Below are 102,284 nucleotides of genomic sequence, written 5' to 3' on the forward strand. Positions count from 1 at the left end.
ACCTGCTGGTCCTGGGCGCACTCACCCAGCAGCGCGCCATGCTCTGGGCCGATACCCCGCGCCAGGCCGCAGTCTGGGGACTGACGCTGCCGGATTCTCCGCGGGCCCAGACCTGGGCGGCGCAGCACGAACTGCGGGCGGGCAACCTCGCCGCGGCCCACGCGCGCCTGGTCCGCACGCTGGAGCAATTCCCCCACAACCCGATGCTCGCCCTGAACCTGGTGAACGTCGAATGCGCCGCCGGCGGCACCCGGCCCGGGACGCTGGAGCAGGCGGCCCGGGCATTGGCGAGGACCGGCCTGCGCGTGGACATGAACCATGATTGGCTGCGGGACCGGCTGCTGGCGGAGGCCGCGAGCTGCCCCGGCCTGGACAAGCCGGCACTTTTTGCGCTGGTGGACGCGGCGCTGGAACATGGCTCCCGGACACCCCGCGCCTTGGCGCGACGCGAGCGCATCCAGGGCCTGGTCGCGGTCGGCCAGGGCGATTGCCCCCGGGCACGCCAACATTTCAGTGACGCGCTGCGGTCGCAACCACGCGACAGCTCCGCCTATGGCGACACCGCCTTGCTCGCGAGTCATTGCGGGGCGGGCTTCGCCCTCTCCTTCCTTCGGGACTATCGAACCGCCGGGCGGGACGGCTTCGTCGAGAAGCCGGGCATGCCAAGGCTCCACCGGGCGGTCCTGGACCACCAGGGCTACTGGACGCGGGAACTGGATCGACTCGAAACATTGATCGCCCGGGATATCCCGGGTGGACAGGACGCGCGTGAACAGGCCGACTGACCCGATGCATCCGGCCAGTAGGCGGCCCCGGGCGCCCTGGCCGCTTGGTTTGCTGACGCTGCTGGCCCTGGCGGCCCTGGGGGGCGCGGCCTTCTGGCCGGGACTGTCGGGCGGCTACCTTTTCGACGACCTGCCGAACCTGGCCCAGTCCCGCACCTGGAAAGTCGACTCACTGGCGCCCGCTGCGCTCTGGGCGGCGATGACCAGCGATATCTCGGGCGCCGTCGGCCGGCCGCTGGCCATGCTGAGCTTCGCGATCAACCACGCGCTCACCGGGGAGCACATCTACTCCCTGAAGCTGACCAACCTGCTGATGCATCTCGTGAATGCATCGCTGGTCTTCGTCCTTTGCCGCCAGCTGCTCGTGCTCGCGCCCGGCGAATGCCAGGCCAAGGACAGGGCGCCCCCCCGGGTCACCCTGGCGGCCGGCCTGGTCGCCGCGGCCTGGCTGGTCCATCCGCTGCAGGTGTCGACGGTGCTCTACACCGTCCAGCGCATGGAAATCGGTGCAGCGACCGGACTGCTGGTTTGCCTGGCGACCTACCTGGCCGCGCGCAGCCGGCAACTGGCGGGCCGGCCGGCCACCGGCTACTTCGCCCTGGCGGCGGCCGGCTTGCTGGGCGGCCTGGGATTCAAGGAATCCGCCCTGGTGGCGCCGGGGCTGCTGCTGCTGCTGGAGGCCTTCGTGCTGCGGTTCCGGGGACCGGGCGGGCGCCTGAGCCGGCCGATCTTCGGCCTGCATGCGGTCTGGCTGGCCGCGGCCCTGTTGGCCTACTTCATCGTCGTGCTGCCCGATGCCGTCGGTTCGTCGGCCTACGAGGCCCGCGGCTACAGCGCCGGCCAGCGACTGCTTTCCCAGGGCCCGATCCTGGTCATGTACCTGGGCCAGATCCTGATCCCGTCGCCGGACAGCATGCTGTTCTACTACGACCACCTGCAGGTGCCCGCGGGTTTGTTTTCCCCGCCCCGCACGGCAGGCGCCCTGGCCACCCTGGTGGCCTTGCTCGGGCTGGCCCTGGCGATCCACCGCCGCTGGCCCCTGACCGCCCTGGGCATTTTCTGGTTCTTCGCCTGCCACGCCCTGACCAGCAACGTCATCCCCCTGGAGCTGGCGTTCGAGCACCGCAACTACCTGGCCTTGCTCGGCCCCCTGCTCGCCTTGGTCGAGCTTTCGCGGAAGGCGACGGCGCGCCTGCACGGCGATGCCGCCTTCACCGCCATGAGCCTGCCGGTGCTGCTGCTGGCCGGCCTGTGTTTTCTACAGGCCAGCACCTGGTCGGACCCCTTCCGGCTCCACACGGCCCTGGCCGGCAGGAACGCCGATTCCCCGCGCGCCAATTACGCGCTGGGGGTCGAACTGCATGCCCTGGCCAGGGGCGACACGCGGAGCCCGCAGTGGGCCCTGGCCCGCAGGCAGTTCGAACATGCCGCGCGCCTGCCGCAGGCGTCGGCCCTGCCCGACCAGGCCCTGGTGGTCATGGATTCGACCCAGGGGACGCCGGTCCCCCGGGCAATCTGGGAACCCTTCGCCAGCAAGCTCCTGGCTGCCCGCCCCCGGCCGGATGACATCAGCGCCCTTCACAACGTGGTGGCCTGCCGCCTGACGGGCCGCTGCCACATACCGGATGCCTACCTGCTCGACCTGCTTGACCGGCTGGACGCCGGCAACCCGTATTTCACAGAGGTAGGGATCATCCGCGCCAACTTCCTCTGGAACGGGCCGGGCGCGCGGGACGAGGCGATAAACGCCCTGAGGGAGCGACGATCCCGCCGGAAGAACGAATACGAGGTCGATATCGCGCTGGCGCAGTTCCTGATGGCATCAAACTTGCATGCAAATAAGGGAGAGATTTTGATGTTGTTGGACGCGGCCGGGGCGCAGGAACTGCCCCCCGCCACGCGGGAAAAGGTTCGGCTACTGGCCGAACAGCTGGACGCGGCGACCCGGGAGGAGGGTCCGCGCCAGTAGGGGCCCGGCAACCGCCGGAGATTCAGGAACAGGGGCAATCTCATGAAGCGAAACGCTGGCTTTACCTTGATAGAACTGATGATCGTGGTGGCCATCATCGCCATCCTTGCCGCCATTGCCTTGCCGGCCTACCAGGATTACCTGACCCGTTCCCAGGTCTCGGAAGCCATGAGCCTGTCGCGCGGCGCACAAATCGCCGTCACCGAATACTATTCAGAGTACGGGGTTCCACCGGCCGACAACGCGACCGCCGGACTGTCGCAGCCGGCGTCGATCAATGGCACTTACGTCACCTCGGTCACGCTCGACAATACCGGTACGATTTCGATGCTGTTCGGCAACGATGCCAGCGCGAAGATCACCGGCCAGACCCTGGTCATGCAGCTGAGCACCAACGGCGGCAGCCTCGCCTGGAACTGCGGCGGCATCCCCACCAAGTACATGCCCGCGGTTTGCCGCTGAGCCAGTTCTCCCGGGAAGACCGGGGTCCTGCGATCGCGAGCGCTGGCGTCGGGCCAGCCTTTTCCGTGGGCGAGCCCCGGGCTGGCGAACCCTGGACGGCTCAAACATACTGTCGGAAGTGCCGCGAATCGTGGCACTGAACTGTGCTGCCCCGCACCGGTGGCGGCATCCCGACGTGGAAGCGGAAAAAAATGAAGACGGTTTACGTGGGCATGAGCGCCGACCTGGTCCACCCCGGCCACTTGAACATTCTCAACGAGGCCAGCAAGCACGGTGAAGTGATCGTCGGCCTGCTGACGGACGAAGCGATTGCCAGCTACAAGCGCGTACCGCTGATGGAGTTCGACCAGCGCCGACAGGTCATCGAGAATCTCAAGCCGGTGTCGCGCGTGGTGCCCCAGAGCACCCTGGACTACGTGCCCAACCTGGAAATGCTTCGGCCCGACTTCGTCGTGCACGGCGACGACTGGCGCACGGGCGTGCAGCAGCAGACCCGGCAACGGGTGATCGACAAACTCGCCGAATGGGGCGGCAAGCTGATCGAGGTTCCCTACACCAAGGACATCTCGTCCACGGCCCTGCATGCCGCGATCAAGGAAATCGGCACGACCCCGAGCATCCGCCTCAAATCGCTCAAGCGGATGCTGGCCGTGAAGCCAGTACTGCGCTTCATTGATATCCACAATGCGCTCAGCGCGCTGATCATCGAGAACACCAGCATCGAAACGCCGAACGGCCGGCGCGAATTCGACGGCATGTGGGGGTCGAGCCTCACCGACTCCACGTCGAAGGGAAAACCCGACATCGAGGCCGTCGACATTTCGGCGCGAATCACCACCATCAACGAAACCCTGGAAGTCACGACGAAGCCGATCATCTTCGACGCGGACACGGGCGGACAGACGGAGCACTTCGTCTACACCGTCAAGACGCTCGAGCGCCTGGGCGTTTCCGCGGCCATCATCGAAGACAAGACCGGCCTGAAGAAGAACTCCCTGTTCGGAACCGACGTCCCCCAGACCCAGGAATCGATCGAGAACTTCTGCAACAAGATCCGGGCCGGCAAGAAGGCCCAGGCCACCAACGACTTCATGATCATCGCCCGGATCGAGAGCCTGATCCTGGACAAGGGCATGGAAGATGCGGTTGAACGCGCGAGCGCCTACCTCGAGGCGGGCGCCGACGGCATCATGATCCACAGCCGCAGGAAGACGCCTGACGAGATCTTCGAGTTCTGCCGTCGCTATCGCGATATCCCCAATCGCAAGACCCTGGTCGCGGTTCCCTCCAGCTACAACACCGTCACCGAGGACGAGCTCGCGGCCGAAGGTGTCAACATCGTCATCTACGCCAACCAGCTGTTGCGCAGCGCCTATCCGGCGATGCTCGATACGGCAAAATCAATCCTGACCCACGGGCGTTCGGCCGAATGCGATGCGCGCATGCTGCCGATCAAGGACATTCTGGACCTTATTCCAGGGACCAAATGATGATTTCCCCAGGTGACTTCCATGCACGGCTGGTATCCCGGGGAATCAGTTTGTTCACCGGCGTCCCTGATTCACTGCTCAAGAACTTCTGCGCGTGCGTGGAGGATGCGTCCGCCCAGGGCCAGCACGTCATCGCCGCGAACGAGGGAAATGCCGTTGCGATCGCCTTGGGCCATCACCTGGCCACCGGCAAGCGTGCCCTGGTCTACATGCAGAATTCGGGTCTCGGCAATTCCGTCAATCCGCTGACATCGCTGGCGCACGCGCAGGTCTACCGCGTGCCGATGCTCCTGGTCGTTGGCTGGCGCGGTGAACCAGGCGTGCCGGATGAACCCCAGCACGTCATGCAGGGCCGGGTCACCCCGTCGCAGCTGGAGCTGCTGGAGATCCCGCATTGGATACTGGAAGCGGACAGCGACATCGACGCGGTGCTCGACCAGGCGTTCTCGGCCCTGGACGCCAGCAACGCGCCGGTGGCGCTCCTGGTCCGGAAGGACGCCTTCGCCGACTACAGGTCATCGCGCAAGCCCGACCGCAAGGCCCACCTGGGGCGCGAGCAGGCGCTGCGCCAGCTCCTCGCCCTGGCAGGCGACGCCCTCGTCGTGTCGACCACCGGCAAGACGTCGCGGGAGGTCTTTGAACTGCGTGTCGAAGCCGGGACTGCCCAGCGCGACTTCCTGACCGTGGGAGGGATGGGGCACACGTCCTCGATCGCACTCGGCGTAGCCTTGGGAAATCCCGAACGCCAGGTCGTCTGCCTGGACGGCGATGGCTCCGCCCTCATGCACCTTGGGGCCATGGCGATCATCGGTGACCTCAAGCCGGGCAACCTCCTGCACGTACTGCTCAACAACGCCGCGCACGAATCCGTCGGCGGACAGCCCACCGTCGCCGGCGGCATGGACTTCCGTGCGATTTCGCTCGCGTGCGGCTACGCGGCCTACGAGCGTGCCGGCGACGAAGCCGGGATCGAAGCGGCATGGCAACGGCTTGCCTCGGCGCCAGGGCCGGCATTGTTGGAAATCGACATCTCAGTGGGATCCCGTGCCGACCTGGGGCGACCGACGAGCTCGCCCGAGGAAAACAAGCTGGCCTTCATGCGGTTCGCGCGATGAAGCCGGCGCAAGGCCACTGGGAGCATTTCAACCCGGTCCGGGTGGTTGCCGGCGCGGGCACGCTGGCTCAATTGCCGCGATTGCTGCCCGAAAGTGGTTCGATCCTGCTGGTGACGACACCGGGATTCACCCGTCGCGGCGTGACGGGACGCGTTCTCGAGCTCCTCGGCCATGCCGCCGGCCGGCAAGTCGTCGTGAGTGATTCGATCACGCCGAATCCGGAGCTCGACGACCTCGACGCCATGGCGCACGGGCACGCCTCGCTGGCGCCCTGCGCGGTTGTGGCGCTGGGTGGCGGCAGTGCGATCGACGCGGGCAAGGTGCTTGCCGCCATTCTCGGTTCACCGGAGCCAAGGCCCTTGCACAGGACCTTTCGTGAGGGCGCGACGGCGCGTTGGAACCGGCACATCCCCATGGTGGCGGTGCCGACAACCGCGGGTACCGGCTCCGAGGCGACCCCCTTCGCGACGGTCTGGGACCCACGCACCCACCGAAAGTATTCGGTAAGCGGTGAGTCCGTTTACCCGCACGCCGCGATCCTTGACCCGGAACTGACCCTGGACCTGGGCGAGGACCACACCCTCTTTCCGGCACTGGACACGGTTTCGCATGCACTGGAGTCGCTGTGGAACGTGCATGCCACGCCGATGAGCGAGGCCCTGGCCCTGCAGGCGCTTCGGCTGTCGGTCGACAACCTTCCGCGCGTGCTCGCCGACGGCGGCGATCTGCCTGCCCGCGCCGGAATGCAGCAGGCAAGCTATCTCGCCGGCCAGGCGATAAGCACGACCCGCACCGCGCTTGCGCACTCCATTTCCTATCCCTTGACGCTGCACCACGGCATGCCGCATGGACTGGCCTGCAGTTTCACCCTGCCCGCGCTGCTGCGGAAGTTCGGGCCCCGATTGGGCACGGACGGTGAACGGCAGGCGCTCCTGCAGCGCGTCGGGGCGCTCCTCGGTCAGCTGCGGCTTCACGACAAGGTCAGCAGGTTCGCCACCGCCGAACAGGTCCTGGCACGACTCCCCCAGATGTTTACGCCGGAACGCGCCGGCAACTTCCTGTTCGAGGCGGACGTCGAAAGCTTGCTGCGCGAATCCCTGGAAGCCCGCGGATGATCTCTGACCTCAAGGCGGTGTGGTTCCTGTTCACGCCCAGGGAGCGGCGAAAGGCCAGCTTCATGCTGGTACTGGTGATCCTCATGGCGGGTGCGGAGACTTTGGGCGTGCTGTCGATCATGCCCTTCCTCACGGTCGTCAGCCGGCCGGAGGTGATGCACGAAAACGAACTGCTCCAGGCCGCCTACCAGTGGCTCGGTTTCGAGAATGAGCGGGACTTCGCCATTGCGCTGGGCCTGCTCTCGATTCTCACGGTCGTCCTGTCTTCTGCGTTCAAGACGGTCACCCTGCACCTGATAAATCGCTTCGTGCACTTGCAGCGTCACTCGATCAGCGCCCGCCTGCTTTCGCGCTACCTGCACCAACCCTACGAGTTTTTCCTGACCCGGAACCCGGCCATCCTCGGGAAGAACGTGCTTTCCGAGATCGATCAGCTACTGGTCAACCTGATCAAACCCCTGTCGCAGATGGTGGCGCAAGGCGCGGTCGTGGTCGCCATGACGCTGCTGATCTTCTACTACGACCCCCTGACGGCCGCGAGCATCGTGGCCGTCATCGGCCTTCTGTATGGCGCCATCTACGCTTCGGTGCGAAATCGCCTCGCCCGGATCAGCGTGGAACGCCAGCAGGCCAGCGGTGACCGCCACCAGGCCTGTGCCGAAGCCTTGGGTGGCATCAAGGACGTGCAAGCTTCCCACTCGGCGCCGGCCTATCAGCGCAAGTTCGATGCAGCCTCCCGCCTCTATGCACGCCACCTTGCCGCCAGCGACACCCTGAGCCAGTCCCCGCTCTACCTGGTCGAAGCCATCGGCTACAGCATGCTGATCACTGTCGCGCTGGTGCTCCTGATGCGCTCGGGCGACGTTGGCCTGGTACTCCCCGCCCTTGGGCTCTATGGATTCGCAGCCTTCAGGATGCTGCCGGCCGCGCAGATCATTTATCGAGGGGCCGCCAAACTCAAGTTCTCGACGGCCGCGCTGGACTCGCTTCGCCGCGACCTCGCGCTTCCGCAGAGCGCACCGCCCCCGGCCAGCGCGCCCCTGGTTCCGCAGCGCGAGATCCGCCTCTCGGACGTCAGCTACGCCTATCCATCGGCGCCGGAGCGACGAGTCCTCGATGGCTTCAACCTGGTTGTCCCTGCCAACGAAAGCATCGGCCTCGCCGGTCGCAGTGGGGCCGGCAAGAGCACGATCATGGATATCCTGCTTGGCTTGCTGCGCCCGCACTCGGGCACGCTGAGCGTCGATGGCGTGCCCATCGACGCCGAAAACCTCCCTGCCTGGCAGCGGGCCATCGGCTTCGTTCCCCAGCACATCTACCTTGCCGACGCGAGCATCGCCGAAAACATCGCGTTCGGCGTGGACACGGCGGCGATCGACATGCAGGCGGTGGAGCGGGCAGCGCGCGCCGCGCAGATCCATGATTTCGTCGTCGCCGAACTGCCGCGGGCCTACGACACGGAAGTAGGCGACCGCGGCATCCGCCTGTCCGGCGGCCAGCGCCAGCGCCTTGGCATCGCGCGTGCGCTCTACCGGGACCCCCCGGTACTCTTTTTCGACGAGGCCACCAGCGCGCTCGACGGCGAAACCGAAGAAGCCGTCAATGAGGCGATCCGGACCCTATCCGGGCAGAAGACCATCGTGGTCATCGCACACAAGGAATCGTCCCTGCGCTACTGCCAGCGGGTGGTGAACCTGTGAGCCGGGCAGGCATTCCGCTTCCGTGGGTGTTCGAACTCCTGCTGACCAACCTAAAACGCGCGTCGATCTTCGTGCTGCAGGCGGGCGTGACAACGGCCAGCCTCGTCCACCTGGGTGGATCTGCGCTATCCCGCCTGGGCCTTCGCCGCCTTGCCATGCCACTGCTCGACGGCTCGATCGCGATCGGCGATCGCTCGCGAAGTCGACGGATCTTCCAGGTCAGGCAGTCCTGGGAGTTTTCCGCGGAGAGGAATCGTCACCTGCTCGGTCGCGCACGCGTCGAGGATCCGTTGTTCGCGGTGTCTGTTTCACCCCAGGCCGACTCACGTCCTGCAGGGGCACGACGAATGGCGGAGGGTTATTACGAAGTGTCGGTCTCGCATCGGGGACTACGGGTAGACGGGTTCCTGAGGCGGCCCGGCGGTACGCGGCAGGTCGAGGTGCGACTCAATGGCGTCCGCATCCGTGAAACCGAGGCCGTGCGCATCGTTCCGGGACTGGACGTCTTCGTCGTGCAGATCCAACGGGACGCCCTGGCCAGGTTTCCTGCCAGGACCAGGCTGACCGTCTCGCTTGCGGGTGGCGGGCCCCTGCTGTTCAAGGGCTGCACTGATGCCGTGGTGGATGTTCCGCATGGCGCCGGGGACGATCCGGAAAACATCCGGATCGACAAGAAGGGGTTTCTCGTCCAGGGCCAGGCCGGCCTGGCGGAACTACAGGAGGGTTTCCTCGCCACTTATTCCGCGGCGAGCGCCTTTTTCCACAGGGAGTTTGGAACGCCGCTGTTCCTGCTTTACGGCACCCTGCTGGGACAGCAGCGCGGCGCCGACTTCATTCCCGGTGATGACGACTTCGACGTCGGCTATTGGTCCGATGCCGGCAACGCAAGCCGGGTCCGGGACGAGGCCATGGACCTTGTCGTGCGGCTCGTGCGGGGCGGCTTCGTCGTGACCCTCAACCGGGAAGGAAGACTGTTCCGCCTTCGACTGCCGGGCAACCCACCCGCATGCCATCTCGACGTGCATGCCGTCTGGCACGAGAAGGGCAGCGTCTGGATACATCCCCGGGCCAACCTGGACTGCAAGCGCGGGGACTTCCTGCCAGCGATGGACTCGACGATGCGTGGCATCGACGTCCTGGTGCCGGCACGACCCGAGTCGTTCCTGGCTTCCTACTACGGCAGCGACTGGCAGATACCCAACCCGGCCTATTCCACCGCAGCCCGCCCGTTCGCCAAGTGGAAACTTCGCCTGCTTCGCCGCGCGTTCGTAACCCCGTTGGAAGTAGCACGGATGCAATCGAAAATCGGCGAGCCAGGCGCCCGGGACGAGGGCATGCTGGTGCCGATCGGATCCCAGTCCATCTATCCCCTGGAACGTTACGAGCAGATTTGCGACTGGTAGAGGCTCGCCAGCCAGGCGCTACAATCCCCCAAGCATCCGCACCCCGGGCACCCCACGATGAAGTTCATCTTCGACCTTGATGGAACGATAACCCGCCAGGAAACGCTTCCGCTCATGGCCGCGCGGTTCGGCATCGAAGATCAGATCGACGCCCTGACCGAGGAGACGATACGGGGAAACATTCCGTTCATCGAAAGCTTCATCCGTCGTGTCGGCATCCTCGGCCAGTACCCGGTCTCGGAAATGAACCGGTTGCTGTCCGGGATGGAGCTTTTCCAGGGAGTGGTCGGTTTCATTCAAGAAAACCCCGATGACTGCATCATCGCCACCGGCAACCTGGGACCCTGGATTGAAGGCTTGTGTGCCAGGCTTGGCTGCGGCGTTCGTTGCTCCGACGCCAATATCGCCGACGACCGGGTCGCGAAGCTCACTTCCATCCTGAGGAAGGAAGACGTCGTCCGGGAATGGAAGGCGAAGGGCGAGACCGTCGTTTTCGTCGGCGACGGCAACAATGATGCCGAGGCAATGCGCGAAGCGGACATCTCGATCGCGACCGGAATGGTGCACTGGCCGGCGCGGTCGGTCCTGGACGTGGCCGACTATGCCGTGTTCGATGAATCCGCCCTGCTTCGCCTGCTGGCGCAGCTGCGTGCCTCCACGCCTTCGCGGGGAAGCAACACGCTGGTTCTCAGCTGCGCCGGAATGGGATCGAGACTTGGGTTGAACTCGACCAAGGCCTTGATGAACTTCGAGGACCGGCCGTTCGTGCAGTGGCAGATGCAGGGATTCTCCGGCATCGAGGACGTAAGGGTCGTCGTCGGATTCCAGGCCAAGGACGTGATACTCGCCGTCACCGCGGTTCGTCCTGATGCCGTGTTCGTGTTCAACCACGACTATTTTTCCACCGGCACGGGATGCAGCCTCTACCTGGGCGCACGACATGCCAACGAGTATGTCATCGCCTGGGACGGCGACCTGATGGTGCATCACGAGGACCTGGCCGCCTGCCTCGATCACGACGGAGAATACCTGGGCGTCTCGGAAGCTGTGACCGAGGACGCCGTATTCGCACACCTCGATCCCACCGGTCACAGCATCGTCGGATTCAGCCGTGAAGACCCCGGAGCCTATGAATGGTCAGGCCCGGCACGATTGCGCCGTGACGACGTCGCCGATGTGCGCGGCAGCGTTTTCGAAGGCCTGCTGCACCGACTGCCCCTCCCGGCCCTGAAAGTACGCGCATTCGACATCGATACCGTCGCTGACTACCACTACGCGAAAGAAAACTTCCGGAGCTATATCGGTGGGAAATAACAACATACGCAACTACTACGACCAACTCGCCGAGCGCATCGAGTCCGCCGAAGGCACCCGCAACAAGGCGCCCGATTCGAGTGAATTCGACGCGGCGTACATGCGCGAATTCGCCAAGCCCGAGGGCAGCCTGCTTGAGCTGGGCGCGGGAACCGGCCTGCTGCTCAACCGGATCATGGATGGCTACCGGCGCGTCGTCGCCGTCGAGCTCTATCCGCAGTTCTCGCGCTTCATAACCCGGGCAAACCACGTCGAAGTGGTCACCGCCGACCTCCTGACCTACGACACCGAGGAGACCTTCGACGTCGTGGCGCTGTTCGGCGTGATGAACTTCTTCAGTGAGGGCGAGGCAACGGACCTCTACAGGCGCGTGGCACGCTGGCTCAAACCTGGCGGAAAGCTGGTCGTGAAGAACCAGATGGGCGTCGCGGAAGATGTGATGGTCGATGGCATTTCCCAGGAGCTGGGAACCCACTACTACTCCGAGTACCGCACCCCGGGCCACGAGGCCAGGCTGATCGAAAAAGGCGGCCTGCAGGTCGTTCGCCAGGACGACATCTACCCTGATCGGCTGAATCGCTGGCCGAACACGCGTTTCATCGCATTGCTGGCCACTCGTCCGACTTGAAGGGAGCACCGCAGGCGATGCCGAGCAAGCAGATGGCCAGACCGCCGAAGTCCACGGAAGCCGGTTACGTCGCCTGCCCGGTCGACGATTTGTTCGAGTCGCTTTGTGCGGTCCACGAGATTCTCGAGGACCTGGGCGTCGAGTACGTCGTTTCCGGCGGCACTTTGCTCGGGGCGGTACGCCAGCGGGACCTGCTCGAGAACGACACGGACTGGGACATCGAGATCATCGATACGGGTGTCGAGGCGGTGCTTGGCGCCCGCGACGCATTCGCCAGCCGTGGCCTGGTGCTGGAGTTTCCGGTGACCCGCGAGGTGACGTCGTTCCGGGACGGCAGCCCCTCCCCCGGCGAAGTCGAACGACGCATCATCAAGGTCCGGGACGACCGCGGGAGATTCCATGGCGACCTGTTCATCCAGACCCTGTTCTCGGACGGGATCCTCCGGCGGTTCAACGTCGAAGCCGGCGCGTATTTCAACGCGAAGATGACGTTCCCCTACTGGTTCGTGGAGAACCGGTGCAAGGTATCGATACGCGATCGCGAGTTCCATGCCCCCATGGCCCCCGAGCTCATGCTCGAACGCATCTATGGCCCGCGCTGGCGAATCCCTTACAAGCGCCACGGCCCTCGAATCAAGGGCTACAACTTCGCTGGCGCCTACAAGGACGCACCCATCGTGCCGGGCCTTCGGCTCGCCTTGTCACAGGGCTGGGTTCCGCGCTATCCGGGGCGGCCACACTGGCCGCGGGAAATCCATTGGATCGACAACCACACCACGTCCGATTGGATCAAGCGCCATGAACACGTCGCCGGCCTTCCGGCCGTGGCATTGGAGCAAGGAACCGACATCGATGCCGCCAACGCCCGACTGATCGCCTGCTACCGCATCCTGCTCGACGAACTGCAGCAGGACAAGGAGCGGCTTTCGGAGTACGAATCCCGCACTCCCGTGCGTCTGCTGAACGCGCTAATCGGCGCGATCCGCGAGTCGCTCTTCGACGCCTGGATCGCGCTCCAGAACCTGCGGGCAATGCTTCGTCGCTAGGGCGCCGGACTCGACGACACGAGCCTCCGGCTCGATGCACCAGCGCGGGGTGGTTACCGGGAGAGGTGAAGCCTCAGCCGTTCAAGGCAGCGCTGGCTCGCCATCCCGTCGGGACGGTCCCCATAGACTTCCGCGAGCACCTGCCGCGGCCTGTCACCCACCTCGGCACGGTAGCTGGCCGGTTCGGCGAGATAGCGTCGAACGGCATCCAGCATGGCCTGCATGTCGCCCACCACCCTCCCGAACCGATACTCCGGCCCAAGCGAGAAGCCCTTCCGGAACGGTGGCTCGACGTCCAGGAAGATCGTGGGCCGGCCGAGCAGCAGATAGTCGAAGGCGATCGACGACCAGTCGCAGATGAGCAGGTCGCTCAGCGCCAACAAGGCTTCGGTATCGGGATACTCCGCGAACGGCACGTAGACCACGTCGTCCGGCGGCGCCGTGGCATGCCTGCCGCTGTTGAGGTGTTTCCTGACCAGGAGCGTCGCTCCGTGCGCACGGCACTCGCCGGCCAGCTTTTCGAGGAAATCCGACTCCTCCAGACCAAACGGAAACAGGCTCCTGTTGCTTGAATCCTGTTTCCACGTCGGCGCGAACAGCACCAGCCGCGTGGACGGCAGCGCCGCGAGTCCGAACCGCTCGAGCTCCTCCATGCGACCGGCCCGGGGCAGAACCAGCGGATCGGTGCGGGCATACCCGGTGATCCGGACCCGGTCCGGGTCGAAGCCGAACCTGGTTTCGTACAACTGCTTGTGAAGCGGGGAAGCCACCCAGACTTCGTCATACCCATGCTGCACGCGGAAGTCATCGGCATCGAAGCCCTTGAAGGGAATGCCATGCCAGACGTCGAAGAACTTGAGGCTGCTCCTTCCGACCATCCATGCGAGGACATGCAGGCCATGGTCGCTGATGACGGCCTTCGCCTCGGCCAGCAGGGTGGCGCTGGCGATCGAGCCCGCCAGGCAGCTCCTCACGCCCGCGCCAGCCAGCTGCGCGTGATAGTCCGGATCCATGGTCAGGAAGGTCGGCTCCAGGTCGCTGGATGCCACCATGGCCCGATGGATTTCGAGCAGGTTCCCCGACAGCTTGTGTCCGTAGAGCACGACTTTCGGCCGCTGCTGGCGACGACCGGATCTGCGCAGCAGCCAGGCAAGCAACACCATCGATCCGAAGCGCAATAGCCGGAACCAGTGGCTTGGCTTTGATTTGTCTACTTTCATTCGGGTTTCCCGGCAGGCCCGCCAGCCTTGTGCAGCACGTAGATGAGGGTCGGGAACAGCCTGCGCAGGGCGCGGTAGACCTGGTCGGGAATGGGCTTGAGTACCCATCGATACACGGTCGAAGCCGGCCGTTCAATTTCGTAGGTCAGTCTCAGGGCCTGGCCATGGCATTGCGTGAACCGGAAGCCGGCCCCCGCCAATGCGCGCTCGATACGAGGCACGGTGGCCGGGCGGCAGTCGTAGTGCGTTCCCTTTCCGGACCACCTGACGTAGCGATCCGCCAGCGGGCCCGGCAGCCAGCTCAGCAACGGCAGTTTGAAGTGCGGCTCGACCAACATCCATCGATTGGGCACGGCCAGGTAGCCGGTGCCGTCGGGTCGGAGCACCCGCGCGATTTCAGCCAGGTGCCGGGCCTGCGCGTCGTCATCGCCGACGTGTTCGATCACGTGGTTTGAAACCACGACATCGAAACTCGCGTCCGGATACGGCAGCTCAACGCCATCGACGAGGGTGAACCGGTAGCCGTCCTTGCAGATCCGGTTGTCGCTGACGTCCACCGCGTCCACGTCCCAGTTCATGGTCCCGGCCGCACCGAAATAGTGGGCGATGCCGCCGGCACCCGTACCCACCTCGAGCAGACGCCGCGGCGCGGCGCCGGGTTCGAGCCCCAGCAGGCGCGCGATCTTGATTGCTTTCCGCTTCCTCGACGCCATGCCCGTGGCCGCATGGCCGGACCGGGCCGGCTCCTGGCGGGCCGCGCCCAGGAGGTCGGCGTAGGCCTTGGCCCGCGGACCCCAGTCGAATCGTGCGACGGCGGCGGGGTCGGCCGCGCCCCCTTGCATGGCTTTGACGATGACCTCGGCCAGCCGCACGGGGTCGCGCGGATCGACCTGCCCACCGTTGCCACCGATCACGTCGCGTACCGCGGGCACATCACCCGCGACCACCGGGCATCCGCAGCCGATGGCCTCGACCATGACCAACCCAAGCCCCTCCTGGTCCCCGTCCCTTGCCGCGACGAAAGGAACGACCAGGGCCGCCGCCGATCGATACAGATCCGGCAGCCGCTCGTGGGACACCGGCCCCAGGAACTCAATGGAGCCCGACAGCCCAAGGCTTTCTCGAAGGGCGCGCAATTCGGGCTCGCAGGAGCCGAACCCGGCGATGTCGAGCCGGGCGGTCGGAATGCGCTCCAGCACATGCGGCCAGGCCCTGATCAGATGGTCGACGCCCTTTTTTTCCACCAGGCGGCCCACGAACAAGGCCCGGGATGGTGATCGCTGCACGTCGGGTTTCGGGCAGAACGTCCCGACCAGGTCTACTCCCATCGGCTCCACGACCACGTCGCAGGTCGAGCCCAGCGCCTTGATCGCCGGCAGCATTGCGTGGCTCACCACGGTGGCCAGGTCCGCACGCCCCAGCACGAATCGCTTCAGCACCCGGAATGGCCAGGCCCCCAGGGAAAACAAGTCGGCGCCGTGCGAGGTCACGACGAACCGGGGCCTCTTTCGTGCCACGGCAAGCGCCAAGGCCGCCGCCAGTCCCTGTGGAACCAGCCAATGGGCATGGACTACGTCCGGCCGGTAGCTGCGAACCAGCCTGGCCGTAGTGAATACCTGGCTGAGCAAGAAACCAGGCACGAGCAGCCATTTCCACTTCGATTTTTTCAGGTTTCCCAGGATCCCCCCATCGTTCACCAGGGTCTGGAGCCGGTCCGGGGCATAGCGATAGCGCACGACCCGGACACCCTCCATGGTTTCCTCCCGCGTGCTGCCCGGTGAGTGCGGGCACAAGACCAGCACATCGAACTGCGCGGCCAGGCGCGTGCAGAGCGCGTGGACGAAGCCGGGCTCCGGATCCCCGGTCCAGCGCGGGTAGGTCGACGCCAGCACCAACAAGCGGGGACGCATCCTCAACTCACTACTCACGCCGGTAGGTCAAGGAGGTGATCTGCTCCGATACCAGCCCGATGAGGAAGATGATCACGGCGGCACTGAAAAGCAGCGTGCTCATGTTGGTGAACCGGTTCATCGTGATGTAGGTGTATGCGTAGTAACTCAGCCCGGTCAGGAAAAACGCCACCGCCGTCGGCGCGAACAGCTTGAGCGGTGAATAAAGCGTGGCGATCTTGAAAATGATCAGCAGGAACCGCACGCCGTCGCGCAGCGGGCGGATGTGGCTGTTCTGGCCCACCCGCCTGGCCACCTGCACGGGCACGTAGGCCACCGGGTAGGCGCTCCGGAAGAAGGCCATGGTGCAGGTGGTCGGGTAGCTGAACCCATTGGGCAGCAGGTGCAGGAAATCCCGGAACTTGGTGGCGTTCACGGCCCGGAAGCCGGAGGTCAGGTCCTTGATGGCATGGCCCGTCATCCAGGTGGCCAGCCGGTTGTACAGCCCGTTGGCGAAGCTTCGGCCCACGCTTGCCTGGCCGCTGCCGTCCCGCGCCGCCACCACCATGTCGAAGCCCTCGTCCAGGCGCGCCAGCAGCCCCGGAATATCCCCGGGGTCATGCTGGCCGTCCGCGTCCATGAACACCAGGGTCTCCCCCTGGGCCGCCCGGGCCCCGCGCTTGATCGCCGCCCCGTTGCCCATCGAATACGGGGAGCCCAGCACCTTTGCCCCGGCGGCCCTGGCCACCTCGGCGGTTTCGTCCGTGGAACCGTCATCCACCACGATCACTTCGGCGTCGGGCAACACCCGGAACAGGGCCGGCAATGTCCTGCGCAGGCCCTCGGCCTCGTTCTTGGCAGGGAGGATGACGCTGATCTTCATGATTTCCCCGGATGCGACTGATTTTGGGGTACTTTACACGGACGCCCGGCGGCCGGGAGCCGGCCCCCAGGGGGCTGGCCAGCCTGCCGTTTTGGGTTAGAGTGGCCGCGATGGCGCGGCTCGGGGAGGAAGGGTGAACGCCAACGCAACTGCCAATCTGGTGGGTATCACCGGCATCGCCCGGCGCCTGGTGCTGGACGGGCACCTGGCCGAGGCCGATGCCCGCAAGGCGCTGGACGAGGCGACCAAGGCCAAGCAGCCGGTCTCGCGCTACCTGATGGACAAGAAGCTGGCCACGTCGGCGCAGATCGCCGGGGCCAACGCGGTCGAGTTCGGCATGCCGCTGTTCGATGCCACCGCCCTGGACCTGAACCAGGCCGCCACCAAGCTCGTCAGCGAAGAACTGATCAACAAGCATGTGGCCCTGCCGCTGTTCAAGCGCGGCAACCGGCTGTTCGTGGGCATTTCCGACCCCACCAACACCCGGGCCCTGGACGAGATCAAGTTCGCCGCCAACCTCACCGTCGAACCCATCCTGGTCGACGAGGACAGGCTCAAGAAAACCATCGACCAGGCCCTGACGGCCTCGGATTCGATGGGCGACGCCATGGAGGACGCCGAGGGCCTGGAAAACCTCGAGGCCACCGGCGGCGACGACGACACCGCCGACAACCTGGCCGACTCCAAGGGCAGCGACGACACCCCGGTGGTGCGCTTCGTCAACAAGGTGCTGCTCGACGCGATCAAGCGCGGCTCGTCGGACATCCACTTCGAACCCTACGAAAACGAGTTCCGGGTGCGCCTGCGCATGGACGGCATCCTGCGCAACGTCGCCAAGGCCCCGGTGAAGCTGCACCAGCGCATCACCGCCCGCCTGAAGGTCATGGCCTCGCTGGACATCGCCGAGCGCCGCCTGCCCCAGGACGGCCGCATCAAGCTCAACATCTCCAAGACCCGGCAGATGGACTTCCGCGTCTCCACCTGCCCCACCCTGTTCGGCGAAAAGGTGGTGCTGCGCCTGCTCGACGGCAGCGCCGCCAAGCTGGGCATCGACAAGCTGGGCTACGAAGACGACCAGAAGCAGATCTACCTCGACGCCCTGGCCAAGCCCTACGGCATGATCCTGGTCACCGGCCCCACCGGCTCGGGTAAAACCGTGTCGCTGTATACCGGCCTGAACATCCTCAACACCGAGGAACGCAACATCTCCACCGCCGAGGACCCGGTCGAAATCCGCGTCCCGGGCATCAACCAGGTGCAGATGAACGTCAAGAAGGGCATGACCTTCGCCGCGGCCCTGCGCAGCTTCCTGCGACAGGATCCGGACGTGATCATGGTCGGCGAAATCCGCGACCTGGAAACGGCCGAGATCGCCATCAAGGCGGCCCAGACGGGCCACCTGGTGCTCTCGACCCTGCACACCAACGACGCCCCCCAGACCGTCAGCCGCCTGATGAACATGGGCATCGCGCCCTACAACATCACGTCCTCGGTCACGGTCATCATCGCCCAGCGCCTGGCCCGTCGCCTGCACGACTGCAAGCAGCCCGTGCAGCTGCCGGAAAACGCCCTGCTGGCGGAAGGCTTCACCGCCGAAGACATCGCCCAGGGCATCACCCTGTACGAACCCGTCGGCTGCGACGACTGCAACGACGGCTACAAGGGCCGCGTGGGCATCTACCAGGTGATGCCCATGGCCGAGAACATCCAGAAGATCATCCTCGAGGGCGGCAACGCCCTCCAGATTGCCGAGGCGGCCGAACAGGCCGGCGTTCGAGACCTCCGCAAGTCTGCCCTTTGGAAGGCCAGGCAGGGCGTCACCAGCCTGGCCGAAGTCAATCGCGTGACCAAGGACTAAACCATGGCGACGACCGCACTCAAGGCGAAAGCCCCCGCTACGCGCACTTCCGAGATGCAGCAGTTCATCTGGGAGGGCACCGACAAACGCGGCGCCAAGATGAAGGGCGAGACCTCGTCCAAGAACGCCAACCTGCTCCGCGCGGAACTGCGCAAGCAGGGCATCAACCCGACGGTGGTCAAGACCAAGTCCAAGCCGCTGTTCGGCGCCGCCGGCAAGGCGGTTTCCCCGCGGGAAATCGCGGTGTTCAGCCGCCAGATCGCCACCATGCTGCAGTCCGGCGTGCCGATGGTGCAAAGCTTCGAGATCCTGGCCACCGGCCAGAAGAACCCGCGCATGTCCAACATGCTCACCGACATCCGCGACAACATCGCCGGCGGCAGCTCGCTCAGCGAGGCGATGGCGCGGCACCCGGTGCAGTTCGACCTGCTCTACCGCAACCTCACCCGCGCCGGCGAACAGGCCGGCGTGCTCGACACCGTGCTCGACACGGTCGCCACCTACAAGGAACGCACCGAAGCCCTGAAGGGCAAGATCAAGAAGGCGCTGTTCTATCCGGCCGCCGTCATCGCGGTGGCGATCCTGGTCAGCGCCATCCTGCTCATCTACGTGGTGCCGCAGTTCGAAGCCGTCTTCCAGGGTTTCGGCGCCGACCTCCCGGCCTTCACCCAGATGATCGTGAACGCCTCGCGTTTCATGACCAGTTACTGGTGGCTGGTGCTGCTGATCGCCGTCGGTTCGGTGGTCGGCTTCATGTTCATCTACAAGCGCTCGGAAGCCCTGCAGCGAACGCTCGACCGCCTGATGCTCAAGCTGCCGGTCATCGGCCAGATCCTGCACCAGTCCGCCATCGCGCGGTACGCCCGCACCCTGGCGCTTACCTTCAAGGCCGGCGTGCCCCTGGTCGAAGCGCTTGAAACCGTGGCCGGCGCCACCGGCTCGATCGTCTACAACGACGCCGTCAAGCGCATCCGCGAAGACGTGTCCGTGGGTTACCAGCTCAACGTCGCCATGCGCCAGGTCGGCATCTTCCCGCACATGGTGGTGCAGATGACCGCCATCGGCGAAGAGGCCGGCGCCCTGGACACCATGCTGCTGAAGGTGGCCGAGTTCTACGAACAGGAAGTCGACAACTCCGTCGACGCCCTGACCAGCCTGCTCGAGCCCTTCATCATGGTGGTCATCGGCATCCTGGTCGGTGGCATGGTGATCGGCATGTACCTGCCGATCTTCAAGCTCGCTGCCACGGTCTGATCGTCCATGCTTGAAGCGCTACAGGCCTCGGCGGCCCTTTCGGCCGCCGTTGCGTTGGCCTTCGGCCTGCTGGTCGGGAGCTTCCTGAATGTCGTGATCCTGCGCCTGCCGCCGCGGCTCGAATGGCAGTGGCGGCGCGACAGTCGCGAGATCCTCGAACTCCCGGAACAGTACGAACCGGCACCGCCCGGCATCGTCGTGCAGCGTTCGGCCTGCCCCAAATGCGGGCACCGGCTGGCACCCTGGGAAAACATCCCCGTGGTCAGCTTCCTCCTGCTGCGCGGCCAGTGCCGGGGCTGCGGCAGCCCGATCTCCTGGCAGTACCCGATCGTCGAGCTGGCCACCGGCCTGCTGTTCGCAGCCTGCCTGTGGCGTTTCGGCTTCGGTGCCGAAGGCCTGGCTGCGCTGGTCTTCACCGGCCTGCTGGTGGCGATGTCGGGCATCGACCTGCGCACGACCCTGCTGCCCGACCAGCTCACCTATCCCCTGCTCTGGATCGGCCTGGGCCTGGCCACGTTCACGCTGTTCGTGTCGCCGGTGCAGGCCATCTTCGGCGCCCTGGCCGGCTACCTGAGCCTGTGGAGCGTGTACTGGGCCTTCAAGCTGCTCACCGGCAAGGAAGGCATGGGCCACGGCGACTTCAAGCTGCTCGCCGCCCTGGGCGCCTGGTGTGGCGTCGGCGGCATCCTGCCGATCGTGCTGATGTCGTCCTTCATCGGCGCGATCGTCGGCAGCCTGTGGCTCGCCCTGCGCGGCCGCGACCGTGCCACGCCCATCCCCTTCGGCCCCTTCCTGGCCGCGGCCGGCTGGGTGCAGCTGATCTGGGGACCGCAGATCCTGCAGGCCTACCGCGACTTCAGCGGCCTGAACTGAGCCGATGGCTGGCGTCCTGGTCGCGGTGACGGGCGGGGTGGCCTCGGGCAAGTCCGCGGCCACGCGTGTCTTTGAATCGCTCGGCGTCGCCGTGATCGATGCCGACGTCGCCGCACGCGCGGTGGTCGAGCCGGGGCAGCCGGCGCTGGCGGCGGTGGCCGGACGCTTCGGACCCTCCGCCCTCGGCCCGGACGGCCGCCTGGACCGGGCAGCAATGCGCCAACGCGTGTTCGCCGACCCCCAGGCCCGGGCCGACCTGGAAGCGCTGCTGCACCCGCCCATCCGCGCCTGGCTGCGCCAGGCCTGCGCCGAAGCACCCGGGCCCTACGCCGTGGTCGCGATTCCGCTGCTGGCCGAAGGCGGCGGCCGCGCCGCCTACCCCTGGCTGCAGCGCATCCTGGTCATCGACGTGCCCGAGGCGGTGCAGATGGCGCGACTGCAGGCACGCGACGGCGCGGACGCCGCCCTGGCGCGCAAGATGATCGCGGCCCAGGCCTCGCGCAGGCAGCGGCTGGCGATGGCGGACGACGTGGTGGTCAACGATGGCTCGTTGGCGGATCTTGAGGCGGCGATCCAGCGCCTGCACCTGCAGTACTCCGCTCTTGTGGGAGGGACTTCAGTCCCGAAGGCTTTTCGGGACTGAAGTCCCTCCCACAGGGTTTAGCGGGGCCAAAAGGCGCGGATGCCGGCGACGCCCTGGGCGCCGTGCCTGCGGGCCGTGGCGACGTCGGCGGGGCGCAGGCCGCCGATGGCGTAGATCGGCAGTGACACCGCCTCACGTAGCCGTGAGAAGCGCTCCCAGCCCATGGGGGCCGCCTCGGGATGGCTCCCGGTGGCGCGCAGCGGGCCCAGCACCGCGAAATCCAGGCCCAGGGCCTCGGCCTGTGCCAGCTCATCGGCGTCGTGGCAGGACGCCGCCACCACCTGGCCTTCGGGCAGGGGGCGGGCGGACAGGGCCATCAGCTGCCGGGCCGGCAGGTGCAGGCCGATGCCCAGGTCGGCGGCCAGGCCGGCTTCGCCGTTGACCAGCAGGTCGGCCCCGACGGCCTTGCAGCGGGTGCGGGCATCCATGGCCAGGTCGGCCAGGACCTGGGGCTTCAGGCCCCGCGTGCGCAACTGCACGCGGCGGGCGCCGGCGGCCAGGGCCTTGTCGAGCTGGGCCAGCCAGGCGGCGGGTTCCAGGGTCTCCTGGCTCACCAGGTAGCGCGGCGGCTGGCTCAGCACCGCCACCACCGGGCGGTCGGCGGGCGGCATCGGGTAGCCATGCAGTTTTTCCAGCGGCGACCAGGCCAGGGCCTGGCGCTCGCGACCGCGCGGGGTGCCGTCGTAGGCATCCACCGTGTAGACGTCCAGCACGATGCGCTTGTCAGGATAGGCCTGCGGCACCGCGACCAGGGGCACGGCGTCCAGGACGCGGATGCCGAGTTCTTCGTGCAGTTCGCGATCCAGCGCCTCGCGCGGGCTTTCCCCCGGCTCGACCTTGCCGCCCGGGAATTCCCAGGCGCCGGCCAGGTCGCGCCCGGCGGTGCGCCGGGCCAGCAGGATGCGGCCACGGGCGTCCCGCAGGACGGCCGCGACCACGTGTACCGGTTTAGGTCGGTCGCCGGGCATGCGCTCGGCTCAGTCCAGCTTCCCGTGGCACTGCTTGAACTTCTTGCCGCTGCCGCAGGGGCAGGGATCGTTGCGGCCGACCTTGGGGCCTTCGCGGGTCGACGGGGCCAGCACGCCCCGGCCCTCGGCAGCCAGGGCCTGGGCCTGTTCGGCTTCGTCCTCGGTGCCGTAGCCGCCGGTGTCCGGGTGCTGGAACTGCATCTTGTTGGCCTGGGCAGCCGCGCGCTGGCGCTCGGCCGCTTCCATCGCGGCGACCTCTTCCTCGCTGCGGATGCGGACACGGGCCAGCATGGAAACCACTTCCTGCTTCACCTTGTCGAGCATCTGCGTGAACAGCTCGAAGCTCTCGCGCTTGTACTCCTGCTTGGGCTGCTTCTGGGCGTAGCCGCGCAGGTGGATGCCCTGGCGCAGGTAGTCCATGCGCGCCAGGTGTTCCTTCCAGTTCTGGTCGAGCACGTTGAGCATCAAGTGCTTTTCCAGGTGGCGCATCATCTCGTCGCCAAGCTGCGCTTCCTTGTCGGCGAACAGCTTCTCGCCGGCTTCCAGCACCAGGGTCAGGATGCGCTCGTCGTCGATCGCTTCCTCGGTGCCGGCGGGACCCTGCAGGTCGACCACCACGCCGAATTCGTCGGCCAGGCTGCGTTCCAGGCCCGGCAGGTCCCACTGTTCGTCCACGGACTCGGCCGGCACGAAGCGGCGCACGGTTTCGGTGAGCACGTCTTCGCGGATGGCGACGATGGCGTCGTTCACCGAATCGGCTTCCAGCAGTTCGTTGCGCTGCTGGTAGACCACCTTGCGCTGGTCGTTGGCGACGTCGTCGAAGTCGAGCAGGTTCTTGCGGATGTCGAAGTTGTGCGCCTCGACCTTTCGCTGGGCGTTCTGGATCTGCTTGGTCACCAGGCCGGACTCGATGACGTCGTCCTCCTTCATGCCCATGCCGCGCATGGCCTTTTGCACCCAGTCGGCGGCAAAGATGCGCATCAGGTTGTCTTCCAGCGACAGGTAGAAGCGGGACGAACCCGGGTCACCCTGTCGGCCGGAGCGGCCGCGCAGCTGGTTGTCGATGCGGCGGCTTTCGTGGCGCTCGGTGCCGATGATGTGCAGGCCGCCGAGGGCCTTCACTTCGTCGTGGCGCTTTTGCCACTCCGACTTCACCCGCGCCTTGTCCATCTCGCTGGCGTCTTCGCCCAGCGCGGCCAGTTCGGCGTCGAGCGAGCCGCCCAGCACGATGTCGGTACCACGACCGGCCATGTTGGTGGCGATGGTCACCGCCTTCGGGCGGCCGGCGTTGGCGACGATCTGCGCCTCGCGCTCGTGCTGCTTGGCGTTGAGCACTTCGTGCGGGATGCCGGCGTCCTTGAGCTGCCTGGCCAGCAGTTCCGAGGTCTCGATCGAGGTGGTGCCGACCAGGACCGGCTGGCCGCGGCCGTAACACTCCTTGATGTCCTCGGCCACGGCCTTGAACTTGGCCGGGCGGGCCAGGTAGACCAGGTCGGGATGATCCTTGCGGATCATCGGCCGGTGGGTCGGGATGACCGCGACCTCCAGGCTGTAGATGGTCTGGAACTCGTAGGCCTCGGTGTCGGCCGTGCCGGTCATGCCGCCCAGCTTGCCGTACATGCGGAAGTAGTTCTGGAAGGTGATCGAGGCCAGGGTCTGGTTTTCGCGCTGGATCGGCACGCCTTCCTTCGCCTCGACCGCCTGGTGCAGGCCGTCCGACCAGCGCCGACCGGCCAGGGTACGGCCGGTGAATTCATCGACGATGATGACCTCGCCGTCGCGCACGATGTAGTCGACGTCGCGCTGGTAGATGGCGTGGGCGCGCAGGGCGGCGTTGAGGTGGTGCACGACCGCCAGGTTGTTGCCCGAGTACAGGCCGTCGTCCTCGCCGATGATGCCGGCCTCGCGCAGCAGCTGCTCGGCGTGCTCCATGCCCTGTTCGGACAGGTGCGCCTGCTTGCCCTTTTCGTCGACCCAGTAGTCGCCCTCGCCCTGCTCGGATTCCTGCTTGACCAGCTTGGGAACCAGGCGGTTGACCTTGACGTAGAGCTCGGGCGATTCGTCGGCCGGGCCGGAGATGATCAGCGGCGTGCGGGCTTCGTCGATGAGGATGGAGTCGACTTCATCGACGATGGCGAAGTTCAGGCCCCGCTGGAAGCGGTCGTCCTTGCCCAGCGCCATGTTGTCGCGCAGGTAGTCGAAGCCGAATTCGTTGTTGGTGCCGTAGGTGATGTCGGCGCCGTAGGCACCCTTCTTGTCCGAATGCGGCATGCCCGGGTAGACCACGCCCACCGACATGCCCAGGAAGTTGTAGAGCTTGCCCATCCAGGCCGAGTCACGCCGGGCCAGGTAGTCGTTCACCGTGACCACGTGCACGCCCTTGCCCGACAGCGCATTCAGATAGGTCGGCAGGGTCGCGACCAGGGTCTTGCCCTCGCCGGTGCGCATTTCGGCGATGCGGCCCGAGTGCAGCACCATGCCGCCGATCAGCTGGACGTCGTAGTGGCGCAGGCCCAGGGCCCGGCGGGAGGCTTCGCGGCAAACCGCGAAGGCCTCGGGCAGCAGGTCGTCGAGGCTGGTGCCGTCGGCGACCCGGGCCTTGAACTCGTCGGTCTTGGCCCGGAGGGCGGCATCGTCGAGCTTTTCGAGCTCGGGCTCGTAGGCGTTGATCCGGGCGACGTTCTTCTGGAACTGGCGCAGCAGGCGCTCGTTGCGGCTGCCGAAGATGCGGGTGAGCAAGCTGTTGAGCATTGGGAAAGCCGGTTGGGGAGCGCCGGGCGCTCGCGCGGAAATGAAGAAGGCCGCGGCGGCCCCTGGCGGGGCGTCGCGGCCGTCTAGTCTAACGTGGGGACGGGGACGGGGGTATCAAGCCCCGTCCGGGGGCCTCAACCGCGGGCCCGGTCCAGGTAGTTGCGCGGGTTGACCTGGCGGCCGTTGAGGGTCACCTCGAAGTGCAGGTGCGAGCCCGTGGAACGGCCGGTGGAGCCGACCTTGGCGATCATCTGGTCGGCGCGCACGACGTCGCCGGCCTTCACCAGGTTGGCCTGGTTGTGGGCATAGCGGGTCTTGTAGCCGTTGCCGTGGTCGATCTCGACGACGTTGCCGTAGCCATTGCGCCAGCCCGAGAAGCTGACCACGCCCTCGGCGGCCGCGGTGACCGGGTCGCCCATGTTGGCGTCGATGTCGATGCCGGCGTGGTGGGCGCGGCCGCGACCGAAGGGGTCGCTGCGGCTGCCGTAACGCGAGGAGATGTAGCCCGGGGCCGGCATGCGGTGCGGGGTGGCCTGGCTGTCCACGCGCTGGTTGAAGAGCATGGATTCAAGCACCGACAGCTGGCGGCCGGAGTGTGCGAACTGGGCCTCGAGGGCGTCCAGGCTGCCCAGCAACTCCATGGACGGCACGTCTTCGGCGGACTCGGAGCCACCCTGGCCGGGCAACTCGCTGAAATTGAACTCGCCATCCTTGAGCTTGCCGACCTGGGTGAGGCGGTCGCCCAGGGCGTTGAGGCGGTTGGCCTGGGCCTGCAGCTCGCCGACGCGGGCGGCGATGGCGTTCACTTCAAGCTGGGCTTCGTCGCGGGCCGCGACCAGTTCGATCGCCTGTTGGTCGAACTCGGCCTGCAGACGGGCGATCTCGGCCTTGGCGGCGCCGTCGGCGCCGCGGGTCAGGAAACCAGCCGTGAAGGCCAGGCCCAGCACCAGGGTGACCGCGCCAATCGCCGTGGCGGCGACCTTGGGCTGGTCGAACGCCAGTTTTTTTGGCGACCGGAGGAAATTTGCTGCGATGATGACATTCATCATGTCTAAGTCATTCAAACCTTTCGTCCGCGGCGCCACACCACCCGCCCCCCTGCCCCCGCGCGCCCTCGAGGCGCTGTCCGGGACCGGGTTGGCCAGCGTGGTCGAACGCGCCCGTTGGCTGGGCGAACTCGACCCCGTGCTTCGCCAGAGTCTCCCCGCCACCTTGGCCAGCCAATGCAAGTTGGCCAACGTGGATGACAAGTACTTGGTGTTCCTGGTCAGCGCCCCGGTCTGGAAAGCCAAGCTGCGGCTGCATGCCGACGCCTTGCTGGGCGCGGCGGCCGCGGCCGGGCTCAAGGCCAGGACGCTGGTGGTGAAAGTGGCGCCACCGGAACCCGCCATCCCCGCGGGAAACGGAACAGCCAGGCCACTCTCCGAGGCAGTCCGCGATTCACTGCGGGCCACCGCCCAGTCGGTTTCGGATCCGGGACTGCGCGACCAGCTTCTGCGGCTGGCTGGGTCGCCCCGGAAAGACACCGACGGGGCATGATGCCCCGGCAGGCGGAGCATGTCGTTAACCTGGAGTTAAAGCTGCGTTAAGACGCGTTAAGAAGCGTGACGCAGTTCTCAGACGGCCTGCGCCGGGTGAGCGTACGAGATCGGCGCCAGGGCCGGGTCCTCGAAGGTCACTTCTTCCCAGGCCGAGGTATCGGCCAGCAGGGTGCGCAGCAGCTGGTTGTTGAGCGCGTGGCCGGACTTGTAGCCGTAGAAGGCGCCAATCAGGCTGTGGCCCAGCAGGTACAGGTCGCCGATGGCGTCCAGGATCTTGTGCTTCACGAACTCGTCCTCGTAACGCAGGCCGTCGTCGTTGAGCACGCGGTAGTCGTCGAGCACGATGGCGTTGTCCATCGAACCGCCCAGGGCCAGGTTGCGCTCGCGCAGGAACTCGATGTCCTTCATGAAACCGAAGGTGCGCGCGCGGCTGACTTCCTTGACGAAGGAGGTCGTGGAAAAGTCGATCTCGGTGCTCGAGGTCGCCTTGTTGAAGATGGGGTGGGCGAAGTCGATGGTGAAACCGACCTTGAAGCCTTCGAACGGCTCGAACCGGGCCCACTTGTCCCCGTCTTCGACCTTGATCGGCTTCTTGATGCGGATGAAGCGCTTGGCCTTTTCCTGCTCTTCGATGCCCGCCGACTGCAGCAGGAACACGAAGGGACCGGCCGAACCGTCCATGATCGGCACCTCGGCCGTGGACAGGTCCACGTAGGCGTTGTCGATGCCCAGGCCGGCCATGGCCGACAGCAGGTGCTCGATGGTCATGACCCGCACGTTGCCTTCCACCAGCGCCGTGCACAGGCTGGTGTCGCCGACCTTTTCGGCCTTGGCGTGGATTTCCACGGGCTGGTCGAAGTCCACGCGCCGGAAGACGATGCCGGTATCGGGCGCAGCCGGTCGCAAGGTCATGTAGACCTTTTCGCCGCTGTGGAGACCGACACCCGTGGCGCGGATGACATTCTTTAAAGTGCGTTGTCTGATCATCTTGAAGCGTTCTCCGGGGCAGGAGCGCGCAAAACCGTCGAGGACGATAGCACACCGCGGAACAAACGAAAACCTAACATTCAAACAGTTGTATTGATTTTGCAACCTTGTTCAGGTTCCCGGGGTGGAAAAGGGCCCGCCGGGCCAGCCGGCGGGCCAAGATTTCCTGTTCCCCCCTGGGGACACGCGCCGCGGGCCAGGCCCGCGGGTCCCACGCGGCCGACCCTCCAGGTCGGCCGTTGGCGGGCCGGCCGGCGCCTGGTCGGGCGCCGGGGACCGCCGTCTCACTCAGTCGGCCTGGCGACGCAGGAAGGCCGGGATGTCCAGGTAGGCGTGCTCATTGGACAGCTCGCCCAGCGCGGTCGCCGTGCCCGAGGCCGGCTCGCTGGCCTGGACCCGGCCCGAGGAACGCAGGCCCAGGTGGTTGGCACCCGGCATCGCGGTGCCATTGGCCTGGGCCGTGGCCGCCTCGTCCACCATGCCGGTGGTGGCGTTGCGTACCAGCTTGACCGGCGGCCGCTGGGCTTCGCGCTCCGGGGTCCGGACCGGCTGGCGCACGACGCCGCGGTTCAGGCCCGTGGCCACCACGGTCACCCGCACCTCGTCCTGCATCTCCGGGTCCAGCGAGGTGCCGATGACCACCGTGGCGTCCTCGGACGAGAAGTCCTCGATGATGCGGCCGATCTCGTCGAACTCTGCCATGGTGAAATCCGGGCCGGCGGTGATGTTGACCAGAACGCCGTTGGCACCGGACAGGTTGACCTCGTCAAGCAGCGGGTTGGAGATGGCGGCCTCGGCGGCGGCCTGGGCGCGGTCGTCGCCGCGGGCGATGCCGGTGCCCATCATCGCCAGGCCCATTTCGGACATGACGGTACGCACGTCGGCGAAGTCGACGTTGATCAGGCCCGGGCTGACGATCAGGTCGGCGATGCCCTTCACGGCGCCCAGCAGCACGTCGTTGGCGGCGCGGAAGGCCTGCACCATGGTCGCCTGGCGGCCGAGCACGGTAATCAGCTTCTCGTTGGGGATGGTGATCAGCGAGTCGCAGTGGTGGCTCAGCTCCTCGATGCCCTTGAGCGCCACCTGCATGCGCCGGCGACCCTCGAACGGGAACGGCTTGGTGATGACCGCGACGGTCAGGATGCCCAGCTCCTTGGCCAGCTGCGCCACCACCGGCGCCGCGCCGGTACCGGTGCCGCCGCCCATGCCGGCGGTGATGAACACCATGTCGGCGCCCTCGAGCGCCTCGACGATGCGCTCGCGATCCTCGAGCGCGGCCTGGCGGCCGACCTCGGGGTTGGCGCCGGCGCCCAGGCCCTTGGTGACGTTGCCGCCAAGCTGCAGCTGCAGCTTGGCGCCGCACTGCTTGATGGCCTGCGCGTCGGTGTTGGCGGTGATGAACTCAACGCCCTCCACGCCCGCGTTCACCATGTGCGCGACGGCGTTGCCACCGCCGCCGCCGACGCCGATGACCTTGATCACCGCATTGGGTGCCAGCTTTTCGATCAGTTCAAAATGTGCCATGTCCTCGTCCTCCGTGATTCGAATCCAGGGTTTGTCTTGTTTTGTTTTTGCTTTGGTGTTGCCCGTGCATCCATGACGTCGTTCAGAACTCACCTCGGTACCAGTTCTTGAACTTCGTCCAAATCGTCCCGGCCTTGCCCACCGACAGCGTCGGCCGGCGCGGGTGTTCAATCTGGCTGCCCCAGAGCAGCAGGCCGACGCCGGTGGCATGCACCGGGTTGCCGACCACCTCGCCCAGGCCGGACACGTGCTGGGGAATCCCCACCCGCACCGGCATGTGCAGCATTTCCTCGGCCAGCTCGACCACGCCTTCCATGCGCGAGGCGCCGCCGGTGAGCACCAGGCCGGCGCGCACCAGTTCCTCGAAACCGGAACGGCGCAGCTCGGCCTGGACGAGCTCGAAGATTTCCTCGTAGCGGTTCTGCACCGCTTCGGCGAGCGCCTGGCGGGCCAGGCGACGCGGCGGGCGGTCGCCGACGCTGGGCACCTGGATCGACTCCTCGGCGGTGGCCAGCTGGGCCAGCGCGCAGGCGTAGCGAACCTTGATCTGTTCGGCCTCGGGCGTGGGCGTGCGCAGCAGGTGGGCGATGTCGTTGGTGACCTGGTCGCCGGCGATCGGCAGCGAAGCCGAGTGGCGGATCGCGCCCTGCACGAACACCGCGATGTCGGTGGTGCCGGCGCCGATGTCCACCAGCACCACGCCCAGTTCCTTTTCGTCGGTGGTCAGCACGGCGGTGCTCGACGCCAGGGCGCTCAGGATCAGGTCGTCCACCTGCAGCCCGCAGCGCTGCACGCACTTGCTGACGTTGCTGGCCGCCGACTGGGCGCCGGTGACCAGGTGCGCGCGCACTTCCAGCCGCACGCCGGACATGCCGACCGGGTTGCGGATGCCTTCCTGCGAGTTGTCGACGATGTATTCCTGGGCGATGGCGTGCAGGATCTTCTGGTCGGCGGGCACGGCCACGGCCTTGGCGGCCTCGAGCACGCGGTCGAGGTCGGCGTAGGTCACTTCGCCGCCCGCCACCGGCACGATGCCCGGCGAGTTGCGGCACTGGGTGTGGCTGCCGGAGATCGAGGCGTACACCGACCGGATTTCGCAGCCGGCCATCAGTTCGGCCTCTTCGACGGCCCGCTGGATCGACTGCACGGTGGACTCGATGTCCACCACCACGCCGCGCTTCATGCCGCGCGACTCGTGCGAGCCGATGCCGATCACCTCGATCTCCTGGCCCGGCGAGTACTCGCCCACCAGCGCCGTCACCTTCGAGGTGCCGATGTCCAGTCCCACGATCAGCGACTTGTCACCCTTGCGATTCATGCACTTGTTTCCTTTTCGACCGCGACGTCTTCCCAGACGATCGCGAAACCATTCGTGTAGCGAAGATCCGCGCGCGCCACCCGGCGCGCCGGGTCCCGGCGCAGCTGCGGCAACATCCGCGCGAAGCGGGCCAGTCGCGCCTGCGGGTCGCCGCGGCCGGCTTCGATCCGGGTGCCGTCGTCGAGCACCAGCTCCCAGCTGCCGCGGGCGCTCAGCCGCACCTGTTCGACCTGCAGGCCCAGCGGCAGGAACAGCGGCCGGGCCAGGCTGTGGAAGGACATCAGTTCACCGACCCGGGCTTCCGGCCCGTCGAACAAAGGCAGTCCGGCGCCGGCGCCCGGCGCGGCGGCGAACAGCAGGCCGTCCTCGCTGAGCATCCGGCCGTCGGCCCAGCGCGCCACCGGCGTGTGTTCGCTCAGGTGCACTTCCAGCCGGTCGGGCCAGCGCTTGCGCACTTCCACCCGCTCGACCCAGGGCAGGCCGGCGACGTCGTCGCGCACGCCGTCCAGGTCGACGGCGAAGAAGCCGCGCTGCACGTGCGGCAGCACCGCCTCGCGCACGGCCGCTTCGTCGACCTGGCGGAACTCACCGGTCACGGCCAGCCGCCGCATCGGCCAGCGATCCCCGGCGATCCAGCCGTTGAGCACGGCCACCACCGGCAGCGCGACCAGGCCGATGGCCAGGGTCCAGGCGGCAATGCGGACCAGGGCGCTCATGCGTGGCTGCCCTCCCCGTCCGCCAGGCTGGTCTCGAGCACGCGCCAGCACAGGTCCTCGAAGGGCAGGCCCATCTCACGGGCGGCCTTGGGCACCAGCGAGTGGCTGGTCATGCCCGGCGCGGTATTGACCTCGAGCAGCCAGTTGTTGCCGTCGGCATCGCGCATCACGTCGACGCGGCCCCAGCCGCGGCAGCCGACGGCGCGGAAGGCCGCCAACGCCAGTTCTCGCATCGCCAGTTCGTCGTCGCCACGCAGGCCCGGGCACAGGTACTGGGTGTCGTCGGCCTGGTACTTGGCGTGGTAGTCGTAGTACTCGCCGGCCGGCACGATGCGGATCGACGGCAGCGCGATCTCGCCCAGCACGCCGACGGTGTATTCGCCGCCGGTGACCAGTTGCTCCATCAGCAGTTCGCCGGGGTAGCGTGCCGCCAGCGCGACCGCGTCATCGAGACCGGATTCGTCGAAGACGCGGGTGATGCCCACGCTCGAGCCCTCGCAGGCTGGCTTGACGATGACCGGCAGGCCGAGTTCGCGGGCGGCGTCATGTACCGCGGCGCCCTTGGCCAGGCGCACGTAGCGGGGCGTCGGCAGGCCCAGGGCCAGCCAGACCTGCTTGCTGCGGATCTTGTCCATCGCCAGCGCCGACCCGAGCACGCCCGAGCCGGTGACCGGCACGCCCAGGGCTTCGCACAGGCCCTGCAGCACGCCGTCTTCGCCGCCGCCCTTGTTGCCGTGCAGGATGTTGAAGACGCGGTCGAAGCGCTTTTCCACCAGCGCCGACACCAGGGCGGGAATGCCGTCGACGGCATGGGCATCGACGCCGCGCGCGCGCAGGGCCTCGAGCACGTTGCCGCCCGATGCCAGCGACACCTCGCGCTCGGCGCTGGTGCCGCCCATCAGCACCGCGACGCGGCCGAAGCCGGCCGGGTCGGTGAGGCGCGGCGCGGGGAAGACCTGGTTCATGCCTGCGGCTCCGTCGGGCTGCCCGGGATGCCGTGCGCGGCCAGGTCGGCGATGACCGCGCCGATGTCGCCGGCGCCCATCACCAGCAGCAGGTCGCCGTCCTCGAGCACGTCGGCAAGCACCGCCGGCAGTTCGCGCACCGGGCCGGCCAGCACCGGGTCGATGCGGCCGCGGGCGCGGATGGCGCGGGCCAGGGCCTTGGCGTCGGCGCCGACGATCGGCGCTTCGCCGGCCGGATAGACATCGGCCAGCACCACGGCGTCGGCGCTGGACAGCACCGCCGCGAAATCGTCGAACAGGTCGCGGGTGCGGCTGTAGCGATGCGGCTGGAACGCGACCACCAGCCGGCGGTCCGGCCAGCCGCCGCGGGCGGCCGCGAACACCGCCTCGAGCTCGCGCGGATGGTGGCCGTAGTCGTCCACCAGCAGCGCCTTGCCCCGACCGAAGTCGAGCTCGCCCTTGATGTTGAAGCGGCGCCCGATGCCCTCGAATTTCTCCAGCGCGCTGGCGATCTGGGCGGGCGTCACGCCCAGCTGCCAGCCGATCGCGGCCGCGGCCAGGGCATTGAGCACGTTGTGCTGGCCGGGCAGGTTCAGGGTGACCGCCTGCGGCGCGGCTTCGGGCAGGTGCAGGGTGAAGCGCGTGGCCGGGCCGTCCTGGCGCAGGTCGCTGGCGCGCACGTCGGCTTCCGCACGCAGGCCGTAGGTGACCAGGTGGCGCGGCGTGCGTTCGGCCAGCGCCGCCACTTCCTCGTCGTCGATGCACAGCACGGCCAGGCCATAGAAGGGCAGCCGGTGCAGGAATTCGTCGAAGGCGGCCTGCACGCGGGCAAAGTCGCCGCCGTAGTTTTCCAGGTGGTCCGCGTCGATGTTGGTCACCACCGCGACCAGCGGGTTCAGGCGCAGGAAGCTGCCGTCGCTTTCGTCGGCCTCGGCCACCAGCCACTGGCCCCCGCCCAGCCGGGCATTGGCGCCGGCCGACAGCAGCTGGCCGCCGATGACGAAGGTCGGATCGAGCCCGCCTTCGCTCAGCACGCTGGCGACCAGCGAGGTCGTGGTGGTCTTGCCGTGCGTGCCGGCGATGGCGATGCCGCGCTTGAAGCGCATCAGCTCGGCCAGCATCTCCGCGCGCGGCACCACGGGGATCCGCTGCTCACGCGCCGCCATCAGCTCCGGGTTGTCGGCGCGGATGGCGCTCGACACGACCACGACGTCGACGTTGGCGACGTTGCCGGCGGCATGGCCGCGGAACACGCTGGCGCCCAGGGTGACCAGGCGGCGGGTGGCGGCGGAATCGGCCGCGTCCGAACCCGAGACCTGGTAACCCAGGGTCACCAGCACCTCGGCGATGCCGGACATGCCGACGCCACCGATGCCGATGAAGTGCACGCGCGGGAAGGCGCGGGCCAGGTCGCCGGTTTCCTGCAGGCGACGGCGGATCATGCGCGGGCCTCCTGGATGACGATGTCGGCGACGCGGCCGGCGGCGTCGGCATGGGCGATGCCGCGCGCAGCGGCGGCCATCGCCTGGCGGGCGTCGGCATCGGGCAACAGGCGGGCGGTGGCGGCGGCCAGGCGCTGTGCGAAGCCCTCGCCTTCCGGCACCAGCACGGCGGCGCCGGCGCCGACCAGGTAGTCGGCGTTGCGGGTCTGGTGGTCGTCCACCGCCGCCGGGAAAGGCACCAGGACCGAACCCACGCCGGCGGCGCAGAGTTCGGCCAGGGTCAGCGCGCCGGCGCGGCAGACCACCAGGTCGGCCCAGGCGTAGGCGTCGGCCATGTCGGCGATGAAGGCTTCGACGCTGGCGGTGACGCCGGCGGCGTCGTAAACGGCGCGGGTGGCGTCGGCATGGCGCTCGCCGCACTGGTGGCGCACCTGCGGACGCTGGTCGGCCGGCAGGCCGGCCAGGACCTGCGGCAGGACCTGGTTGAGTGCATGCGCGCCCTGGCTGCCGCCCAGCACCAGCAGGCGCGCCGGGCCGCTGCGACCGGCCAGGCGCTCGGCCGGCACCGGCAGCGCGGCGATTTCCGGGCGCACCGGATTGCCCACCACTTCGGCGCGGCCTTCGGCAAAGCTGCCGGGGAAGCCGCAAAGCACGCGACGGGCCAGGCGCGACAGCACGCGGTTGGTCAGGCCCGGGGCACGGTTCTGTTCGTGCACCAGCAGCGGGCGGCGCAGCAGCCACGCACCGATGCCACCGGGGCCAGCGGCGTAGCCGCCGAAGCTGATCACCGCGCGCGGCTGCAGCCGACGCAGGATGGACAGCGCCTGGACCAGCGAGCGCAGCAGCAGGAACGGCGCCTTGACCAGCGCCAGCCTGCCCTTGCCCCGCAGGCCCTTGACCGAGATCGTTTCAATGGCGATGCCGGCGGGCGGCACCAGCCGGGTTTCCATGCCGCCGGCCGAACCGAGCCACACCACCGGCACCGCGCGCTCGCGCAGCGCCCGGGCCACGGCCAGTCCGGGGAAGATGTGGCCGCCGGTACCACCGGCGAGGATCAGCACGGGTGCGGAGACGGCGCTCATGCGACGGCTCCGATCTTGGGTTCGATGCGACCGCGGCCGCCGCGCACGCCGGCCGGTGGCGCCACGGCGGCGGGCGACTGCGCCGCCGGCCGGGCATCCGGCGCCGGTTCGTCTTCGGCGTGGCCACTGCCACCGCGCAGGCGTGCGACCTGGCGCTCGGCGCGATCGAGCTCGTAGCTCACCCGCAGCAGCAGGCCGATCGCGGTGCAGGTCACCAGCACGCTCGAACCACCCGACGAAATCAGCGGCAGGGTCAGGCCCTTGGTCGGCAGCAGGCCGAGGTTGACGCCGATGGACACGAACGACTGCAGGCTGATCCACAGGCCGACGCCGAAGGCGCAGAAGCCGGCGAAATAGCGCCGCATCTCCACCGCCCGCAGGCCCAGCCGGAAGGTGCGCCAGCTGAACAGGGCGAACACACCGATGATGGCGACCGACCCGGCGAATCCCAACTCCTCGGCGCTGACCGAGAAGATGAAGTCGGTATGCGCCTCGGGCAGGTAGAACAGCTTCTGCACGCTGCCGCCGAGGCCGACGCCGAACCATTCGCCGCGACCAATCGCGATCAGCGCCTGGGTCAGCTGGAAGCCGTCGTTGAACGGGTCCTGCCACGGGTCGAGGAAGGACTTCAGGCGCGCGACGCGATAAGGCGCGGCGACGGCGACCAGCGCCAGCACCGGCAGCGCCAAAGCGCCGATGGCGGCCAGGTGGGCGATGCGGGCGCCGCCCAGCCAGACCATGCCGCCGGTGATCGCCAGGATCAGCGCGGCCGAGCCGAAGTCGGGCTGCACCAGCAGCAGCAGCACCAGGAAACCCGCCACGCCCAGCGGCTTGAGCAGGGTGGACCACTTCTCGCCGATGTCGTCGCGGTAGCGCACGACGTAGCTGGCCAGCCAGACGATCAGCAGCAGCTTCACCGCCTCGACCGCCTGGAACTTGGACACGCCCAGGTTGATCCAGCGCTGGGCACCGTTGACCGTGTGGCCGATGCCGGGCATGAACACCAGGCCCAGCAGCACGATGCAGCCCAGCAGCAGCAGGTGGTTGTAGCGCTCGATCAGCTTGAGTTCGGTGCGCATCAGCGCGAACGCGAGCGCGCCGCCCAGGACCAGGAACACCACGTGCCGGACCAGGAAGTGGAAGGGGCCGACGTCGAGTCCCTCGGCGATCGCGATCGAACTCGAGCCGACCATCACCACGCCAAACCCCGCCATCAGCAGCGCCAGGCCCAGCAGCACCGGGTCGTAGCGGCCGTCGAGCTGCTCGAGCTTGGTGGCCTGGCCGGCGCGGTCGTCGATTCGGCTCATCTCAGCGCACCTTCAATGTGGCCAGGCCGACCAGCACGAGCATCACGGAGATGATCCAGAAGCGCACGATCACGCGCGGCTCCGGCCAGCCCTTGAGCTCGAAGTGGTGGTGGATGGGGGCCATGCGGAACACCCGCCGCCCGGTCAGCTTGAAGCTGGCGACCTGGATCATCACCGACAGCGTCTCGACCACGAAGATGCCGCCCATCAGCACCAGGATCGCCTCCTGGCGCACGATGACCGCGATCGTTCCCAGCACGGCGCCCAGCGCCAGCGCGCCGATGTCGCCCATGAAGACCATGGCCGGGTAGGTGTTGAACCAGAGGAAACCCAGGCCGGCGCCCGCGATCGCGGCGCAGAAGATGGTGATCTCGCCCGCGCCCGGGATCGGCGGGATCTGCAGGTAGCTCGAGAACACCGCGTTGCCCGAGGCGTAGGCGAAGATGCCCAGGGCCGCCGCGACCAGCACGGTGGGCATGATGGCCAGGCCGTCGAGGCCGTCGGTCAGGTTCACCGCGTTGGAGAACCCGACGATCCAGAAATACGCGACCACCACGAACATGACACCCAGCGGCAGCGCGAAGTCCTTGAGCAGCGGCAGGTAGAGCGTGGTGTTGCTGGGATGGTCGGCGGTCCAGAACAGCGCCAGCGCGGCTCCCAGGCCGAACAGCGACTGCAGCGCGTACTTGTGCCGCGACTTCAGGCCGTTCGGGTCGCGCTTGACGATCTTGATCCAGTCGTCGAGCCAGCCGATGGCGCCGAAGGCCAGCATCACCGCCAGCAACACCCAGACGTAGCGATTGCGCAGGTCGGCCCACAGCAGGGTGGACAGGCCGATGGTGAGCAGGATCAGGGCGCCGCCCATGGTCGGGGTGCCGGCCTTGGAGAAGTGCGTCTGCGGGCCATCGCTGCGGATCGGCTGGCCGCCCTTGAGCTGGGCCAGCCGGGCGATGACCGCCGGACCCAGCCACAGCGACAGCAGCAGCGCGGTCAGGGCACCCAGGATGGCGCGGAAGGTGATGTAGCCGAACAGCGGCGGCATCCACCCCATCCCGGTCAGCCAGCGGGCCAGTTCAAGCAGCATCGTCGGCGTCTCCTTGCCTGTCGGCGGCCAGCAGCGCCGCGACCACCTTGTCCATCGCGCTCGAGCGCGAGCCTTTGACCAGGCAGCGCAGCCCCGCCGGCGCGGCGGCGAGCGCCGGCGCCAGCGCGGCCAGCAGGCCGGCCTGGTCCTTGAAATGGTGGCCGCCGTCGCCGAAGGCCTGGCTGGCGGCGGCGCTGAGTTCACCGACCGTCCACAGCCGCTTGATGCCGGCGCGACGCGCCCGTTCGCCGACTTCGGCGTGCAGCGCCTGCGCGTCTTCGCCCAGCTCACCCATGTCGCCCAGCACCAGCCAGGCGGTGGTGCCGGTTTCGGCCAGCGCGGCGATGGCCGCGGCCAGCGAACCCGGGTTGGCGTTGTAGCTGTCGTCCACCAGCACCGCACCGTTGCGCAGCGGGTGCGGGACCTGGCGGCCGGGCACGGCCGGCGCCGACTGCAGGCCGGCGACGACATCCTCGAGGCAGGCACCGGCGGCCAGCGCCAGCGACGCCGCGGCCAGGGCGTTCATCACGCTGTGGCGGCCGGCCAGCGGCAGCGCCACGTCGGCATCGCCGCCGGGCGTGTGCAGGCGAAAGAAGGACGCATCGGGGCCGAGCTGCAGGGCGCTGGCGCGCACGTCGGCATCGTTCTCGAGTCCGAAGCGCAGGCAGCGGCGCGTGCCGATGCGCTGCATGAACCAGGGCGCGAAGGTATCGTCGGCGTTGACCACCGCGACGCCGTCGTCGGGCAGCGCTTCGTAGATGGCACCCTTGGTTTCGGCGACGCCGAGCAGGCTGCCCATGCGCTCGAGGTGCGCCGGCATGATGTTGTTGACCAGCGACACCTGCGGTGGCGTGATCGAGGCCAGGTAGGCGATGTCGCCCGGCTTGCCGGCGCCCATTTCGTAGATCGCGAACCGCGCGTCCTCGGGGGCGTCGAGTGCCGCCAGCGGCAGGCCGATTTCGTTGTTGCGGTTGCCCGGGTTGGCATAGGCCTTGCCCGCGCGCGAAAGAATGGCCAGCAGCAGCGTCTTGACCGAGGTCTTGCCGTTGCTGCCGGTCAGGCCGACCACCACCGCCGGACGGCCCTGGTGCACGCCGGCCGCCAGCTCGCCCAGCGCGTCCTGGGTGTCGGCGCAGAGCACCTGCGGCAGCGGGCAGTCCACTTCGCGCTGCACCAGCAGCGCCGCGGCTCCGGCGGCCAGGGCCTGCGCGGCCAGGTCGTGGCCGTCGTGGCGCTCACCGCGCAGGGCCACGAACAGCGCGCCCGGCGACAGGTTGCGGGTGTCGGTGGCCACCGACGTCACTTCGACGTCGTTGCCCAGCTGCCGGCCTTCGACCCAGCGCGCCACCTGCGAGAGCAGCAGCGGCCTCATGCGCGCGCCTCCAGCAGGCCGCGGGCGACCTGCAGGTCGTCGAAGGCGTGGCGCACGCCGGCGATTTCCTGGTAGGGCTCGTGGCCCTTGCCCGCCACCAGCACGATGTCGCCGGCACCGGCGTTTTCCAGGGCCAGGGCGATGGCGCGGCGACGGTCGCGTTCGACCCGGGCGACGTCGGCGCGGCTGAAGCCGGCGAGGATGGCGGCGACGATGGCGTCGCCGTCTTCGTTGCGCGGGTTGTCGTCGGTGACGATGATCCGGTCGGCGCCGGCTTCGGCGATGGCGGCCATCTGCGGGCGCTTGCCGGCGTCGCGTTCGCCGCCACAGCCGAACACGCAGGTCAGGCGGCCGGGGGTGTGCTCGCGCAGGCTGGCCAGGGCCTGCTCCAGTGCGTCCGGCGTGTGGGCGTAGTCCACGACCACCAGCGGCTGGCCCTGCACGCCGCCGACGCGGCTCATGCGGCCGCCAACCGGCGACAGCCGCGGCAGCATCGCCGCGACCTCGGCCAGGGACCAGCCCAGGGCACGCAGGGTGCCGGCGACCGCCAGCAAGTTGTCGACGTTGAAGCGGCCCAGCAGCGGCGAAACCACCGGATGCCGTTCGCCGGCCTCGGCAAGTTCGAAATGCAGGCCCTCGGGCCCGAGGCGCACCGCGTCCGCACGCAGGCTGGCCTGCGACGCGCCGCGCGCACTGGTGCCGATGAAACGAACCTCCGGCGCGATGCGTGCGGCCAGGCGCACGCCGAAGGCGTCGTCGAGGTTGATCACGACGGCGTCCAGGCCCGGCCAGTCGAACAGCAGCGCCTTGGCCTCGCCGTAGGCCTGCATGGAACCGTGGAAATCCAGATGGTCCCGGGTGAGGTTGGTGAACACCGCCACCTGGAAGGCGACGGCATCGACCCGCCCCTGGGCCAGGGCATGCGAGCTGACTTCCATCGCGACGTGGCTGGCGCCGTCGTCGCGCATGCCCGCCAGCAGGCGATGCACCGCCACCACGTCGGGCGTGGTGCGCTCGCCGGGGCGGAGCTGGCCATGCAGGCCGGCACCCAGCGTGCCGATGCTGCCGGCCGTGACCCCTGCCAGGGCCAGGGCCTGGGTGATCAGCTGCACGGTCGAGGTCTTGCCATTGGTGCCGGTGACGCCGACGACGCGCATCGCCTTCGACGGCGCATCGTAGAAACGGTTCGCCAGCTCACCCTGGCGGGCGCGCAGGCCCGGGAAGGCGACGGCGTTCGCCGGCAGCGCCATGCCGTCCGGCGCCGGCGGTTCGAACAGGATGACGCTGACGCCGGCGGCTTCGGCCTGGCCAAGATGGCGCAGGCCGTGGGTGCGTTCGCCGGCCAGCGCGATGAAGGCATCGCCTTCCCGCAGGTCGCGGCTGTCGGCGCCCAGGCCGCGCACCAGCGGGTCGAGCCCGGGCGGTGCGAGCGCCAGGCCTTCGAGCAATTGGTGCAGCGGCATCGCGCGGGTCACGGCGACACCTCCTGCGCGGGCGCGGCCGGGGCCGGGGCGCGGCTGCGGTCCTGCCGCGCCTGGTTCTTCGATTGCGCCGCGTACCAGCCCTGGATGTCGTCCGGCGGCACGTCCATCAGCCGCAGCGCGCCTTCCATCACCCGGTGGAACACCGGCGCCGAAACCGCGCCGCCGCCGTACTCCAGGCCCTGCGGTTCGTGGATGACCACGGCCATGGCAAAACGCGGGTTGGTCGCCGGCACCAGGCCGACGAACACCGCCACGTGGCGATTGGCGGCGTAACCACCGCCGCTGGCCTTGCGCGAGGTGCCGGTCTTGCCGGCGACGCGATAGCCCAGCACCGCGGCGCGGCGGGCGGTGCCCTCGGGGCCGACGACGGTTTCGAGCATGCCCATCAGCTGGGTGGCGACGGCCGGGTCGATCACCTGGACGCCCTTGCTGGCGTGTCCCTTGACGAAGGTGACCTCCATCAACCGGCCGCCGTTGCCCACCGCCGCGTAGGCGCGGGCAAGCTGCAGCGGCGTCACCGACAGGCCGTAGCCGTAGGAAATGGTGGCTTTTTCGGTCGGGCCCCAGGTCGCGGCCGGCGTCAGCACGCCGGTCAGTTCGCCCGGGAAACCGCTGCCGCTGCGCTGGCCCAGGCCGAAGCGCCGGTAGATGTCGTACTGGTGCTCGGCGCTGAGCTCGTTGGACACCTTGATGGCGCCGACGTTGGAGCTCTTGGTCAGGATGCCCGCCAGGGTGAGCGTGCCGTAGTTGCGGAAGTCCTTGACCGTGTAGCCGCCGGGCAGCGTCGTGTAACCCGGCGCGGTGTGCACCAGCGACGCCGGGGTGAACTTGCCCGCTTCCAGGGCCGCGGCCAGGGTGAAGGCCTTCATGACCGAGCCGGGTTCGACCACGTCGGTGACCGCGCGGTTGCGGCGCGATTCGGCGTCGGCGCCGACCCGCGAATTGGGGTTGTACGACGGCTGGTTGACCATCGCCAGCACTTCGCCGGTGGGCACGTCCAGCACCACGACCGAACCGCTGGAGGCGCCGGTTTCGACCAGGGCCGACTTGAGCTCGCGATAGGCCAGGTACTGGATGCGGCGGTCGATCGACAGCGCCAGCTCCTTGCCGTCCTCGGCGGCTTCGACCAGGTCGACGTTCTCGACGATGCGGCCGCGGCGGTCGCGGATCACCCGCTGCCTGCCTTCCTTGCCGGTCAGCCAGTCGTTGAAGGCCAGCTCCAGGCCTTCCTGGCCCTGGTCGTCGATGTTGGTGAAGCCCAGCACGTGGGCCATCACCTCGCCGTAGGGGTAGAAGCGGCGGAATTCGCGCTGCGAATACACGCCGGGGATGCCCAGCCCGGTGATCGACTCGGCGACGTCCGGATTGAGGTGCCGGCGCAGGTAGACGAACTCCTTGTCGGCGCGCTCGGACACGCGCCGGGTCAGCACGTCCTCCGGGATCGACAGCGACCGGGCCAGCTCGGGCAGGCGGTCGGGGTGCAGCAGCAGTTCCTGCGGGTTGGCCCAGATCGACTCGACCGGCGACGACACCGCCAGCGGTTCGCCGTTGCGGTCGGTGATCATGCCGCGCGAGGTGGCGATGGGGATTTCGCGCAGGAAACGGGCGTCGCCCTGGCGCTGGTAGAACTCCTCGCTGACCACCTGCAGGTGCGCGGCGCGCGCGACCAGCACGGCGCAGCAGCAGCCCAGGATGCCGCCGACCACCATCAGGCGCTTGCGCGGGCTGTAGTTGCTGCGTCCGCTCATGGCTGCAGCACCACGATGTCGGTGTCGGCTGGGAAGGTCATGCCCAGGCGGGTACCAGCGACCTGTTCGATGCGATTGGCCTCGGACCAGGTGGCCTGTTCGAGCTGCAGGCGCCCGAATTCGATGTTGAGTTCGTCGCGCTGGCCTTCCAGGGTGCTCAGCGCGATGTAGGCCTGGCGATGCAGGTGCCGCGCCCAGACCACGCCCAGGGCGCTGGACATCACCGCCAGCGCCAGCACGAAGATCAGGAAGTGGCGAAGGCTCATGCCGGCGGCACCTGCACGTCGAGTTTTTCGGCCACGCGCAGCACCGCGCTGCGGGCCCGCGGGTTGTCGCGCACTTCTTCGGGCGTGGCGCGCAGGGCGCCGCCGTGGTCGCGCAGGACCGGCGTGAACGGCAATTCGACCGGCATCCGGCGGTTGCCCGGCGGCGCCTTGGCGTGGCGGTTGATGAACTGCTTGACGATGCGGTCTTCGAGCGAGTGGAAGCTGATCACCGCCAGCCGGCCGCCTGGCTTGAGCACCTTGAGCGCGGCGTCGAGCCCGGCCTCGAGATCCTCGAGTTCGCGGTTGATGTAGATGCGAATGGCCTGGAAGCTGCGAGTCGCGGGGTGGATCTTGCCGTCGCCGCGGCCGAGCACCGAGGCGATCAGGTCGGCCAGTTGCCCGGTGCGCTCGAGCGGGGTTTCGCCGCGGCGGGCGACGATCGTGCGGGCGATCTTGCGGCTGAGCTTTTCCTCGCCGTAGGTCCACAGCACGTCGGCGATCTCGCGTTCGTCGGCGCGCGCCAGCCAGTCGGCGGCGCTTTCGCCGGACTCGGGGTCCATGCGCATGTCCAGCGGACCGTCCTTGCCGAAGCTGAAACCCCGCGCGGCGACGTCGAGCTGCGGCGAAGACACGCCCAGGTCGAACAGGACGCCGTCGAGGCCGGCGGCCGCCTCGTCCCACTCCGCCATGCCGGCGAAGGAGCCGCGGCGGGCGGAGACCCGCCCGTCCGCGCCAAAGAGCGCGTGTGCGGTGGCGATCGCTTCCGGATCCTTGTCCATCACCAACAGCCGTCCATCCGGCCCCAGCCGGTCGAGCACGCCCCGTGCATGTCCCCCACGCCCGAACGTGCCATCCAGATACCTGCCATCCCTGCGCACCTGCAGGCCGTCCATGACCTGCGCCCACATCACCGGGAGATGGCTGGGCTGCGTTCCAGGACGCATCCCGGCCAGCCCCGTCACAGCCTCAGGTCGAGCATGTCCTCGCTGATCTCGTCTTCCCCGATGGTCTGACGGATCTGCGCGAGGTGCGCCTGCTCGCTCCACAATTCGAATTTGCCGCCCATGCCCAGCAGCACCGCCTTCTTTTCCAGCCCGGCCGCGTTGCGGTGGCTGGCGGGCAACGTCACGCGGCCGTTGCCGTCGGGCTCGACCACGGTGGCCGCGCCGACGAGCTTGAGCTGCAGGTTGCGGTGCACGCGCTTGGCGTTGGGCAGGGCGTTGACCTGGTCGCGGACCTTTTCCCAGGTGGCTTCCGGATAGAGCCACAGGCAGCCGGCTTCGTAGGGGTTGTAGGTGACGACCAGGCGGTTGCCGCAGGCGCGCGCGACCTGGTCGCGGTAGGCCGTGGGAATGGCCAGCCGCCCCTTGTCATCGATCGTGATCGCCGTTTCGCCCTGGAACATGCGCTGCGTCCGCCCTCGCCCACTAAAAACCACAAAAAACCGGGATTCCCCTCGGATGTCCACGTTAGACCTGCCCCTACGGGGTGTCAAGGACAATCGGGGGCTAAATTCGGTAGGCGGATCAAAGCCTTGCGCGATACTTGAGAGTCTTGTTTAAGAACCATTCGGCAACTGTTGTTTCACATGGATTTGATCCAAAGCCGTGAAACACGTCACTACGCGTGGCCCAAACCGGCGCGCACAGCCGCCGGCCCGCCCCGGAGGGGGCGATTGCGCAATCGGCGAGAAGAGGAAGTGGCGGAGCCGGCCATTAAGCCGGGTTCTGTCGTGGACAGTCATTCCTCTGGGACCTGCGTCACCGCAGGCCTCAAGCAGCCAACCCGGGTGCGGCACGAGCCATGCCATCGCACCCCTATTTGGCCTTGCTCCAGGTGGGGTTTGCCGTGCCCCGGGGCGTTGTCCCCCCGGGCGGTGGGCTCTTACCCCACCGTTTCACCCTTACCACGCACCCTTGCGGGCCGTTCGGCGGTTTGTTTTCTGTTGCACTTTCCGTCGGCTCACGCCGCCCAGGCGTTACCTGGCACCCTGCTCTATGGAGCCCGGACTTTCCTCGGCGCATTGCTGCGACGCGACTGCCTCGGCCGACTCCGCCGGGGCGGATTCTCGCACAGCTTTGGGCTCAGCCCCCGTAGAGCGCCTTGCGGGGGGCGCCGCTGAGGTCGGCCGCGAGGCGGGCCGCAACCGACGGCTTGAGGTGTTCGGCCAGCTTGGCGTAGATGCGCTGGCCTTCGATCAGCCGGGCCTCCTGGTCGTCTTCGCAGCCGCGCACGACCAGCACGAACTCGCCCTTGCGCTGGTTTTCGTCGGCGGCGACCCGTTCGACCAGGTCGGCCAGGGTGTCGCCGAGCACGGTTTCAAAGAGCTTGGTCAGCTCGCGTGCCAGGACCGCCTCGCGTTCGGGTCCGAAAACCGCCACCAGGTCCGCCAGCGATTCCTCGATGCGGTGTGAGCTTTCGTAGAACACCAGCGTGCGGGGTTCGCGCGCCAGTTCGGCCAGCCGCTCGCGCCGGGCGCCGGATTTCGCCGGCAGGAAGCCTTCGAAGCAGAAGCGGTCGCTGGGCACGCCGGCGACCGACAAGGCCGCGATCGCCGCGCACGCCCCGGGCACCGGCACCACCCGCAGGCCCGCCGCGCGCACCTCGCGCACCAGGCGGTAGCCCGGGTCGCTGACCAGCGGCGTGCCGGCGTCGGAAACCAGGGCCAGCGACTCGCCGGCCTTCAGGCGTTCGACCAGCTTCCAGGCGATGTCGGCTTCGTTGTGTTCATGCAACGCCAGCAGCGGGCGCTCGATGCCCAGGGCACCCAGAAGCTGGCGGGTGTGGCGGGTGTCCTCGGCGCAGATCGCATCCACTGACGCCAGCACCTCGCGCGCCCGCACCGTCAGGTCGCCCAGGTTGCCTATCGGCGTTGCCACCACGTGCAACGCCCCCGCCTGTGTGATCGTCATGACCGCGCCCTCCGTGTGCACCGGGTATCATCTTACCGGCCACGAACCCGGAACCCGACCATGCTTCGAACCGCCCTGCTGTTGTTGGCCCTTGCCCTGCTCGCCGGCTGTGCCAGTGTTTCGGTGCAGCGCGATCCCGGCGCCCCGGCGGCGAGCGCACCGGCCACCGCCGCGTCGCAGCTCGCCGACGAAGGCCGGCACGCCGAAGCGGCCCGCGCGTACGCGCAGCAGGCGAACCTGGCCCGCGGCGACGCCAGCGCGCGCAACTGGCTGCGCGCGGCCTGGCAGCACCAGCTGGCCGGTGAGGGCGAGGCGGCGCGCTCGGCCTGGGCGAATGCGTCGCGGCGACGGCTCGATGGCAGCGACGTGCTCGTGCACGACCTGCTCAATGCCGGCTTCCGGCTTGAAGCCAACCAGGCAGGCGCGGCCCTGGAATTGCTCGGCCAGCGCCGCGACGCCGTGCCCGACGCCTACGCCGAGCGCTGGCACGGCCTGCGTGCCGATGCCTTGCAGCGCCAGGGCCGGGGCTTCGATGCCGCCGCCGACCTGGCCTGGCTGGCCACGCGCCAGCTGGGCGAAACCCGCCTGGCGACCGTCGGCCGGATCGTCGGGCTGCTTTCCGCCGAATCCGACCAGACGCTGTCGGCCAAGGCCGCGGCCCTGCCGGTGGGCCATCCGCTGTATGCCTATGCCGGCCGCGCGCTGTCGCAGCGGGGCCTGCCGCTGCCGCGCCCCTACGACCGCACCGGCTCGACGCCGGGCCTGGACGCCCTGCCGCCGGCTGAATTCGACGGCTACCGGCCGCCGGAACGACTGGCGGCGCTGCTGCCGCTGAGCGGACCGCTGGCCGCCGCCGGCCAGTCCGTGCGCGACGGCATGCTGGCGGGCTATTACGGCGAATCCCGCCGTCGCCCGTCCCTGCGCTTCTACGACACCGGCGCCCCGGGCGGCCTGGCGGCGGCCCTGCAGCAGGCCACCCGCGACGGCGCCCAGATGCTGGTGGGCCCGCTGTCGCGCGACGAAGTGAACGCGCTCTTCGCCATGCCCGAACTGTCGCTGCCCACGGTGGCGCTCAACCGCGGCACGCACCCGACCACGCCCGGCAGCGCCAGCTACGCGCTGGCGCCGGAAGACGAAGGCGTCGCCGCCGCCGACCGCCTGCTCCAGCGCGGACTGCGCCGGGTGCTGGTGGTGGCCCAGGCCGACGAGACCTCGCAGCGCGCGCTGTCCGCCTTCCGCGACCACCTGCGCGAACGTGGCGGCGAAGTCATCGGCGAAGTCAGCGTGCGCGCCGACAATCCCGACTACGTGCCCGACCTGCAGCGTGCCGTGCAGTCGGCCGGCGGCCTGCGCCCCGACGCCCTGTTCCTGAGCCTCAAGGCCGCCGAGGCGCGCCTGCTGGCCAGCCAGGTCGAACCGGCCGGACTGGCCGGCGTGCCGCGCGTGGCGACCTCGCAGATCCTCTCGGGCGCCAACCTGCGCATGGACGTCGAACTCGACGGCATCGAGTACCCGGAACTGCCCTGGCTGATCGGCCTTCGCGGCGGCTTGCCCGATGCCGACACCCTGGGCAATACCCTGCCCAGCGCGCAGGGCGGCGGTGCCCGCCTGTTCGCGTTCGGCATCGATGCCTGGAAGCTGGCCGTGCACCTGGACAAGCTGGTGTCCGACCCGGGCGCGCAGGTGCGCGGCGCCACCGGCGACCTCACCCTCGACGCCACCGGCCAGGTTCGCCGGCAGCCGGCGTGGGCGGTCTTCAGCGGCGGTCGCCCGCGCCCGGCGCCGGACGGTGCGCTTTATCCCGACGACGGTGCGACGCCGTCGGATGCCGGCACGCCCTGACCGACGCCGCGTCGGCGAAGCCGCCGAAGACGCGGCGCGCCAGCTGCTGGAAGGCGAAGGCCTGCGCACGCTGGCGCGCAACGTCAGCTATCGCTTCGGTGAAATCGACCTGGTGATGCGCGACGGTGATTTCGTCGTGTTCGTCGAAGTGCGCTATCGCAGGCACGTGCATTTCGGCGGTGGCCTGGCGTCTGTGGATCGCCGCAAGTGCCGCCGCATCGTGCTCGCCGCCCGCGCCTGGCTCGCCCGCCAGCCCGCACTGGCCGATGCGCCCTGCCGTTTCGACGTGGTCGCCTGCTCGCCCAACGGAACCGACTGGCAGCCGGCTGCATTCACGCTCGACGACGTCTAGGTCCGCTGCCGCCCCTCGGCAGCCGAACTCAACTACCATCGCCCCATGACCGAGTTGCCTGCCGTCCTTGCCGACGAGTTGCGGACCCTGCTGGGGCCCGGCGGCTTGTTGGTCGATGAATCCGAGCGGCTGGTCTACGGCTACGACAATTCCCGGCGCCAGGGGCTGCCGCTGGCGGTGGCCCTGCCGACGGACGCCGCCCAGGTGCAGGCCCTGGTGGGCCTGTGCCGCGACCACGGCCTGCCGCTGGTGGCGCGCGGCCGTGGCACCAACACCACCGGCGCCACGGTGCCTGGCGAGGACGCGCTGGTGGTGTCGTTCGAACGCATGGACCAGGTGTTGGCCATCCGGCCCGGCGACCGCGTCGCGGTGGTGCAGCCGGGCCTGCTCAACGGCGACCTGCAGGCCGCGCTGGCGCCGCACGGGCTGTTCTGGCCGCCCGACCCGACCAGCGCCAATTTCAGCACCATCGGCGGCAACCTGGCCTGCAATGCCGGCGGGCCGCGGGCGGTGAAATACGGCGCGACACGCGACAACGTGCTGGCGCTCAAGGCCGTCACCGGCGCCGGCGCGCTGGTGGAGTTCGGCGCGGCGACCACCAAGGGCGCCAGCGGCTACGACCTGTCCCGCCTGCTGATCGGTTCGGAAGGCACGCTGGCGCTGATCGTCGAAGCGACCCTGAAGCTGACGCCGCTGGCGCCGCAGCGGCTGGCCCTGCGTGCGATCTATGCCGACGTCGAGGCCGCCGCCGCGGCCGTGGCCCGGCTGATGGCGCAGCCGGTCACGCCCTCGATGCTCGAATTCATGGACGGCGACTGCGTCCGCCTGGCGCGCGACGTCGGCGGCGCCGAGCTTCCCGCCGATGCCGGCGCCCTGCTGATGATCGAAGCCGACGGCGACGAGGCGGTGCTCGACGCCGCCGTCGCGGCCCTGCGCCAGGCCGCCGGCGGCGAAGGCTGCCTGTCGGTGGAGGCCGCACCCGACGAGGCCGCGCGAACCCGGCTCTGGGCGGCGCGCAAGGCGCTCTCGCCGGCCTTGCGCACGCTCGCGCCGGGCAAGATCAACGAAGACGTGGTGGTGCCGGTGTCGCGGCTGCCCGCGCTGGTGGCGGCGGTGCGCACGGCCGCCGGACTGCACGCGCTGCCGATCGTCTGTTTCGGGCATGCCGGCAACGGCAACCTGCACGTCAACATCCTCTACGACCCCGCGGACGCCGACCAGGCCAGGCGCGCCGACGCCGCCCTGGAAACGATCTTCGACACGGTCATCGCACTGGGCGGGCAAGTGTCGGGCGAACACGGCATCGGCCTGGTCAAGCGCGAGCTGCTGGCGCGCTCGCTCGACCAGGCCACGCTGGGCCTGATGCGGGCGATCAAGTCCCAGTTCGATCCGGCCGGCATCCTCAATCCCGGCAAGGTGCTGCCGGCCTCCCCGGAAGGCCAGCCATGAGCCGGCCGCGCAGCGCGCTCGAACAGCTGCTGGGCGAGATCCGCGCCTGCCGCCTCTGCGAAGCCAGCCTGCCGCTGGGGCCGCGACCGGTGCTGCGCGCCAGCGAAACCGCGACGCTGCTGGTGGTCGGGCAAGCGCCGGGCACGCTGGTGCACGGCAGCGGCATTCCCTGGGACGACGCCAGCGGCGTGCGCCTGCGCGGCTGGCTGGGCATGGACAAGTCGGATTTCTACGACGAAACCAAGGTGGCGATCGTGCCGATGGGGTTTTGTTATCCCGGCCGCGGGGCCTCGGGCGACCTGCCGCCGCGACCCGAATGTCGCGCGACCTGGCACCCGCGCCTGCTGCCGCTGCTCGGGCAGGTGGAACTGGTGCTGGCGATCGGGCAATACGCGCAGGCACATTTCCTGGGCGAAACGCGCCGGAAAACCCTGACCGAAACGGTGCAGCACTGGCGCGACTACGCGCCACGCGTCTTCCCCCTGCCCCACCCCAGCCCGCGCAACACGGGCTGGTTCAAACACAATCCCTGGTTCGACGCCGAGGTCGTGCCCGCCCTGCGCGCGCGGGTTTCGTCAGTGATGGGGCCTTGAGCGCTTCAGCGTTGGCTTAGAAACCAAACCGCCAGCTGCAGCAAGCCCAGTGCATAGAGCCCGGCCAGGGCATCGTCGAGCATCGCACCGAAACCGCCGTGCAATTTCTTGTCGGCCCAGCCGACGGGCCAGGGCTTGGCGATGTCGAAGATCCGGAACAACACCAGGCCGGCCAGCACCCAGGGCCAGCCGGCAGGCGCGGCCAGCAGGGCGATCCAGACGCCCACGTACTCGTCCCAGACCACGACACCGGGATCCTCGATCCCGGTTTCGGCAATGACCCAGTGCGCCGCCCAGCAGCCCAGCGCGAAGCCGGCGACGACGACCGCCAGGTAGGCCGGCAGCGGCAGGTCCTTCAAAAAGAACCACCACGGCAGCAGCGCGACGATGCTGCCCACCGTGCCCGGCGCCCTGGGGGAAAAGCCGCTGCCGAAACCGGCGGCGATCCAGCCCAAGGGATGCGTCATGAGGCGGCGGCGGGCGCCTTCGGGAAAGCGGCTCACGCGTGGCCGCCCTGGAAATGCTGGTAGCCGGTGGCCGGCGGCGACCAGGCGCCGCCCTCGGGCGTGAGCAGGCGCAGCCCCGGCTCGGCCTCGAGCTGGCCGACGACGGTCGCCGGCAGGTCCAGTGCCGCCATCGCCTGTTCGATCGCCAGCGCGTTCGCGGCCGGCGCGGTGAAACAGATTTCGTAGTCGTCGCCGCCGCCAAGCTGCAGTTCCCAGCGGCGGTTTTCCTCGAAGTGATCGGCCAGCGTGCGCGAACACGGCAAGCGGCCCAGGTCGACCCGGGCGCCGACGCCGCTGGCGGCGAGCACGTGGCCCAGGTCCGCGGCCAGGCCGTCGCTGACGTCGATGCCGGCGCTGGCCAGACCGCGCAGCGCCACGCCGGCCTGCACGCGCGGCGTCGGCCGGTCTAGGCGGTAGCGCAGTTTCGCCGAAGCCGGGCCGCGCTGGCGCCACTGCGCCAGTGCACCGGCGGCGTCGCCGAGCGTACCGGTCACCCATATGTCTTCGCCGGCGCGGGCGCTTGAACGCAGCAGGGCCTGACCCGCCGGCACCAGGCCGTGCGCGGTGACCGTGATCGTCAGCGGGCCGGCGGTGGTGTCGCCGCCCACCAGGGACACGCCGTGCTCGTCGGCGAGCGCCAGGAATCCGTCGAGGAAATCGTCCAGCCAGGCGTCGTCGCTGTCGGGCAGGGTCATCGCCAGCGTGCACCAGGCCGGCGCGGCGGCCATGGCGGCCAGGTCACTCAGGTTCACCGCCAGGGCCTTGTAGCCGATGTCGGCGGGCAGGGTTTCTTCGGGGAAATGCACGCCGGCGACCAGGGTGTCGCAGGTCACCACCAGTTCGTGGCCGGCCGGCAGGGCCAGCACCGCGGCGTCGTCGCCGATGCCCCGGACCACGTCGTCGCGGCGCCCGGCGCGGTCGCGGATGCGGTCGATCAGGGCGAATTCGCCCGGCATCAGGACCGGCGCGGCGCCTGCGCCTCGGCCGTGCGCCAGTCGGCGGCGGCGTGGTCGAGTACGCCGTTGACGAAGGTATGGCCGTGCTCGGACCCGAAACGCTTGGTGGTCTCGATGGCCTCGTTGATGATCACCCGGTAGGGCACGTCGATGCGATGCCGCAGTTCGTAGGCGGCGATGCGCAGCACCGCGCGCTCGATCGGGTCGACCTGGTCGATTTCGCGATCCAGGAAAACCGCCAGCGCCTCGTCGAGCGAGGCCAGGTGGGTGTGGACGCCGCGGACCAGGTCCTCGAAGTATTCGACGTCGGCGATCTCCATGTCCTGTTCGTTGCGGAACTGGTCGATCACCTTGGTGATCGCCGTGTTGGACATCTGCCAGGCGTAGACCGCCTGCAGGGCACGGCGGCGGGCGCGCGAGCGCGCCTGCGGGTCAACGCCGTCGAGTCTGGGATGCTTCATGCCAGTTTTCCAATCAGGTTGGCCATCTCGATCACCACCAGGGCGGCTTCTTCGCCCTTGTTGCCGTGGGCGCCGCCGGCACGCGCCTCGGCGTCGGCGTAGCCATCCACCGCCAGCACGCCGTTGGCCACCGGCACGCCGGTGTCGAGCGCGACGCGCATCAGGCCACGGGCGCATTCGTCGGCGACCTGTTCGAAATGGCGGGTATCGCCGCGCACCACGCAGCCCAGGCAGACGAGGCCGGCGTAGCCGACGCGGTCGAGCGCGTTGGCGGCGGCCACCGGCAGCTCCCAGGCGCCCGGGACGCGAATCACGTCCACGGCCTCGTCGGCCACGCCGTTGCCGGCGAAGGCGCGGCGGGCACCGTCCACCAGCGCATCGGTGATGCGCGGGTTCCAGCGGCTGGCGATGATCGCGAAACGGGCCGAAGCGGGGCTGCGGACGTCGCCTTCGTAGTGGGCCATGGGGGGCTTTGTGGGAGGAAAGGCCGGCAGTTTACCGCGCCCGTCCCCCCTCCACGTACTCGACCACTTCCAGGCCGAATCCGGCCAGGCCGACCTGGCGACGCGGCGTGCCCAGCACGCGCAGCTTGCCCAGGCCCAGGTCGTGCAGGATCTGGGCACCGGCGCCGTTGCGGCGCCACTCGCGCGCACGCGGGGGCTCGGGCGTTGCCGACTCGGTGATGCGGGCCAGCAGGTCGTCCGGGCCCATCGGTTCGGACAGCACCACCACCACGCCCTCGCCCGCCTCCGCCACGGCCGCCAGGGCGTCGCCGGTGGCGACGCCGAAATCGGCGCGCTGCCAGTGCAGGGCGTCCGAGAGCGGGTTTTTCACGTGCACGCGCACCAGGGTGGGCGTGTCGGCCCGGGGCTGGCCGCGCACCAGGGCGAAATGCAGGTCGCGGCTGAGCCGGTCGCGGTAGGTGACCAGGCTGAAGTCGCCGTAGGCGGTGGGGATGTCGCGCACGTCGACGCGTTCGACCGTGTGCTCGGTTTCCAGCCGATGCCGGATCAGGTCCTCGATCGAACCGATCTTCAAGCCATGCTCGGCGGCGAACTTCTCCAGTTCCGGCCGGCGCGCCATCGAGCCATCGGGGTTGAGGATCTCCACCAGCACGCCGGCCGGTTCCAGGCCGGCGAGCAGGGCCAGGTCGCTGGCGGCTTCGGTATGGCCACTGCGGGTGAGCACGCCGCCGGGCTGGGCCATCAGCGGGAAGATATGCCCGGGCTGGGTCAGGTCCTCGACCGCGGCGTCGGGACGCACGGCGGTGCGGATGGTGTGCGCGCGGTCGTAGGCGCTGATGCCAGTGGTGACGCCCTCGGCGGCTTCGATGCTGACGGTGAAATTGGTGTGGTACGGCGAATTGTTGTCGCGCACCATCGGCCCGAGGCCGAGCTGGCGGCAGCGTTCGCGGGTGAGCGAGAGGCAGACCAGGCCGCGGGCGTGGGTGACCATGAAGTTGATGTCGGCCGGCTTGACCAGCTCGGCGGCCATGATGAGGTCGCCCTCGTTTTCACGATCCTCGTCGTCCACTACCACGACCATGCGGCCCTGGCGGATTTCCTCGAGCAGTTCGGAGACAGGGGCGAAACTCATGCGGATTCCTCGCGCGCGGCCAGCAGCCGTTCGACGTAGCGGGCGACGGTGTCGACCTCGAGATTGACGTCGTCACCCGCCCTGGTTTCAGCGAAGGCGGTGTGGGCGACGGTGTGTGGCACCAGGTTCACTTCGAACCCCCGGGCATCGACGGCGTTGACGGTCAGGCTGGTGCCGTCGACGGCGATCGATCCCTTCACGGCGACGTAGCGCAGCACCGACGCCGGCGCGGCGAAACGCCAGCGCTGGCTGCGACCGTCGTCCCAGACTTTCTCGACGCGGCCGACGGCATCGACGTGGCCCGAGACCAGGTGGCCGCCGAGGCGATCGGTCGGCAGCAGCGAACGTTCGAGGTTCACGGCCGCGCCTACGGGCAGCTGGCCCAGGGTGGTGTGCGCGAGACTTTCATTGGAGACATCGGCGTCCCAGCCCTCGCCGTCGAAGGCGACGACCGTCAGGCAGCAGCCGTTCACGGCGATCGACTCGCCCAGGGCGATGTCGTCGTGGCCCAGGCCACCCCAGCCAAAACGCAGCCGCTGGTCGCCGCCACGCGGCTCGCGCGCCAGCAGCCGTCCCACCGATTGGATCAATCCCGTGAACATCGCAACACCCGAAATCCGGCCCGTGCCGGGAGCCCGCCATTGTACGCGGGCTCCCCAGCAGACGCGGCCCCGCGCCCTGCAACAGTCCGTCCCCATGCCCCCAAGGCCCCCACCCCTGTAGGAGCGCCTTCAGGCGCGAAGCTTCCCGTCCCTGTGGGAGGGACTTCAGTCCCGAGCCCTTGGCCCTGCCCATAAGGCAGGCACAGCGGCCCGTGCTGCCTTTGTCGGAGGCGCCGCCGCGCACGCTACGTCCTCGCCGCCCGGCCGGTCGCAAGCGTCATCCATGACCAGCTCACGGCCGGACGCTGCAGGCATCCTGCCTTCCGCTTCGTCGAGGACATAGCGTGCACGACGACGCTCCCACTTCAATCACGGGCCGCGGGTTGCCAGCCCGACGCTTCGCGTCGAAGTGCCTGGCGCGCGCCAGTGATCGGGGGCCGGTACCTGTTTCCGACGTCAATTCCCCGCTGCTTGCCCGGCGGCCACGACGTCATTTCGAGGAGGTAGCGTGCAGTCGCCCTGGCCGACCTTCGGAGACAAGGACGTCGACGAAGAGCCTACATGGAGGTACTTGCGGCGTGTCGGCCAGGGCGACTGCACGCTGCCTCCACCCGCGTAGGCACCACGACTCCAAGCCCGGCTTGCGGAAACACAAGGCAAAAGCTTCGCGCCTGAAGGCGCTCCTACAGGGGCCAGGCGTCCGGGGTCCGGAGGTCCGGGGGTCAGGGGCCGAGGAGGAGGCGGAGGTCGGGGCCGATCTGGCGGGTTTCGAGCAGGCGCAGGCCGATGCGGTCGGCCATGGTGGCGGGCGTCACGCCGGCGAGCAGTGGGCGGCCGCGGTCGCCGAGCAACACCGGCGCGACGTAGAGCAGCAGCTCGTCGACGAGGCCGGCGGCCACCAGCGCACCCGCCAGCGTGGCACCGGATTCGACCTGCAGTTCGTTGACGCCGCGCTGGCCCAACTGCGACAGCACCGCGCCCAGGTCCAGCCCCGCGCCGGCGCGGCGCACCGCGAAGGCGTCCACGTTGTCGCCGTAGTCGGGCACCACGTCGTCGCCGTGCACCGCCAGCGTCGGCGCGGCCTCGTCGGTCAACAGGCCGGAGGCGGCGGGCAGCCGGCCGCGTTCGTCCAGGACCACCCGCAGCGGCGGCACGAAGGCCTCGTCGGTGGCCAGGCGCACCGTCAGCCGCGGGTCGTCGGCCAGCACCGTGCCGATGCCGGTCATGATGGCGCCCGAGCGGGCGCGCCAGCGCATCACGTCCGCGCGCGCGGCGTCGGAGGTGATCCACTTCGAGCTGCCGTCCTCGAGCGCGGTGCGCCCGTCCAGGCTCATGCCCAGCTTCACCCTCACCCAGGGTCGCCCGCGTTCGATGCGGGAGAAAAAGCCGCGATTCTGGTGCCGCGCCGCGGCTTCCATCAGGCCATGTTCGACCGTGATGCCGGCCGCCGCCAGCTTGGCGAAGCCCTGCCCGGCCACCTGGTAGAAAGGATCGCGGCAGGCCGCGACCACGCGGGTCACGCCGGCCGCCACCAGCGCGTCGGCGCAGGGTGGCGTGCGGCCATGGTGGGCGCAGGGTTCGAGCGTGACGTAGGCGGTCGCACCGGCGGCGCGGCCCCCGGCGGCGCGCAGCGCCATCACTTCGGCATGGGGCTCGCCGGCGCGTTCGTGCCAGCCCTCGCCAAGCACGCGGCCGCCGTCGGCGATGACACAGCCGACCACCGGGTTGGGCTTGGTGGTGAACACGCCGCGTTCGGCCAGCTGCAGCGCGCGGGCCATGTGGGCGTGGTCGTGCGCGTTCACTTCTTGGCCTTGTCCGTCGCCGCTTCCAGCAAGGGCAACTGCAGGCCCTCGAGGCCCGGCAGGTCGCGTTCGAGCCGCTCGATCTCCTCGCGGAAGGCCTGCACGTCCTCGAACTTGCGGTACACCGAGGCGAAGCGCACGTAGGCCACCTGGTCGAGCTTCTTGAGCTCGGCCATCACGAACTCGCCGACGCGCAGCGACGGCAGCTCGCGTTCGCCGCTCAGGCGCAGGGCATGGATGACGCCGCGCACCGCGAGGTCGATTTCCTCGGCCGACACCGGCCGCTTCTGCAGCGCCCGGTCGAAGCTGACCCGCAGCTTGCGCTCGTCGAAGGCTTCGCGCCGGCCGTCGCTCTTGACGATGGCCGGCAGCTTGAGCTCGGCGGTCTCGAAGGTGTTGAAACGTTCGTTGCAGGCCTCGCACTCGCGGCGACGGCGGATCGTGCTGCCGTCGTCGGACACGCGTGAGTCGATCACGCGGGTGTCGCTGTGCTGGCAGAAGGGGCAATGCATCCGGGTGGGTTTATCCGTAGACCGGGAAGGCCCGGCACTGCTTGGTGACGTTGTCGCGCACGCCGGCGATGACGTTGTCGTCGGTGGGCGCGTCGAGCACGTCGCACATCCAGTTCGCCAGCGCCACGCACTCGGCTTCCTTGTAGCCCCGCGTGGTGACCGCCGGGGTGCCGATGCGCAGGCCCGAGGTGACGAAGGGCGAACGCGGGTCGCCCGGCACGGCGTTCTTGTTGACGGTGATGTGGGCAGCGCCCAGTGCGGCCTCGGCGTCCTTGCCGGTGACGTCGCGGCCGATCAGGTCGATCAGCATCAGGTGGTTTTCGGTGCCGCCGGAGACGATCTTGTAACCACGCGCCATCATCGTTTTGGCCATGGCTTGGGCGTTCCTGACGACCTGCTGCTGGTAGTCCTTGAAGCCGGGCTCGAGCGCTTCCTTGAAGGCCACCGCCTTGGCGGCGATGACGTGCATCAGCGGGCCGCCCTGGGTGCCGGGGAACACCAGCGACTGGAATTTCTTCTCCAGCGCTTCGTTGGCCCGGGCCAGGATGATGCCGCCGCGCGGGCCGCGCAGGGTCTTGTGGGTCGTGGAGGTGACCACGTCGGCGTGCGGCAGCGGGTTCGGGTAGACGCCGGCGGCGACCAGGCCGGCCACGTGCGCCATGTCCACGAAGAAGAACGCGCCGACCGACTTGGCGATCTCGGCCATGCGCGCCCAGTCGATGACCTGGGAGTAGGCGCTGAAGCCGGCGACCAGCATCTTGGGCTGGTGCTCGGTGGCCAGGCGCTGGACTTCGTCGTAGTCGATCAGGCCCTGCTCGTCGACGCCGTACTGCACGGCGTTGAAGATCTTGCCGCTGAAGTTGACCTTGGCACCGTGGGTGAGGTGGCCGCCATGGGCCAGCGACATGCCCAGGATGGTGTCGCCCGGCCGCAGCAGCGCCAGGTAGACCGCGGCGTTGGCCTGCGAGCCCGAATGCGGCTGCACGTTGGCGTAGTGGGCGCCGAAGAGCTGCTTGACGCGTTCGAGCGCCAGCTTCTCGGCGATGTCCACGTATTCGCAGCCGCCGTAGTAGCGCTTGCCCGGGTAGCCTTCGGCGTACTTGTTGGTCAGCACGCTGCCCTGGGCCTCCAGCACGCGCGGGCTGGCGTAGTTTTCCGAGGCGATCAGTTCGACGTGGTCCTCCTGGCGCTGGGCTTCCTGGGCGATGGCCCGGGCCAGGTCGTCGTCGTAACCAGCGATCTGCATGTCCTTGGCAAACATCGGGGCGCGCTTCCTTGAATGGCTTTCAAGCGCGAAATTGTAGCCCCGACAGGGGTTTGCGGCCAGCGCCGGGCCCATCGGGCGGCCCGGCGCCGGCCCCGGCCCTCAGGCGCGGCCCAGGCGGTGCCAATCCACCCGCCGGGTCAGCGCCATGACGCTCGCCAGGGCCGCGAACAGCACCCCGCTGCCGACCAGCAGGGCATGGTCCTCGGAGCGCAGAAGCAGGTACAGCAGGCCATACAGGCCGGCCAGGCCCAGGCCGAAGCCGATTCCCCGGCCCCGGCCGCCCAGCACCCCGGCCAGGTAGTAGCCCAGCAGGGTCGAACAGGCCAGCGCCGCCGCCGCATAGGCCGGGCCGAAGCCCACGTGTTCGGACAGCGACAGCAGCAGCAGGTAGAACATCGCCATCGCCAGCCCGGTGAGGCCGTACTGGACGAAGTGCACCGGCCGCTCGGCCAGCGCCTCGACCAGGAAAACCGCGCCGAACACCAGGCCCAGGAACAGCAGCGCGTACTTCATCGCCCGTTCGGTCATCAGGTAGCGGTCCACCGGCTCGACCAGCCGCAGCCCGAAGGCGCCCTCGAAAACGCCGCTGCAGGCGCCGTCCGTCGGCCCGCAGTCGGCCAGCGCCTGCGAAACCCGGCTCGACAGCCGCGACACCGCCCAGCGGGCGCTGAAGCCGGCTTCGCCGACTTCGCGCTGGTCCGGCAGGTGGTGGCCTTCGAAGCCCGGATGCGGCCAGTCGCCGGCCAGGCGGATGCTGTTCTCGTCGCCCACCGGCGCCCAGGCCAGCGAACCGGTGCCCGCGAGCGCCAGGTCCACCGCGAACGGCAATTCGCCGTCCAGCGCCGCCAGCGGCACCGGCACGTGCAGGCCCTCGCCCAGCCAGGCCACCCGCGAGCCGGGTTCGACGGTGGCGGCCCGGCCGGCCAGCGTCACGCCGATGCGGCGCACGCCGCGGTTGTCGCCCAGCCCCAGGACCAGCCAGGCGCGGCGGGGTCGCAGCTCACCGACGTCCACCGGCGGCGCCACGTGCCGGAACCGGCCGGTGATCTGCTGGGAGGCCAGGTACACCGGCACGCTGAACAGGCTGCGTCCGCGCTTCTCAGTGGTAAGGCTGGCCTCGATGTCCAGGGATTCGGGGCCGACCAGGTAATGGACGGGCTGCAGCGATTCCTCGGTTTCCTCGCTCATCTGGCCGCCGCGGTTCACCACCCGGCGTCGTTCGGTCCGGTGTTCGGCCTCCACCAGCAGCAGCGGCCCCACCAGGGCCTGTTCGCCGGCGGTGGCGCGGGCGATCTCGGCGGCGACTTCGCGACCGCGCTGCTGGCGCTCCGACACCAGGCCGTCGAGCAGGGCCAGCGGCAGCAGCAGCAATACAAGCAGCAGCCCGACCAGGGCCAGTTTCCATCCGATGCGCATGGCGCGATCCCCCGTTTGATGCCGCCCAGTGCGGCCAAGGGCATGGGAACAGGCGGATCGGGCGCTGCAACGGCAGCGAAATGGCAAAACGCGGGCAGTTCAGGCCAGGCGCCGTTTCAGCGATAATGGCGCACCCTCCGATCGACGGACCGGCCGCGCCCACAGGCGTGGCCCCACCCCCGCCCGGCTCCGCGCCAAGCGCGCGCCGGCGGGCTTTGTACCGGGAAACCCCATGTCGCAATACATCTACACCATGATCGGCGTCAGCAAGACCGTGCCGCCGAAGAAGCAGATCATCAAGGACATCTCGCTGTCCTTCTTCCCCGGCGCCAAGATCGGCCTGCTGGGCCTCAACGGCGCCGGCAAGTCGACGGTGCTGCGCATCATGGCCGGCGTGGACACCGACTTCACCGGCGAAGCGCGACCGCAGCCGGGCATCAAGGTCGGCTACCTCGAGCAGGAACCCCGCCTCAATCCCGAGCACACCGTGCGCCAGGCGGTGGAAGAAGGCGTGGGCGACATCCTGCAGGCGCAGGCGCGCCTGGACGAGGTCTACGCGGCCTACGCCGAAGAAGGCGCCGACTTCGACAAGCTGGCCAAGGAACAGGAGCGCCTGGAGGCGATCCTGGCCTCGGGCGACGCCCACACCCTGGAACAGCAGCTGGAAGTGGCCGCCGACGCGCTGCGCATCCCGCCCTGGGATGCGGTGATCGGCCCGCTGTCGGGCGGCGAGAAGCGCCGCGTGGCGCTGTGCCGCCTGCTGCTGTCCAAGCCCGACATGCTGCTGCTCGACGAACCGACCAACCACCTCGACGCCGAGTCGGTGGAATGGCTCGAACAGTTCCTGGCGCGCTATTCGGGCACCGTCGTGGCGGTCACCCATGACCGCTACTTCCTCGACAACGCCGCCGAGTGGATCCTGGAACTCGACCGCGGCCGCGGCATTCCCTGGAAGGGCAACTACAGCGAGTGGCTGCTGCAGAAGTCGGACCGCCTCAAGCAGGAAGAGTCGCAGGAAAAGGCGCGCCAGAAGGCGCTGCAGCGCGAGCTCGAGTGGTCGCGCCAGAACGCCAAGGGCGGCCGCAGCAAGGGCAAGGCGCGCCTGGCGCGCCTGGAAGAGCTGCAGGCGGTCGACTACCAGAAGCGCAACGAAACCAACGAGATCTTCATCCCGCCGGGCGAGCGCCTGGGCAACAACGTGATCGAGTTCAAGGACGTGTCCAAGAGCTACGGCGACCGGCTGCTGTTCGAGAACCTGAACTTCACGGTGCCCAACGGCGCGATCATCGGCATCATCGGTCCCAACGGCGCGGGCAAGTCGACGCTGTTCCGGATGCTCACGGGCCAGGAAAAGCCGGACTCGGGCGAGATCAACATCGGCCCGACGGTGAAGCTGGCCTACGTGGACCAGTCGCGCGATTCGCTGGAAAGCGACCTCAACGTCTGGCAGGCGGTGTCGGGCGGCTCGGACATCCTCAACATCAACGGCGTCGAGATCCAGTCGCGGGCCTACATCGGCCGCTTCAACTTCAAGGGCCAGGACCAGCAGAAGCTGGTGGGCACGCTCTCGGGCGGTGAACGCGGCCGCCTGCACATGGCCAAGACCCTGCTGCAGGGCGGCAACGTGCTGCTGCTCGACGAACCGTCCAACGACCTGGACATCGAAACCCTGCGCGCGCTGGAAGATGCGCTGCTGGAGTTCCCGGGCTGCACGATGGTCATCTCGCATGACCGCTGGTTCCTGGACCGCATCGCGACCCACATCCTGGCCTTCGAGGGTGACTCGCACGTGGAGTTCTACCAGGGCAACTACCGCGAGTACGAAGAAGACAAGCGCCGCCGCCTCGGCGACGAGGCCGCCGGCCCGCACCGCCTGCGCTACAAGGCCCTCAAGTAGCCTGGCGACCCGTCGCAGACGTCGGCACGGTCCAGACCGGCTTGCTGCCGACGTATTCGAGCAGGAAATCGATGAATATCCTGACCTTCGCGGTCAGGACGTTGGCTTTGGGATAAACGAGCCAGAGCGCGGCCTGCGTGTCGACCGTGAAGTCCGGCAGTACGCGCACCAGCGAGCCGTCGAGCAATTCGGCGTGCACGCTCCACAGCGAATTCACCGAGATGCCCGCCCCGGCCAGCGTGGCGACCTTCTGGCTCAGGCCGTCGTCCATGACCAGGCGGCAGCCGGCCCCACGTGGATTGAATTGCCCGGCTGCGCCGCCGGGACCGCGTAGCGGCAGGGCCACCGGCTCCTTGAAGGCGATCAACTGGTGGCCGGCCAGATCATCGGGGTGGCCCGGCACGCCGTGGCGTCGCAGGTAACCGGGCGACGCGCACAGGATACGGGTGTCGTCGGCCAGCTTGCGCGCCTTCAGGCTGGTGTCGGCGAGCGCCGAGTTGCGCAGGGCCAGGTCGAAGCTGCCCTGGATCAGGTCGAAGGGCATGTCGGTCAGCCTCAGGTCCAGGCTGATGCCCGGATGCAATGCCAGGAAGGTCGGAAGCACCGGCGCGATGTACAGCTGCGCGAACGTGCTGGGCGCCGTGAACCTGAGCGTGCCCGACGCGGTCAGGTGGCCATGGCCCAGCGCGGCCAGCGCCGCGTTTTCCTGGGCCAGGATCTCCCGCGCGTAGGGCAGGAATTCCGCGCCTTCCAGCGAAAGCGTCACCTTCCGGGTGGAGCGCTTGAGCAGGTCCGCGCCCAGCGCCTTTTCCAGCTTGGCCAGGCGCGCGCTCGCCACTGCCGGCGCCATGCCCAGTTCGCGCCCTGCCGCGCTGATGTTGAGCTTGTCCGCCGCAAGCACGAAGAGCCGGATGCTTTCGGTATCCATGGCTTTATATCCATTTTCCGAATTATCGAATCAATTCTAGGTGCTTTTTACCGCTTTTGTGGGTCCTTATCGTAAGGCGACGGTCGAACTGACCCCCACCCCAGGAGAACCCAGATGAAAGCCATGGTCCTCGATGCCTACGGTGCCGACACCCGATTCAAGGCCGCCGAACTGCCCCAGCCGGCTCCCGCGGCCGGCCACGTGCGGGTGCGCGTCGCCGCCACCAGCATCAACACCGTCGACACGATGATTCGTGCCATGGGCACCCAGCTGCCGTTCGCACCGGCCCTGCCCGCGGTGCTCGGCATGGACTTCGCGGGCACCGTCGAGGCGGTGGGTGAAGGCGTCGTCGATTACGTTCCCGGCGACGAGGTATACGGCTGCGCCGGCGGCCTGGCCGACCTGCAGGGCGCACTGGCGGAAGCCATGGTGGCCGATACCCGGCTCATCGCCCGCAAGCCTGCCTCGCTTTCGATGCGTGAGGCTGCGGCACTTCCGCTGGTGGCTATCACGGCCTGGGAAGGGCTGCAGCGCACCGGCATCCGCGCCGGCCAGAAGGTGCTGGTGCACGGGGGCGCAGGCGGCGTCGGCCATGTCGCTGTTCAACTCGCGCGCCATGCCGGCGCCGAGGTCTATGCCACTGGTGGCGGCGAAGAACAGGCCGCGATAATCCGATCCTACGGCGCCACCCCGATCGACTACCTCAGGGAACCGGTGGCGGACTATGTCGCGCGGCATACCGGCGGCGCCGGCTTCGACGTGGTCTTCGACTCGGTGGGCGGCGCGAATCTCGCGAACTCCTTCGAAGCGGCGGCCCTGAATGGCCAGGTCGCCACCACCGTGTCCCTGCTCGAGCTGGACCTGGCACCGGCCCACTTCAAGGGGCTGTCGTTGCACGTGGTGTTCATGCTCATCCCGATGCTCCACGACCGGCATCGGGAATCGCATGGCGAGATCCTGGGCAAGCTCGCCGCCATCATCGACGCCGGTGGACTCAAGCCCTTGCTGGACCCGCAGCGATTCGCCTTCGAAGAGGTGGGCGCCGCCTACGACCGGCTGGGCAGCGGCCAGGCGATCGGCAAGGTCGTGGTGGAGGTGCAGGCCTGATGGCGCGGACGATACTCGTCACCGGTTCCACCGATGGCATCGGCCTTGAGACCGCCCGGCAGCTGGTGTCCCGCGGCCATGAAGTGCTGCTGCACGGCCGCGACGCCGGGAAGTTGGCGTCGGCGCGGACGATGCTGTCGTCCCTGCCCGGCGCCGGCCGGATCGGGACTTTCCTTGCAGACCTTTCGCGGCTCGACGCGGTCGAAGAGCTGGCGACCGAGGTCGCCGCACGGCATGAGCGACTCGATGTACTGGTCAACAATGCCGGAGTCCTGCGCACGCCGTCGCCGCGTACCGACGCGGGGCTGGACGTACGCTTTGTCGTCAACACGATTGCGCCCTGGCTGCTGACCCGCCGCCTGCTGCCACTGCTGGGCAACGGCGGCCGGGTGGTCAACCTGTCTTCGGCCGCCCAGGCGCGCGTCGATCCGGCGGCACTCGCCGGCAATGTCCGGCTGGACGACATGGCCGCTTATGCACAAAGCAAGTTGGCGCTGACACAGTGGTCGCGGCACCTGGCCCTGTCGCTCGGCAAGGCGGGGCCGGTGGTCGTTGCCGTCAACCCTGGCTCGATGCTTGGCAGCAAGATGGTCCGGGAAGGCTTCGGCGTGGAAGGTGGCGACCTGCGCACCGGCGCCGACGTCCTGGTGCGTGCGGCCCTGTCGGACGAGTTCGCGGAAGCGAACGGCCTGTACTTCGACAACGATTCCGGCTGCTTCGCGCCACCCCACCCGGACGCCCTGGATACGCTGCGATGCCGCGAACTGGTCGCGGCGATGGAAGGCTTGATCGGGGGCCCGGACCAGGGGCGGTAATCGCGGCAGTTCGACCACGACGCGCACACGGAGATGCAGCAGGGCAGCCAATGCAGAAGGCCCGCTCGCGCGGGCCTTCCGTGGAACGAATCGCCGTTGGTGACTCAGTACGCGACGATGATGCTCGCCGAGCAGGTGGCGGTACCGGCATTGCACACCTGGTAGCTCGCGGAGGTGGCGCCCAGGTTCTCGCTGAAGCGACCGGAATTGCTTTCGGTGGCGATCTTGCTGCCATTCCGGAAGATGTCCACCGTCGCGCCACCGCCGTTCCAGGACAGGCTGTAGTTGTAGTTCTTGCCGCGCTTGCTGACCGAGCCGCTGAGATCGCTCGGGGCGCCCGCGGGCGGCGGCGGCTCGCTCCCACCACCACAACCGTTCGCGGCCAGGAAGTCGCTTGCCGCCTTGGCCTTGACGATGCCGTAGCCGAAGTAGACGTCGGTGCCCGCCGCGCCCGCGTCCGCGGCCGTGGCCTTGAGGGCGTCGCGGATCTGCGTGCCGGTGCAGGTCGGGTGATTCGACCACACCAGCGCCGCGACGCCGGACACGCCCGGCGTGGCCATCGAGGTGCCGCTCATGTAGCCGTAGTCACTGGCACCGATGCTGATCGAGGCGGAGGCCGAACCCACCAGCGAGCCGCGGTCCTCGAGCGCGGCGCCCACCGCCGGGATCGAGGTGGTGTTGGCGGTGCCGAGCGTTCCGTACAGCATGCCCGCCTCGTTGTTGATGACGATTGCGCCGATGCCGCCGGAGTTCTGGCAGTTCTTCACCTTGTCGTGGAAGGAGATCACGCCGCGGTCGATCACGCAGATCCGGCCGGCCGCGCCGGCGGCCGTCGACTCCGCGGTGCCCATGAAGAAGGTGGCGCCGGAGGCGGAGCCGACGTTTTCCATGGCCGACGAGGCAAACCCGCTGCCGTCGGCCTCGAGCGTGGAGAGCGTGGCGCCACCGGCCGGATAGGTGGAGAGCGTGTCCACGCCGCCGGCCGTCGCTTCCACGCAGTAGCCGTCGTGGGTCTCGGTGCTGGCGTTGCGGCCGCGCCCCGTCGTGACCGTGCAGGACGGGAACTGCGAGAAGTCCGCGATCTGGTTGTTGGCGTCGTTCGCGCCGATCATCATCACCGACTTGTAGCCGGCCGGATAGGAACGAACGCTGTTGCCGTCGTTGCCCGCCGCGGCAATGACCAGGCCGCCATTGGCCGTGAACTGGTCGAACGCCGTCTGCTCGGTGCTGTTGGCGCCGCCACCGCCCAGGCTCATGGAGATGATCTTCGCGCCGGCCTGCGAACACTTCGACGCCGCGTTGGCCAGGTCGGAGGAATAGCCCCAGCCCGCCTCGTTGAAGACCTTGACGATATGCAGCGGATTGCCGGGCGCCATGCCGACCACGCCGAAGCCGTTGTCGAGCGCCGCGATGGTGCCGGCGACGTGGGTGCCGTGCGGGCCGCCGTCCTGGAACCAGTTGCCGGTGCCGCTGTCGTTGCTGCCGGTGATGTTGCTGTCCGAGAAGTCCATGTTCGGACCGCCCGTCTCGCCCTGGCCCGAATAAGCCAGGCCGGAATCGATGACGCAGACCTTCTTGGCGCCCGCCAGGTTCAGCGCGACCTGGTTGGCCTGCGACTGGTAGATCGCGTAGGGAGTGAGCTGGGACGTCGTCGGGTCACCGGCGTCGTCGTTGTACAGGGCCATCAGGTAACGCGGGTGGTCCTGTTCGACGTATTCGATGTTCGGGTTGTTCTGCAGGCCATTGAGCGCGGCCGCGGGAACCGAAACGGCCATCGCGTTCATGCCCGAAATCTGCAACTTGACGCTGCCGCCGGAGGCGCGGACGGCGTTCTCGACGTTGCCGCGGGCGCCATCCTTGAACTTGACGATGTAGCGATCGGCGTCCGGCTGGGCAGCCAGGGCCGCGCCCGAGAACGCGATTGCAACGGCAGTGCAGAGCAGATTGCGGGTCAGCTTGTTCACGAAGGTCCTCCACTGGACAGGGACGCGGCGGGCACGAAAGTGTGCTGTCCGTCGCAAAGTAATCCGGAACCTAGCAGGATTTATCCGCCGTTCATATGGCGGGTGGCCGCTTTCACGCGGTATTAACGTTTTAGGGCTGACGTCCCTCCCACAGTGGCCCGATGAGGGATTCGCGCCTGAAGGCGCTCCTACAGGGGTTCGGGCTTAGTTGTTGCCGCCGTCGAGGGCGGCGTCCTGCGGCGGGCCGGCGGCGCCGGCGGGGCCGACTTCGCAGCCGCCGCAGATGCGCATGCCGGCGCGGTTGTCGCGCAGCTCGTTGACGAAGCCGGCGCGGGCGGCGCCCGCCAGCACCTCGTTGTAGGACTGCTCGCGCAGGTTGCCCAGGATGCCGGCCTGGGGATGCACGCAGCAGGGCACCACGGTGCCGTCGGCGTCCATGTACAACTGGTTCACTTCCCCGTCCCAGGGGTGGTCGGTGAATTCCGCCGGGTCGGCCATGAACAGGCAGACGCCCTGGCCCGGCTGCGGATCGCGGCCGGTGAGGTTCTGGCTCGATTCGGGCAGCCACATCCAGCGCCGGAAACGCGGCGTCCAGCCGCGCGGCAGCAGGAAGGCATTCCAGCGCTCGCGCGAGGCTTCGTCTTCACACACCGTCATCGTGCGCAGCTCGATGTCCTGGCCGTGCTTGTCGCACAGCGCCTTGGTGCGCTCGAGGAATTCTTCCAGCTTCGACCACTGCGACGGCGGCCGTAGGCGTTCGTATTCCTCCGGCGTGCCGTCGCCGTCGCAGCTGACGATGATGCGGCTGAGCACGCCGCCGGCGATCGCCTTTTCGAAATCGTCCCAGTAGACCTTCTGCGCGTTGGTCGAGAGTTCGACCTGCTCCACGGTCCAGCGCTGCTTCGGGATATGCGCCAGCAGGCCGGAAAGATTGCGGTGCAGCAGCGGTTCGCCGAAGTTGAACAGGCGCAGCAAATGGATGCGGTCGACGTCGATGTTGGCCAGGATCGCGGCAAAGTCCGCTTCCGGCACCTGGCTGATCTTGGGCTGCAGGATCGAATTCGGGCAGCCCAGGCAACGCAGCTGGCAGCCGTGCACGATGTCCAGGTGGGCGAGATAGATGCTGCGGGCGGGCTTGCGGTTCATCGCCATAGCTTACGGGCCAACGTCAGCGGCAGGTGCAGCCACAGCGCCAGGAACAGCAGCGGCTGCAACCACATCGGCGTCTGTTGCGCCTCGAACTTGCGGAAATAGCGCCACATGCCCCGGTGTTTCTGCCATTCCACCCAGGCCGGGCGGCGGCGACTGGACACGCCGCGCAGGTGGGTGACGGCCAGGTCGTTCACCACCAGCACCTCGTAACCGGCCTGGCGCACGCGGCGGCACAGGTCCAGGTCCTCGGCGTGCAGGCGGTAGCCGTCGTCGAACCCACCGATGCGCACGAACAGCACCGCCGGCAGGAACATCAGCGCGCCCGACACCGCGTCCACCGGCTGCACGTCCTGCCCGGGGTCGCGACCCATGAACAGGTTGTCGCGACGGCCGAACGAAAAAAGCTGCTCGCGCAGCGAGGGATCGCTGCGGCGCGAGGCAGGGTCCGGCACGCCGGTTTCGTCGCGGTGCTCGACGCCCAGCAGGCCGGCACCGGCGCGCGCCATCGCGACTTCGGCGAGGCGGGCCAGGGTGTCGCGTTCGACGAAGGCATCGGGATTGACGAAGGCGATCCAGGGCTGGGCGATGGCGGTCGCGCCCTGGTTGCAGGCGGCGGCGAAGCCGCGGTTGTCGTCGTTGCGCACCAGGCCGATGCGTGGGTCGCGGGCGGCGAGGCGCTCGACGATCGCGCAGGTGTCGTCGCCCGAGGCGTTGTCCACCACCATGATGCGCATCACCTGCCGGGCCGCCAGCAGCGCTGACAGGCAGCGCTCGATGGTGCTGGCACTGGCATGGGTCACCACCACCACGCCGACGTCGCGGGCACCGAAATCCAGCGCGCCCTGGGGTACGGTGCGCTGGCTCACGGGTCGCCCCGCAGTCGGGCCAGCTCGCCCTCGAGGTGGGCGATGTGGGCGGCGGCGGCGCGGTTGCGGCGCACTTCGTCGCGGTAGTCGGCGTACACGCTTTCGGCCAGGTCGCCGTGCAGGGATAGCGCCGGCAGGGCCGCCAGGACTTGCGGCTCGCGGGCGCAGGCGGCGACCAGGTACATCGGTTCGTAGGCCAGGCCGGGCCGCAGGCCTTCCGGGGTGGCGGTGCTGGCGTCGGCCGCGCCGCGCCCGGCCAGGTCCCACAACACCGACTGGAACAGCAGCTTCTGCCCGAACAGGCGACGCGCCGGGAATCGCGCCGCCAGCAGGGCCTCGAACTCGTCTCGGTAGAGCTCGCGCACGTGGTGCGGGTTCACTTCGCCGGTGAGGTCGGTGTACACGCGCTTGTCGGGCGTGGACACCAGCAGCAGGCCGCCGGGGGCCAGCAGGCGGGCAAAGCCGTCGAGCAGCCGCTCCTGGGCCTGCACGTGCTCGAGGGTTTCGAAACTCAGGATCAGGTCGAAGCTGGCGTCGGCCAGGTGGTCCAGGGCGGTGGCATCGGCCTGTTCGAAAGCCAGGCCGGGCACGCCGGCATAACGCGCCCGGGCATGCCCGACGGCACCGGCGTCCAGGTCCAGGCCCAGCACCTGGCCGCCGGCATGGGCCATCAGGGCGCTGCCGTAGCCTTCCCCGCAGGCCGCGTCGAGCACGCGCCGGCCGGCGGCCAGCGGGCGCGCCAGGGCGTAGCGGTGCCAGTGTTCGTAGGCGATCTCGAGGCCGCGCTCGGGCGTGTAGCGCTCGCCGGTGAACGGCAGGACGGGGTGTTCGGACATGGGCAGATGCTAGCCGAACAGGTCGCGCTGCGGGCCTGAACGCGCGAGTTTTTCCAGGTTCTCCTGCAGGCGCTGCCGGTGCGGACGCAGCGGGTCGGCCATGATGAACCGGGCCACGCGTTCGTTGTAATCGGGCCAGCGCGCCAGCAGCCGGGCCAGGTTGTCGCCGTTGGGGGCGATGTCCAGTGGTCCGAAGGACGCGTTGCCCTGGTGCACCACGTAAGCGGTTTCGCACAGCACGTTGCGCCAGCCCATGGCGGCGGCGCGCAGGCAGAAGTCGTTTTCCTCGCCATAACCCAGGCCGAAGGTGGCCGCGTCGAAGCCGCCCAGCTGGCGCAGCGCGGCGCGCCGGACGTACATGCAAAAGCCCACGGCCGTGGGCAGTTCGGCCAGGTCCGGCTCCAGGGTCATCGCAGCGGCTTCGGCCACGCTGTCGGGGTGTTCGGGCACCGGGTTGGCTTCGCAGAAACGCGGGAAACTGCAGATCTCCGCATTGTTGGACCAGGGCGTGACGGTGGCGATGCGCGGGTCGCGGTCGGCGCAGCGGGCGATCTGCTGCAGCCAGCCGGGCGTGGCGATGGTGTCTGAATTGAGCAACACCAGGTCGGCATCGCCAGTCTCTGCGAAGGCGGCATTGCAGTTGGCGGGGAAGCCCAGGTTCTGCTCGCGCAGGACATAGCGGGCGTCCAGGGCGCTGCGATAGCACCAGCCGCGCACCATGGGGCTGATGCGCGGGTCGGTGGACGCGTCGTCGGCCAGCAGCACCTTGCTGCCGGCCGGCAGCGTACGGTCGAGCGAGGCCAGGCAGGCATCCACGGCCTCGAAGGCGTTGTGGATGGGCACGATGACGGTCGGCAGCGGGCTCATGGCCTGCCCCACCGGTGCTGCAACCGCACCAGGCCGAATTCGCGGGACTCGCCGCGGACCACCACTTCGCGCTCGCGCTGGTCGAACAGGCGCAGGCCTTCGGCGTCCAGGGCCACGGCGCGCAGACGGTAGCGGCCGGGCAGCAGCGGCAATGCATCGAAATCCACATGGAAGGCGAAGTGCCCGTCACCCAGCGGCTCCGGCGCGACGGCGTCCATTTCCGAACTGACGCCGTAGACCGGCGTGCCGTCGGCGTGCAGCCAGCCCAGCATCGCCACCGGCGCACGGCCGTCGCGGCTGTGCAGCACCAGGTCGCAGGCCAGGCCGGCGCCCTGCCCCAGCGTCACCGCCTCGTGGGAGTCGTCGCCCTGCAGACGGAACGACTGCAGGCTGATTTCGCCCGGCAGGCGCGGCTGCACGGCGGTTTCGCTGGCGACCTCGCCGGCGGATTTTTCCGCCTGCGCCGCTTCATAGGCCTGGCTGACGTCGAAAACGTCGCCCAGCGCCCGGACCTTGCCGTCCTGCAGCCACAGCGCGCGCCGGCACAGCTTGCGCACGTGGTAGAGCGAGTGCGACACCAGCAGCAAGGTGCCGCCGCTGGCCAGGTAGTCGTCGAGCCAGCGGATGCATTTGCGCTGGAAGGCCTCGTCGCCGACGGCCAGCACCTCGTCGGTGATCAGCAGCGCCGGCCGCACCGCGGCGATGACCGCGAAGCCCAGGCGCACGACCATGCCCGACGAGTAGTGCTTCACCGGCTCGTCCAGGTAATCGCCGATGTCGGCGAAGGCTTCGATTTCGGGAAGTTTCCCGGCCAGGGCGCGGGCATCCAGGCCATGCAGGGCGGCCGCCAGTCGCACGTTGTCGCGGCCGCTGAGTTCGGGATGGAATCCGGCGCCCAGCTCCAGCAGCGCGCCGACCGGGCCACGCGTGCGCACCGTGCCCGCGGTCGGCGTCAGCACGCCGGTGACCAGCTTGAGCAGGGTGGACTTGCCGGCGCCGTTCTCGCCGATGATCGCCAGCGATTCACCGGGCTGCACGCTGAAGGCGACATCCTCGAGCACGCTGGCATGCCGACGCGCCGGACGGCCGCGCACCACGTCCCACAGCGCCGCCAGGCGGTCGCCGCGGTGGCCCAGCACCGGGTAGCGCTTGCACAGGCCGCGGACGTCGACCAGCGGCGTGCTCACAGGAAGTCCTCGAGGTGGGCGCGGCTGCGGCGCAACAGCCACTGCGCCAGCACCAGCAGTAGTCCGGCGAACGCGGCGCAAACGGCCAGCGACTGCCAGTCCACGAGTCCGCCTGAAAGGCCGGCGCGAATGCTTTCCACCGGCACCGTCATCGGGTTGAGCACCAGCCAGGGCGAAACTTCGGCCGGTAGCAGCGCGCGGTCGTAAAGGATCGGCGTGAGGAAAAACCCGAGCACCAGCAGCTGGCCGGTGAGCGCGGCGATGTCGCGCAGGAACACCTGCAGCACCGCCAGCAGCCTGGCCAGCGCCAGGGCCAGCACCGCGACCACGCCCAGCCCGGCGGCCAGGGCCGGCAGGCCGGTCCAGTCCAGCGGCACGCCCCATATCCACAGCGCCAGCAGCACGGCGGCGAAGCCAGCCAGCTCGATCAACGCGGCGGCGGCGACCCGGGTGTCCACGTAAAGACCATGCGGCACGGTGACCTTGCCGATCAGCGCGGCGTTGTCGGTCAGCGCCACGACGCCGCGGTTGACGGCATTGGCCAGCAGGTTCCAGGGCCACAGGCCCAGCGCCAGGAACGCCGCGTAGGGCAAGTCGCCGCCGCCCATGGCGCGCGCCGGCAGCAGCGCGCCGAAGACCCAGGCCAGCACCGCCAGCTGCAGCAGCGGCAGCAGCAACAGCCAGGCGGCGCCGAGCAGGCTGCCGCGATAGCGTTCCTCCAGTTCCCGGCGCAATAGCTCGCGGAAAACGGCGCGGACGGCCGGACCCATGTCAGCGGCTGTCGTCTTCCCGGCGCAGCGGATCGAGCGCGCGGAAACGCTCGCCGTATTCGTCGGTCAGGCGACGGGCTTCATTGGGGTCGCGGATGACGCGCGGGGTGACCAGGATGATCACTTCCGTGCGCAGCGTGTCTTCGGTCTTCTTGCCGAACAGCGCGCCCACCACGGGCAGGCGGCTCAGGCCGGGAACGCCGTCGCTGCCCTTGAGCGAACTGTCGCGGATCAGGCCGGCGAGCATCACCGTCTCGCCGCTCTGGATCGCGGCTTCGGTGACCAGGCTGCGTTTGTTGATCGGCAGGTTGCCGTTTTCGTCGGCCGTATCGCCCGGCGAGCTCACTTCCTGGTCGATCTCCATGAACACGGTGCCATCGCGGCTGATTCGCGGGGTCACGGTGAGGATGACGCCGGTATCGAGATACTGGACCTGGGTGAAGGTGCCATTGCCGCCGGTACCGTCCCCGACGATCGGATTGAAGCTGGTCGAATTGACGGGGATCTTGGTGCCGACGTCGAGCTTGGCTTCGGCGTTGTTGCGCACCACGACCGAGGGCGTGGATAGCACGCGTACGTTGGATTGATTGTCCAACGCCGTGATGACCGCCGCCGCGTTGCGCCCCAGGAAGGTCCAGCCCAGGCCACCATCGCCGGTCACGCTGCCGGCGATGTCGCCCCAGATGTCGCGTCCCACGGCACTGGGCAGGTCGTTTTCGGTAACGGCCTGTTCGAAGAACCAGTTGACGCCATAGCTGAGCTTGCCGCTGAGCTCGACTTCGACGACCTGCGCTTCGATGTGAACCTGCAGCGGCATCGTGTCCAGGCGTTCGATGGTGCGCCGGATCGACTCCCACTGCGCGGGCGTGGCGCGCACCAGCAGCGCATTGGATTCCTCGACCGCGCTGACCGACACGTCGTCCGAGGAACCCACGGCGATGCCGTCGCCGCCGCGGTCGCCGCGGCGTGCGCTGGCGGCCTGCTCGGCGGCCTTGGCGCGCGCGCCCGGGTCGGCGGCGTCGGGCGCCGGCGTGTTGATCGAGCGAATCTGCACCGGCTCAAGGCCGGGCATCAGCGACGGCGGGCCGCTGGCCTGGCTGCCGCCGGACGCCGAATAGCCACCACCAAAGACCTGGCTGAGCTGCTCGGCCAGGTCGGTGGCCTTCATGTACAGCACTTCGTAGGTATACAGGCGGGCACCTTCGCCGCCACCGGCATCCAGGCGTTCGATCCAGGTCTTGGCTTCGCTGAGGTAGCGCGGCTGCGGCGTGATCACCAGCACGGCGTTCTGGCCCTGCAGCGGCATGAAGCGGAACATGCCCGACACGGGCGTATTGCCTTCGGCGCCGAACACCGCCTCGAGTTCGGCCACCACCTCGTCCGCTTCCGACGAGAGCAGCGGGAACACGCCGACCGACATGCCCGACAGCCAGTCGACGTCGAAGATCTCGACCGTGCGCAGGTAGTTCTGCAGCTCGGCGCGGGTGCCGGCCAGCACGATCAGGTTGCGCGCCGGGTCGGTGCTGACCACGGCATTGGGCCGGGCATAGGGTTCGAGCACCTTTTTCATCTCGTTGGCCGAGATGAACTGCAGCGGCACCGCGCGCACCTCGTAACCACGGGCGTCGGCGACGCCGCCGGTGCGCGGCGACAGGTTGCCGGCCAGGGCCTGGTCGGTGGGCAGCACGTTGTAGCGGCCGTCGAGCCAGACCAGGCGGGCGTTGTTCCAGCCCAGCACCATCTCCAGCAGGCCCAAGGCCTGGGCGGCATTGACCGGGCGCGGCGTCGCCAGCGTCACCTGGCCTTGCACGCCGGGCGCGATGACGTAGTTCTGCTGCAGCAGGTCGCCCAGGATCACCTTCACCACCGCGTGCACCGGCTCGCCTTCGAAGTTGAAGGTGGCCTCGCCCGGCATGTCCAGCGCCGGCGGCGGCGCCGAAGCAACCCGTTCGTTGATCACGCGGCCGCTGCCCGGGGTCAGGCGCGGCGCATAGGGGTCGGGCGCGGCCTCGGCAGACGGGTCGGCATCGGCCTCAGGCGCGGTGGCCTCGCGGCTGACCACCGGCACGCCGGCCATCGGGTCGGCGCCGCGGCTGATGACCGGACCGGCGGGCGTGGCGCAGCCGGCCAGGAAAACCAGCAAGGCCAGCGCGAGCAGGGGAACGGGGCGGAATCGGACTGTCATCTGGCTACTCTACCTTCTGGCCTTCGCGTGCGGACTGCTCGCGCATCTGCGCGCGGCGGGCCTCGATGCGGCGACGGATTGCTTCGACTTGCTGTTCTTCGCTCATGGCCCCGGTCTCCGTGGCCGTCGCCGGACGCGGTTCCTCGCTGGCGGGCGTACTGGTCGCCACCGGGGCACGGCGGCCGCGACGGCTGCCCTCGGCCTGTGGCGGTGGTGGCACCGCGGCGGTTTGTGAACGGACCGGGTCGCCGCTGCCGTCGTAGACGCGCAGGTCCAGGCGGCGTTCGCCTTCCGGGCCCTGGAAGACCGCGGCGCGCGGTTCCAGCGACACCAGCCGCCAGGACGTGCCTTCGACCAGTTCGCCCTCGCGGACACGTTCATTGCGGCTGCCGTCCGGGCTCTGCAGCATCGCGGCCCGGAACTCGCCGGCCAGCAGCACGCCGGTCAGGCTGAAGTCGAGCGGCGCGTCCTGGTCGCCGGATTCCGACACCGCGGCCGGACGCCGGCTCGGGATCAGCAAGGGCCGCTGGGCAACCTCGGCGTACTGGCTGGGCGGACCCAGGCGCGGGCCGGTCTCGGCCAGTTCGACCCGTGGCAGCGCCGGCGCCAGCGCCGGGTCGTCGGGATGCGGGCCGAAGTTGGCGCCCAGGCCGGCGACCGCCAGCAGCAACAGGGCCAGGGCCCAGGCCGCCAGCGCGGCGGGCAGCACGTTCACCGGGCGCAGGGACTCAAGCACCGGGCACCCCCGGCACTTCGAGCAGGTAGCCGTAGAGGTTGAAGTTCACGTCCACCGCACCCGACTCCTGGACGGCGCCCAGATAGCTGGCACGCGAGAGCAGGTCGAGGTTGTCGACGAACAGCTGCGGGCTGCCACTTTCGAGCTCATGCAGCACGGCCGCCAGCTCGGGCATGCCGCAGCGCAGACGCACCTGCACGGTGGCGCGGACGAAGGGCTCGTCGCTGCGACCCTCGGTGGGCGTGCGGGCGGTGATCTGGCAGCGCGAGGACTGCTGGCTGGCCTGGGACACCACGGCTTCGAGCCGCTGCACCAGCGCCGCCGTCGCCAGCTGGCGGTTGGCTTCGGGCAGGTAGGCGGTATTGCCCGCTTCGAAGGCGCGCACGCGCTGGAGTTCGGCTTCCAGCGCCGGGCGCTGGGCGATTTCCATGCGCAGCGCCAGTTGTTCATCACGCAGGCGGGTGATTTCGCCGCCCATGGCCATCATCGGCGCGGTGAACCACCAATGCACCAGGACGAAGTAGGCCAGCGCGGCCAGGGCCACGCCGGCCAGCAGCCAGCGGGCGCGGTCAGCGGACGGTGCCATCGGCGACCTCCGTCGGCCCGGCAACGATCCGGGCGGTGAGCGTGAAACGATCGCGCCCGCTGCGCGGATCGGCCTGCACCGCGCCGGTGAGGGCGGGTTCGGCCACGATCGGCGACGCCTGCAGCAGGCCCACCAGGGCCGGCGCGGCGCGACTCTGGCCGACCATCACGATCTTGCCGTCGTCGATGGTCAGCTTGTCCACCGAGGTGTCGTCGGGGACGCGGCGGGTGAGCTCGTCCAACACTTCGAGCATCGTCGGCCTGGCCGCGCGGCGCGTGGCCAGGAAATTGGCGGCCTCGACCTTGGCTACCAGCTGGTTGCGGGCCATGCGCGCCTGGCGTACCTCGGCATTGGCCTGGGCGACTTCGGCGCGCAGCTCGGCCAGGGCCTGGCTGCGGTTGTAGCGCACCAGCCCCAGGGCCAGGACCAGGGCCACCAGCGCGATGCCGGCCAGGGCCAGGTTGAGGCGGCGCGAGGGGTCGGCGCGACGGGCGCGCTGGGTGTGCGCCAACAGGTTGATGCCCAGCCCGCGACCGTCGGCATCACGCACGTCGGCACCGGCCAGGCGCGCGGCCAGCGGGCCGATGGCCTGCAGCTCCGCCTCCAGGCGTGCGCGCGGCAGCACCAGCAGTTCGACCCGCAGCGCCTGGCCGCCGGCATCACGGCCCAGCACCCGGCCTTCGAAGCTCACCTGGTCGGCGGTGAACGGGGTCTGGCGATCGATTTCGTGCACGAGTACGTCGCGAAGGCGTGCTTCGGCGGCCACCGGCAGGCTGAGCGTGCGGCGCAGCACGGCGCTGGCCGGCAACATCAGCCATGCCGGCGCCGGGGAGTCGGCCAGGCGGCGGGCCATGGCATCCCGGACGTCGGGGTCGGACAAGGGGACCTCGCCCAGCGGGCGCTCGCCGGCGGCGTCGGCGACGGCCACGCGCAGCTGGTCGCCGTCGCGATCGAGCAGCAATCGGCTGGCATCGCCTTGCACGAGCGGTTTGAGCGCCGGCGGCAGCACGCCCTGCCACGCCGCGGCCGCCTCGCGGCCCCAGGCCGGCAGCGGCGTGCGCGCCAGTCGCAGGCGCAGGGTTTCCAGCGATGTGGTGAATTTGTCGACAGCAGGCATCAGTCGGGTTCCCCTACCCGCCAGGCCAGCGGTGCGTAGAGCTGGCCGAAGCCCGCCGCCGCGCCGATCCGCACGGTGCTGGTGACTTCGACCGCCAGGCCGTCCGGACGTACGGCGCGGCTGGCCACACTATACGTGCCGGACCCGGCCGCGGCGAGGGCGCCGCCTTCGGGCGACAGGGGCAGCGGCAGGCCCGGCTGCCAGGCCGATCGCGCCTCCACCCAGGCCATGGCGTCGGCCGGCGCCATGCCCAGCGCCTGCAGCACCGGAAGCTCGGCGAAGTCGCGCAGCGGCCGGGGCGCCGCGGTGTAGACGGTGACATAGGGCACCAGGCGCCGGTAGACGTCCTCGTCCATGCCCAGCACCTGCTGCAGTTCGGACACGGTATGGAAGGGCTGGTCCTTGGCGCCGTAGTCAAGGTCGGCGGCGGCGTAATCGGGGTCTTCGGCGCCCCCGCCGATGGCCAGCAGGTCGTCCGGGTCGCGCCAGTCCTGGATGGCGCCGGCCAGCTGCCGGGCCCGGGCTTCCTCGACGCCCAGCGCCAGCATCAGGTCGGCGATCAGCGAGGCATCGGCGGCATTGATGTCGACCTTGCCCGACTCGTCGCGGACCCGGACCTCGACCTGGTGGCCGGCGTATTCGAAGGTGTTGGCGCGACCGTCCGGGAACCAGCGGCGGGTGGGATCGGCTTCGGCCAGGCGCAGCGCGGCGATCTCCAGGCCCGATTCGGCCGCCAGCTGGCCGGCCAGGCGGGCGCGCAGCGCGCTGCCCTGCATGGACTCGATGCGGGCGCTGAAGGCGAACACGACCACCAGCCCGGCCAGCAACAACAGCAGCCAGATCACCAGCAGCAGGGCGGCACCGCGCGCGCGTTTCATCGCACCCGCCCCGGTTCTTCCGGCTCGGGATCACCCGGCGACACCCGACCGCCGCCGCCCGGCTGCGGCGACTGGCCCAGGCGCGGCGCGGCCACGAACTCGGGCCAGCGTGCCCTCGGCTCGGCGAACTCCAGTTCCAGCCGCACCAGGCGCGGGATTTGGCCCACCGTCTCCCAGTCGGACTGCCAGTCGCCCGGGTCGCCGTCGGGTTCGAGCGTGCGCACGGCGAAGCGGGCGTCGCGGATGCCGTCGAGCAGGATTTCCGGCGGGCGCTCGTGTTCGATCGGGCCTTCCGGGCTGAGCTGGTTGTGCTGGAACTGCAGCTGCAGTCCGCGTGGGCCGCGCACCAGACGGAACTCCTGCACGTACGGGCCGCCGCGCGAGAGGTAGCCGGGCATCGGCGCGACCAGGCGCAGGTGGTCGTCGCTGGCTTCGAACACCGGCGCTTCTTCGCCGGCGCGCGGGATTTCCATCGGCAGCATCAGCGCCCCTTCGAGCTGCCGGCGCAGGAACCCCTGCACGGCGCGCAGGCGCTCGGCGCGCTGCGATTCCTGTTCGGCGACGGTGGTGGCGCGGGTGGCATTGGTGAGCGCGGCGAAAGCCAGGGCCATGCCGGCCGCCAGCAGCGCCGTGGCCATCAGGACCTCGATCAGGCTGAAGCCGCGCGTCGCCTTCATTGCAGGCCCCCTTCCACCGGCTGCGGGTACCGCGCGCGCAAGCTGGTGAAGCGCAACTGGCGCGCGTATTCGCCCTCGCCCCAACCGACGTCGAGCTGGAGTTGGTACAGCACCGGCGCATTGGCCCTGACCCGGCCGACGGCTTCCACCGGTTCGCTGCCCGGCACTTCCGGCGCCGCCGGCGCCGGGTCGGGCACTTCGGTGATTTCCAGGGTCCAGCGATAGCGACCCCGCGAGAATTCGCCCTGCTGCGTGCCCGGCTCGATCGCCGACAGCACGCCCTGCCCGGCCAGCAGGCTTTCGGCCAGCAGCGAGGCCTCGGTGGCGTCGCCCGAGGTGCGCACCTGGGCCAGTCCGCCGCCGAGGATGGCGATCAGGATGCCCAGCGACACCGCCATCAGGACGAAGGCCAGCATCACTTCGATCAGGCTGAAGCCCCGGACGCGGCTCATGGTTCGCCCTCGCCGCGGCCCAGCGTGACTTCGCCGGTCAGCCAGGCCACGTCCACGCGCCAGGCCGCCTCGCTGCGCTTGATGACGATGCGGCCGCCGGTGGAGGCGCCTTCGGGGAAAAAGCGCACGGCGGCCTGGTCGCGGGCCGGGCGTTCCTCGAGCGCGGTGGTCGCGACCACGTCCAGGCCTTCGGGCAGCCTGCCCTGGCGCTCGTCGGCGCCACGCCATTCGCGTGAGTTGACGTCGATGACGAACACCTGCGGCCGGCCGGTGGCGATGGCGCGGGCCCGGGCGAAGCGCAGCTCGCCGGCGACCGTGCGCGCGGCGTCGTGCAGTTCGCGGCCGGGCAGCGAACGCCCGATGACCATCGCGCCGATGCCGGCCAGGGTGGCGATCAGCGCCACCACGATCATCAGTTCCAGCAGCGACATGCCGCGCGCGCGATTCATGGCGGCGTCGCCTGCCCGGTCAGGGCTTGCGGATGTCCGCGTTGACGCTTTCACCGCCGGCGGCCTGGTCGGCGCCCAGGCTCACCAGTTCGAAGGGGCCGTTGCTGCCGGGACGACGGAACTCGATGGGCGTGTTCCACGGGTCCTTGAGCTCTTCGGCCTTGGCGTAGGGGCCGAGCCAATTGGGCTGGCCGCCGCCGTTGACCAGCTGGTCGAGCGAGTCGGGCAGGCGGCCGGTGTCGAGGCGGTAGGCGTCGATCTTCTCGGCCAGGATGGTCAGCTGGCTTTCGGCCAGGCGCACGTTGGCGCGGTCCTGGCCGCCCATGACGCGGCTGGCGACCAGGGCCAGCACGCCACCGATCAGGACGATGACGATCATGATCTCGATCAGGCTCATGCCGCGCTGGGCGCGCGGCTGCCGGGGGATGCGGAGGGCTTTTTGCATGGGTCAGCCTATGGCGTTGGTGAGGTCGTAGATGGGCAGCAGCACGGACAGGATGATCACCGCAACGATGATCGTCATCACGATGGTCAGGGCCGGCACCAGGGCCGCCATCAGGCGGTCGAGGGCGTTGCTGGTCTCGAGGTCGAAGGTATCAGCCACTTTCAGCAGCATGGTATCGAGTTCGCCGGACTCCTCGCCGACCTGGATCATCTGGACGGCCAGGCGCGGGAAACATTTCTGCCGGCCCAGCGCGTAACCCAGGCCGTTGCCGGTCTTGACGTCCTCGGCGGCGGCTTCGACGGCGTCGGCCAGCACCCGGTTGGACAAGACCGGGCGCGAGAGGTTCAGTGCGTTCAGCAAGGGCACGCCGTTGCGCACCAGGGTGCCGAGGGTGCGCGCCAGCCGGGCGGTGTCGAGCCGCGAGACCAGGTCGCCGACGTAACGCAGGCGCAGCATGCGTTCATCCAGGGCGCGGCGGGCGTCGGGTTCACGCAGGCGCATCGCCAGCCACAGGCCGGCACCGACCAGCAGCAGGGCCACGGCCCACCACCAGGCGCGCATGAACAGGCTGGCGTGCAGCACGGCTTCCGAATACCAGGGCAGCTGCGCATCCATGCTTTCGAACAGTTCCTGGAACTGCGGCACCACCACCGCCATCAGGAAACCCACCGAGGCGAACACCATCACCACCAGGATGACCGGGTAGATGAGCGCGTTGACCACCCGGCCGCGCAGCTTGGCGTTGCGCTCGAGGTAGTCGGCCAGCCGGCGCAGCGACTCGTGCACGCTGCCGCCGGCCTCGCCGGCGCGCACGAGGTTCACGTACAGGCGCGAGAACACGCCGTGCTGCTGTTCAAGCGCGGTCGACAGCGGCGCACCGCCGCGCACGGCCTCGCGGATGCGTTCGACCACGCGCCGCGCCTGCGGGGTTTCGGGCAGTTCCAGCAGGATGCCCAGGGCGCGGTCCAGCGGCTGGCCGGCGCCGAGCAGCGTGGCCAGCTGCTGGGTGAACTGCAGGACCTGTTCTTCGTCGAATTCCTTGCGCCGCCAGGGCGCCGACCAGCCCACGCCCGCGCCGTCGGCGTCGGCGCGCTGCGCTTCGACCGGCAGGTGGCCCTGTTCCTGCAGGCGCACCACCACGTCCTCGGCGCTGCCGGCTTCCATCTGGCCTTCAAGCATTTCGCCGGCGGTGGACAGGGCCTTGTAGCGGAACAGCGGCATCGGCTCAGGCTTCCTGGGTCACGCGCAGGACTTCCTCGATGGTCGTCAGGCCCTGCATGGCCTTGAGCAGGCCGTCTTCGTACATGGTGCGCATGCCGCGCTGGCGGGCGGCGTCCTCGAGCTCGCCCATGCCGGCGTGCTGCATCACCATCCGGCGCAGTTCGTCGTCCATGACCAGGAATTCCATGATCGTGGTGCGCCCCAGGTAACCGGTGGGCGTCAGCGCGGAAGGCTTCGGGCGGTACAGATGGATCGGGCCTTCGGGCTGGAAACGGCGCAGGCCGAATTCCTCGATCACTTCGGGCAGCGCCTCGTACTTCTCGGCGTGCGTGGGTTCGATGCGGCGCACCAGGCGCTGGGCCAGGATGCCGTTCACCGTCGAGGTGAGCAGGTAGTCCTCGACGCCCATGTCCATCATGCGGGTGATGCCGCCGGCGGCGTTGTTGGTGTGCAGCGTCGAGAGCACCAGGTGGCCGGTGAGCGCCGACTGGATGGCGATGCGCGCGGTTTCCAGGTCGCGCATTTCGCCGATCATGATGATGTCCGGGTCCTGGCGCACGATCGAGCGCAGCGCCTGGGCGAAATCCAGGCCGATCTGCGGCTTGGCCTGGATCTGGTTGATGCCCTCGATCTGGTACTCGACCGGATCCTCGACGGTGATGATCTTCACGTCGGGGGTGTTGAGCTGGCTCAGCGCCGCGTACAGCGTGGTGGTCTTGCCCGAACCGGTCGGGCCGGTGACCAGCAGGATGCCGTGCGGCTGCTCGAGCACCTTGGTGAACTTGCCGAGGAATTCATCGGTGAATCCCAGGGCCTTGAAGTCCAGCACCACCGACTCGCGGTCGAGCAGTCGCATGACCACGCTTTCGCCGTGGGCGGTGGGCACGCTCGAGACGCGCAGGTCGAGTTCCTTGCCCTGCACCCGCACCATGATGCGGCCGTCCTGCGGCAGCCGGCGCTCGGCGATGTTGAGCTTGGCCATGATCTTGATGCGCGAGATCACCGCCGCGGTGAGGTTGGCCGGCGGCGACTCGGCTTCTTCGAGCACGCCGTCGACGCGGTAGCGCACCTTCAGGCGGTTTTCGAAAGGTTCGATGTGGATGTCGGAGGCGCGCAGCTCGACCGCGCGCTGGATGACCAGGTTCACCAGCCGGATCACCGGCGCTTCGGAAGCCAGGTCGCGAAGTTGTTCGACGTCGGCCTCGTCGCCGCTGGATTCATCGCCCAGGTTTTCGACGATGGTGCCCATGGCCGAGCGACCGGTGCCGTAATAGCGCTCGACCAGGTCGGCGATCTCGGCGCGCAGGCCGACCTTGACCCGCACCGCGCGCCCGGTCGCCAGGGTGACGGCTTCGGCGGCGTAGGGCTCCTGCGGATCGGCGACCAGCAGGTCGACGTGGGTTTCGTCCTCGCCGACCGGGACCACCGAGGCCTGTTTGAGGAAGCGCAGCGACAGCTGCACGCCCGGCGGCGGCGCGTCCGGGCAGTCCTTGGTGGACACCAGCGGCAGGCCCATCACCTCGGCGGCGGTTTCGGCCATGTCGCGCTCGGACACCATGCCAAGCCGCACCAGCAGCGCCACCAGCGAGCCGCCGGCTTCGGCGTGCAGGCGCTGGGCCCGCGCCAGGTCGCTGTCCTTGAGGCGGCCGCGTTCGGCCAGCGCTTCCGCGATACGCAGGTCGGCGTTCTGGCTGGTTTCCTGGATTGCCGAAGCCACGGGCGACTCCATGATGGGGAGCCCGGAATTTAGCAGGTCTCATCCACCCGCGGGTTCAGCCGCGGACGCCTGGACGCGCCGGGACCGGGCCCTGCCCGCTCCCGCTCCCGCTGTCGGGGTCAGCGTTTATGCACGTCTGGAGCCGGGATCAACCGACCCAGGCGCGGGCGTTTCGGAACATGCGCATCCAGGGCGAATCCTCACCCCACTCCGCCGGATGCCAGCTCATCTGCAGGGTCCGGAACACGCGCTCGGGATGCGGCATCATCAGCGTCGCGCGGCCGTCGCGGCTGGCCAGGCCGGTGATGCCGCCCGGCGAACCGTTGGGATTGGCCGGATAGGCCTCGGTCGCGGCGCCGCTGTTGTCGACGAAACGCAGCGCCACCGCCGCCTGGTCCAGGTGACCGGGCTGGTCGAAGCGGGCCTGGCCTTCGCCGTGGGCCACCACCACCGGGATCCGCGAACCGGCCATGCCGGCGAACAGGATCGACGGGGATTCGAGCACTTCCACCAAGGCCAGGCGGGCTTCGTACTGCTCGCTCCGGTTGCGCAGGAAACGCGGCCAGTGTTCGGCGCCCGGCACCAGGCCCTTGAGCTGGGCCAGCATCTGGCAGCCGTTGCAGACGCCCAGGCTGAAGCTGTCGGCGCGTTCGAAGAAGCGGGCGAACTGTTCGCGCAGGTCGGGGCGTTCCAGGATCGAGGTGGCCCAGCCGCGGCCCGCGCCCAGCACGTCGCCGTAGCTGAAGCCGCCGCAGGCCGCCATGCCCTTGAAGTCTTCCAGGCGGTGCCGGCCTTCGATCAGGTCGGTCATGTGCACGTCGATGGCGCTGAAACCGGCGCGGTCGAAGGCCGCGGCCATCTCGACCTGGCCGTTGACGCCCTGCTCGCGCAGCACCGCGATCTTCGGACGCACGCCGGTGTGGATGTAGGGCGCGGCGATGTCGTCGGCCGGATCGAAGCCCAGCACGGGCGACAGGCCCGGATCGGCGAAATCCAGGCGCGCCGCGCGCTCGCCGTCGGCGCCGGCCGGGTCGTCGCGCAGCGCCTGCACGGCGTGGGTTACCGACCACCAGGCGCCGAAGAGCTGCTGCCAGCCCCACTCGGCCAGCAGTTCGCGGCCCTGGTTCACGCGCACCACCGGTGCCGTGGTCGGCTTGCCGATGCGCTGCGCGCAGTGCGTGAGGTCGTGGCGGTTGACCAGGTCGGCGAACGCCACCCGGTGTTCGCTTGCGATCTGCACCACCGCGCCCAGTTCTTCGTTGAACAGCGCGGCGAAGGCGTCGTCGCCCCAGCCTTCGAGGTTGAGTTCCAGGCCGCAGTGGCCGGCGAAGGCCATCTCGCAAAGCGCCGCGAAGGCGCCGCCGTCGGAACGGTCGTGGTAGGCCAGCAGCAGGTCGTCGGCGCGCGCGGCCTGGATGAGTTCGAAGAACGAACGCAGGCGGTCGGGTTCGTCCAGGTCCGGGCAGGCGCCACCAAAGACGCCGTGCACCTGGGCCAAAATGGAACCGCCCATGCGGCGCTGGCCGGCACCCAGGCCGATCAGCCAGATTTCGGTGTCGCCGTTGCGCTCGAGCACCGGCAGCAGCTGCCGGCGCGCGTCGGCGACGCGGGCGAAGGCGCTGATCACCAGCGACACCGGCGATACGACCTTCTGCGGGCCCTCCTCGGCCTGCCACTGCGCCTGCATCGACAGCGAGTCCTTGCCGACCGGGATGGCGATGTCCAGCTCCGGGCACAGCTCCATGCCCACGGCCTTGACCGCGTCGAACAGCGCCGCGTCTTCGCCCGGGAACGCCGCCGCGGCCATCCAGTTGGCCGACAGCTTCACTTCCTCGAGCGAGGCGACCGGCGCCGCGGCGAGGTTGGTGATGGCCTCGCCGACGGCCATGCGCGCCGAAGCGGCGGCGTCGAGCAAGGCCAGCGGGGTGCGCTCGCCGATGGCCATGGCTTCGCCGGAAACTCCGTTGAAGTCGGTCAGCGTGATGGCGACGTCGGCCAGCGGCAGCTGCCAGGGGCCGACCATCTGGTCGCGCGAACACAGGCCACCGACGCTGCGGTCGCCGATGGTGACCAGGAAGTTCTTGGCCGCCACCGTCGGGTGCGACAGCACGCGCAGGCCGGCTTCGTGCAAATCGAGCCTGGCGCTGTCCAGCCGCGGCCAGCGCGGCGTCGACTCGCGCTGGGTATCACGCGACATCTTCGGCGAATTGCCGAACAGCAGGTCCATCGGCAGGTCGATGGGCGTGCTGCCGTCGGCGTCGCGCAGCACCAGGCGCTCCTCGGCGGTGGCGTGGCCGACGACGGCGAACACGGCACGTTCGCGCCGGCAGATGGCTTCGAAGTCCGCGACGCGGTCGGCGGCGACGCCCAGCACGTAACGCTCCTGGGCTTCGTTCGACCACAGCTGCATCGGCGACAGCGACGGATCGTCGCTGGGGATCTTCGCCATCTCGATCACGCCGCCGACGTTGGAGTCGTGCAGCAGTTCCGGGATGGCGTTGGACAGGCCGCCGGCACCGACGTCGTGGGCGGTGAGGATGGGATTGCGTTCGCCCTGGGCGAAGCAGCGGTCGATCACTTCCTGGCAGCGGCGCTGCATTTCCGGGTTGTCGCGCTGCACCGAGGCGAAGTCGAGGTCTTCCGAGCTCTGCCCCGCCGCCACCGACGAGGCGGCACCGCCGCCCAGGCCGATCAGCATCGCCGGGCCGCCCAGCACCACCACCGCGTCGCCGGGTCGCAGGCCCAGCTTGGTGACCTGCGAGGGGTCGATCGCCCCCAGGCCACCGGCGAGCATGATCGGCTTGTCGTAGCCACGCACCAGGCCGGGCTGGTCGGTGGCCTGCTCGAAGCTGCGGAAATAACCGGCCAGCGCCGGTCGGCCGAATTCGTTGTTGAACGCGGCGGCACCGATCGGGCCGTCGGTCATGATTTCCAGCGCGGTCGCCATGCGCGGGTTGAGCGGACGCTCGGATTCCCAGGGCTGGGGCAAGGACGGGATGCGCAGGTGCGACACCGAAAAGCCGGTGAGGCCGGCCTTGGGCTTGCCGCCACGGCCGGTGGCCCCTTCGTCGCGGATCTCGCCGCCGGCGCCGGTGGCGGCACCCGGGAACGGCGAAATCGCGGTGGGGTGGTTGTGGGTTTCGACCTTGATCGCGAAGGCCGAATCCATCGGCGCGCTGTGGCCGTATTCGCCGGTGCCCGGCTCCGGGCGGAAGCGCGCGCCGGGATGGCCCTGCACCACCGCCGCGTTGTCGCTGTAGGCGGTCAGGGTCAGCTGCGGGCTGCGCGCGTGGGTGTTCTTGATCATCCGAAACAGCGAAAGCGGCTGCGGCTCGCCGTCGATGATCCAGTCGGCGTTGAAGATCTTGTGCCGGCAGTGTTCGGAATTGGCCTGCGCGAACATCATCAGTTCGGCGTCGGTCGGGGCGCGACCCAGGTCGCCATAGCGGCGGCGCAGGTAGTCGATCTCGTCGTCGGACAGGGCCAGGCCCAGGCGGGCATTGGCGGCGTCGAGCTGGTCGGTCGGGATGTGTTCGACCGGGCCCGGGGTGCCGGCGACGAACAGCGCCGCCGCCTGCTCGCGTGACTCAAGCAGGGATTGGGTCATTGGATCGTGCAGGATGCGGGCGAGCCTGGGCCAGCGCGGGTCGTCGGCGGCCGGCAGGCCATCGAGGTCGAGGCGGGTGCCTCGCTCGACGCGTTTCACCGAAAGGCCGGCGCCGCGCAGGATTTCAGTGGCCTTGCTGGCCCAGGGCGACAGCGTGCCCAGGCGCGGCACCACGAATCGCGGGCTGGCGCCGGCTTCAGGGGCCTGGAAGGACACGCAGCCTTCCAGGATCCGGCCCAGCGCGGCGGTGTCCGGGCTGGCGCCGGTTTCGGGCTCGATGAAGTAGGCGAACCAGGCACCGGTGAGCCGGAGCCCGGGCACGAGCTGCTGCAGGCGGGCTTGAAGACGTTCGTGCCGGAAAGGCGACAGGGCCGGCAGGCCCTCGAGGACGATCATGTCCGCACAGATTCCTGGGGAAGCGGGCCGCCGATTGTAAACCAAGGCCGGGCTCCCGGCCCGGCCTTCGGGTCCTTTTCTGGGCTTATTCGCCCGATTTGGCCGCCATTTCGTCCAGGCGGGCCAGCATTTCCGCCGGCGGTACGTAGCCACCGAGCTGGGTGCCGTCGGGCGCGTAGATGGCCGGGGTGCCGTCCAGGCCGATGCGGCGGCCCAGGTCGAAGTCCTGGGTGACCGGGCTGGTGCAGTCGCCCTGGGGCAGGTCCTTGCCGGCCTTGGCTTCGGTCAGGGCCTTGCGGCGGTCGGGCGCGCACCAGACGTTGACGGCCTTCTGGTAGGACTCCGAGCCGATGCCGGCGCGCGGATAGAACAGGTAGTTCACGCTGATGCCCAGGCGGTTGTACTGGGCGATTTCGCTGTGCATGCGCCGGCAGTAACCACAGTCGATGTCCGTGAAGACGGTGACTTCGTACTTGGGCTGGGCCGCGGCGAACAGGATGCCGGTGTCCTCGCCGAGGCCGGCGAGCATGCCGCGGCGCAGCCGGGCTTCGCTGGCCTGGGTGAGGCTTTCGCGGCTGGCGATGTCGACCAGCGACCCCTGCAGCAGCTGCTTGCCGTCCTGGGAGACGTACAGGACGCGCGCACCCACCGCGACTTCCACGAAGCCGGGGATGGGCGACGGCGCGATGCCGTCGATCTTCATGCCCGGCGCCAGGGTCTGCAGCGCGGCCTGGATGCGCTCGCGGGTGGCGGCGTCGGCGGTGGCCGGTGCGGCAGCGGCCTTCGCCCCGGCCTTGGCCTCGGTGGCCGGCGTTTCGGCGGCGCAGGCGGCCAGGGAGGTCGTGAGGGCGAGGGCGAGCAGGGTCGGGCGGATCATCAGGTGGAATTCCCAGGAACGTAGCGGAGGCAATGCCGGTCCGACCCGTCAGGGATCGGAAAGTTCCGCGATTCTCGCACAGGCGGCCGTCTTCTCAGGCGCGCGGGTGGTGCTGCTGGTGCAGGCGCTTGAGCCCCTCGCGCGCCACCAGCGTGTAGATCTGGGTGGTCGACAGCGAGCTGTGGCCCAGCAGCATTTGCAGGGTTCGCAGGTCGGCGCCGTGGTTGAGCAGGTGGGTGGCGAAGCTGTGGCGCAGCCCGTGCGGGCTGACCCGGGCCGGGTCGATGCCCGACAGCACGGCCAGGCGTTTGACGACGTTCCAGAACTGCTGGCGACTCAGGGCCTCGCCGCCGCGCCCCAGGAACAGGGCCGCCGCCGGCTTGCCCGCGGCCAGGGCGGGACGGGCCTGGTCGAGGTAGGTCTGCAGCCAGTGCTGGGCTTCCTCGCCCAGGGGCACCAGGCGCTCCTTGCCGCCCTTGCCGGTGACCCGCAGCACCCCCTGGCGCAGGTTGACCGCCATCGCCGGCAGGTTCACCAGCTCGCTCACGCGCAGGCCGGTGGCGTACATCAGTTCAACCATGGCGCGATCGCGCAGGCCGGCGGCGGTATCCACGTCCGGGGCCTGGATCAGCGCCTCGACTTCGCTTTCCGAAAGCGCCTTGGGCAGGCTGCGCCCCAGCTTGGGCGGGTCGAGCCGCGCAGTGGGGTCTTCGTCGCGCAGGCCCAGGCGCGCCTGCTGGGCGAAATACGCGCGCAGCGCCGACAAAAGCCGGGCATTGCTGCGCGCGGCATAACCGGCGGCGGTGCGGTAGGCGAGGTAGTCGAACAGGCCCTGGCGCCCGACGCCGGCCAGGCTCTGGCCGCGGGCGGCCAGCCAGCGCGCCAGTCCTTCGAGGTCCCGCCGGTAGCTGTCGAGGGTGAGCCGCGCCAGTCCGCTTTCGGCCCAGGCCCGGTCCAGGAAACCGGTGATCGCCCGCTGGTCGGCCTCCGAGGCCGGCGGCAGGGCCAGGGCGCGGGCGCGACGATCGGCAGGACGGCTTGCGGGCATGCCGGCAGCTTAGCGACCGCCACCGGTGCCGGCTATGCTGTCGCGATGCCCGAAACCGATTCCTCCGCGAGCGCAACCCAGCCCGTGCACGCCGCCAGCGCCCACCCGGCCCACCTGGGCTGGCGCCTGTTCGCCATGGTTTATGACTTCTTCCCGGCGCTGGCGCTGTGGATCGCCGCCAGTGCGGTGATGCTGCTGGCCCGCGGCGGCGAGCCGGTGGTGCCCGGCAGCCTGCTGTCGTGGCTGGAACTGGCCGTGCTCTGGGCCGTGACCGGCGGCTACGTGGTGCTTTCCTGGCGCCGCGGCGGCCAGACCCTGGGCATGCGGCCCTGGCGCCTGAAGGTGCTCGGCGCCGACGGCCGCCGCCCTGCCCCGCGCGCCCTGGTGCTGCGCTATGCGGTGGCGACCGTGTCGCTGCTGGCCCTGGGCCTGGGTTACCTGTGGTGCCTGGTGGACCGCGAACGCCGCGCCTGGCACGACCTGGCCAGCGGCACGGTGCTGGTCCGGCTGGACGCCGCGCCGCGCTAGCGGATCATTCGCGCCTGGCGAACACGCCCCAACACACCGCCATCAGCGCGATCGGCGGCAGCAGGTAGGCCAGCCGCGCATCGAAACGGTAGACGTCCGACAGGCTCACCACCAGGCGCTGCGCCAGCAGGTAGCCGATGCCGATGACGATGGCGACGAACAGGCGCTTGCCGAAGCCGCCCGAGCGCAGCGAGCCGAAGGCAAAGGGCAGCGCGGCCAGGCACAGCACCACCACGTTGAGCGGATAGAACCAGCGCGCCCAATACGCATTCACGAACGACTTGGCGTCCAGGCCGTTGCGTTCCAGGTAGCCGATGTTGCGCCGCAGCTCGGCGCTGGACAGGTAACGCGGACGCGCGACCGCCGAAGACACGACTTCGTCGCCCAGGGCCGTGCGCCAGGCTTCGGTCTCGTGGGTTTCGACCTCGACCGAACGTGCGTCGAAGCGCGTGCGCCTGACGTCGTGCAGCCGCCACTCGCCCCGGCGGTGTTCGGCCTTGTCGGCCTCCGCCAGCGACAGCAGGCGGCCCGTGTCGTCGAATTCGTACAGGCGGACGCCCTGCAGTTCGGTCCAGGTCTCGCCGTCCTGTTCGCGGCGCTGGCCGTCGCGGGCGTTGAGGAAGATATTGCCTTCGCGCGCCCACAGGCCCGACACCCGCGCCATCACCACGTCGCCGGCCTTGGCCGAGTTCACCACCAGCTGCGCGTTCTGTTCGCCCAGGGGGGCGGCGGTTTCGGCGTTGATCATCATCAGCAGCGCCAGCAGGCCGCTCGAACCCAGGGCACCCAGGCCGATGCGCAGGCGGGAAAGCCCGACCGCGCGCATGGCGGTGAGCTCCGAATGCGCGGCCAGCCCCCCCAGGCCGAGCACGGTGCCGATCAGCGCCGTGGTCGGGAAGAGTTCGTAGGCGCGCCGGGGCAGCGTGTACAGCGTGTAGAGGAAGGCATGGCTGAGCGTGTAACCGCCCTCGCCCACTTCGTCGAGCTCGTTGACCATGGCCGTGAGCAGGTCGAAACCCAGCAACACCGCCCAGGTCGCCAGCGTCGCGAGCAGTACGCTGCGGGCGAGGTAGGCGTCGATGCGCCCTGGCCGGAGCAGCATCATGCCGCCACCCGCCGGCGCGGCATGCGGCCGTCGGCCAGGTACAGCCAGCCCGCGAGCGCGGCCATGGGCAGCAGCAGCCACCACAGTCCCAGCCAGGTCGGCAGCGTGCCCACGGCCAGCCAGCCCTTGCCCAGCACCAGCAGGATCATGGCGTTGATGTAGATCAGCAGGGCCGCCAGGATGCGGCCGTAGCGCGCCTGGCGGGGCTCGCCGCGCCCCAGCGGCATCGCCAGCACGCCCAGCAGCAGCACCATCAGCGGGGTGGCGATGCGCCAGTGCAGTTCGGCTCGAGGGGCCGCGCCGGTCGCCGGCCACAGCGCCCGCGTCGGCACCGCGTCGAGGGCGTCGGCATCGACATCGGGTTCGCGATCGGGCACCTGCAGTTCGTTTTCGGCGAAACGCATCATCCGGAAATCGCGTGCGGCGGGGTCGCCTTCGACCCGGAAGCCGTCGCGCAGCAGCAGGTAGCGGCCCAGTTCACCTTCCAGGATCAGTTCGCCCTCGCGGGCGGTGACCACGTCGAGCCGGCCATCGCGCTCGGACTGCACGAACATGCGGCCAAACCGCGCGCCTTCGGCGTCGATCTCGCCGACGTAGAGGATGCCGGCACGCCCCGGCAGCTCGATGAAGCGGCCGGCCTCCAGGCCCGCCACCAGGAAGGAGCGGTTGGCGTCCTCGACCATGCGCTGCGCCAGCCGGGCCCCGGCCGGTGCGGCCCACAACGAGGCCAGCGCGACCACCAGGGCCACGGGAACCGTCACCAGCAGCAGCGGCCGCCAAAGCTGGCGCGGACCCAGGCCGACCGCGGCCAGCACGGCCATCTCGCTGTCGCCGTAGAGCCGGCCGACCGACAGCAGCAGGCCCACGAACAGCGCCAGCGGCAGCAGCAGCGGCAGGACCTGGATCGAGCGCAGGCCCAGCTGGGACAGCAGCAGGCCGGCCGGCACCTTGCCGCGGGCGATTTCGCTCATCAGGTCGACCAGCAGCCCGCCCAGGCCCACCAGCAGCAGCACGACGGCGACCGCGGCAACGGACTGGGCGAACTGGCGCGTCAGGTAACGCTCGATGAGCAGCATTCAGGGGCGCCGGGATGGGAAGGGAGTGGGCTTGCTAGAATCGGGGTTTGTGAATTGTAACGGTGACTTGCCCATGAGCCTCGAATTTCGCCTGAACCGCCCCGAACCCACCAGCGCCGACACCGATTGTGTCGTCGTGGGCCTTTACGCCGACGGAACCCTGTCCGCGTCGGGTGCGGCCATCGACAAGGCGGCCGGTGGCCGGCTGTCGGCCCTGGCCAAGCGCGGCGACCTGTCGGGCAAGACCGGCCGCACCGCCATGGTCCACGACCTCGATGGCGTGAAGGCTCCGCGCGTGCTGGTGGTGGGCCTGGGCGAACAGGCCAAGTTCAGCGCGCCGCAGTTCCAGAAGGCGGTCGCCGACGCCGTGCGCGCCCTGCGTTCCGGGCCCGTGCACAGCGCCCTGCTCACGCTCCCGGAACTGGCCGTGGCCGGCCGTGACGCCGGCTGGGCGGTGCGCGAGGCCGTCGTCGCCGCCGACCACGCGGCCTATGCCTACACCGCGACCTGCAGCAAGAACGAGCGCAAGGACGGCATCAAGTCGGTGGACATCGCCGGCGACGACGCGCACAAGGCCGAATTCGAACGCGGCCAGGCCATCGCCGCCGGCGTCGAGCTGGCGCGCGAGCTGGGCAACCTGCCGCCGAACATCTGCAACCCCGGCTACCTGGCCGACGCCGCGCACCGCATCGCCAAGGACCACGAAGGCGTGACGGCCGAGGTGCTCGACCGCGCCGAGATGGAAAAGCTGGGCATGGGATCGCTGCTGGCGGTCGCCCGCGGTTCTGCCAATCCGCCGCGCCTGGTGGTGCTGCGCTACAACGGCGCCGGCGACGCCAAGCCCTACGCCCTGGTCGGCAAGGGCATCACCTTCGACTCCGGCGGCGTCAACCTCAAGGTCCAGGGCGGCATCGAGGACATGAAGTTCGACATGTGCGGCGCAGCCAGCGTCTTCGGCACCTTCCTCTCGGTGGCGAAGATGAAGCTGCCCCTGAACCTGGTGATGGTGGTGCCGGCGGTCGAGAACATGGTCGACGCCGATTCCTACCGGCCCAGCGACGTGCTGACCTCGATGTCGGGCAAGACCATCGAAGTGGGCAATACCGACGCCGAAGGCCGCCTGATCCTGTGTGATGCGCTGACCTACGTGCAGCGCTACGAGCCGCAGGCCATCGTCGACGTCGCCACGCTCACCGGCGCCTGCGTGATCGCCCTGGGCAAACACGCCGCCGGCCTGATGTCCAAGCACGACGACCTGGCCGACGAACTGCTGGCCGCCGGCGAGATGGCGCACGACCGCGCCTGGCGCCTGCCGCTGTGGGACGACTACCAGAGCCAGCTCGAGTCCGGCTTCGCCGACGTCTACAACATCGGTGGCAAGTCCGCCGGCACGATCACCGCCGGCTGTTTCCTCTCGCGCTTCACCGAAGGCCAGCGCTGGGCCCACATCGACATCGCCGGTGTGTCCAACACCGAGGGCCGCAAGGGCATGGCCACTGGCCGCCCGGTGGGCCTGCTGTCGCAGTGGCTGATCGACCGGGCCGGCTGAAGACCATGGCGCGCGCCGATTTCTACCTGATCGGCAAACCGCGTTTTCGCGAACAGCCGCTGCTACTGGTGTGCGAACTGGCCCGCAAGGCCGTGCACGCCGGCCAGCCGCTGCTGGTGCTGGCGGCCTCGGCCCAGCAGGCCGAGGCCCTGGACGACCTGATGTGGTCGTTCGACCCCGACGAGTTCCTGCCGCACCAGATCGCCGGCATGGACGAGGACGAAGACGAGGTCGAGGTGCTCATCGCCGCCCCGGAGCAGTCGCCGCCGCTGCGGCCGCTGGTCCTGAACCTGCGCGACGCGCCGGTGCCGGCCGGCTTCGAACGCGTGCTGGAAGTGGTGCCCGCCGACCCCGCCGCCCGCGCGCCGCTGCGCGAGCGCTGGAAGCACTACCAGGCGCAAGGCGTCGAACTGAACAAGTTCGATATGTAACAGCGCCTTCTGTGGGAGGGACTTCAGTCCCGAGCGCTTTCGGGACTGAAGTCCCTCCCACAGAAGGCGCTCCTACAGGCCTTGTGCCATGACGGCTTCGATCTGGTCGGCGTCCTTGGGGACGCCGTCGGTCAGCACCTCGTGGCCGGTCTTGGTGATGGCGACGTCGTCTTCGATGCGGATGCCGATGCCCTGCCACTTGGCCGGCACGCCCTTGCTGCCCGGCGGGATGTACAGGCCCGGTTCGATGGTGAAGACCATGCCCGGCTCGAGTTCGCGGTAGTCACCGGCGACCTTGTATTCGCCGACGTCGTGCACGTCCAGGCCGATCCAGTGGCCGGTCTTGTGCGGATAGAAGCGCCGGTACGCACCCGAGCGCAGGGCCGCCTTGAGGCTGCCCTTGAGCAGGCCCAGGGAAAGCAGGCCTTCTGTGAGTACTTCCACCGCCGCCTCGTGGCCCAGGATCCAGGGGCGGCCGGGACGGGCGTGGGCCATCGCGGCTTCCTGGGCCGCCAGCACGATGTCGTAGAGCGCGCGCTGCTGCTTGTCGTAGCGCCCGTTCACCGGCCAGGTGCGGGTGATGTCGGAGGCGTAGCCGGCGTATTCCGCGCCGGCATCGCAAAGCAGCAGGTCGCCGTCGGCCAGGGCCGACTTGTTGGCCCGGTAGTGCAGCACGCAGCCGTTGGCGCCGGCGCCGACGATCGGCTCGTAGGCGGCCACGGCATCGTGTCGCCGGTAGGTGTATTGCAGCGCCGCTTCGACTTCGTATTCATGGCCACCGGCGCGGGTGGCGCGCATGGCCGCCATCTGCGCCTCGGCGGCGATGCTGCAGGCACGGCGCATCAGCTTGAGTTCGCCGGGGCTCTTGAACAGGCGCAGTTCGTGCAGCAGGTGGCCCAGTTCCAGGAATTCGTGCGGCGGCTGGGCACCCTGGCGCACCTGGGAGCGGACCCGGTTCACCCAGCCGATCAGCTTGAGGTCGAATTCGGTGTCGCGGCCGAAGTGGTAATAGACCCGCGATCGTCCCTCGAGCAGGCCCGGCAGGATCTCGTCCAGGTCGGCGATCGGGTAGGCGTCGTCCACGCCATAGGCGTCCACCGCGCCCTCCGGACCGGCGCGCGGCCCGTCCCAGGTTTCGCGTTCGGCGTCGCGCTCGCGGCAAAACAGCAGGACCTCGCCGTGGGCACGCCCGGGCACCAGCACCAGCACGGCTTCGGGCTCAGGAAAGCCGCACAGGTACCAGAAGTCGCTGTCCTGGCGATAGGGATAGTGGGTGTCGTGGCTGCGCACGCGCTCGGGCGCGGTCGGCAGGATGAGGATGGCGTCCTCGTCCGCCATGCGCATGAGCTGCTTGCGGCGTCGTGCGAATTCGGCCGGCTTGATCATGGCCGGCTCAGTTGAGCTTGCGGCGGTGCCGGGGGCCCAGCACGCAGTCGCTGTGCAGCAGCAGGGCGGCGACGCGGATGAACTCGGTGACCTCCTCCAGCGCCTCGGCGTCGGCTTCGGGCTCTTCATAGGTCAGGTCGCTGGCGGCGATGCGGGCCATGTCGGCCAGGGCCTCCTCGGATTCCTCGGACAACGGCGGGTTGGCGCCCGAGGCCAGGCCGAAACCGCCCAGGAAGCCGCGGCACCAGGCCAGCAGGCCGTCGCCACGCTCCTCGACGGGGCGATCTTCGGCCGGCAGCAGCAGTTCGAAGCCGAAATCCGGCGATTCGAGCTGGCCGGTGCTGGCCAGGTACAGCTGGTCAAGGGCACTGTCGGGCTCGACCGGCGACAGCAGCGCGTCGGACATCACCGCCGCGAACCAGCCCTTGCGTTCGTGCGCGCCACCGCCGGAAAGGTAGCCACACAGCGACCCATGCAGCTCGGAAGCGTCCAGCGAAGCCTCCAGGGACTGGAGCTCGGCGGCTACGAGGGCATGGGCTGGGAGCGGGGCTTGGGTCATGAAAACGGCCTTGTCGGGGATGCCGGCATTCTAGCAAGGGCCGCCGCGGCGCTTGTCGGGCTGTTAGCGCCACCCTACACTCAGGCAGATAACGGGGACGTCGCAGGGGACCACCGGTCGTAATGGCGCTGAACCTACATGGGGTGGTTGTGGCCCAGGCCGACGGACTGGCGCTGGGCGGCATCGTCCAATGGGTGTTGCTGTCGATCGCGCTTTTCCTTTGCTGGCTGCTTTGGCGGGTCTGGAGCCACCGGCGCCGCCAGGAAACCTCGCTGCTGGGTGAGATCCACGAACGCGAGGAGCGCCTGAACCTGGCCCTGTGGGGTTCGGGCGACGAGTTCTGGGACTGGAACATCCGCGAAAACAGCCTCTACCGGCTCGGTGCCAGCCAGCTGTTCGGCCACGGCAGCCGCGACCAGATGAGCACCGACGACTGGCGCACGCAGTCGATCCACCCCGAAGACCTGCCGCGGGTGCAGAAGCTGCTGCAGGAGCACATCGTCGGCCACACCGAGGTCTTCGAATCCGAACACCGCATCCGCAATGCCCGCGGCGAGTGGGTCTGGGTGCGGTCACGCGGCAAGGTGGTCGAGCGCGACAGCGCCGGCAGCCCGCTGCGCATGGCCGGCACCGCCCGCGACATCACCGCCATCCGCCGCGCCGAACGCGAACGCCGCGTCGCCCTGGAAGTGCTGCGCAGCATGAGCGAGGCCGTGGCGGTGATCGACCTGGACTTCCGCTTCATCTCGGTCAACCCGGCCTTCTCGCGCATCACCGGCTACAGCGAAGAGGAAGTGATCAACCAGAACAGCCGCCTGCTCGATTCGAGCCAGCACAGCGCCGAGTTCTACCGCCGGGTGCGCGACGTGCTCGAGCGCACCGGCCACTGGGCCGGCGAAATGTGGCAGCGTCGCAAGGACGGCGAGGAATTCCTGGGCTGGATCGAAATGAGCGAGGTGCGCGACGCCATGGGGCTGCGCAGCCATTTCGTCGCCGTGGTCAACGACATCACGGACAAGAAGCGCGCCGAGCAGGAGCTGCGCTACCTGGCCAACTACGACACGCTCACCGGCCTGCCCAACCGCGCGCTGCTGTCCGAACGCCTGGGCCGGGCCATCGTGCGTGCCCGCCGCCAGGACACCCGGGTGGCCGTGCTGTTCCTGGACCTGGACCGCTTCAAGGACATCAACGACTCGCTCGGCCATGCCGCCGGCGACCGGCTGCTCAAGGCCGCCGCGACGCGACTGCAGGCCACCGTCGGTGCGTCGGACACCGTGGCGCGCCTGGGCGGCGACGAATTCACCGTGGTGCTCGAGGACGTCGAGTCCTTCCCGGCGGTCGAGCGCATGGCGCGCGAAATCCTGACCGCTTTCACCATGCCGCTGGAAGTGGACGAACGCCACGACGTCTCGATCACCCCCTCGCTGGGCATCAGCCTCTACCCCGACCACGCCCTGGTGCCGACCGACCTGCTCAAGTTCGCCGACACGGCGATGTACCAGGCCAAGGCCGAGGGCCGCAACACCTACCAGATCTACAACGAGACCATGGACGCGGAGTCGCGCCGGCGCGCCACCGTGCTGGCCTCGCTGCGCAAGGCGCTCGACCGCGGCGAGTTCCGGCTGGTCTACCAGCCGCGCATGGCGCTGGCCGATGGCCGCATCACCGGCGTGGAGTCGCTGCTGCGCTGGCACAGCGCCGAGCTGGGCGAGATCCCGCCGACGGTGTTCATCCCGCTGGCCGAGGAATCGGGGCTGATCCTGCAGATCGGCGACTGGGTGCTCAGCGAGGCCCTGCAGACGCTCAAGCGCTGGCGCGCCAACGGCCTGAACGAGGTGTCGATCGGCATCAACGTCTCGGTGCTGCAGCTGCTGCGCGGCAACCTGCCCCAACAGCTGCGCACGCTGATGCAGGACCTGGGCGTACCCTCGAACCGCATCGAACTGGAAGTCACCGAGTCGATGGTGATGCAGAACGCCGAACAGACCACCCACGTGCTCAACGAGCTGCGCAAGCTCGGCATCACCCTGGCGATCGACGACTTCGGCACCGGCTATTCATCCCTGGTCTACCTCAAGCGGCTGCCGATCGACACCCTCAAGATCGACAAGGAATTCATCGGCGACCTCACCCGCGACCCCGACGACGAGGCGATCACCGCCACGGTCATCACCATGGGCCATTCGCTGGGCCTGAACGTCATCGCCGAGGGCGTCGAGAGCGAGCAGCAGCTGAGCTACCTGCGCGAACAGGGCTGCGACGAAATCCAGGGCTTCTGGCTGTCGCCACCGCTCGACTCGCACCGCTGCCTGGCCTTCATCCGCAGCTGGCAGCCCGGCACCGTGGCGGCCATTCCGGCGCCATATTGACCCCGTCCCGAGGCCCGCCCAAGATGTCCGCGATGAGCGCCAACGACCCCATTGCCCAGCTCCAGGCCCTGGCCGAACGCTTCGAGCGCCTGGCCGAACAACACCGGCGCCTGCTGGAGGAAAACCGCAGCCTGCGCCAGGGCCAGGAACAGCTGGTGTCCGAACGCGCCCAGCTGCTCAACAAGAATGAACAGGCCCGGTCCCGGGTCGAGGCCATGATCGCGCGCCTGAAGTCGCTGGAGCACAACGCGTGAGCGAGCCGGTCAACGTCAAGATCCTCGACCGCGAGTACACCGTCGGCGTCGAGCCTGGCGAACGCGAGGGCCTCACGGCCGCCGCGCACCTGCTCGACGCCCGCATGCGCGAAGTCCGCGGTGGCAACCGCATGGCCGCCATCGACCGCGTCGCGGTGCTGGCCGCGCTCAACCTGGCACACGAATTGCTGCAGCTGCGCGGCCAGGCCGAAACGCGCGACCAGGCGCTGGCCCAGACCCTGGGCGAACTCAACCGCAAGCTCGACGGCCTCTTCGACACGGCACGCTGACGTTCACGCTTTCCCGCCGGGCCGGGACTATAATCGCAACCAGTCCTCTGCCGTGTCCGACAGCGTGCCTAACATTCGCCTTGTCCCATAAACACGACCCGGGAATCTGGCCCAAAGTGGTGTGCATGTCCGCCCTGTTGCGGAAAGCCTGAAGCGATGGTCCGGGTACCCACTTGATCCCAGGGATCAAGGTCGTTTCGCACGCATCGGCATGGTGGAGGCTATTTTTTTGAACCCGACTCGCCCCGAACTTCGCAGGCAACTGCAGGCCCGGCGCGCCGCGCTTGCGCCGGGCGAACGCCTGGCCGCGGCCGACGCGGTGGCGCGACACGTTTCCAGCCAACGCCACCTGCGTGAACCCGGCTACGTCGCCGGCTACTGGGCCGTGGGCGGCGAAGTCCCGCTGCACGCGGTGCAGCTGCGGCTGGCGCCGGCCCAGGTCTGGTGCCTGCCGGTGCTCCAGGACGACGGCCAGCTGCGTTTCGCGCCCTGGCGGGCCGGCGACCCCCTGGTCAACAACCGCTTCGGCATCCCCGAACCCGACGTCGATCCCGCCTCGACCCTGGCGCCCGAGGCCCTCACGCTGGTGCTGGTGCCACTGGTGGGCTTCGACCGGGCCGGCAATCGCCTGGGCATGGGCGGCGGCTATTACGACCGCAGCTTCGCCTTCCGCCGCCACGCCGCGGCGCCGCCAAGCCTGGTCGGCGTCGCCTACGCCTGCCAGGAAGTGCCGGCGCTGGCACACGAGGACTGGGATGTTCCGCTCGATGCCGTGGCGACCGAGCAAGAATGGCGGGTGTTCGGGCGATAATGGCGGCCATGAAACACTGGCTGATGAAATCCGAACCCGAAGAGTTCTCGATCGATGTCCTCGAGCGCGTCGGCACCGAGCCCTGGACCGGCGTGCGCAACTACCAGGCGCGCAACTTCATGCTCAAGGACATGAAGGTCGGCGACCCGATCCTGTTCTACCACTCCAACTGCGCCGTACCGGGCGTGGTGGGCATCGCCAAGGTGGCGTCGAAGCCCTACCCCGACCCGACCCAGTTCGATCCGGACTCGGACTACCACGACCCCAAGTCCAAGCCGGAAGACCCGCGCTGGTGGATGGTGGACGTGGGCTTCGAGCGCAAGTTCGACGGCACGGTCTCGCTGGAGCAAATGAAGGCGCGGGCCGACGAGTTCGGCGACTTCACCCTGCTTCGGCGCGGCAACCGGCTGTCGGTGATGCCGGTGGAAGCCGCCCAGTACAAACGCATCCTATCGATGGCGAAAGCCGGAGGCCGCTAGATGTCCCGAGACGCACAGAAGAAACTCGCCGCCGAAAAGGCACTGGAATTCGTCGAGGACGGGATGATCGTCGGCGTGGGCACGGGCTCGACGGTGGCGTTTTTCATCGACGGCCTGGCGGCGATGAAGGACCGCATCGAAGGCGCAGTGTCGAGCTCGGAACAGAGCACGCGGCAGCTGCAGTCGCATGGCATCGAGGTTCTGGACCTGAACGCGGTGGGCCCGCTGAAACTGTACGTGGACGGGGCGGACGAATGCGACCCGTACAACCGGCTGATCAAGGGCGGCGGCGCGGCGCTGACGCGCGAGAAGATCATCGCGCAGGCCAGCGACCGCTTCGTCTGCATCATCGACGCGGCCAAGCAGGTGGAGCACCTGGGGGCCTTCCCGGTGCCGGTGGAAGTGGTGCCGATGGCCCGAAGCCTGGTGGCCCGCGCCATCGCCAAACTCGACGGCCAGCCAATCTGGCGCGAGGGCGTGGTGACCGACAACGGCAACTGGATCCTGGACGTGCACAACTGGCGCATCGCGGACCCGGTGGGCCTGGAAGCCAAGCTCAACCAGATCCCGGGCGTGGTCACCTGCGGCCTGTTCGCGGCCCGCGGCGCCGACGAAGTCATCATCGGCGACCAGATCCGCCCCCTCCGCCGCCCCGCCTGACCCCCAGCCCCTCTGTAGGAGCGCCTTCAGGCGCGAAGCTTTTGCCTTGCCCTTCGGGCAAGCAGGGCTTTGAGTCGTGGTGCCTTCGCGGGTGGAGGCAGCGTGCAGTCGCCCTGACCGACACGCCGCAAGTACCTCCCTGTAGGCTCTTCGTCGACGTCCTTGTCTCCGAAGGTCGGCCAGGGCGACCGCACGCTACCTCCTCGAAATGTCGTCGTGGCTGCCGGGCAAGCAGGCGGGAAGCCACCTTCGGAGACGACTATCGGCATCCGGCGAGTGCCGCACCCCTGGCACTTCGACGCGAAGCGTCTGGCTGGCAACCTGCGGCCCGTTGTTGAAGTGGGAGCGTCGTCGTGCACGCTATGTCCTCGACGAAGCGGAAGACATGGATGTCCGTAGCGGCGCCGGGCAGGATGCCCAAGTGTCGCGGAGCGCATGGATGCGCGGGAGCGACCCGGCCGTGAGCTGGTCATGGATGACGCTTGGTCCCGGCCGGACGGCGAGGACGTAGCGTGCGCGGCGGCGCCTCCTACGAAAGCAGCACAGGCCGCTGTGCCTGCCTTATGGGCAGGGCCAAGGGCTCGGGACTGAAGGCCCTCCCACAGGGACGGGAAGCTTCGCGCCTGAAGGCGCTCCTACAGAGGGGCTGGGGGTCAGGCGTTGCTGGTGGCTAGCATGCGGAGCATGGCGCCGAGGCCGCCGTGCAGGGCGCTGACTTCGTAGCCCAGGCGCTTGAGCACGAAGGCCGCGGCGGCGGAGCGCTCGCCGGTGTTGCAGTACACCACCACCCGCGCACCCGGCGACAGCACGTTGTCCACGTCCTCGCGCAGGCGGTACAGCGGCACGTTCACCGAACCGTCGATCGCGCGCTGGTCGTGCTCCTCCGGCATCCGCACGTCCAGCAGCACCGCGCCCGCCTGCACCTGGCGGGCGGCGTCCGCCGGCAGCACCCAGGACAGCATCGGCGGCTTGAGCACCGCCTCGAAGGCCTCGCGCGAGAGCCGCATCAGCTGCCCGCCCTGCATCATCCGTACCGTCGCGTTGCGCGGCATGTTCGACAGCAGCGCGTCCTCGCCGAAGGTGTCGCCCTCGCGCAGGTAGGCCACCACCTGCGGCGCACCGTCGAGGTACTTCGACACCGACGCCGTGCCCGAACGCACGACGTAGAAATAGTCGGCCGGATCCCCCTCGCGCATCACGATCTCGCTCGGCTTCACCGTCACGGGTTCGAACATCTGGAACATTTTTTCGATGTTGCCCGTCGGCAGGCGCGCGAACGCCGGTGCCCTGAGCAGGCGGAACACCCAGTCGTTGCCGCCCGGGGCGCTGCCGAAGTGGCGGTAGTTGTCGTCGCGGCTGAGCTGGTCCCAGGTGATCAGCTTCTCCAGGTAGCGCCGGTCCACCCGCATCACCTTCGCCTTCGACGACACCACCTTGGCCGTGAACCGGCGCGGCACCGCGTCGTTGAGCGAATAGCGCCCGTGCGGCGCCGTGGCGATGTGGGCGACGTTGCGGCCGTCGGGATAGACGCAGCGCAGTTCGCCGTCGAGCAGGTACAGGGTGTCGTCGTCCAGGTCGCCGGCCTCGAAGACGTTGTCACCGCGCTGGTACTCGGAAACCAGGGCCTCGCGGGCCAGCTGGTCCCGGGTTTCCTGGCGCAGTGACTCCAGCGGGAAGAGGCGGGCAAGTTCGGCGGCGGGGACGGGCATGGGCGGGCTCCGGGAGCGAATACCCTGAGTCTATCGCCGGGCGGGGCGAAAGCGGTAGCACCGGCTAAGCCGCTTCCTCTCCCCCGAACCGAAAAACAAAGAGGGCCCCCTTTCGGGAGCCCTCTTTGTTTTTTGGCTGGGGGACCAGGATTGCCAAGCCCATCCATGGGCTTGGCCCCTGCGCTTCGCTCCGGGGTCGGCTGCGCCGACCAAATTTGTTCCAGACAAATTTGTCGAACACAGGCCCGTCTCCTCTCCCCCGAACCGAAAAACAAAGAGGGCCCCCTTTCGGGAGCCCTCTTTGTTTTTTGGCTGGGGGACTAGGATTCGAACCTAGATAGGCAGAGTCAGAGTCTGCAGTCCTACCATTAGACGATCCCCCAATTCCGGGACCGCGCCAGTTTACGAAACGATTAGCGCTTCGAGAACTGGGTGGCGCGGCGAGCCTTGTGCAGGCCGACCTTCTTGCGCTCGACTTCGCGGGCGTCGCGGGTCATCAGGCCAGCCTTGCGCAGTTCGGGCTTGAGCGTGTCGTTGTACTCGACCAGGGCGCGGGCGATGCCCAGGCGGATGGCGCCGGCCTGGCCGGTGATGCCACCACCCTCGACGGTCACGGTGAAGTCGAACTTGTCCGACATGTCACTGACCACCAGGGGCTGGCGCACGATCATGCGCGAGGTCTCGCGGCCGAAGAACTCGTCGACCGGACGGCCGTTGACGATGATCTTGCCGCTGCCCGAACGCATGAACACGCGGGCGGTGGAGGACTTGCGACGGCCGGTGCCGTAATTGTGCTGGGTAGCCATGTAAATACCTTAAGCCTTGAAGTCCAGCGCCTGCGGCTGCTGGGCGGTGTGCGGATGTTCGGAGCCCTTGTACACCTTGAGCTTCCGGTACATGGCGCGGCCAAGCGGATTCTTGGGCAGCATGCCCTTGACGCCGATCTCGATCACGCGCTCCGGGTGCGCTTCCAGCGCCTGGCCGAGCGACTCGGTCTTCAGGTTGCCGACGTAGCCGGTGAAGCGGTGGTACTTCTTGTCCTGCAGCTTGTTGCCGGTGACGTGGATCTTCTCGGCGTTGATCACGACGAGGTAGTCACCCGTATCAACGTGCGGGGTGTATTCCGGCTTGTGCTTGCCGCGCAGGCGACGCGCGAGTTCCGAGCACAGGCGGCCCAGGGTCTTGCCGCTGGCATCGACCACATACCAGTCTTGCTTGACGGTCTGGGCGTTGGCGCTGACGGTCATGGACTTCATGACGGCTCCAAATATAGAAATCGGGGTTGAAAGAAGCGGAATGATAGCTGCGTTCCGGACCTCGTGCAAGCCCGTTTTAACCCCGTGTTAGCATCGCCGCATGCCCGCCACGCCGCCCCTGGCCCGCCCTTCCCCGCCCCTGGCGCCGGGCGCCGCGCCCCTGCTGGCCCTGGCCGACCAGTGCGTGCAGTGCGGATTGTGCCTGCCGCACTGCCCCACCTACCAGCTTGACCGCAGCGAAGCTGAATCGCCCCGGGGCCGCATCGCCTACGTCCGGGCGGTGGCCTCGGGCCAGCTGGCGCCCGGCCCGGTCGGCGATGCCCATCTCGACCACTGCCTGGGCTGCCGCCGCTGCGAAGCCGCCTGTCCCGCCGGCGTGCGCTATGGCGAGTTGCTCGAGGGCGCCCGCGCGGCCCAGGCCGCTCGCCAGCCCCCGCCGGTCCGGATCCGGGCCGCGCTGGCGCTGCTGGCGCGCCCGAAGCTGCTCTCCCTGCTTGTCTGGCTGCAGGGGCGGATGGGCTGGGCCCTGCCCGGCCGCCTCCGTGCCAGCCTGCCGCCGCCGGCGACCCGCGAG

The 102,284-nt window shown here is 69.0% G+C and carries 93 protein-coding genes, 1 tRNA gene, 2 other RNA genes and 1 pseudogene (1 of these 97 only partly in view); 34 read left to right on the top strand and 63 right to left on the bottom strand.

The window, feature by feature from the left end:
* From N788_RS11120 to N788_RS11175, 11 genes are all read left to right on the top strand, one after another.
* A protein-coding gene (locus tag N788_RS11120; RefSeq protein WP_152560465.1) for a tetratricopeptide repeat protein crosses the window boundary here: on the top strand, nt 1-785 show its end. The gene continues 1,177 nt to the left of window position 1, outside the view; only the last 785 of its 1,962 coding nucleotides appear in the window; the start codon falls outside the window, past its left edge; it ends in the stop codon at nt 783-785.
* Nucleotides 769-2,754, top strand: coding sequence for a hypothetical protein (locus N788_RS11125; protein WP_152560466.1), 1,986 nt, complete (start codon nt 769-771; stop codon nt 2,752-2,754). Before N788_RS11120 ends, N788_RS11125 begins: the two co-directional genes overlap by 17 nt.
* Before the next feature lie 42 nt (nt 2,755-2,796).
* Nucleotides 2,797-3,216, top strand: a complete 420-nt coding sequence (locus tag N788_RS11130) for a pilin (protein ID WP_034225082.1) — start codon at nt 2,797-2,799, stop codon at nt 3,214-3,216.
* 191 nt (nt 3,217-3,407) lie between these two features.
* The gene (gene aepX, locus N788_RS11135; protein WP_034225084.1) at nt 3,408-4,706 is read left to right on the top strand and encodes a phosphoenolpyruvate mutase; all 1,299 of its coding nucleotides are present in this window, start codon (nt 3,408-3,410) and stop codon (nt 4,704-4,706) included.
* On the top strand, nt 4,706-5,821 hold the full coding sequence (gene aepY, locus N788_RS11140) for a phosphonopyruvate decarboxylase (RefSeq protein ID WP_034225231.1): 1,116 nt from the start codon (nt 4,706-4,708) through the stop codon (nt 5,819-5,821). Before aepX ends, aepY begins: the two co-directional genes overlap by 1 nt.
* Nucleotides 5,818-6,936: a phosphonoacetaldehyde reductase gene (locus N788_RS11145; protein ID WP_034225086.1), complete on the top strand. Its 1,119-nt coding sequence runs from the start codon at nt 5,818-5,820 to the stop codon at nt 6,934-6,936. The genes aepY and N788_RS11145 overlap by 4 nt, the downstream gene beginning before the upstream one ends.
* Nucleotides 6,933-8,636: an ABC transporter ATP-binding protein gene (locus tag N788_RS11150; protein WP_034225088.1), complete on the top strand. Its 1,704-nt coding sequence runs from the start codon at nt 6,933-6,935 to the stop codon at nt 8,634-8,636. The genes N788_RS11145 and N788_RS11150 overlap by 4 nt, the downstream gene beginning before the upstream one ends.
* Before the next feature lie 26 nt (nt 8,637-8,662).
* A complete protein-coding gene (locus N788_RS11155; RefSeq protein WP_152560467.1) occupies nt 8,663-10,039 on the top strand; it encodes a hypothetical protein in 1,377 nt (458 codons plus the stop codon).
* A 57-nt stretch (nt 10,040-10,096) separates the two neighbouring features.
* On the top strand, nt 10,097-11,353 hold the full coding sequence (locus N788_RS14045) for an HAD-IB family phosphatase (protein ID WP_051924597.1): 1,257 nt from the start codon (nt 10,097-10,099) through the stop codon (nt 11,351-11,353).
* Entirely contained in the window at nt 11,343-11,981 is a 639-nt protein-coding gene (locus N788_RS11170; RefSeq protein WP_051924598.1) for a class I SAM-dependent methyltransferase, read from the top strand. Before N788_RS14045 ends, N788_RS11170 begins: the two co-directional genes overlap by 11 nt.
* A gap of 17 nt (nt 11,982-11,998) precedes the next feature.
* A complete protein-coding gene (locus tag N788_RS11175; protein WP_034225091.1) occupies nt 11,999-13,027 on the top strand; it encodes a hypothetical protein in 1,029 nt (342 codons plus the stop codon).
* Nucleotides 13,028-13,080: 53 nt separating this feature from the next.
* On the opposite strand, the gene N788_RS11180 is transcribed toward N788_RS11175, so the two are convergent.
* From N788_RS11180 to N788_RS11190, 3 genes are read right to left on the bottom strand one after another with little or no spacing between them, the layout of a single operon-like run.
* Nucleotides 13,081-14,247, bottom strand: coding sequence for a CDP-glycerol glycerophosphotransferase family protein (locus N788_RS11180; protein WP_034225093.1), 1,167 nt, complete (start codon nt 14,245-14,247; stop codon nt 13,081-13,083).
* Nucleotides 14,244-16,157: a glycosyltransferase gene (locus tag N788_RS15100; protein WP_244444126.1), complete on the bottom strand. Its 1,914-nt coding sequence runs from the start codon at nt 16,155-16,157 to the stop codon at nt 14,244-14,246. Before N788_RS15100 ends, N788_RS11180 begins: the two co-directional genes overlap by 4 nt.
* 10 nt (nt 16,158-16,167) lie before the next feature.
* Complete coding sequence (locus tag N788_RS11190) at nt 16,168-17,019, bottom strand: glycosyltransferase family 2 protein (RefSeq protein WP_034225095.1); 852 nt, start codon at nt 17,017-17,019, stop codon at nt 16,168-16,170.
* Between the two features lie 133 nt (nt 17,020-17,152).
* On the opposite strand from N788_RS11190, the gene pilB reads away from it, so the two are divergent.
* Genes pilB through coaE form a run of 4 tightly spaced genes read left to right on the top strand, consistent with a single transcriptional unit; the run spans nt 17,153 to nt 21,647 of the window.
* Nucleotides 17,153-18,877: a type IV-A pilus assembly ATPase PilB gene (pilB, locus tag N788_RS11195; protein ID WP_034225097.1), complete on the top strand. Its 1,725-nt coding sequence runs from the start codon at nt 17,153-17,155 to the stop codon at nt 18,875-18,877.
* 3 nt (nt 18,878-18,880) lie between these two features.
* On the top strand, nt 18,881-20,131 hold the full coding sequence (locus N788_RS11200) for a type II secretion system F family protein (RefSeq protein WP_034225098.1): 1,251 nt from the start codon (nt 18,881-18,883) through the stop codon (nt 20,129-20,131).
* A 6-nt stretch (nt 20,132-20,137) separates the two neighbouring features.
* Complete coding sequence (locus N788_RS11205; protein WP_034225100.1) at nt 20,138-21,004, top strand: prepilin peptidase; 867 nt, start codon at nt 20,138-20,140, stop codon at nt 21,002-21,004.
* Between the two features lie 4 nt (nt 21,005-21,008).
* Nucleotides 21,009-21,647, top strand: a complete 639-nt coding sequence (coaE, locus tag N788_RS11210) for a dephospho-CoA kinase (protein WP_034225102.1) — start codon at nt 21,009-21,011, stop codon at nt 21,645-21,647.
* Nucleotides 21,648-21,664: 17 nt separating this feature from the next.
* Here the strand turns inward: coaE and N788_RS11215 are convergent, their stop codons facing one another.
* The 3 genes from N788_RS11215 to N788_RS11225 form a co-directional block, all read right to left on the bottom strand.
* The gene (locus tag N788_RS11215) at nt 21,665-22,615 is read right to left on the bottom strand and encodes a Nudix family hydrolase (protein WP_034225104.1); all 951 of its coding nucleotides are present in this window, start codon (nt 22,613-22,615) and stop codon (nt 21,665-21,667) included.
* Nucleotides 22,616-22,624: 9 nt separating this feature from the next.
* Nucleotides 22,625-25,366 (bottom strand): preprotein translocase subunit SecA, encoded by a 2,742-nt coding sequence (gene secA / locus N788_RS11220; RefSeq protein WP_034225106.1) that lies wholly within the window; start codon nt 25,364-25,366, stop codon nt 22,625-22,627.
* Between the two features lie 134 nt (nt 25,367-25,500).
* Nucleotides 25,501-26,415, bottom strand: a complete 915-nt coding sequence (locus tag N788_RS11225) for a M23 family metallopeptidase (protein WP_051924600.1) — start codon at nt 26,413-26,415, stop codon at nt 25,501-25,503.
* On the opposite strand from N788_RS11225, the gene N788_RS11230 reads away from it, so the two are divergent.
* A complete protein-coding gene (locus N788_RS11230) occupies nt 26,414-26,905 on the top strand; it encodes a DciA family protein (protein WP_051924601.1) in 492 nt (163 codons plus the stop codon). The genes N788_RS11225 and N788_RS11230 overlap by 2 nt on opposite strands.
* A 77-nt stretch (nt 26,906-26,982) precedes the next feature.
* Here the strand turns inward: N788_RS11230 and lpxC are convergent, their stop codons facing one another.
* From lpxC to rsmI, 17 genes and pseudogenes are all read right to left on the bottom strand, one after another.
* Nucleotides 26,983-27,894, bottom strand: coding sequence for a UDP-3-O-acyl-N-acetylglucosamine deacetylase (lpxC, locus tag N788_RS11235; RefSeq protein WP_034225110.1), 912 nt, complete (start codon nt 27,892-27,894; stop codon nt 26,983-26,985).
* 288 nt (nt 27,895-28,182) lie between these two features.
* Nucleotides 28,183-29,418 (bottom strand): cell division protein FtsZ, encoded by a 1,236-nt coding sequence (gene ftsZ / locus N788_RS11240; RefSeq protein WP_034225112.1) that lies wholly within the window; start codon nt 29,416-29,418, stop codon nt 28,183-28,185.
* Nucleotides 29,419-29,500: 82 nt separating this feature from the next.
* Complete coding sequence (ftsA, locus tag N788_RS11245; RefSeq protein WP_034225114.1) at nt 29,501-30,736, bottom strand: cell division protein FtsA; 1,236 nt, start codon at nt 30,734-30,736, stop codon at nt 29,501-29,503.
* Nucleotides 30,733-31,452: a cell division protein FtsQ/DivIB gene (locus N788_RS11250; protein ID WP_051924602.1), complete on the bottom strand. Its 720-nt coding sequence runs from the start codon at nt 31,450-31,452 to the stop codon at nt 30,733-30,735. The genes ftsA and N788_RS11250 overlap by 4 nt, the downstream gene beginning before the upstream one ends.
* The gene (locus tag N788_RS11255; RefSeq protein ID WP_034225116.1) at nt 31,449-32,417 is read right to left on the bottom strand and encodes a D-alanine--D-alanine ligase; all 969 of its coding nucleotides are present in this window, start codon (nt 32,415-32,417) and stop codon (nt 31,449-31,451) included. The genes N788_RS11250 and N788_RS11255 overlap by 4 nt, the downstream gene beginning before the upstream one ends.
* Complete coding sequence (gene murC, locus N788_RS11260; RefSeq protein WP_034225248.1) at nt 32,414-33,856, bottom strand: UDP-N-acetylmuramate--L-alanine ligase; 1,443 nt, start codon at nt 33,854-33,856, stop codon at nt 32,414-32,416. The genes N788_RS11255 and murC overlap by 4 nt, the downstream gene beginning before the upstream one ends.
* Nucleotides 33,856-34,941, bottom strand: coding sequence for an undecaprenyldiphospho-muramoylpentapeptide beta-N-acetylglucosaminyltransferase (gene murG / locus N788_RS11265; RefSeq protein ID WP_034225118.1), 1,086 nt, complete (start codon nt 34,939-34,941; stop codon nt 33,856-33,858). Before murG ends, murC begins: the two co-directional genes overlap by 1 nt.
* Nucleotides 34,938-36,239 carry a putative lipid II flippase FtsW gene (gene ftsW / locus N788_RS11270; RefSeq protein ID WP_034225250.1) on the bottom strand — a complete coding sequence of 434 codons (1,302 nt, stop codon included), beginning with the start codon at nt 36,237-36,239 and terminating at the stop codon, nt 34,938-34,940. The genes murG and ftsW overlap by 4 nt, the downstream gene beginning before the upstream one ends.
* 10 nt (nt 36,240-36,249) lie before the next feature.
* Nucleotides 36,250-37,332 carry a phospho-N-acetylmuramoyl-pentapeptide-transferase gene (gene mraY, locus N788_RS11275; protein WP_034225120.1) on the bottom strand — a complete coding sequence of 361 codons (1,083 nt, stop codon included), beginning with the start codon at nt 37,330-37,332 and terminating at the stop codon, nt 36,250-36,252.
* Nucleotides 37,322-38,704 (bottom strand): UDP-N-acetylmuramoyl-tripeptide--D-alanyl-D-alanine ligase, encoded by a 1,383-nt coding sequence (locus N788_RS11280; protein ID WP_034225122.1) that lies wholly within the window; start codon nt 38,702-38,704, stop codon nt 37,322-37,324. Before N788_RS11280 ends, mraY begins: the two co-directional genes overlap by 11 nt.
* On the bottom strand, nt 38,701-40,167 hold the full coding sequence (locus N788_RS11285; protein ID WP_425476483.1) for a UDP-N-acetylmuramoyl-L-alanyl-D-glutamate--2,6-diaminopimelate ligase: 1,467 nt from the start codon (nt 40,165-40,167) through the stop codon (nt 38,701-38,703). The genes N788_RS11280 and N788_RS11285 overlap by 4 nt, the downstream gene beginning before the upstream one ends.
* Nucleotides 40,088-41,936: pseudogene (locus tag N788_RS11290) on the bottom strand (peptidoglycan D,D-transpeptidase FtsI family protein); the annotation flags it as partial. The pseudogene N788_RS11290 and the gene N788_RS11285, both read right to left, overlap by 80 nt.
* Complete coding sequence (gene ftsL / locus N788_RS11295; protein ID WP_034225126.1) at nt 41,933-42,202, bottom strand: cell division protein FtsL; 270 nt, start codon at nt 42,200-42,202, stop codon at nt 41,933-41,935. The pseudogene N788_RS11290 and the gene ftsL, both read right to left, overlap by 4 nt.
* Nucleotides 42,199-43,146 carry a 16S rRNA (cytosine(1402)-N(4))-methyltransferase RsmH gene (rsmH, locus tag N788_RS11300; protein ID WP_084696021.1) on the bottom strand — a complete coding sequence of 316 codons (948 nt, stop codon included), beginning with the start codon at nt 43,144-43,146 and terminating at the stop codon, nt 42,199-42,201. The genes ftsL and rsmH overlap by 4 nt, the downstream gene beginning before the upstream one ends.
* 14 nt (nt 43,147-43,160) lie before the next feature.
* A complete protein-coding gene (mraZ, locus tag N788_RS11305) occupies nt 43,161-43,607 on the bottom strand; it encodes a division/cell wall cluster transcriptional repressor MraZ (RefSeq protein WP_034225128.1) in 447 nt (148 codons plus the stop codon).
* A 295-nt stretch (nt 43,608-43,902) separates the two neighbouring features.
* Nucleotides 43,903-44,256, bottom strand: an RNA gene (gene rnpB / locus N788_RS14055) — RNase P RNA component class A.
* Between the two features lie 30 nt (nt 44,257-44,286).
* The gene (rsmI, locus tag N788_RS11310) at nt 44,287-45,108 is read right to left on the bottom strand and encodes a 16S rRNA (cytidine(1402)-2'-O)-methyltransferase (protein ID WP_034225254.1); all 822 of its coding nucleotides are present in this window, start codon (nt 45,106-45,108) and stop codon (nt 44,287-44,289) included.
* 66 nt (nt 45,109-45,174) lie between these two features.
* Between rsmI and N788_RS11315 the strand changes: the two genes are divergently transcribed.
* From N788_RS11315 to N788_RS11330, 4 genes are read left to right on the top strand one after another with little or no spacing between them, the layout of a single operon-like run.
* A complete protein-coding gene (locus N788_RS11315; protein WP_051924603.1) occupies nt 45,175-46,956 on the top strand; it encodes a penicillin-binding protein activator in 1,782 nt (593 codons plus the stop codon).
* On the top strand, nt 46,940-47,308 hold the full coding sequence (locus N788_RS11320) for a YraN family protein (RefSeq protein ID WP_034225130.1): 369 nt from the start codon (nt 46,940-46,942) through the stop codon (nt 47,306-47,308). Before N788_RS11315 ends, N788_RS11320 begins: the two co-directional genes overlap by 17 nt.
* Nucleotides 47,309-47,353: 45 nt before the next feature.
* Nucleotides 47,354-48,757 (top strand): FAD-binding oxidoreductase, encoded by a 1,404-nt coding sequence (locus N788_RS11325; protein ID WP_034225132.1) that lies wholly within the window; start codon nt 47,354-47,356, stop codon nt 48,755-48,757.
* Nucleotides 48,754-49,350 (top strand): uracil-DNA glycosylase family protein, encoded by a 597-nt coding sequence (locus N788_RS11330; protein ID WP_034225134.1) that lies wholly within the window; start codon nt 48,754-48,756, stop codon nt 49,348-49,350. Before N788_RS11325 ends, N788_RS11330 begins: the two co-directional genes overlap by 4 nt.
* A 5-nt stretch (nt 49,351-49,355) precedes the next feature.
* On the opposite strand, the gene N788_RS11335 is transcribed toward N788_RS11330, so the two are convergent.
* From N788_RS11335 to creD, 10 genes are all read right to left on the bottom strand, one after another.
* Nucleotides 49,356-49,853, bottom strand: coding sequence for a phosphatidylglycerophosphatase A family protein (locus tag N788_RS11335; protein WP_034225136.1), 498 nt, complete (start codon nt 49,851-49,853; stop codon nt 49,356-49,358).
* Nucleotides 49,850-50,812, bottom strand: coding sequence for a thiamine-phosphate kinase (gene thiL, locus N788_RS11340; RefSeq protein WP_034225138.1), 963 nt, complete (start codon nt 50,810-50,812; stop codon nt 49,850-49,852). The genes N788_RS11335 and thiL overlap by 4 nt, the downstream gene beginning before the upstream one ends.
* Nucleotides 50,812-51,273, bottom strand: a complete 462-nt coding sequence (gene nusB, locus N788_RS11345; RefSeq protein ID WP_034225140.1) for a transcription antitermination factor NusB — start codon at nt 51,271-51,273, stop codon at nt 50,812-50,814. The genes thiL and nusB overlap by 1 nt, the downstream gene beginning before the upstream one ends.
* Complete coding sequence (gene ribH / locus N788_RS11350) at nt 51,270-51,737, bottom strand: 6,7-dimethyl-8-ribityllumazine synthase (RefSeq protein WP_034225142.1); 468 nt, start codon at nt 51,735-51,737, stop codon at nt 51,270-51,272. Before ribH ends, nusB begins: the two co-directional genes overlap by 4 nt.
* 31 nt (nt 51,738-51,768) lie before the next feature.
* On the bottom strand, nt 51,769-52,869 hold the full coding sequence (ribB, locus tag N788_RS11355) for a 3,4-dihydroxy-2-butanone-4-phosphate synthase (RefSeq protein WP_034225144.1): 1,101 nt from the start codon (nt 52,867-52,869) through the stop codon (nt 51,769-51,771).
* Entirely contained in the window at nt 52,866-53,471 is a 606-nt protein-coding gene (locus tag N788_RS11360) for a riboflavin synthase (protein WP_034225151.1), read from the bottom strand. The genes ribB and N788_RS11360 overlap by 4 nt, the downstream gene beginning before the upstream one ends.
* 722 nt (nt 53,472-54,193) lie before the next feature.
* A complete protein-coding gene (gene ribD / locus N788_RS11365) occupies nt 54,194-55,249 on the bottom strand; it encodes a bifunctional diaminohydroxyphosphoribosylaminopyrimidine deaminase/5-amino-6-(5-phosphoribosylamino)uracil reductase RibD (protein WP_034225256.1) in 1,056 nt (351 codons plus the stop codon).
* A gap of 20 nt (nt 55,250-55,269) precedes the next feature.
* A complete protein-coding gene (gene nrdR / locus N788_RS11370) occupies nt 55,270-55,785 on the bottom strand; it encodes a transcriptional regulator NrdR (RefSeq protein WP_034225153.1) in 516 nt (171 codons plus the stop codon).
* 10 nt (nt 55,786-55,795) lie between these two features.
* A complete protein-coding gene (gene glyA / locus N788_RS11375; protein WP_034225156.1) occupies nt 55,796-57,046 on the bottom strand; it encodes a serine hydroxymethyltransferase in 1,251 nt (416 codons plus the stop codon).
* A gap of 105 nt (nt 57,047-57,151) precedes the next feature.
* Complete coding sequence (gene creD, locus N788_RS11380; RefSeq protein ID WP_034225158.1) at nt 57,152-58,468, bottom strand: cell envelope integrity protein CreD; 1,317 nt, start codon at nt 58,466-58,468, stop codon at nt 57,152-57,154.
* A 232-nt stretch (nt 58,469-58,700) separates the two neighbouring features.
* Between creD and ettA the strand changes: the two genes are divergently transcribed.
* The gene (gene ettA, locus N788_RS11385; protein ID WP_034225160.1) at nt 58,701-60,365 is read left to right on the top strand and encodes an energy-dependent translational throttle protein EttA; all 1,665 of its coding nucleotides are present in this window, start codon (nt 58,701-58,703) and stop codon (nt 60,363-60,365) included.
* On the opposite strand, the gene N788_RS11390 is transcribed toward ettA, so the two are convergent.
* Nucleotides 60,358-61,293: a LysR family transcriptional regulator gene (locus tag N788_RS11390; RefSeq protein WP_034225161.1), complete on the bottom strand. Its 936-nt coding sequence runs from the start codon at nt 61,291-61,293 to the stop codon at nt 60,358-60,360. The genes ettA and N788_RS11390 overlap by 8 nt on opposite strands.
* A 114-nt stretch (nt 61,294-61,407) precedes the next feature.
* On the opposite strand from N788_RS11390, the gene N788_RS11395 reads away from it, so the two are divergent.
* Together N788_RS11395 and N788_RS11400 are read left to right on the top strand one after the other, a co-directional pair.
* The gene (locus tag N788_RS11395; protein WP_034225162.1) at nt 61,408-62,400 is read left to right on the top strand and encodes a zinc-dependent alcohol dehydrogenase family protein; all 993 of its coding nucleotides are present in this window, start codon (nt 61,408-61,410) and stop codon (nt 62,398-62,400) included.
* Complete coding sequence (locus N788_RS11400; protein WP_034225163.1) at nt 62,400-63,215, top strand: SDR family NAD(P)-dependent oxidoreductase; 816 nt, start codon at nt 62,400-62,402, stop codon at nt 63,213-63,215. Before N788_RS11395 ends, N788_RS11400 begins: the two co-directional genes overlap by 1 nt.
* A 104-nt stretch (nt 63,216-63,319) precedes the next feature.
* Here the strand turns inward: N788_RS11400 and N788_RS11405 are convergent, their stop codons facing one another.
* The 21 genes from N788_RS11405 to xerD all read right to left on the bottom strand — a co-directional run bounded on the left by N788_RS11405 (nt 63,320) and on the right by xerD (nt 87,248).
* Nucleotides 63,320-65,179: a S8 family serine peptidase gene (locus N788_RS11405; protein WP_211250721.1), complete on the bottom strand. Its 1,860-nt coding sequence runs from the start codon at nt 65,177-65,179 to the stop codon at nt 63,320-63,322.
* A gap of 204 nt (nt 65,180-65,383) precedes the next feature.
* Nucleotides 65,384-66,325: a radical SAM/SPASM domain-containing protein gene (locus tag N788_RS11410; RefSeq protein ID WP_034225165.1), complete on the bottom strand. Its 942-nt coding sequence runs from the start codon at nt 66,323-66,325 to the stop codon at nt 65,384-65,386.
* On the bottom strand, nt 66,322-67,197 hold the full coding sequence (locus N788_RS11415) for a glycosyltransferase family 2 protein (RefSeq protein ID WP_244444127.1): 876 nt from the start codon (nt 67,195-67,197) through the stop codon (nt 66,322-66,324). The genes N788_RS11410 and N788_RS11415 overlap by 4 nt, the downstream gene beginning before the upstream one ends.
* On the bottom strand, nt 67,194-68,033 hold the full coding sequence (locus N788_RS11420) for a class I SAM-dependent methyltransferase (RefSeq protein WP_051924604.1): 840 nt from the start codon (nt 68,031-68,033) through the stop codon (nt 67,194-67,196). Before N788_RS11420 ends, N788_RS11415 begins: the two co-directional genes overlap by 4 nt.
* A 9-nt stretch (nt 68,034-68,042) precedes the next feature.
* Nucleotides 68,043-68,900: a glycosyltransferase family 2 protein gene (locus N788_RS11425; protein ID WP_034225167.1), complete on the bottom strand. Its 858-nt coding sequence runs from the start codon at nt 68,898-68,900 to the stop codon at nt 68,043-68,045.
* Entirely contained in the window at nt 68,897-70,087 is a 1,191-nt protein-coding gene (locus N788_RS11430) for an ABC transporter ATP-binding protein (protein ID WP_034225169.1), read from the bottom strand. Before N788_RS11430 ends, N788_RS11425 begins: the two co-directional genes overlap by 4 nt.
* A complete protein-coding gene (locus tag N788_RS11435) occupies nt 70,084-70,857 on the bottom strand; it encodes an ABC transporter permease (protein WP_034225170.1) in 774 nt (257 codons plus the stop codon). The genes N788_RS11430 and N788_RS11435 overlap by 4 nt, the downstream gene beginning before the upstream one ends.
* 1 nt (nt 70,858) lies before the next feature.
* Complete coding sequence (gene gspD, locus N788_RS11440; RefSeq protein WP_034225172.1) at nt 70,859-73,042, bottom strand: type II secretion system secretin GspD; 2,184 nt, start codon at nt 73,040-73,042, stop codon at nt 70,859-70,861.
* 4 nt (nt 73,043-73,046) lie between these two features.
* A complete protein-coding gene (locus N788_RS11445) occupies nt 73,047-73,778 on the bottom strand; it encodes a hypothetical protein (protein ID WP_152560470.1) in 732 nt (243 codons plus the stop codon).
* Entirely contained in the window at nt 73,771-74,364 is a 594-nt protein-coding gene (gspM, locus tag N788_RS11450) for a type II secretion system protein GspM (RefSeq protein ID WP_034225176.1), read from the bottom strand. Before gspM ends, N788_RS11445 begins: the two co-directional genes overlap by 8 nt.
* Complete coding sequence (locus N788_RS11455; RefSeq protein WP_051924605.1) at nt 74,348-75,481, bottom strand: PilN domain-containing protein; 1,134 nt, start codon at nt 75,479-75,481, stop codon at nt 74,348-74,350. Before N788_RS11455 ends, gspM begins: the two co-directional genes overlap by 17 nt.
* Nucleotides 75,481-76,359: a type II secretion system minor pseudopilin gene (locus N788_RS11460; protein WP_034225178.1), complete on the bottom strand. Its 879-nt coding sequence runs from the start codon at nt 76,357-76,359 to the stop codon at nt 75,481-75,483. Before N788_RS11460 ends, N788_RS11455 begins: the two co-directional genes overlap by 1 nt.
* On the bottom strand, nt 76,356-77,036 hold the full coding sequence (locus tag N788_RS11465; RefSeq protein ID WP_051924606.1) for a prepilin-type N-terminal cleavage/methylation domain-containing protein: 681 nt from the start codon (nt 77,034-77,036) through the stop codon (nt 76,356-76,358). The genes N788_RS11460 and N788_RS11465 overlap by 4 nt, the downstream gene beginning before the upstream one ends.
* Nucleotides 77,033-77,488, bottom strand: coding sequence for a type IV pilus modification PilV family protein (locus N788_RS11470; RefSeq protein ID WP_034225180.1), 456 nt, complete (start codon nt 77,486-77,488; stop codon nt 77,033-77,035). Before N788_RS11470 ends, N788_RS11465 begins: the two co-directional genes overlap by 4 nt.
* Nucleotides 77,485-77,937: a type II secretion system protein XpsH gene (gene xpsH / locus N788_RS11475; protein WP_034225182.1), complete on the bottom strand. Its 453-nt coding sequence runs from the start codon at nt 77,935-77,937 to the stop codon at nt 77,485-77,487. The genes N788_RS11470 and xpsH overlap by 4 nt, the downstream gene beginning before the upstream one ends.
* A gap of 19 nt (nt 77,938-77,956) precedes the next feature.
* Complete coding sequence (gene gspG / locus N788_RS11480; protein ID WP_034225184.1) at nt 77,957-78,382, bottom strand: type II secretion system major pseudopilin GspG; 426 nt, start codon at nt 78,380-78,382, stop codon at nt 77,957-77,959.
* A 3-nt stretch (nt 78,383-78,385) separates the two neighbouring features.
* Nucleotides 78,386-79,603, bottom strand: coding sequence for a type II secretion system F family protein (locus N788_RS11485; protein WP_034225186.1), 1,218 nt, complete (start codon nt 79,601-79,603; stop codon nt 78,386-78,388).
* A 4-nt stretch (nt 79,604-79,607) separates the two neighbouring features.
* Entirely contained in the window at nt 79,608-81,320 is a 1,713-nt protein-coding gene (gene gspE, locus N788_RS11490) for a type II secretion system ATPase GspE (protein WP_425476484.1), read from the bottom strand.
* A gap of 148 nt (nt 81,321-81,468) precedes the next feature.
* Entirely contained in the window at nt 81,469-85,323 is a 3,855-nt protein-coding gene (purL, locus tag N788_RS11495) for a phosphoribosylformylglycinamidine synthase (RefSeq protein WP_034225191.1), read from the bottom strand.
* An 85-nt stretch (nt 85,324-85,408) separates the two neighbouring features.
* A complete protein-coding gene (locus tag N788_RS11500) occupies nt 85,409-86,200 on the bottom strand; it encodes a thioredoxin fold domain-containing protein (protein WP_034225193.1) in 792 nt (263 codons plus the stop codon).
* Nucleotides 86,201-86,294: 94 nt separating this feature from the next.
* Complete coding sequence (gene xerD, locus N788_RS11505; RefSeq protein WP_034225194.1) at nt 86,295-87,248, bottom strand: site-specific tyrosine recombinase XerD; 954 nt, start codon at nt 87,246-87,248, stop codon at nt 86,295-86,297.
* Nucleotides 87,249-87,293: 45 nt separating this feature from the next.
* Between xerD and N788_RS11510 the strand changes: the two genes are divergently transcribed.
* Nucleotides 87,294-87,776, top strand: coding sequence for an RDD family protein (locus tag N788_RS11510; RefSeq protein ID WP_034225195.1), 483 nt, complete (start codon nt 87,294-87,296; stop codon nt 87,774-87,776).
* 4 nt (nt 87,777-87,780) lie between these two features.
* Here N788_RS11510 and lptG read toward each other — a convergent pair whose 3' ends face one another.
* Together lptG and lptF are read right to left on the bottom strand one after the other, a co-directional pair.
* Nucleotides 87,781-88,881, bottom strand: a complete 1,101-nt coding sequence (gene lptG / locus N788_RS11515) for an LPS export ABC transporter permease LptG (RefSeq protein WP_084696023.1) — start codon at nt 88,879-88,881, stop codon at nt 87,781-87,783.
* Complete coding sequence (lptF, locus tag N788_RS11520; protein WP_034225199.1) at nt 88,878-89,957, bottom strand: LPS export ABC transporter permease LptF; 1,080 nt, start codon at nt 89,955-89,957, stop codon at nt 88,878-88,880. The genes lptG and lptF overlap by 4 nt, the downstream gene beginning before the upstream one ends.
* Before the next feature lie 73 nt (nt 89,958-90,030).
* Between lptF and N788_RS11525 the strand changes: the two genes are divergently transcribed.
* Nucleotides 90,031-91,506: a leucyl aminopeptidase gene (locus N788_RS11525; RefSeq protein WP_034225201.1), complete on the top strand. Its 1,476-nt coding sequence runs from the start codon at nt 90,031-90,033 to the stop codon at nt 91,504-91,506.
* Between the two features lie 5 nt (nt 91,507-91,511).
* Nucleotides 91,512-91,937, top strand: coding sequence for a DNA polymerase III subunit chi (locus N788_RS11530; RefSeq protein WP_034225203.1), 426 nt, complete (start codon nt 91,512-91,514; stop codon nt 91,935-91,937).
* 72 nt (nt 91,938-92,009) lie between these two features.
* On the opposite strand, the gene N788_RS11535 is transcribed toward N788_RS11530, so the two are convergent.
* On the bottom strand, nt 92,010-93,323 hold the full coding sequence (locus N788_RS11535; protein WP_034225205.1) for an aminopeptidase P N-terminal domain-containing protein: 1,314 nt from the start codon (nt 93,321-93,323) through the stop codon (nt 92,010-92,012).
* A 7-nt stretch (nt 93,324-93,330) separates the two neighbouring features.
* Nucleotides 93,331-93,882 carry a UPF0149 family protein gene (locus N788_RS11540; protein WP_034225206.1) on the bottom strand — a complete coding sequence of 184 codons (552 nt, stop codon included), beginning with the start codon at nt 93,880-93,882 and terminating at the stop codon, nt 93,331-93,333.
* Nucleotides 93,883-94,004: 122 nt separating this feature from the next.
* On the opposite strand from N788_RS11540, the gene N788_RS11545 reads away from it, so the two are divergent.
* The 7 genes from N788_RS11545 to rpiA all read left to right on the top strand — a co-directional run bounded on the left by N788_RS11545 (nt 94,005) and on the right by rpiA (nt 98,745).
* A complete protein-coding gene (locus tag N788_RS11545) occupies nt 94,005-96,251 on the top strand; it encodes a putative bifunctional diguanylate cyclase/phosphodiesterase (protein WP_244444128.1) in 2,247 nt (748 codons plus the stop codon).
* Nucleotides 96,252-96,283: 32 nt separating this feature from the next.
* Nucleotides 96,284-96,505, top strand: coding sequence for a TIGR02449 family protein (locus N788_RS11550; protein ID WP_034225208.1), 222 nt, complete (start codon nt 96,284-96,286; stop codon nt 96,503-96,505).
* Nucleotides 96,502-96,795, top strand: coding sequence for a cell division protein ZapA (locus N788_RS11555; RefSeq protein WP_034225210.1), 294 nt, complete (start codon nt 96,502-96,504; stop codon nt 96,793-96,795). Before N788_RS11550 ends, N788_RS11555 begins: the two co-directional genes overlap by 4 nt.
* Nucleotides 96,796-96,836: 41 nt before the next feature.
* Nucleotides 96,837-97,020: non-coding RNA, 6S RNA (gene ssrS, locus N788_RS14450), on the top strand.
* 4 nt (nt 97,021-97,024) lie between these two features.
* Nucleotides 97,025-97,606 (top strand): 5-formyltetrahydrofolate cyclo-ligase, encoded by a 582-nt coding sequence (locus tag N788_RS11560; protein WP_034225263.1) that lies wholly within the window; start codon nt 97,025-97,027, stop codon nt 97,604-97,606.
* On the top strand, nt 97,603-98,085 hold the full coding sequence (locus N788_RS11565; RefSeq protein ID WP_034225264.1) for an EVE domain-containing protein: 483 nt from the start codon (nt 97,603-97,605) through the stop codon (nt 98,083-98,085). Before N788_RS11560 ends, N788_RS11565 begins: the two co-directional genes overlap by 4 nt.
* Complete coding sequence (gene rpiA / locus N788_RS11570; protein WP_034225212.1) at nt 98,086-98,745, top strand: ribose-5-phosphate isomerase RpiA; 660 nt, start codon at nt 98,086-98,088, stop codon at nt 98,743-98,745.
* A 653-nt stretch (nt 98,746-99,398) separates the two neighbouring features.
* Here rpiA and N788_RS11575 read toward each other — a convergent pair.
* From N788_RS11575 to rplM, 4 genes are all read right to left on the bottom strand, one after another.
* Nucleotides 99,399-100,454, bottom strand: coding sequence for a cyclic nucleotide-binding domain-containing protein (locus tag N788_RS11575; RefSeq protein ID WP_034225214.1), 1,056 nt, complete (start codon nt 100,452-100,454; stop codon nt 99,399-99,401).
* A gap of 309 nt (nt 100,455-100,763) precedes the next feature.
* Nucleotides 100,764-100,837: transfer RNA gene (locus tag N788_RS11580), tRNA-Gln, on the bottom strand.
* Between the two features lie 30 nt (nt 100,838-100,867).
* The gene (gene rpsI / locus N788_RS11585) at nt 100,868-101,260 is read right to left on the bottom strand and encodes a 30S ribosomal protein S9 (protein WP_034225216.1); all 393 of its coding nucleotides are present in this window, start codon (nt 101,258-101,260) and stop codon (nt 100,868-100,870) included.
* Between the two features lie 9 nt (nt 101,261-101,269).
* Entirely contained in the window at nt 101,270-101,701 is a 432-nt protein-coding gene (rplM, locus tag N788_RS11590) for a 50S ribosomal protein L13 (protein WP_084696027.1), read from the bottom strand.
* Between the two features lie 109 nt (nt 101,702-101,810).
* Between rplM and N788_RS11595 the strand changes: the two genes are divergently transcribed.
* Nucleotides 101,811-102,284: 4Fe-4S dicluster domain-containing protein (locus N788_RS11595; RefSeq protein ID WP_034225220.1), on the top strand; the 474-nt coding region annotated here is incomplete at its 3' end.

This window comes from Arenimonas donghaensis DSM 18148 = HO3-R19 (assembly GCF_000743535.1).
In the GTDB taxonomy this organism is placed as follows: domain Bacteria; phylum Pseudomonadota; class Gammaproteobacteria; order Xanthomonadales; family Xanthomonadaceae; genus Arenimonas; species Arenimonas donghaensis.

Coding starts and splice junctions, on each gene's coding strand:
- N788_RS11130 (WP_034225082.1), top strand. CDS start 2,797: ATGAAGCGAAACGCTGGCTTTACCTTGATAGAACTGATGATCGTGGTG.
- aepX (WP_034225084.1), top strand. CDS start 3,408: ATGAAGACGGTTTACGTGGGCATGAGCGCCGACCTGGTCCACCCCGGC.
- aepY (WP_034225231.1), top strand. CDS start 4,706: ATGATTTCCCCAGGTGACTTCCATGCACGGCTGGTATCCCGGGGAATC.
- N788_RS11145 (WP_034225086.1), top strand. CDS start 5,818: ATGAAGCCGGCGCAAGGCCACTGGGAGCATTTCAACCCGGTCCGGGTG.
- N788_RS11150 (WP_034225088.1), top strand. CDS start 6,933: ATGATCTCTGACCTCAAGGCGGTGTGGTTCCTGTTCACGCCCAGGGAG.
- N788_RS14045 (WP_051924597.1), top strand. CDS start 10,097: ATGAAGTTCATCTTCGACCTTGATGGAACGATAACCCGCCAGGAAACG.
- N788_RS11175 (WP_034225091.1), top strand. CDS start 11,999: ATGCCGAGCAAGCAGATGGCCAGACCGCCGAAGTCCACGGAAGCCGGT.
- N788_RS11180 (WP_034225093.1), bottom strand. CDS start 14,247: ATGAAAGTAGACAAATCAAAGCCAAGCCACTGGTTCCGGCTATTGCGC.
- N788_RS15100 (WP_244444126.1), bottom strand. CDS start 16,157: ATGCGTCCCCGCTTGTTGGTGCTGGCGTCGACCTACCCGCGCTGGACC.
- N788_RS11190 (WP_034225095.1), bottom strand. CDS start 17,019: ATGAAGATCAGCGTCATCCTCCCTGCCAAGAACGAGGCCGAGGGCCTG.
- N788_RS11200 (WP_034225098.1), top strand. CDS start 18,881: ATGGCGACGACCGCACTCAAGGCGAAAGCCCCCGCTACGCGCACTTCC.
- N788_RS11205 (WP_034225100.1), top strand. CDS start 20,138: ATGCTTGAAGCGCTACAGGCCTCGGCGGCCCTTTCGGCCGCCGTTGCG.
- coaE (WP_034225102.1), top strand. CDS start 21,009: ATGGCTGGCGTCCTGGTCGCGGTGACGGGCGGGGTGGCCTCGGGCAAG.
- N788_RS11215 (WP_034225104.1), bottom strand. CDS start 22,615: ATGCCCGGCGACCGACCTAAACCGGTACACGTGGTCGCGGCCGTCCTG.
- secA (WP_034225106.1), bottom strand. CDS start 25,366: ATGCTCAACAGCTTGCTCACCCGCATCTTCGGCAGCCGCAACGAGCGC.
- N788_RS11230 (WP_051924601.1), top strand. CDS start 26,414: ATGTCTAAGTCATTCAAACCTTTCGTCCGCGGCGCCACACCACCCGCC.
- N788_RS11225 (WP_051924600.1), bottom strand. CDS start 26,415: ATGATGAATGTCATCATCGCAGCAAATTTCCTCCGGTCGCCAAAAAAA.
- lpxC (WP_034225110.1), bottom strand. CDS start 27,894: ATGATCAGACAACGCACTTTAAAGAATGTCATCCGCGCCACGGGTGTC.
- ftsZ (WP_034225112.1), bottom strand. CDS start 29,418: ATGGCACATTTTGAACTGATCGAAAAGCTGGCACCCAATGCGGTGATC.
- ftsA (WP_034225114.1), bottom strand. CDS start 30,736: ATGAATCGCAAGGGTGACAAGTCGCTGATCGTGGGACTGGACATCGGC.
- N788_RS11250 (WP_051924602.1), bottom strand. CDS start 31,452: ATGAGCGCCCTGGTCCGCATTGCCGCCTGGACCCTGGCCATCGGCCTG.
- N788_RS11255 (WP_034225116.1), bottom strand. CDS start 32,417: ATGAACCAGGTCTTCCCCGCGCCGCGCCTCACCGACCCGGCCGGCTTC.
- murG (WP_034225118.1), bottom strand. CDS start 34,941: ATGAGCGCCGTCTCCGCACCCGTGCTGATCCTCGCCGGTGGTACCGGC.
- mraY (WP_034225120.1), bottom strand. CDS start 37,332: ATGCTGCTTGAACTGGCCCGCTGGCTGACCGGGATGGGGTGGATGCCG.
- N788_RS11280 (WP_034225122.1), bottom strand. CDS start 38,704: ATGAGGCCGCTGCTGCTCTCGCAGGTGGCGCGCTGGGTCGAAGGCCGG.
- N788_RS11285 (WP_425476483.1), bottom strand. CDS start 40,167: ATGCCGCTGCACCAATTGCTCGAAGGCCTGGCGCTCGCACCGCCCGGG.
- ftsL (WP_034225126.1), bottom strand. CDS start 42,202: ATGAGCCTTCGCCACTTCCTGATCTTCGTGCTGGCGCTGGCGGTGATG.
- rsmH (WP_084696021.1), bottom strand. CDS start 43,146: ATGCGTCCTGGAACGCAGCCCAGCCATCTCCCGGTGATGTGGGCGCAG.
- mraZ (WP_034225128.1), bottom strand. CDS start 43,607: ATGTTCCAGGGCGAAACGGCGATCACGATCGATGACAAGGGGCGGCTG.
- N788_RS11315 (WP_051924603.1), top strand. CDS start 45,175: ATGCTTCGAACCGCCCTGCTGTTGTTGGCCCTTGCCCTGCTCGCCGGC.
- N788_RS11320 (WP_034225130.1), top strand. CDS start 46,940: ATGCCGGCACGCCCTGACCGACGCCGCGTCGGCGAAGCCGCCGAAGAC.
- N788_RS11325 (WP_034225132.1), top strand. CDS start 47,354: ATGACCGAGTTGCCTGCCGTCCTTGCCGACGAGTTGCGGACCCTGCTG.
- N788_RS11330 (WP_034225134.1), top strand. CDS start 48,754: ATGAGCCGGCCGCGCAGCGCGCTCGAACAGCTGCTGGGCGAGATCCGC.
- thiL (WP_034225138.1), bottom strand. CDS start 50,812: ATGCCGGGCGAATTCGCCCTGATCGACCGCATCCGCGACCGCGCCGGG.
- nusB (WP_034225140.1), bottom strand. CDS start 51,273: ATGAAGCATCCCAGACTCGACGGCGTTGACCCGCAGGCGCGCTCGCGC.
- ribH (WP_034225142.1), bottom strand. CDS start 51,737: ATGGCCCACTACGAAGGCGACGTCCGCAGCCCCGCTTCGGCCCGTTTC.
- ribB (WP_034225144.1), bottom strand. CDS start 52,869: ATGAGTTTCGCCCCTGTCTCCGAACTGCTCGAGGAAATCCGCCAGGGC.
- N788_RS11360 (WP_034225151.1), bottom strand. CDS start 53,471: ATGTTCACGGGATTGATCCAATCGGTGGGACGGCTGCTGGCGCGCGAG.
- ribD (WP_034225256.1), bottom strand. CDS start 55,249: ATGGCCCGCGCGCTGCAGCTGGCCGAACGCGGCGTGTTCACCACCAAG.
- nrdR (WP_034225153.1), bottom strand. CDS start 55,785: ATGCATTGCCCCTTCTGCCAGCACAGCGACACCCGCGTGATCGACTCA.
- glyA (WP_034225156.1), bottom strand. CDS start 57,046: ATGTTTGCCAAGGACATGCAGATCGCTGGTTACGACGACGACCTGGCC.
- creD (WP_034225158.1), bottom strand. CDS start 58,468: ATGCGCATCGGATGGAAACTGGCCCTGGTCGGGCTGCTGCTTGTATTG.
- ettA (WP_034225160.1), top strand. CDS start 58,701: ATGTCGCAATACATCTACACCATGATCGGCGTCAGCAAGACCGTGCCG.
- N788_RS11390 (WP_034225161.1), bottom strand. CDS start 61,293: ATGGATACCGAAAGCATCCGGCTCTTCGTGCTTGCGGCGGACAAGCTC.
- N788_RS11395 (WP_034225162.1), top strand. CDS start 61,408: ATGAAAGCCATGGTCCTCGATGCCTACGGTGCCGACACCCGATTCAAG.
- N788_RS11400 (WP_034225163.1), top strand. CDS start 62,400: ATGGCGCGGACGATACTCGTCACCGGTTCCACCGATGGCATCGGCCTT.
- N788_RS11410 (WP_034225165.1), bottom strand. CDS start 66,325: ATGAACCGCAAGCCCGCCCGCAGCATCTATCTCGCCCACCTGGACATC.
- N788_RS11420 (WP_051924604.1), bottom strand. CDS start 68,033: ATGTCCGAACACCCCGTCCTGCCGTTCACCGGCGAGCGCTACACGCCC.
- N788_RS11425 (WP_034225167.1), bottom strand. CDS start 68,900: ATGAGCCCGCTGCCGACCGTCATCGTGCCCATCCACAACGCCTTCGAG.
- N788_RS11435 (WP_034225170.1), bottom strand. CDS start 70,857: ATGGGTCCGGCCGTCCGCGCCGTTTTCCGCGAGCTATTGCGCCGGGAA.
- gspD (WP_034225172.1), bottom strand. CDS start 73,042: ATGACAGTCCGATTCCGCCCCGTTCCCCTGCTCGCGCTGGCCTTGCTG.
- gspM (WP_034225176.1), bottom strand. CDS start 74,364: ATGGCACCGTCCGCTGACCGCGCCCGCTGGCTGCTGGCCGGCGTGGCC.
- N788_RS11455 (WP_051924605.1), bottom strand. CDS start 75,481: ATGCCTGCTGTCGACAAATTCACCACATCGCTGGAAACCCTGCGCCTG.
- N788_RS11460 (WP_034225178.1), bottom strand. CDS start 76,359: ATGAAACGCGCGCGCGGTGCCGCCCTGCTGCTGGTGATCTGGCTGCTG.
- N788_RS11465 (WP_051924606.1), bottom strand. CDS start 77,036: ATGAAGGCGACGCGCGGCTTCAGCCTGATCGAGGTCCTGATGGCCACG.
- N788_RS11470 (WP_034225180.1), bottom strand. CDS start 77,488: ATGAGCCGCGTCCGGGGCTTCAGCCTGATCGAAGTGATGCTGGCCTTC.
- xpsH (WP_034225182.1), bottom strand. CDS start 77,937: ATGAATCGCGCGCGCGGCATGTCGCTGCTGGAACTGATGATCGTGGTG.
- gspG (WP_034225184.1), bottom strand. CDS start 78,382: ATGCAAAAAGCCCTCCGCATCCCCCGGCAGCCGCGCGCCCAGCGCGGC.
- N788_RS11485 (WP_034225186.1), bottom strand. CDS start 79,603: ATGCCGCTGTTCCGCTACAAGGCCCTGTCCACCGCCGGCGAAATGCTT.
- purL (WP_034225191.1), bottom strand. CDS start 85,323: ATGATCGTCCTCGAGGGCCTGCCGGCCCTGTCGCCTTTCCGGCACGAA.
- N788_RS11500 (WP_034225193.1), bottom strand. CDS start 86,200: ATGATCCGCCCGACCCTGCTCGCCCTCGCCCTCACGACCTCCCTGGCC.
- xerD (WP_034225194.1), bottom strand. CDS start 87,248: ATGCCCGCAAGCCGTCCTGCCGATCGTCGCGCCCGCGCCCTGGCCCTG.
- N788_RS11510 (WP_034225195.1), top strand. CDS start 87,294: ATGCCCGAAACCGATTCCTCCGCGAGCGCAACCCAGCCCGTGCACGCC.
- lptG (WP_084696023.1), bottom strand. CDS start 88,881: ATGATGCTGCTCCGGCCAGGGCGCATCGACGCCTACCTCGCCCGCAGC.
- lptF (WP_034225199.1), bottom strand. CDS start 89,957: ATGCTGCTCATCGAGCGTTACCTGACGCGCCAGTTCGCCCAGTCCGTT.
- N788_RS11525 (WP_034225201.1), top strand. CDS start 90,031: ATGAGCCTCGAATTTCGCCTGAACCGCCCCGAACCCACCAGCGCCGAC.
- N788_RS11530 (WP_034225203.1), top strand. CDS start 91,512: ATGGCGCGCGCCGATTTCTACCTGATCGGCAAACCGCGTTTTCGCGAA.
- N788_RS11535 (WP_034225205.1), bottom strand. CDS start 93,323: ATGATCAAGCCGGCCGAATTCGCACGACGCCGCAAGCAGCTCATGCGC.
- N788_RS11540 (WP_034225206.1), bottom strand. CDS start 93,882: ATGACCCAAGCCCCGCTCCCAGCCCATGCCCTCGTAGCCGCCGAGCTC.
- N788_RS11545 (WP_244444128.1), top strand. CDS start 94,005: ATGGCGCTGAACCTACATGGGGTGGTTGTGGCCCAGGCCGACGGACTG.
- N788_RS11550 (WP_034225208.1), top strand. CDS start 96,284: ATGAGCGCCAACGACCCCATTGCCCAGCTCCAGGCCCTGGCCGAACGC.
- rpiA (WP_034225212.1), top strand. CDS start 98,086: ATGTCCCGAGACGCACAGAAGAAACTCGCCGCCGAAAAGGCACTGGAA.
- N788_RS11575 (WP_034225214.1), bottom strand. CDS start 100,454: ATGCCCGTCCCCGCCGCCGAACTTGCCCGCCTCTTCCCGCTGGAGTCA.
- rpsI (WP_034225216.1), bottom strand. CDS start 101,260: ATGGCTACCCAGCACAATTACGGCACCGGCCGTCGCAAGTCCTCCACC.
- rplM (WP_084696027.1), bottom strand. CDS start 101,701: ATGACCGTCAGCGCCAACGCCCAGACCGTCAAGCAAGACTGGTATGTG.